Here is a 115,343-nt window from a genome sequence, read left to right as displayed (position 1 = left end):
CGGTGGACGTCCGGCTCGACCTGAATGGTCATCTTGACCGGTGTGAGATCTGGCAGTTTGCCGATGCGAAGAGTTGGAGCGTTTGAAGTATCGGCCATGATGTCAGCCTCCTTTGTCGTAGGGTGAGAGCACAAGGTCGCGATTGACGATGACGCCAAGCCGCCAGCCGGGTCGTACCCGAAGCGTCGGCTTGCGGGAGAGCGCCTGGGAAACGGCCTTCTGACCCGCCTGATTGATGGTGGATTGCCCTCCATCGCGGAGAGCCTCGGTGATGCGGTCGTCCTCGTCTGAACCGAGTTCAGACGCGACCGAGAGGACCGACGACAAGATGGCGGCGCCAAAAAGGCTGCCACGATGCCGATCGACGCGATCGCGAAGGCCAGACTGGCCCATGCGGTCAACGCCGGGGAGGTTCTCGATCACCATTGAGGAGCCATCCGGGCGGATAAGCCTGCTCCAGACGACCAGCGCACGCGACTGACCTGCTTCGATGTCGCTTTCGTAGCGACCTAAGAGACGCGTACCCTGCGGTATCAAAAGGTGCTGCCCCGTAGGTGAGTCGTAGACGTTCTCCGTGACCTGGGCGATGACTTGGCCCGGCAAGTCCGAGTTCAGACCCGTGACAAGACTCGCCGGGATGATGGTTCCCGCCATGACCTGATAGGGCGAGACTGGACTGCGAAGACTATGCGGGTTGTAGATGTCAGAGTCGGACAAATCCGACCTCGCATCGCGCTCTCCGGCTGCGCTCGAAGTATCGATAGCTGTCGCAGGCAGCCCAAACCCACCACCGCTCTGCGCAAACAATTCAGCGAGGGCTGCCACACCCGGATCGGCAAAAGCCGCTGGAGACGCATCAGTGGCGACTGCGCTGTCGCCTCCGCCCGCTTTCGCGATGAAGAACAGATCCGATGTGCGCGCCGTAGGCAAGTTGGCCTGCGTCGTTTGAGGCAGTGTATAGCTTGGCGGGGGCGCATAGTCGTAGGACGAAGGCGGCTGATACCGGAACGGATTGTCATCAGGCACGACCTTCGGCTGACCGTGTAGCCCCGCACCAATGTCACCTGGCAAAGGCGGCCCCAGCCGCCGTGGCTCGGGGACAATCTCGCCGTACTCCTTCGGGAGTTCGCTGAGCGCTTCGGGCAGAGCTTTGTTCGACGTATTGTAGAGCTCCTGCGGTGCCACGGCTGCATTGTCTGGAGTGCGCATGGCGAAGCCCGCAGCCAACAAGAGTGCCAACGCCGATCCTCCCAAAAGGACGCCAAGGGTGCGCTTGTTGAACCGCTTCGCCGACGGCGGAGCGCCTCTGATCTGCAGAGACTTCGGCGCGGATGTCTTGCTTGCCCCGCTCACGACGCAACCCGCTCGATCCGCACTACCTGCTGGTCTTTCTCGCCGAGGCGCAGCTCCGCACGCGCGAACAGACGGTCCACGACATAGTAGCGCCCCTTCACGCGGTAGTTGACCAGCTGGCTGTCACCTTCGGTCCCGACCGCAAAGAGCGGCGGGGCTTCACCCTGATCGATGCGCGCCGGAAACTGGATGTAGACCTTCCGGCCGTCATCGAATGCGCGCAGCGGACGCCAATGAGGTTTGTCGCCTTCGACGCGGTAGCGGAAGTTCAATGCGTCGACCGAGAGACCCGATGGCTTGGGCAGTCGATCTTCGCCAGTCGAGAGGACTGACGAACTGACACTGGGTTTGCTTGCAGACTTCCGCGTCTTTGATAGGCTTATCAATTCCTCACGCGGGTAGCGCCAGGACACAGCTGCCATGTAGGTCTCACGATAGGATGTCAGTTCGGCACGGTATGTGCGGGCCGTCGTTGTGATGATGAGGTTGGTCGTCAGTCCACTCTCGATAGGCTTAATGAGGATATGGACGCGCTCTGTGTCCCCTTCACCCGAGACCGTGTCGCCGAGGATCCACCTCTCAGTGTCCCCCGCCGAGACTGAGATGAGCTTCTCGCCAGCTTGCAGGGCAATGTCGGTCACTTGCTCCGGCGCGGTATAGACCTGATAGAGCGCACCACGTGCGAACGGGTAGACCTGGATCGCATTGACATAGCCATCCGGATTAGGGCCGACCTTCGCTCCGGCATTGGCCGCGTCGATGATCTCGAAGGGTTTGCCTCTCGCAGACGCCGACGCGACCAATGCCTCGCGAGGCTTGAGCTGACCCGGCAGCGGAACAGGCGTGAAGCGCTCGACCGCGACCGTTCGAGTAACGGTCTCGATCTCGCCATCCGGCGTCTGTGTCGCATGCACCATTGAACCGGGATCGAGCGTGAAGTCATCGGGCGGTTCCACTTTGTTCAGACCTAGCGTTGAACACCCGCTGAGGCAGGTTGCGGACAGCATAAGTGTTAGGGCAACGGCTCTCATGGCGCGTCTCCTGTATTGAGGCGGTCTTGCGACCAATTAATGGAATGGACGTAGAGGCCGAGTGGGTTGCGCTGGAGCGTGGCCTCATCGCGCGGGGTCTCGGTCACGATGGTAAGCTGCGCGGTGTGCGCGGACGCTGCGATCTTCGCACCGGACCGGAACTCGGTCTCCTTCCAGCGCACTTCGAAGGTGGAGTCGGATGACCGAACCACACTCGTGACATCGACCGTCACGGAGCGAACGCCGACTTCGGCAAACGGGTCGTTGACCGTCGCGTAGTTAGACAGCGTCAGCGCCGCTCGGCTTGTCGTGAAGTCATAAGCGTCGAGCCAGTTCTGCCGGACGACGATCGGGTCGGTCGAGATACCCCGCACCTTGCGGATGAACTCTGCCAACTGAAACGCGATCTGCGCATCGGACGGCACGTAGTTCTTCACTGTCGGTGCAACGCCGCGGACCTCGCCCGTCGTGTCGACCTCGACGACATAGGGCGTGACTAGGCTTTGTGTCGCTTGGTAAAGCAGACCGCTGGCGAGCACGGCAGACAGTCCGATCGACATGAGTGTCGCGATGCGCCAGTTCTTCGCCTGCACACGCGCGCTGCCGATCCGCTCGTCCCAGACCTGCGCCGCCTTTTGATACGGTGTCGTAGGTTCGGGTGTGCGCCCATAGGCGGCTTGGGGTCTTTTCCAGATCATTGTCTGAAGTCCTTTCTAACTGTCGTCGTCTTTGAGTTTAGGGCCGGAGGATGCGCCGCCGCTGTCGCCGCCGCGCATGGAGTGGAGAGCGGCCGCTTCGGTGCGGCTGGAACCACGCTGTTTTGCTTGCTTCGCCCAGTCGGGCTCTTTGCCAGTCCCGCCAATCGGATCGGGCGTATTTGGCGCTCCACCCTTGATGGTGCCGCCTGTGCCAGTGACTGCGCCTCTGGCTCCGCCCTGCGCTTTGCTCTTGAGCGCACCGCCAACTGTGGCGACGCCGCCCTTGGCCACATTGGCAAAAGAGCCTGCGCCTGCGTGCGCAACGGCACTCATGCCTGCGGCGGCTCCCTTTATGCCGACTGCGCCGGATGCCGCCTTGCCCATCTGGAACGCCATGATGGCGCCGCCACCGAGCGCGGCTCCTGCTTTGGCCGCGCCGACCGTGGCCTTGCCTGCCGTTTTGGCTGCACCAGCCGCGCCAGCTCCGGCCACGGCACCTGCCGCCCCGAGGGCGGCGACCGATCCGACCGCTGCACCAGCGCCAAGTTGAGGCGCGCCAGTCACCAAGCCAGTCGCAATGCCCGGACCGAAAAGACCGAGGGCGAAGAGCGCCAGACTGGCTAGAATGACGCCGCCCGCGTCTTCAAGAGTAACCTCGCCTGCGAGACCCGCTGTGACCTCCGAGAAGAGCGTCGAGCCGATGCCAACGATGATGGCGAGCACCATGACCTTGATGCCGGACGAAACGACATTGCCGAGCACGCGCTATGCGAGGAACGACGTCTTGTTCCAGAGCGCGAAGGGCACGAGCACGAACCCGGCTAGCGTCGTCAGCTTGAACTCGATGATCGTGACGAAAAGCTGAATGGCGAGGAAGAAAAACGCGAACAGCGTGATCAGCCAAGCGAGGAACAGCACGACGATCAACACGATGTTGACGAAGAAGGCGACCGGCCCGGTCAGATCCTTGATCGTGTCAAGAATGGGCGCTGCCGCATCGAACCCTGTGCTCGCAATGTAGCCAGGGCGCATAAGGTCGGCGGCCGTCATGCTGGTGCCGGTCGCCTGCAGGCCAAGTCCGGCGAAGCTGTCGAAGATGATCGTCGCCAGAAATGCGAAGTTGCCGATGATGTAGGCGAAGACGCCGATGTAGAGCACCTTCTTGATGAACTTCGCCATGACGGTGCCATCGGAACTCATCGCCCAGAAGACGCCTGCGAGGACGAGGTCGATCACAATGAGTGTCGCGACCAGGAAGTCGACCTCCGAGCCCAGCAGTCCGAAGCCGGAGTCGATGTAGGACGAGAAGGTATCCATGAAGGTGTCGATGACCGACATGTCAGACGGCGGGGTCGGCGGTGTGACTTGCAATATCGGGAGCATGACTAGCCACCCCGCCCCATGAAAGACTCGTGGCGCGCCGTTCCCGCCTGCTCCATGTAGAGCTGACGCGAGCGCTCAATGGCCTCCGCACGATACTGCGCTGCCATGAGCGTCTGCATCTGCATGGACTGCTTGGCCGACAGGGCTGTGAGCTGGTTGCCTGCTTGTGCGACCGCAAGGTCACCCTGCGCACCACGAGAGGCGTTCATCAGCGTTTGCAGCTTACGGACATCTTCTTCCACAGCTTCGGCGATCTGCGCCTGCATGCGCACACTGTCCCGGAACGCCATGATCGACGCTTCCTGCTGTGCATCCGCAATTTGTGCCTGCTCGGTTGCCGACCAGACGGCATAGGCATCTGGAAACTGCTGCTCGAAGACGCGCTCGATCTCGTCGATCCGAAAACTTAAACCACGCGCCTGATGCTGGAGGCGGTTCAGCTCGCCAAGCATCCGATCGAGGTCGGACCCAACATAGATACCGAGCTTAGTCATCTGCGTGATCTGGTTGCGCAGCATGGTCGCCTGAGCCGTCACCTGCTGGAGCGTTCGTGTGGCCGTCAGTGCGTTCTGGATCAGGTTGGTTGGGTCCAGCACGATGCCGCTGCCGAGAAAGGCGTGAGCCGGTGCTGCGAAGAACATCGTGGCTGCAACGCTGGTGGCGAGAAACGAGCGAAGAGGTTTGAGAGAAAAGCGCATCATGCGGCTCCTTTTTGGTGTGTTGGTGTGGTCGGGGATGTGACGATCGGATCGGTCAGGATGTCCCCGACAGCGAGAAGGTCGGCGGCCCAATCGAGTCCGTGCCAGCGCAGCCAAGACGCCGCGAAGCCGGGACCATTGACCTCCGCATGAATGCGGTCGGCATCAATAAGGTTGGCGACAGACGACGATCCGCAGACAGCCAGCGCGACTGGTCCAAGGTTTAGGTCGAAGACGCGGTTTCCCGCGCGGCTCTGGAAGTAGTAATCCCGTTTGGGGATAGACTGCGCGATGAGCTGAATCTGCGTGTCATTCAGGCCAAAGCGCCGATAGGCTTCCAGTTGCTGCGGCTCGGTCGCGCGCGCATTGGGCAGAAAGATGCGCGACGGACAGCTCTCGATCAGCGCAGGCGCGATGGAACTGTCTGCGACATCCGAGAGGGACTGCGTGGCGAACACGACCGAGACGTTCTTCTTGCGCAGAACCTTGAGCCATTCGCGAATGCGCTCGGCGAAGAGTGGATCGTCAAGGAAGACCCATGCCTCGTCGAGCACAAGCAAGGTCGGTCGACGGTCGAAGCGCGCTTCCAGTTTGTGAAAGAGATAGGTCAGCACCGGCAAGGCTAGCGCGCGCGAGTGCATCAGCTCTTCCATCTCGAAGCACTGCCAGTCCACATCCGACAGACTGTCTGCCTCGCCGTCCAGCACTGCGCCGTGCGGACCTTCGAGCGTGTAGGGATGGATGGCTTGGCGGAGGGTCGCCGACTGCAGCAGGGCTTTCAGTCCGGTCAGCGTACGCTCTTCAACCGGAGCCGTCGCGAGCGAACTCAGCGCAGTCCATACGGCATCCTTGACCTCCGGCGTGATCTCGAACTGCTCGTGGCGCAACAGATCGAGGACCCAACTCTTAGCCCAAGCCAAATCGCGCTGTGTGTCGATGTTGCGGAGAGGTTGAAAGCAAAGCCCGCCTTCGCCGCCTAGCTCGTAGTGACGGCCGCCCATTCCGAGCGTTGCAACCTTTGCACTGCGTCCTTTGTCGAACAGAAAGACCTGCGCACCGGCATAGCGACGGAACTGCAGTGCCAGCAGTGTCAGCAGCACCGATTTACCGGCACCCGTTGGACCCACGATTAGCGTATGGCCCACATCGCCCTGGTGCGTGACCAGACGGAACGGCGTGTGGCCCTGCGTCGTCGCGTGGAGGAGCGGTGGACCATCCAGATGGTCGTTGCGCTCCGGTCCTGCCCAGATGGCCGAAAGTGGCATCATGTGCGCGAGATTAAGCGTGTGAACGATGGGTTGACGGACGTTGGCGTAGTTGTGTCCGGGCAGCGATCCGAGCCACGCTTCGACGGCGTTGACGCTCTCGCGGATGGTGACAAAGCCCTGTCCGTTGACGACCTGCTCGACCGTCTTGATCCGCTCATCCGCGACGGATGGATCCTCACCACTGACGATGATGGTCTGGGTGACGTAGCCGAACCCGACATAGTCCTGACCGAGAAGCTGGAGAGCGGCGTCGGCGTCCCCCGCCTGGTTATCGGCATCTGTATCGACCAACGCCGATGCTTCGTTCGTCATCACCTCCTTCATGATCGCCATGACGCTCTTGCGCTTGGCAAACCATTGGCGGCGGTAGCGACCGAGGACCTTGACGGCCTCGGGCTTGTCCATCGGGATGAAGCGTGTGGTCCAGCGATAGGGAAAGCCGAGCGCGTTCAGTCGGTCCAGCAGTCCCAGCTCGGTCGCCCCCGGGAAGCCCATGACTGTAATCGCGTGGATGTGGTCGTTACCCAGCTTCGGTTCCAACCCTCCAACAAGTGTTGTCCCGCCCAGCACCGCGTCGAGGTGCATCGGTATATCCGGCATGCGCACGGGCTGACGCTCATTCGATACAAGGCAGGATTGAAGGTAGGTCAGCGTCTCGGCGTCATCGAGAAACGCCACCACCGGAAAGACCGTCGCGAGCAGTCCGCGTGCAGCATCCGTGTCCCGGATGAAGGCCGCTAGATGGTCAGCGCCGGATGGCTCTGTCGCATTGCTAGCATTGTCCTGATCGATGAAGAGCCGTTCGAGCTTGCCGACCTTGTCTGCAGGCGGGAGGAAGGTGAATGTGAGATGGTAGTCACTCTCGAACAGTGCGCCGATCTCGGCATGCAGGCCGAGCCGTTCCTGTTCTACTAACCAGGCCAGCGGATCGCGGAACTCAGATGTCTCCGGCCTGTCGGCCTCGCGGCGCGTAGCCTCGAAGTGCAGCGCCCAACTGGACCCGAACCGACGCAGCGCGTTGTTCACGCGAGCGCAGGTCGCGACCAGCTCTTGCGGCGACGAACTATCGAGATCGGGACCCCGGAAGCGCAAGGTGCGCTGAAAGCTGCCGTCCTTGTTCAGGACCACACCGGGCGCGACGAGCGCAGCCCATGGGAGGTGATCGGCAAGCGCAGCAGGGCGTTCACGGTATTCGCGCAGGTTCATCATGCGAGGTAGCCTTTCTGGCGGAGGTGGCGGCGCAGCACGTCGAGGAAGAGCGGGTCTCGCTTGGCTGCGAAAACGCAGGCGGTTTGCGCGAGAACCCACACAGCGATCCCGACAGGCCAGAGCTGGAGACCCAGCCCCAGCGCGGCTGCGAGTGTGCCGTTAAGAATAGTGGCCGAGCGCGGTGCGCCCGCCATCATGATCGGCTGGGTCAGCGACCGGTGGACCGGTATGCTGAAGCCGTCGATGTGCTGCGCCGTGTCCATTAGAGAACGGCCCCGCCGCCGAAGCTGAAGAAGGACAGGAAGAAGCTGGTCGCGGTAAACGCGATGGACAGTCCGAACACGATCTGAATCAGCTTGCGAAAGCCGCCGCCCGTATCGCCGAAGGCAAGTCCGAGGCCGGCGAGGATGATCGCCATCGTGCCGACAATCTTGGCGATGGGTCCTTCCACTGACGCGAGGATGGACGTGAGCGGTCCTTCCCACGGCATGCCGGAACCAGCGGCATGAGCTGGACTGGCGAGTGTAAAAGCGGCGACGCCGACAAGGACGGCGAATAGCAGGTGGCGATTGACGTGTGACGTCAAGACATGACTGGAGAGCTGGGTCACGAGGGACTCCTTTTTGCAAAGCTGTGATGAGTGGGATTGAAGTGGCGGAGGCCGAAGTCTCAGCCGCTGGGGTTACGGCGGATCGTGGACCATCGACCGAAGCCGATAGGCGCCATTCGGTCCGTCGCCTCCAAGAACTTCGAGGATGTCCGTGACCCGTCGGACGCCCGCGTGGTTCTCGATCCCAACGACGATATCGACCGCCGCGGAGATGAGTTTGCGTGGCACGTTCGCCACAACTTCGCCCACAAGCTGCTCCAGACGGTCGAGGCCGTCGGCTGCGCTGTTGGCATGGACTGTCGCCACGCCGCCGGGGTGTCCGGTCGACCAGGCTTTCAAAAGGTCGAGCGCTTCGCCGCCGCGCACTTCGCCAACCACGATGCGGTCCGGGCGCAGGCGTAAGGTGGAGCGCAGGAGATCCGCCATGGAAACGGTAGGCTGTGTGCGAAGCGCAACACAGTCATCCGCGTCACATTGCAACTCGCGCGTATCTTCAAGGATGAGGACGCGGTGGCCGGTATCTGCTACTTCCGAGAGAAGCGCATTTGCCAGCGTCGTCTTGCCAGACCCCGTGCCGCCTACGATCAGGATATTGCGGCGAGCGATGACGGCAGCGCGCAGAAGGTTGGCGCTCTTGCTGTCCATGGTGCCGACATCCTCATAGTCCGTCAGTGTAAATACACGAGCGGCATGATTGCGTATCGCGAAGGACGGCGCTCGGACGACAGGTGGAAGAATCCCCTCGAAGCGCTGGCCGCCAATTGGAAGTTCGGCGCTCACAATTGGCTGTTCGCGGGTTACGTCATGGCCTGAAAGGCTTGCGACGAGACGCACAATGCGTTCGGCTTTCTCCGGCGTAATTTGCTGACCATTGCAGAACCGGCCCTTACCAGTTCTCTCCGTCCATAACGTACCGTCCGGGTTCTGCATTATCTCGACGACGGATGAGTCGGCCAAAGCTTCGCAAATGATCGGACCGAACGCGCTGCGCAGCATCGTATCGGTGCGGAGGCGACTTTGAGTGATTTGTTCAATCATCGGGACCTCCCTGTTTGACAGAAGAGGCACGATGGTTCTGGGGAAGAGGTCGGTTCAACCGCTCCAAGTCTTCTTCTGTGAAGAACGCACTGACGTCTGCCAGAATGTCTTCCGCCTTTGCCAAGACACCACGCCGACTGTCGCTGCGGACCGATGCAAGATCTTCCACGAACCGCTTGAACCGCGCAGCGCCGAGATCACTCGCCGTATCTCGGCGCTCTTCCGGAATCTCCGGAATCAGCGTGAGGAAATACTGAATGAACAAACCCAGCGCATCAGACATCACCGCCAGCTTGCGTGTGTGTACCTCATCAGCACGATTCATTCGGTCCATACGACGGAGAAGCGGATTGTTCTGCGCGTGTTCCCGGTCCTCGGAGTACCAGAGCGTCAGAGCTTGCTCGACAAGGTGGGAATAGGTGTTGCCAGGACGGCAAGCGTCCAACTTGAGACGTAAAAAGATGTCCGGTTCCAGGTATACTGTAAGTTTGGGTTTTGACGTCGCCATCCTAGCCTCCGACTTTCAAGTCCGAGAACGTAACTTGGCACAGGCATGATCGAGCGAGCCTTCGCTCCGCATGGCGAGCCATAGATTCTTCGCTTTGGTCGACGTCTGGAATGTGCACTGCGAGCAGCGCCAGCAGTTTGGAGATTGTATCCTGTTTCCTCGCCATGACTTCGAGGTCACGCGAGATTGTTTCCAGGCGTCGTGATATGTCTTGAAGGTCGCGCATTATGTCATGCCTTTCAGGTCAATTCCGGGCGTGTCCTGGTTGATGCCGAGAACCATCCCGGTAATACTTGGCTGGTTCGTGGCGTTGGATTGTGCGTCGTCATCCTGCTCGATGTCAGCATCGATGGCGTGCTCGTTGGTAGTATCTTTACCGGCCTCTTCTTGCTTCGGAGCCCGCTCTTTCCCGCCTCCGGACAGTGTTTTGTTGAAGCTCTCTTCAAGTGCCTTGAGCATCTTGAAGTCGACCCGTGCAGTCATTTGGCCCCAGTCATCCTGACGTGGGAGGGGAGCATCGTCATAGGGATGACCGGGGCCGTTCGAGGCCGGTGGGGAGGACACCCGGCTCTTGAAGTTCTTGTCCTGATAGAATCGGATCTTGTTGGCGCGGATGGGTGGCGTGCCTGAGATCAGCACGACTTCCTCGTCTGCGGGAAGCTGCATGACCTCGCCGGGAGTCAGCAGTTGACGTGCCGTCTCCTGGCGGGAGACCATGACATGCGACAGCCACGGTGCGAGGCGGTGACCGGCATAATTCCGCATCGCCCGCATTTCGGTTGTCGTGCCGAGTGCATCGCTGATCCGCTTGGCGGTCCGCTCGTCATTTGTGGCGAACGCAACACGCACATGACAATTGTCGAGAATGGAGTTGTTGGGTCCGTAGGCCTTTTCAATCTGGTTGAGTGATTGGGCGATGAGGAATGCCCGCAGACCATAGCCAGCCATGAAGGCCAACGCGCTCTCGAAGAAGTCCAATCGCCCTAAAGCTGGAAATTCGTCTAGCATGAGCAGGACCTGCCGACGCGCATTGCCGTCGACATCGCCTTCCAGCTTCTCTGTCAGGCGTCGTCCGATCTGGTTCAGGATAAGACGAACGAGTGGTTTGGTCCGGGAGATGTCGGACGGGGGCACGACGAGGTAGAGCGAGACAGGCTTTTCGGCATCGACCAGATCTTCGATCCTCCAATCGCATTTTGAGGTCACCTCGGCCACGGTCGGGTCGCGATACAGGCCCAGAAAACTCATCGCCGTCGACAGGACGCCTGAGCGTTCATTGACAGACTTGTTCAGAAGTTCGCGCGCTGCTTGCGCCACGACGGGATGAACTTTCGTAGCTCGGGCATCTGAGCCAGAACCACTCTGGGTGGCTGCATCCCCGCAGCCGAGGTGATCGGTGGACATCATCACCTGCAGCGTCTTCGTAAACGAGCGCGCGGGGTCAGACAGAAAGGATGCGACGCGGGAGAGTGTCTTCTCTTCCTCCGCGTAGAGGACATGAAGGATCGCGCCGACCAGCAAGGCATGGCCGGTCTTCTCCCAATGAGAGCGGCGTTCCAAAGCACCTTCGGGGTCGACGAGAATATCGGCAATGTTCTGGACATCACGAACTTCGTCACGCCCTTTGCGAACTTCGAGAAGTGGGTTGTATTTGGCGGACGCTGGGTTGGTCGGATCGAACAGTAGGCAGTGAGAAAATGTCGAGCGCCAACCGGATGTGATTTGCCAATTCTCGCCTTTGATATCGTGGATTACGGTCGAGTGCGGCCAGGACAGCAGTGTCGGGATGACGAGACCGACACCCTTACCCGACCGGGTTGGCGCAAACGTCATCACATGCTCGGGCCCATCATGGCGGAGATAGTCATCCTTAGTTCGACCGATGAAGACGCCGTTTCGGCCGAACAGGCCTGCGAGCTTCATATCCTTATCACCCGACCAACGGGACGAACCGAACGTCGTGAGCTTTTTTGCCTGACGACCGCGCCACACTGACCCGATTACGGAGAAGACTACGCCAAGTGCTGATGCGCCGATGGCGATGTATGAGCCTGTCGCAAAGACGTCTGGCGCGTAGGGCTCAAAGGCATACCACCATTCGAACAATCGCCATGGGTAGTAGACGGGGGTCTCGCCCACTTCGAACCAAGGCGTGCCTAGATAGGGATCGTAACGCAGCTCCTGCGCGACCCATTGAGTTGCGCCCCACACGCCAGCGCCGATCGTCGTGAAGACGACGCCGACTTGGCCGATGAGAATGGAATTGGGTGACACGTAGAAAGCCTCGTTTTGTTACGAGACTTAAGGTCAGGGTAAAAGCGGTTTTTCGCTAGATGAGTGAGTCGAGGGGATTCGAGGTTAGCTTAGGCTAGACAAGGAAATAAGTGCTTGATGGCTTTCGTGTACAATAAGGGAAAGCTTCGTGCAGCTCGGCCAGGCGCCGCAGCTCGAGCAAGGCATAGTCAGGCGGCGTGCCATCAGAGGCAGCTGGAAGGTTCCTTGTGTCTTCACACAACACAATTTGCACTAAGTTGTGTGAAAACGGGTTAAGCTAGGCGTCTGGTAAATGGTTGTGTGGATGACAGCTATACGCTCCTTTAGACACGCTACTGTACAATAGTCGAAGACCACTGGGCTAGCAGCTAATTCGAACCTGACTACAATCCGCCCGGTCCACAATCGCGCTGCAAGAATGACAGTAGTCGTGTGTAGAAGTCTTCCTGGTGCTCATAGCGAAGCGTGCTGAAAAAATGGTCTGCACCCTCCAGCCAAAGCGTATCCAGCATGTCGGACTTTCCGGCCTTGCGCATGGCCTTTTCGAAATCCTTCATATGGTAGGGCAGGACGCGGCGGTCCACCGAACCATGCACCATGAGAATGGGTACATTGACCTTGTCTACATCCTTAATTGGATTGATGCCGCTAAAGGCTCCCCGTTGGCGAGAGAGCTGATCGGCATAGGGAAAAAAGTCGTTCTTGCGCGCGATATAGGTTTTCTTGGGGTCTGCTACGGCTGCACCGGCTACGACGCACTGGTAGATGTTGGGGTCGCGCTGTGAGGCGACCAGTGCGGCGTAGCCGCCGTAGGACCAACCAAACATGGCTACACGGTCAGGGTCTACTAGCCCCTCCTCAATGAGGTGGAGCGCACCGTCATCCTTATCGTCCTGCATTTTACCGCCATGCTCGTTCCACATCGAATTGTAATGATCGAAGCCGTGGCCACGCGATCCGCGATATTGAGGCTGCAGCACGGCATAGCCATGGTAGGCAAGAAGCTGGCCCCAGCGGTCATAACCGACCACTTCCGTTACATAGGGTCCGCCATGCGGCAAGACGATCAACGGCCAAGGCCCAGGCTGTTTGGGTTTGGTGAGATAGGCAGGGATCTCACGACCATCGCGGGCCGTATACTTTATGTAATCGACATCCGACAGAACGTCTCCGGTCAGATAGGGGTTCTCGGAGGCGATTTTTTGCAAGTCACCGTCGACGACCAAATAGTATGATCCAGGGTCACGTGGACCCGAATTCCTGACGGTCATGACCGACCCGTCGCGCGATGTGCTGGTGACCCGAACCTGATGGGCATCGGCGATCTGCGCTTCGATTCCTTCGACCAGGGCCTGCTCGGTCTTGTCGAACCAGTGAGTCTCGAATTTCTCGCCTGGGAAAACCACGGCAACGGGTTCGCGGTCCTCCTGCCAAGGGTTAGCGGGTCCGCGCACGGCAACAACATCGGCCTCCGGGTTCCGGTATATCAGTTCTCCGAAGGTTCCGTTAGCGAAGTCGAAATTCCAAAGCCCGACCGTGTCGGCGCCGTTGCGGGCCAGAACGTAGCCTGCATCGGCAACGCCGGGTTTGGCTCCGACATAGGTGATCTCGTTTTCGAAAAAGTCCTTGCCGTTTTGGCGGCTCATTTCGCGCCATTCGCCATCGCCAGCATTGCGGTAATAGTTGACGACTTCCTTTGTCCGGATGTCAATACCGGCCGCAAATCTCGGATTGCCTTGGTCATCGAAGGTCGCTGTGGGGATGCTGGCTGTGCCTCGCATAACCAAGGACCGCCGCCCGGTCTTGAGGTTGAGCTTGTAATAGGAGCGGGGCCGGAAGGCGAAGAATGGGTCGTCCTGCCCAAGGGAACTATTGGCGGTGCCGGATTCTATGAGCACGTGGTCCGGATCGGTCGGCAGAAGATTGACTATACCGAAATTGCCGCCCGCGAGTTTGAAGTCGTTGGTTTCCAGATTGTAGGTAAAGATGCTGTAGGCGTAGCTGTCGTCCTCCGGACCGCGGACGCGTTTGCGGACCTGCTGGCGGGCGACGCCCGTGACAAGCGTATCGGTGATCCATCTCGCATTGACCATTTCCACCGTTTCGGAATTCAAACGAACTGGATCGCCCTGAAGATCATCGATGCGGCGGATCTCGATAATAGGATCACAGGTTTTGCAGCCTGTGACCATCATGAGAAGGTTCTTACCGTCGGGCGAAACGACCACATTCTTTACGGCTTCGCGAAGAGCCCAGGCTTCGATGGGTATGATCGTTTGGGCCTGAACGGTCGTGGCGTTAACGGCCACTTGAGCTTCGGCGCTTGGAGCTGGGACCGCTGCACAGGCAGTCACCAGCACAAGGCCTGCTTGGGCCACTATCCGGTGAGGTCTTGCGAGCATCGTCATGGTGATATCCTGGAATTAAGGTGTGCGGGCCGCACGAAGGCGGCCCGCCTTCTAATCGAAGGGTTGAGAGACCTAGAAGGATCTCTGAAGGCTTACGAAGAGATTTCGGCCAAGTAGGTCGTAACCAACCCCGACAGGCACGTTGGATCGTACAATAGCCCCGCCACCTTGTGCCGTCACATCGACTTCCGGTGGTGCCTGATCGAAGACATTGCCGATACCGATCGCGGCGCTCCACGTAGGTGCGGAATATCTTATGGAGACGGTCGACTCGAAATAGTCTTCAGCGTTCCGCTTGTCTCGGCACGTCACATCCCCGACAGCAGGACCGCCACACGTGTCCGAAAAGGTCGGAAGCACGAAATCAGTGCTGCCATCTGAGAGAGTTGTTGTCGTGGTGCCGAGCGCGTCACCAAAGTCTGAGTCAGCCTCTTCATCGACATTTTGTCCGCCAATGTAACGCGTTCGCCAGTTCAAGCCCCACTTCTTGTCAAGCGTTGCAATGAAAGAAAATTCACCTGTAAATTCAGGGAGGAAGTAGCCCCCGACAAGTTCATCGGCAATAATTTCGCCCGCATTGTCACGCACTTCCGTAGTCCGCTCCAATAGCTGGCCGACATTTACATTGGCAAACAGGTCCAGAGGTTTGTCGCCAATCGATGTATCGCCGAAGAGAGAAAGATTATAGTCAATCCCTCGGACCGACTCCCCGTCTCGATTAATGAAGCGGGAATCGATGGACGAAATCAAGCCTGTGGCATTGTCTCGAGTGATGTTGTCACAGAATGCGCTGATCTGTTCTCGACCCGTAAGAAGACAATCTGCAACGATGAACTGCGGCGATGGCTCGGCCGTCGCGTTCGAGATTTCGAAATCGTAGTAACTGACATCAATGTTGAAACCGAACAGGTCGCCGACATTGTCAGTGTAAGAAGCACCTGTCGTAAACGATCGGGACGTTTCGGGCTCGAGAGCAAGAGTCCCGCCTGACAATGTTTCTGCGGACACGAAGAATGCGCTGGTCGGACTTGCGATCCCAGCCGTTGTCGGATCGGCACCGGATGCCCGGCAAGCGTCCAAGATCACAGGATCTCGAGATTCATTAGATCCGTCGTAGACAAAGCCACCCGCCACAGGATCGAAAGCCCTCGCCCCCAGCGGCACCGCACAGGGATCCTGAATGGTCGTATCCTGAATTTGACCCTCAAGGAAGTTTTCACGAAGATTGGGTGCACGGAATGCCGTACCGTATGTTCCCTTGATCAAAAGTTCCGAGATTGGACGCCACCCGACCTTTACTGAATAAGTCCCATTCGTTCCGTAAAATTGATCGTCTGTCAGGCGACCGGATAAATTGACATCCAAACTATAAGCCAGGGGCTGCGCCTTGAAAACCGGAACCTCGATCTCGGCAAAGAGCTCGCGGGTCCATTTGTTACCCGACGCCCCCCGGTCACGGGCCGTATTAGACAGCAAGCCTTGAGACGCTACATCATTGGGCACAGAAGCGATATCGTCGCTACGCCATTCAAAACCGAGCACCGCATTTACATTGCCTGCAGGCACGTCGAGCAGTTTGCCCGTTAGAAAGCCATTGAGGAGAATTTGTTGATAGTCTGTTTTGAAGCTGCGTTCATCGAATAGATAGTCGCGTTCTGCTTGAGTCGCGAACCCGCCATCCGTCACGCCTTCATACAAGCTGGACGCGAACAGGTTTACCGGAACGCACCCCTGCAGGACGTCAGGACGAATATCACCAACAACGCCTGTCGGATCGCATGCTCCGCCAGAAAGTCGTTCCGACCCAAAAAAAGCGTCGGCCGTAAAGTTCAAAGGATTGTTACCAATGGCAAACGCCAACCTATCGCCCCGCACACCTGTCCGGACGGATGTCGCGCTCGACAGGGAGTAAGTCAAAGACGTATCGAAGGTCCAGCCACTTAGCGGACCAAATGTTAAACCCGGCAAGTCACCCTTGATACCGGTGGTGACCCGATAGTTATCGAAATTAGCATCGAAATTGTCGCGATCGCCATCAACCGACACGAAACTGACAGTCGGCTGTGAACCAGTTGGGAGATCGTTAAGGCCGAAAATTGGATTGTCGGGCGTGCAATCTTCGAACGCAATATTGTTAGCGACGCAAGGCCTTTGAAAGGGCCCTACTTCGGGGATTCCGTCCCTATTAGTATCAGGATCGCTATTGTACAACTGGAACCGGTTGATAAAACCAGGATCGCTGAGAACACCCCGGAGAGCGTCGTTACAGTCAACGCCATTGACCCCACAGGGATTAAATGGATTGTTTTCCCCAACATCAGCCCCCAGAGCCGGCGCAGTCGTGTTGGATTTCACGCGTGTATTGCTATATTGCGCTTCGAAATATGGGGTAAGATTGTTTTTTCCGTCTAGAGTATATTCACCATACGCCATCAGGCTGACTCGATTCTCTTCGGGCGTAAGACTACTTGTGATATCGTTGCCATCAGGGGTAAACTGAACGAAGTCAATGTCCTGTCGGCCGTCACTATCGCCATCGATTGGGATACTAAGGAGGCTCTCATCGAAATAGCCAGGAATGCCGATGTTGGTGTCATTTCCGGGGACACCGTGAATTGTTGCAAACCTGGTATTGGTGTTAGCGCGAGACGTGGATTGATTCACGCCAGCACACTCCGTTGGTGGCACCGCGCTAAAGCCCGGATAGAAAGTCTCGTACTGAGTCTGCCTCCTAATTCCCAAGCGACGAATTTCGCCCGTTTCCGTGACCTCAACATGGGTCGTGCAGCCGCGAAGAAACTTCCGATCTGTAAGCCGCACCTCATCAACATGAAAGTACTCTGCCCCGACACCGATAAAACCGCGGTCGAAGTTCTTTCCCCAGGTTGCCGTGCCCGAATAGTCAAGCGTGTCAAATCCTGTCGGAGCCTGCGCCGAGAGATTCAGCTCGAGGCCATCGAAATCCCGTTTGGTGATGACATTGACGACCCCGCCGACGGCATCGGAGCCGTAAACAGCAGACGCGCCGTCGAGAAGAACTTCGAAACGCTCGATAAGTCCCGTGGGCAACTGATTGAGCGACGGCGAAGACGGTGCTCCCTCGACGCCGGACGGCGCAAGCCTGCGGCCATTCATCAAAAGGAGCGTTCTGTTGGCGCCAAGACCCCGGAGGTTCAAGGTCGAAGAGCCCGGGCCGTTATCTAGCAAAGCGCCCTGCAGAGTTTGATCGATCTGTGCGCCGCTGGCTGCCTGAGACTGCTGCAAGATGCGAGTGGAATCGAACAGTCCGAAATCCCGTTCGACCTCGGTCGTGATGATGCGCAAGGGCGCAACCGAGGAGGCAGTGTCTCGCTTGATGCGGCTACCCGTCACGACAACTTCGTCTTCCTCCTCTTCATCCACCACGATACCCGTGGCTCCGGTCGGGACGTCCTCAACCTGACCGGCAGGCTCCGGAAGTGGTTCCGACTTTGGCTTCACGACCTGAGCGGTCTTGATCGTGTCCGTCGGCGATCCGAGAAGGATGATTTCCGACTCGCCAAGCTGGAAATCCAATCCGCTTTCGGATAGCAGAATCTCAATAGCCTCCGGCGCTGAATGCGCCCCCGACACTTCCTTGGATCGAAGATCGGCGACTAGATCGGGCGCGAAGAGAATCTGCTGATTGCTTTGCAAAGCGAACGTTGTCAGGGCTGATCCCAGATCCTGCTCGGGGATACTGAACTCGAGCAGCTGCGTATCGGCCTGCGCCTGCGCTGCGCTGGCCATCAAGGCCAGAACCGCGCCTCCTGTCATGAACACGGTTTTGAGAGAGCGCTTAGCGCCAGTTCGAATGGACATTGTAATCCCTGATCCCCTTACGATATATGCGCGCATGCGTCGCTATGTTAGGTAAGACGCAGGGGGAGCGAAAATGCGAACCTGTTTGTCGTTTTTTCTTCAATAAAATTTCACTATGGGCGCGTCAGAGGCAAGCTCTGCTGCCATTATTGGGCCGAAAGGACTATATTTCCTTCATCGAGGATTTTGAGATCCAGCTGGAAATATGTGGCGAGCGCCGTACCGGCCTTCAGGGACTGGCCCGCTTCGAAAGCACCCGAAATCCTCAACTCGGCTACGTCTTCGCCCGACAGGACGATCTTCTTCCTCGAATAGCGATTGAGTTCGCCCACAACAGCCCCGACCGTGTCGTCGTCGAAGATCAATAGACCGCGACTCCAACTCGTCAATCTTTGAGCATCCACGCTTCGTTTGACCCCCGGACCGGTTTCGTCGGCCTGCGCAAATTGCTCGCCTGGATCAAGTTCTGCGATTGTGAGATCGTTCAAGGCCTTTACAGGGACTTCAACGGTAGCGATGGGCGGGTCGCGGTCCGCTTCGACCTTCACTTTTCCCTCGACCAGCGTGACCTTGAGATCCGTACCGTCTAATTTGACATCGAAGGTCGTGCCGAGAGCTGTAATGCGGCGGCCGGCGGCAAAGACCCTGAATGGGCGGTCCGCATCGTGGGCTACGTCGAACAATGCTCGGCCCTTGCGAAGATTGACCCGCCTCGAATCTTCGTGGAAGTCGACGGACACCTCACTCGACGTATCCAGAGTCAGTTCGGACCCGTCTGTCAGGACGACGGTCAATCTCTCGCCAATGCTGGTGCTGTAGACGAGCGGAACTGGGGCAAGGTCCAGACCGATGGACGCGACAGCTAAGTCGGTACCGGCTTCAGCCTGGACCGCTGGTTTTTCGACCTGTGCAAGATTTACAGGTGAAGTTCCGTAGAATTGCATTACGCCAAAGACGGAGGCGCAGACAAAGGCCAAGCCGCAAGCAGCCACGGACAAGCCTGTCCTTCGTGTCTGCGCGCGACGGGCCTTGCCGTCAGCCAACCGCAGCAATGTCTCATTACGCATATTGAGGATCTCGGGCGCTTCGCTTATGCTGCCAACAACGCCGATCAATCTCTGCGCTCGCGTAACAGCGTCCAGACGCTCGCGATCCCCATCGGCCCACTCATGCATCGCGGCTCTTGCCTTCGAATCCCCGCGCGAAAGCCGTTCCGCCCAATCCAGGGCAATCGCATCGACATCGGGCGTGCCGCTCGGTCTTTCAAGCCAGGGCGTCATCTCAAAGCCCCAGAGCCGAGGACACGTGGCGCATGGCCTTGACCATGTGCTTTTCCACGGACCTGACCGAAACGCCGATAAGGCGGGCCACATCTTTCGACGTCCGCTCCTCGAACATTCTAAGCACGAATATGTCTCGTGTTCTTTGCGGCAACTCCATCAATGCGGCAGTCACTTCCCGAAGTTGGTCCTTGCCCAACAGGATACGCTCCGGTGTGACATCGCAGCCGAGCCCAAGCTGCCCTTCCTGAAGGGTGGCATGTGCGTGTAATGGACGCGTTGCACGACGTCGGTAATAGTCGGCGAGCACGTTCGAAGCGGACTGGAAAAGATAGCTTTCCATGCGGTGGATGGACGTCGACTCGTGGCGCTTGAGAACGCGCAGGAAAACTTCTTGGACGAGGTCGTCTATATCCGCGGCATTTGACACACGCTTGGCAAAGAATGTGCTGAGAGGGCGTTGGAATCGACTGAATATCTCGTCTTTGAGAAGATCCGCGCCCATGATTGAAGAGCTAATCGTAGCTAAAGGAGAGTTTGGAACGACAGGCTTTTCCATCATTCCTCCTTCCGGTCTCATGACCTGCGATTACGGCATTAAACTAGCCGGACCAAGAGTAGGGACAACAGACCTGAAATGTCAATTCGGCAATCTATGGTCCGGTCGTTGGTCGCTTGGATCCGCCTTGCTCGTCATCCACTTTTTGCAAATTGGGTTGCGAGCTTGTCCTTTTATGGTGATCCTAAGACCGGATGGCGGTTAAATACGCAGACGCGCGACTATATCGGTCAGTTATCGATAACGCCAATTTGACCATTTAGCTTGCGGGCGCTTAAAAAAAGCTAAAGTGAAGACTGGTTCGACCGGCCCTTCCGAGCCACAAGCGCAACGGCTTTCGACTTTGGAAGCCGATATATTCGATATAATTATCTAGATCCATGATGCTTGAACGGGCCCGCACGACGGTTCAGACGTCAGGAAACACAGGCGTATGGTCCGCTCTGTGCTGTGGATCGGACCGGTATCTCCAGCAGTTCCGCTCATTGTCGTCGGCCTCCCTGCAGCTCAATTCGTCTGGATTGCTGCTGCAACTGTAGTTGGCTGGAGCATCGTAAACAGCCCCACCATTCGACCCTGACGTAGAGAGTCATCTTTTCATTAGCTAAATACAGGGGCGTGTAACGTTAGTCCTTCCTCTATCGAACACGCAAAACAGACATAATGGCTCTAAGACGAACCAAGTATTGGGAACTTGGAAAACGCCTGTTTTCCGGACGATGCGACTGGGACCGATAAGCCCTCCCGATCCGGGCTTATCCAGTTCGGTAACTTGTTCAGTTATCTGCGTCTAGAAAACCATGCTTAGTCTAAGTTTTCGGGACTCGGATATTTGCATATGTGTTTTATGGCTGAAACACATATCGGCCACCACTTCCCCCAAGCGAGAGTGCAGGTTGGTAGATGGACTGAAACCTTGATTTACAAATGAGTTCACCGGATTGTTGAGCCTCGCTCTTCGTTCCTACGAAAACAAACTTTGTGCTATCACTTCCAACGTCTTCAAGTACGATAACGTGCTCACTGTTGTTACAAGCCGCATCGACGTTTGATCTATCCCTCAAGCTCAATCCGTAGATCTTCTCGGCAAAAGCCACTCTATCAGAGTAAGTCCAAGCTCCGATGTGGGACAGGAACAGCACGCTCGGCTTTCAGAAATTTGTCGATAAAGTAGACAAATGGTCTTTTCCAAACGTCCCGTTGCGGTAAGTTGTGCACCCGCTCACAACATATACTAAAAGCACTATTGGGAGGCAGACGCTTCTGACTTTTGAGACGCGTGCCACTATTTTTGCTTATCCATCCTTCAGGCCTTCAGGCCCGAACGTTCTGACTTGACGGCCGTTGTTCCCTGTCATGTGGAAGAAAAACTCTTGCCCATTGAAGAGTTCGTTGGAGAGATCCTGCAGGATCTCTTCCTCCGCCCCGAACGGGGCGACCAGTTCTATCAACCACGGGATGTCGCCGCCTTTCCACTCGTCGGCTCGTAGACGAACGGATTGCGTCTTGCGCAGGCGTTGGTCCGTTTCCTCGGAGACCCGTGCCCAGAAGGCAACGGCAGCCGGACTTTCGGGCCCATAGAAGATGCGGAACTGTTCCAACAGAACGGGCGGCATTACCATCCACTCCAAGTCTGAAAGAAACAGGCCCTTGTGTGTAGATGACTGGGTCATGAGCCAAGTGATTTCGCCCAGTACGTGGGAAACAGTCCGTTCTTCCTGGGGCGGCGCAGCTTTTGGCTTGTCCATCTGATTTAACATGAGGTTCCTAAATTTGGCTTCAAGCCAAGTTGAACTTCGGCTCGCTATGGCGGCCTTGGGCAAGCAGGTTCTCGGCTCTTAATTTGTCAGCTTCTGTAGGTTTCAGTCTGCCAAAAGACTTGGTGGCACCAAATCCGGCTAAGGCCTGTGTGAAGAGATCGAGATCTTTAGAAGCGACCTCTGCGCGGTTCGCAGCTCTATGATGCTTGTCCACAAGACCCGGATCCAAAGTAATTTCGGAGGAACCCAGCAAATCTCGCAATGAGCGTGCGCGAGCCGAAGACCCGACAGTCTGTTGATTTGCATAGCGGTCGGGAGAAGTTTCCGCAGTGCTGTCGCCGATATTGGAGTCGCCTGTTTCCTCAGACTCGGAAACATACGACGCATTGCCCTCAGCAAAGTCTCCGATTTCGGCTAGATCGTTTTCATCCTGATCGGACTCGAATTCGTCGAGTAGGTCGTCCTGAGAGCGTCCAAGGTCTTCGCCCATGGCATCACGCCTAGCCATCTCGGCCTCGGCCTCCACTAGCATGGTCATGAGTGGCGACCTTTGCCCGATGATCCTTCCCCAGGCCGAATTTGTCACGATCGACTCGAACTGGGCGGCTGCTTTGACTTCCACGGTTTCCAGACCAGCAAAGCCGGTGATGTAGCGCGGACCCTCATCCTCATCCCCGACGAGTCCGCTGTAAAGAACGCGAAGACCCGTGTCGCCGGCAATGCCTATCCGGCCGTCGCTCCAGATTACTTCGGTCAGTCCGAACACGGCATTGTCGAGGAGCTCGTCATCCGAGGGTTGTGCTCCCGCAAAGGCCGTTAGGTCTAGTGAGACCAGACCCGCCTCCTCCAGCGTCTGGAGTTCTCCGGATTGGCTGATCCCGTCTTGGTTCACGTCCTGCCAGACGCGGAAATCCTCGTAACGGTTGTCCTCCGCGTTCAGCAAGCCGTCACCATTGCTATCGAAGGCTACAAGGCCTTCGAGGTCCGTCCGGGCGCCCGGCAAATCTTCCACAAAGGAGATTTCGGACACCGCCGTGATCAACCCATCACCATTGCGATCAAGACCCAACAGCCCGTCACCTGCTCCAACCCAGCCGATGGCATCGGTCTCGCCATTGCCGTCTACATCGATCCGAACGCCACTATCCGAGAGATGGTTAAGCGCAAGTTCTCCGTCCCGATCGAGATCCAGGACGATCGGCATGACCGTCGACGTGTCGTTGGCTGCCTCCTGCCTCGCCAAAAGACGTTCCAGCCGACGAGTCGAAATGCGACCAAGACGTTGATCGAGAATGCCTGCGCTGGTCTGGGTCGTCGCGATGTGACTTTCCCGTCCGTCCCGTATGATCGTGGTGGCCAAGTAGACGTCGTAAGCCGTCGCTGTCGACCCATCCTGATAGGTGACATCCGTCGTGTTAAGGATCACGTTATCGGCATAGTCGTCCGGATTGTTACCAGTGGACTGTCCGTTCAGGGCGATCGAAGTGATACCGGTTTCTTCAAGCGTCTGGAGTTCGCGCCCCCGGCCCCGTCCATTCTGATTTAGATCGCGCCAAATCCGGAACTCCCCCCAGCGTTCGTCGGAGGCATCGAAAACACCGTCCTCATTGCTGTCATAGGTACGAAGCCCCTCCAGATCCGTCGTCGCCCCCTCCAGATCCTGCGCAAAAGAGATCTCGGACAGCGATCCGATGCGGCCGTCTCCGTCGCGGTCCAGCGCGAGGAAGCCGTCATCCGCGCCCAACCAGCCGATACGGGTGAGGGATCGGTCCTCACCCCTGGTGACAATCCGGCTCTCGTTAATGGAAACAAGCTCAAGACCGTCACCGTCAAGATCAAACATTAAAGGAGGGATCTGGCAACCAGTACAGGGAGGGTGGTCGTCTCCACCGCCACCGCCACCGCCACCGCCACCGCCACCGCCACCGCCACCGGTGGTTTGCTCGGTCCAATTGATGTCCAGGGTCCTAAGGTCGATATTGACGTTGTCGACGGTAATGTATTCGAGCAGTTGACGATGCTGGTTTCTGTTGATCCGAACCGCTCCGCCGACAACGCGGATACGGTCAGCCATCCGGCTAGCCCGCAAGGACGACGTATCCTGGGTCCCCTCGGGCGTGACGCCGATATACAGATCGTTTCCGATTGTCTCGAAGATTACTTCGTTCGAAGCGACGCCTGGACCGAATTGAATGTGATCCAAACCACCCATATCCGTGACAGTGTCGATACCGGAGCCTCTATCGAAAATATATTGGTCGTCGCCAACGGACGCGTAGATCGCGTCGTTGCCACGTCCCCCATGCAAGATGTTCGCATTGGTCTCGTAGGTTCCCGACCCGCTGGACGTCGACGCCGACCAGATGATGTCGTTGCCCCCGGCTCCCTGCAAAAGGGAGATGCCGCGAGCATCGCCGTAGCCGCGCAGAACCGTACCCGCATTTGAACCGGCAGTGCCTGTCCAGTCGCCCCCCGTGATTTGCCACACATCGATGGACCCCACACCGCCAATGTCGACAGCGTCGACGCCAACGAGTTCGCGATTGGCATTCGGGCTTTGGAAAGCAGTGGCGATGCGGCCATGACCGGCAACGTTGACCGTAAGGTGCACGCCACCGCCAATGGTAACATCGTCCCAGCTCAGGCCCTCCGAATTTCCCAGCATGATTGTGTCATGGCCCTGGTCGCCATACTCGTAAATCCGGTCGTTGCCGCCACCGAGCTCGACAAAATAAATGTCGTTGCCCGCTCCGCCGTAAAGCGAGTCAACGCCTAAACCACCCTCGAGAACATTGTCGCCAGCACGAAAACGAATGACGTCATTCCCAGACGTGCCGACAATGTGCTCGATACCGTAAGTACGTATTGTGCCGGACTCTGTTGGTGCAGTTCCATATGAGTAACCGTCATTATAGTAGAGAGTAGCGCCCCCATCATAAGCGTTAATGGTCAACCCACTACTTTCAGCATGATTGCCGAAGTCGACCGTGTCGAAACCCTCGCCACCGCGGTATTGGTCCGAGCCTCTGCCAGCAAGGATATAGTCGTCACCGCCAAGCCCTTGGACCGTGTTGGAGCCATAGTTACCTTCCAAAACATCTGCATGCTCAGAACCGGTAAGGTTGTGCATGTAGCCTACGAACGTGTCACCAGACGCGTCTCCACCAAGTGCGTGAGATTGAGCGTGACCGTACGACCCGCCTGTGATGGAAACATCCACGCCGGCAGATGAATGCATATAAGAAACAGTGGTTGTCCCAAAACCCTGATTACCTCTTCCGCGAATAATCCGATCGGCTCCAGCACCCCCCTCAAGAATGTTGTTGCCGCTCGCACCCGTAAGCACGTCGTCACCGGCTCCGCCACGCAGTATATTGTTGGCATCATCGCCCGTGATTATGTCGTCAAACGACGTGCCTATAACATTGTCCACTTGCGAGGCGTAAAAATAGTTGATCCGCTGATTAACGCCGTCATTGGACCTAACATCATAAAAACGAGTAGCTGCATGCCGATAAAAACTGCTCGAGTGAGCGTCCCAGTCCGTTGGCCGGTAGCTTATATCAAGTCGGATGCCCTCTGAAAATTCACCAAAGTCCATCGTGTCCGACCCGTTATCATCGGTCGTATAGCCACCGCGGTAAGATCCTCCATAACCTCCGCGCGATACACCTTGAGTCATGACAAAGGTGTCATCGCCGCCTTCCCCGACCACCCAACTCGTGCCTTGCCCCTGCACAAGCGTATCATCACCATTTCCACCGCGAATATGGTCACTTCCGTCGCCACCATGAATATAATCGTCTCCATCTCCACCGTATAGAGTGTCCGCCCCCCCCCGACCGAGCAAGACGTCATTGCCGGAATCGCCATAAAGAACATCCGATACATCTCCAGCGCCGCCATCCAGCCAGTCATCGCCCGAACGGCCACGCAGTGTGTTTGCATGTGTATTTCCGATGATGATGTCGTCGCCGCCCTCGACGGCGCGTGTCGTCGTGACAGGTGGCACCCAGACTTGATCTGGCTCGCCGGGAGCCAGCCAAATTGTTTTCCAATAGCCAGGGGTCGTCGTCGTGTGAGTCGTCAGATCGTCGATGTTGCCGTTATGATGACCGCTCATGATGAAGATGTCACTCCCAGCAGTCATTGTGGCGTCCGAGGTCGCTCGATTATATCCTACGCCGCCGTCAGGATGCTTGGCCGGGTTCAGGAAACCGCGTTCGTCGAAGACCAGAAGATCTTCGCCGCCGGCATTACCGTCGGCGTTCAGGTCCCGGTAAACCTCCAAATCCGTACCATTGAGAAAGAAGACGACATTTTCAAAGTTTAGCGGCTCCGACAGCACACCCTGCACACTGTCAATAAAGCCTCGCGCACCACCATAGAAGTCCGATGCAGCCGATTTATGCAGACCGATTTCAACAGCGCGTTGTATGGTGATGATCCAGGAGGCGGCTTCAATGGAGTCTGGTGTGTCCTTTATAATGCCGTTCACCAGCTCGCGGTTCGCCAAATAGGACTGATAGTCCATTGCCGTGGTGAAATCACGGATGAGCTGAACGAAATCCGTATGGTTGTTGTGCGCCAGAACACGCTTTCCCATCAGATTGCCGCCGGCTATTTTGATCTGGTCCGCCGCCCACAACACACCCGATTCCACAGCCTTGGATCCGGTCGCGACATTGGTGCGCGAGCGGCCTGGCAACTGCACATAAATTTGCTGACCGTCATGACCATATGTGTGGCTCAGCGAAGATGTGGTCAGGTTGCGCGAGGCCAAGTCATCGCTCATCAAAAACCCGGAGATACCCGTTAGCGCTTCGCGTGACGCATCAGCAAGATCTGACACATAGTCCAAGCTACCATTGTTCCTCGACGTCACGGCCCCGAGCGTTGAGGTACCGTTGACGAGATCGATGCTGACTGTTGCCTGGGCTTGCGGAATCTTGGGCTTGGGCTTCTTACCGACCAAGTTACCGAGGAACGTGCCGAACACCTTGCCGACAAAGGATCCGATCGCTCCGCCGATCGGACCTGCAATGGAGGACCCGATTGCACTACCGATCCGAGCGCCCACATCGCCGAGCACCACCGCAGCTTTCGTCTTAGGAGAAACGATTGCATTAGCGAGCTTGGCGCCGAAATAGGCTCCGACCTCGATCGCGCTCGACTTCAGGATATCCTTGACATCGAGTCCGCTCAGGAGCGAACGGCCATAAACAATATTGTCTCCGACCAAGTCGATGACAGCGGCGCCGGTCTGTGACACTGGCCCCAAATCCAGACCGAGACGCTGACCCAACTCCATCGAGAAATATTCGGTCGGCAACAGCTCCGCCGACCCGACACGGCCGCCGAACTCGGCGTTAAGGGCGTTGCGGATAGAGCTTTCGACAACCTGAGTGCCGTCCCTGGCAGGATCGGAAAGGCGCGAACCGATTGCCACAGCGACATTGCTTAGCATTGTGGCAGAAGGCGAAAGAAACGGAAAGGCACTCAACCCTTCGACGTTTCTCCGAGCTCCCTGCAAAATGACGTTTCTGGATAGACTCCCCACCGCATCATTGAATTTCAAGGCAGGGCGAATTACATGCCGATAGCCGGATCTCAAAAGACCCCCCTGTTCGTCAGCACTGTCGAAATGCGTGAAATCTGGCTCGCCGACATGCCGGACTCCCCCGGGGCCGAGGTCTGCGCCCAACGCATCTTTGATCAAATCGCCCGTATGTTCGTCAGGATCATACCAATCCGGGATTCCGTTGCCATTGAAAGGCCCACGACCCCGTATGTTGGCAAGACGAACACTCATTCCCTCGATTGCATCCGAGATGCGCTCGGCGTTGGTCAAGTCCCGATTGGTGAAAAAATCGATAAAACCCGTCAGTGCGTTGTCAGCAAGTCTTTGCAGAAAGGTCGTGGTTTCGGCATCAGTAATGACCGACCGACCGCCACTCGAGAAATATTCGCTGGAATAGGCATTGACCGTATTGAGGATTCTTCCGCTGTAATCGTATATATTGAATTGCGTGTCGATAAGTCGGCCGGACGCATCGTGGATATGAACGGCTTCCAGAGTGTAACCCTGATCACTGACCCGATATCCGCCATGGGCGTATACGGCCGCTAAATCGCTCTCAGTGAATCCGTATTCATCGTAGGTGTTTCCGATCGTACCCGCTTCGGTCATGATCATCGGGCTTTGCGACAGGAAGTCGCCGAGCTGGGTCAGATTGGACGGGTTATAGGGATTGAGCGTCATTTCCCGGGCAATGGCGGAGTCGCCTGCGAACAAGGCGTCCAGAACGGTTTGGCGAAAGTTGATGCGGGAAAACCCGTCGCGCTCATCCAGTCCGCGCTGATAGTTGCCGGGAAAGACCCCGCCCAGACCTTTCTGGCGCCAGGTCACATAGGCGATCGCGCGCAGCTCTTGATCCGTGAAAAAACCGTCGCCACCACCTCGAATGTCCTGTTGAGATGCAAAAAAGAGGTTTTCCGCGACATCCAGCGAGAACTGGTCCAGCGTCCCGGCGTCAGGATAGACGCCATCGAGCCCGCCCGAGTCCTGGAAAGCCATGAGGTTGCCGATGATGGCCGCGCCTCCGACCTCGCCGGAATAGGAGGAAATCTGCGCCATGATTTGCAATTGGTGATATGATTCCAACGCACCTGGACGACCGGATGCTAGAACATGCCGGGCATATTCGAGGTAGAAATTCGTCCGTCGCCGTGCGTCGAGCATGGCGCGATATGTGGACAGATCAGCATTCATTGTGGAACTCCCCTCGATCCGAGATCGCTTTCAGCGTCGCGGCCGTTTCCTGGAACCAAGGCCGCCAGTTCGAAACCTCGTCGCGCAATGTGCGACGGCTCGACAGTGTCTTGCCTGGATTAGCCAAACGCCATCGGCAAGGGCGATGATCCGGCATCACGCTGTCATAACGACAGAGAATCTGTAAAGTCGCTTTTTCGCTGACATCAACGTCCGAAGCGAAATTTGCAAACGCTTCGTTATGGCCATGTTTCTTTCGGCGGAATTCAACAACTTCAGGGTGCATTTTGCGTTTGTAAGCTTGTTGATTGAGAGTAGCGTCACTGTATGAGAACTCTCTGAGACCAGTTATCGAAATTTGAACTTCATGCATGTAATAATCTATAGTTAGATCCGGCTCCGAGATGACATTCGTCTCCTGCAAGCCGGCCGAAAAACCGAGCAGACGCTCGCTCTGTCGGCAGGTTTCGGTCTCCTCAAAGGACAGGCAGTCCGGCTTGATCGTCATGGACATGGGGTAGTCATAGAATTTCCCTCCATGCCGGAAGATGTGGATGGCATGGCGGGGGAGGAAGACCTGCGCGCTGTTGAGCTGGCCGCGCGTATAGACCGTCGCCTTCACGACGCCGTTCTCGCAGGCCTCGAGAAACTCCGGCGCTACCTCGATCTGGCGCGGCCCCGTCTTGGCCTCGCCCTCGCGCCCCGGCACCTCCGTATCGGCGCGGTAGGGCAGGTCGGACGCCGGAGAGCAGACCGTCAGACCCGAAACCGTTGCGGCAATGGCAAGGAAACGAAGGAGCCTCACCGCTCCCGCCCCGCTTCACTCCCTGCTTTCGCGATCGGGGACAGGACGAAGTCGATGATGCGCCGGTCGCCCGTCTTGACTTCGGCGGTCGCGTTCATGCCGCTCTGGACCGCGCGGCGCAGGTCGCCTTCGCCAACGTAAGGCGCGCTCAAGTGGACCTCGGCTGGGAATACTAAGCCCAGTCTTTCGTCAATGATGGCGTCGGCCGATATCATCGCGAGTTCCCCTTCGATCAAACCATAGCGTGTAAAAGGATAGGCTTCAAGCTTGACCGCGACCGGATCGCCAAGTTTCACGAAGCCGACATCCTTATTTAAGACCATGGCCTCCACGATGAGCTCTCGATCGCTCGGCGCGATGGTCATAAGTGGTGCGCCTGTCTCGATCACTTCGCCGACTGTAAAGACCTGGAGCCCCACGACCGTGCCGTCTGCGGGCGCGCGCAGGGTCTGCCATTGCGCGCGCATGGCAGCTTTTCGCTGGGCTTCCAAGCGGTCCGTGCGGGCCGCTTCGGCCTCGGCTAGATCCTGCAGGGCTTCGCGGCGCAGCTCGTCGCGGGCGAGGTCGAGGCGTCGCTCGACGGCGGATACGGCGCTTCGGGCCTGGTCCAACTCCCCTACCGCGATCTCGAGGTCGCGTTCGCGCGTGATCAATTCCTCCTGGAGCCGGAGTGCCTCAACCCGGGAGGCGAGACCTTCGGCGGTCAAGGCCTGGTAGGTCGTCATGCGTTCCCGCAGCAGGGGCAAAGTTTCTCGCAGCTTGGCGATGTTTCGGATTACGCCCTGCATCGCGGCCTGGGCCTGTTGTCGTTCGTCCTCAATCAGAAGACGGTTGGAACGATAGCTCGCGATGCGCGAACCGAGCTGCCGACGCGAGACTTCCGACGCGGCTTCTGAGACGCCCTCCGGCATGTCCAGTCGGATGAGGCCCGTCTCCAGGAAGCCGAGGACGCCGCGCGCAATGGACGCGCGCAGCTCTGCCTGTCCCAGCTCGTTGTCGACCGTGCCCGAATCGGCGCTGGCCAGCGTGGAGTCCAACTCGATAAGGACGTCACCGGCCGCCACCACGTCGCCGTTGCGAACCCGGATCGCGCGCACAACGCCCGTTTCTGGCGCTTCGACTACCTGGACCTGGCCCGTTGGGACGACCCGGCCCTGGGCCACGGCGACGATGTCCACGCGTCCGAACCACGACCACGCAAGCGCAAGGCCGAAGACAAGCAGGATGACCCAAATAATCAGTCGCCCGAACGGTGACGGCGGCGTCTCCACGATCTCCAGTGCCTCTGGCAGGAAGTCCGTCTCGGACCCGCGGCGCGGTTTGCCGGACAGGGCGCGGCGGCGCTTCGTTTCCTCGCGCCAGGCGCCGACAATAGTGCGTGTGTGCCGTCCCATTCGACTACTCCGCCGTGGACAGGCCGAGCATCTGCTCGCGCCAGAGTTGGGCATAGCGTCCACCCCGGCGCATCAGCTCGTCGTGGGACCCGTCCTCCACGATCTTGCCGTTCTCCATCGTCACGATCCGGTTCGCGGAGCGCAGGGTCGAAAGGCGGTGCGCGATGATGAAGACCGTTCGGTTGGCCGCGATCTTGGGCATGTTGGCCGTGATGGCGGCGTCGCTTTCTGCGTCCAGCGCGCTGGTGGCTTCGTCGAACACGAGGATGCGCGGATCGATGGCCAGCGCCCGGGCGATGGCGATGCGCTGGCGCTGTCCGCCCGACAGGTTGCCGCCGCGCTCGTCGATCTGCGTGTCGTAGCCTTCCGGAAGTTCGAGGATGAAATCGTGAGCGCCGGCGAGATGCGCGGCCGCGACCACGCGCTCCATCGCCATGCCCGTGTCGGCGAGCGCGATATTGTCCCGAACTGTCCGGTTGAACAGGATGTTCTCCTGCTGCACCACGCCGACTTGGCGGCGCAGCCAGGCCGGGTCCACCATCGTCAGATCGACCCCGTCGACCAGGACGCGCCCGCTTTCCGGCACGTAGAGTCGCTGTACCAGCTTTGCCAAGGTCGATTTGCCGGATCCGGACGAGCCGACGATACCCACGATCTGGCCCGGCGGGATTTCCAGGGTTACGTCGCGCAGGATTTCGCGGCCTCCGGGCTCGTAGCGGAAAAAGACACCGTCGAACTCGATCCGCCCCTCGATGGCGGGCAGGGCCGATTGAGACGGCTTGCTCGCCCGCTCGATCGGGGCGTTGAGGATGTCGCCCAGCCGCGCAACGGCGACACGGACCTGCTGGAACTGCTGCCAGAGGTGCGACATGCGCAGTATGGGTTGCGACACATGTCCGGCGAACATGTTGAAGGCAACGAGTTGGCCCACGGTCATCTGTCCTTCGATCACAAGCTTCGCCCCGACATAGAGGATGATGGCAGACGCGAGCTTGTTGACCAACTGGATCGCCTGTTGGCCTATGATGCCGAGCTTGGCGGCGTCGAACCCCGATTTCACATAACCCGCAAGCTGGTTCTCCCAACGGGTTTGCATCTGCGGTTCGACCGCCATCGCCTTGAGTGTCTGCACGGCCGTCACGCTCTCGACCAGGAAGGACTGGTTGTCCGCGCCGCGGTGGAATTGCTCTTCGATCTTCCGGCGCAAGGGCGGCGTAATGATCACGCTGATGATCACGTAGAGCGGGATGGAGACCGCGACGACGGTGAACAGCGCCACGCTGTAGAACCACATAATGACGAGGAAGATGACCGTGAAGGCGAGATCGATCACCAATGTGACGGAAGACGATGTCAAGAATTCCCGGATCGTTTCCAGTTCCCTTACCCGCGCGACTGTGTCCCCCACGCGACGGGACTCGAAATAGGCCAAGGGGAGCTTGAGCAGGTGCCGGAATAGGTTCGATCCCAACTCGACATCGACACGGCTGGTGGTGTGCGTGAAGAGATACGCTCTGAGCCCGCCCATGAGCGCTTCGAACACGACAAGCGAGATGAGGCCAATGGCGAGCACGTCCAGCGTGGTTAGCCCTTGATGGGCGAGCACCTTGTCTACGACGACTTGGAAAAACAGTGGCGTGCCGAGCGCGAATACCTGGAGCGCGAGCGAGGCCAGCATCACGTCCCGCAGAAGATGGCGGTACTTGATTAGCGCGGGAATGAACCATGTGACGTCGAACTTGCCTTCGCCGCCCGTCGGCTTGTCGCGGCGAGCCAGGGGTATGACCGTTCCGTCCCACAAGTCATCAAGATCTTCATAGGCAAGTGACTGCGGAGCCTCCCCCGGGACTTGGACGAGCGCCCGGCCTTCATTGACTTTTCCGATAATGAAAAAGGACCCGTCCTTGGCACGGGCGATGGTGGGCAAAGCGAAGAACTCGAGACGGTGGGTCCCCAAAGTCGTGATGCGTGACCGGAGCCCGGCACGCTTGGCGAGACGCACAATGTCCGCAGCCGTGGCGGCATGGTCCTTGCCGATCTCGTGCTTGAGGTGCGCCGGGTCGGCAGGTACGTCAAGGAAGCCCATAAGCAGGACGAGACAGGATAACCCTGTGTCCATCTTCTGGGCCGACGGATTCGGCTCTGTATTCACCCCAGTCCTCATGCCAGGATCGATCCGCTCAACGTGCCAGGGTCACCGTCTGGCCCGCGGCCCCCGCCTGTCGGACCTATTTGTGTCGGGACCCACTGGCAACCAGGGAACCCATCTCCGGGACAGTTCCTTCTGGTCGCTCAGGTCTGGAGTAGTATGTGGCAGATCGCCTATCACGTCCCGGCATTTCAAAAACCGGCCTTCGCCAATCGTTCCTATCACACCGAGATATCTGTAGGCAGACAGGACCGTGTCGAACCTGGCATTGGTCAGGCCTATTTCGGCGGCAAGCAATTCCTGTTGAGCGTTGAGCAGGTCCACATTGGGTCTGAAGCCCGCTTCGACTTCCCGGCTCACAGCCTCCAGCGCCTGCGTGGCTGCTTTCAGAAGTCCGTTATTTACCTCGATGAGGTCCTTAGAGGCGAGCAGGTTGTACCATTCCCTTTCGACCGTTTCCGCCAACCGCTGAAGGATGCGGTCCCGCTCGCTTCTCTGCAAAGCTGCCCCAAGCTTTGCACTTCGCTCTCGGGAGGCGAGCCCGCCGCCCGCAAAGATCGGTATATTCATCTCTACGCTCAGAGACCCTTCGTCTCGCTCGAAACCATTGAATGCCGTGTCCCTTTGGATATTCAGATTGCCGAGCAAGCGGATGTTCGGCGAACGCTCGCCCTGGGCCACGCGAATGCTCTGCTCCGCCTGCTCTATTTGAGCCAAGGCGATGCGGGCGTTGGGGTTGTTCCGTGCAGCCTCGGAAAGCGCTGCACCAATGGATAGGGGGACTGACGGCTCAGTCGGCAACTCAATATCGTCGACGGTTGTAAGACCAGTGATGTTGCGCAGACGCACGAAAGCCTGTCGGATCGCGTTCTGGGCATCGGTCACTCCCGCTTCGCCTTGACCGATCCTGGACCTAGCCTGGACTATATCCGACCGGGTGCCGGCACCCAGTTCGAACCGACGTTCCGCATTGCCGAGTTGCTCTTTCAAAGCCCTGACGTTGCTGCGTTGCACATCGTCCTGCGCTCGGGCGCGGGCAAGGTCCACATAGGCCTCGATCGTGTCGAGTTGCAGATCGATGAGTTCGGCCTGTCGACGGTAGAGTTCGACATCGCGACTAGCCTTTGCTTGTGCGATACCAGCCCTGGCCCGTCCACCGAGGTAGAGGGGTTGGGAGAGCGAAAGCCGGGACGAGACCTGACGCGCATTCGTCAGCGGCCCGAGACCGCCGCGAAGTTCATCGACTTCGTCGCCGTCGTCGGCAAGGCCGATCTGCGTGGTGCTGTCCAGCCTCGGGAACAACGCGGAGCGCGCCTCGATGATGCCCTCCTCGCTTTGCGCCACTCTGAAGGTCGCCGTGGCAACGCCCGGGTTGGTGAGGCAGGTGCTGTTCACTGCCTGCTCCAAAGATTGCGCCACTGCAGGTGGGCACGTCGCCAGGACCAAGATTGTTGCGAGCGCGCGCATGGTCGCTCTCAGTATGTTGCTGATAGGCCGACCTTGAACCAGGCGGCGTTCTGTTGAGGGTTCAAAACTTTGTCCGCATCGGAGAGGGAGAAGTCTGTGTCCAGAAACGTATCTTCCGTGCTGATCGCGTAATGTCCCGATGTGAAGAGTGCCGCACTGCCCGAGATTCCGAACTCCAGCCGCCCGCTAGCCTCTGCATACTGGTAGTCGACGCCGTCCCCGTCCGAGTCTTCAACCAGACCGGCGTCGAAACTTGGAACAATCGATACTCTGGACCCAATCGCAACAGGATAGGATAACCCTCCCTCCAACGTGACAGTGCGTAGGTTGACGTCGTAATATCCCGTCACTCTTGGTTCAAAAGGCACATTGAAATCGATGCCTCCGTAGACCTCAATCGTGCTGGCGTCGCCTGTTTCGTTTCCAATATCGAAGAACCCTCCTAGTTGCGGGAAGTGGTAAAGCGTTGCACCGACCTCTGCGCTAACCGCGTCCCCAAGGTTCCAGCCAGTGAACGCGTAAATGTCGATCTCATCCGTAAACACCCCCTCGTCGTCTCCCAGTCCTACGGATGTCCAGGCGCCGACGGTGAGATTTGCGTACGAGACCTCGGCAGAGGTCTGCAGCGCATCGCCCGAACGGGTGATGCCTCTGAAGTGGTAGTTGCTGGTATACGCCGACTGCAGCACGACACCCAGATTGTCGTTCGCAGAAATCGCAGTTGGCGCAGACGCCACAGACCCCGCGGCAGCAATTGCCAATGCCCACATGAGTTTATCGGTGCCGGTCTTCATAGCTCTTCCTCAATGTCGTCACCGCGCATTGGTTGGATAGAGTTAACCGGAGGTTAGCGCGTAATGCGATCTTTACTGCAGGCGCAGCATTGACAAGAGGGTGTTCCCGGATCTGTAGGCCTGATGTCTGGAACTTACGAACAATAACTGCAGCGCTCCTGTTAGCCCTAGCGTATGTTGGATAACCTGATAATACTTGCGCGTTCACATAAGCTCGTTTGGAGGGTTAGGGGATGGAGTGCTGAGAATGCGTTTGTGGCTTTCACACAACATAATCTGCATTATGTTGTGTGAAAGAAGAGTGAAACCGATGATGCCGCCACGCCTAGCTTGGCCTGGAATATAGATTATGAGAAGTCAAAGCTGTCTTTGAAGCAACATCGGTTGCTTTTAGATTGCCTCGAATTGTTACCGTCATTTTATTGACGTGATAAGCTCAGTCGAACCAATGCCTAGCGAAATAACAGAACGTGGAGTCTTCCGGATAGTGTGTTTCTAATCTGATTGGGTCGCAACCGTCTCGTATGGAAACTCGATATCACCGATGGCATTCAAGTTCCTGTCAATATGTCCGCACACGCCGCCAAGCCATTTGCCATGGTCCACCGGCTCTTTGGTGGGTTCTGATGTACATCCGACCAACCCTTTTACAAATACGAATTCGCTACGCCTGACTATGTTCAGATCTTCATCGGAAAGAACGATCTTCCCATCCACCTCACTCAAGAACAGGTCTGATACCATACCAAACATGCCGCACATGGGGATGCCCGGCGAATGCGAGGGTCTTGCCTGCCCTTGCCTGTTAAAATAGACGTAATGGAAACCTGTGTCCGAGGTTGCCAAGGGCAAGCAACGCAAGTGCGGCGGATGATATTCATATTCAGGGCCAATAGAGATTTCCCACCCCGTTTCATCGAAAATATGATCGACGAACGCCATGGTTTCGGCATCGATATGCAGAAGACCGCTCTCATCGACATAGCCGCAATCCGTTTGCTTTTCGAGGCCCGGAACCTCGACGCGCATACCGAACAGCGAGCAGTCCACCCGGTTGTCCGACGATGCCGGTCTTTCGTCCGACGCCTGCGTTTGACAGGCCAGGACAAGGATCGGAGCCAGGACGGACAGAAAAATTGTCAGGCGTCTCATGATATATCTCCTTCCAGATCGGTGAACTGCGTCATCCTAGTCTTGCTCACAGTCCACCGGCAATGTCCAGAAAGACCCGGGTTCATGTGAATACGGGTCGTCGGCATTAGGGTCTCCAGTATTGATGCCTGCGTGACCCCGTTGTTCAATTCTGTCATCAACCTGAACTGGTTCATATCTAACATAGATTCCAACCTGACCATCTTCCAGATGGCTACGAGCGTCATTCGCCCCCATTACCTGATGATCTGGCTCACCCCAGTTATCCGTTAGAAAATTGTGCATGTTGAGGGCACTTAAAATGATGCGCGTTCCTTGATACGGGCCAGAAGTTTGCTGGATATTTGTCTGATGATCTCTACTATTTGGAATGACATAACCGGCCACATTTAAAGCACAGCTCAATCTCGTTGCGCACGTATTATGTCCTTCGTTCAATCCCCCTGCACCGAGATTGCCACCTAGCGTATTCCATACATCGGACGGACTTCTTAGGTTCGTGTAGTTCCATGCTTCATAGGCCTCCGCTACCTTCGGCGAGCATGGTCGCTCATGGGGCTCCAATGGCTCTTCATCCGGCTCTGGCACACAACTCGCCTCTCCAGCCTCAGCGCAACGAGTATACTCTTCATAGATAACGAGAGGGTCTGAAAAAAGATTGGTGACAAGATCCTCGTAACCCATGTGATGATAGCAGATACTGCCGCCCAGCATCGTGGCTCCGGGGGGACATGCAAAAATACGATTCCTGCGGATCCTTTCCCCGGTGACTATGATCTCGTCTTCTTCAGCCGTTAACATTGTGGGATTGAAGCCGATGAGAAACGGATCGAACCCGAATTGGTCGAGACCAAAGGCACCAAGTCCGTGCGGGTTCAATCCTAATCCTTGTAAATTATCACCGTTCGACAGTACGCCCCAAAGCAGATCCCCAACAACGTTGCCACCGCACGTATTACCAGTGGTATATACCCAGCTGGGGCAGGTATTAAATCCACCCCCGTTCGAACTTTGCGCAAGAACGGCTGTGCCAGAAGCCAAGGCTGTTGCAAGAACGGTCAACCTAAATGCCAGTTGAAGCCCTTTGCCAAATTGCCCTAAAACCCTCATGACCTGCCTCCCAAGTTTGGCTGTACAAACAGTAAGACGCATCCCGATTAAAAATGCGAACTTGAATCCTGATTTTTTGCCATCTTGGGTAAACCCCGCCGTTGAAGGTGCCTCAAAAAAGGCTCATTCTCGATTAGGTCCGAAATCTCTGTCGCTTTGGCCTGAGTGGCTTGAAACCCAGACTGGAGTAGTAACATGTTTCTGCGGTCATCCTCATTCTACCTTGTCCTCTTTGGCGCGCTCACTGCCTGCGGAAACCCAGAAGACGCTTCACCCCCTCCTACCGAGGCCGAAGTCACCCAGACGCCAATCCGTACCGTCGCGCAGGAAAACCAAGCTCCGGCCTTTCCGGGCTTTGGCGGCAAAGCCGATGACGATGAGGTCGCTGTCGGGACGAAAGACAGGGAGTGCGACGCATCGACCATCCGAACATCAGGCTGGCATATAGTGGGCCTTGCGCCAGGTATGAGCCACGAGGAAGTAGTGAAAGCGTTCGCTTGTGATGAGAGCATCGTCCGGACGGTGGATTACGACTACAATTTCTCCGACCTGGACAATCTTGGCTTCGTGTTGAAAACCGGGATTGCGGCTTCGGACGGCGACGCTTGCAGGCCGAGTGAATTTCCGGACATGACCGACACGGTGCGCAACCGCTCGGCGGGCAATCCGCCATTGCCTTGCGAACCGGATGCCCTGTTCGGCGCGCGGGCCAAGAACGTAACCGAGAATATTCGCGTGATCCTGCTGGGCGCGCCCGGCACCGAGACCGCGTACGGCATCATCCGCTCTCAAATCCTGACAGACGGCGATCAGGTCGCCGACGAGGATGTGGCCGCCCGGCTGATCGAGCGATACGGCGAGCCCGAGCATTCAGAGGACCGGGGAGAGCGATTGACGCTGACCTGGCAACGGGACGGAACGGGCGCGGAAGAGGGTCGGTGCAGGCTTAATCCAAGTGCCGTGGGTGGTGAGACGTTCGAGGAAGGATGTGGCACGCTTGTCACCGCGAGGCTGACGCGGGCTGACAACTCTCCACTGATAGAACGCATCGAGGTCGCGATGTTCGATGAGGACGGCATCCTGGAAGCGCTAGATTCGACGCAAGCCGAGTTGCAGCGGAGGCGCGAGGCGGAACACAAAGAGCTGAAGGACGGCGCGCGGCCTGCAAACGAGGTTGATCTCTAGAGTTTTCTCATCCCAAGAGGAAAGTGCCTTATGTTTCAGCCCTACTATGTGAAGAGCGTCTACCTCAAGAGGGTGATCTACTTCATCGTTCTAGCTGTCGCCATTGTGATCCCACTCGCACTAGGTGCTGTGCCGTTCCAAGATCCTCTAGGCTGGGTTTCAGTCGTCGGGATCGTCCTCATGATGTTCCTGTGCATGCAATTACTCTCGGACATCATCTCGAAACTGACCGGCTTCACGTTCTTCCTATCCCTATTTGGGATGATCATCCTATTCTTCGTGTCAGCCGCCCTGATAACCGTGTTGGCTCCGGCCTATCTTGCTTACAACTTGATCCAGTACTTCCGGGCATCCGAAGTCTAGGGTTAATTCGAAAATTCGTGTCAAAAAACGTCAAAGTGCACTCGCGGCAATCTGTGGGCACAAGGCGTGGAACTAGCATCAGCGTTAAGTCCGTCTGTACGCAAGTGGAAGGTCAAACGGACACACACATCCAGCCGCCAATCCAGACCGATAAAGTGAGCAGGGAGGTCAGAATAAGATAGGGGGCAATGTGATGAGGGCTGGAGTCCTCAGGCATCGACGAGTCTGCAATGATCTTCGCAGTGGAGCTTACGGCCTCGTCAATCAGGCCCCGCGTGCGAATCCTCCCGGAGTGATTCCGTATGGGAAACGAATACGGGCTCTACAGGACAGTCGGTGCAGACGGACGGCTCGCATAGGCGGCACACGCGTACTCCCGCATCGAATGTGTTAACGCTCGTCGTGAGGATCCGGTCTGCGAGCGAGGCAAGGGTTTCCTGTTCCGTCGGATCGAGTCCGGAGATCAAGTCTCCGATGACGCCGAGCCTCTTGACGGCGACTTGCTGGGCCAGTTCCCGGCCTTCAGCCGTCAGGTGGACCGATACCGCACGTGCATCAGCTGGTGATGTCTTTCGTTCTGCAAGGCCGGCGGCGACCATCCGGTCCACGAGGCGAACCGTGCCCGGGTGCGACAGGCCCAGCGCCCGCCCGATTTGGGCGATGGTGATGCCCTCCGCGTGGCCAACAAGAGATAGCGCGGCTGGAGAGATGTTTGATGGAGACTGGGAAGATATGGCGTCGGAAACGGCGTCGTCCACAGCTTGGGATACGGCACCAAAGAGGTTGGCGACGCGAAGCAGACCCGGAGCGTTGGAAGCATCAATCACTTAGGTGGGATATATGCACGGCGCATGGACTTCAATCCTGCTCTGCGCTATATGTGCGCGGCGCATACATATGCACCCATAATTAAGAGGCCCTTGGAACCATGAAAGTAAACTCGCTCTACGTCACCGCCCGCGACTTCGAACGGGCCAAGGCTTGCTACACGGATCACATCTTCCAGAGAGAGCATGACTCCGAAACCGACCGCTTCGTGTTCTGGGATATTGATGGATTCCTCTTCGGGATCTTCAATCCGAACGCGATCGATGTCGAAGTCGATTTTGGCGACAGCACCGTTCCGACAATCGAAGTAGAGGATGCCGCTGCCGCGCATGTCCGGCTGACTAAGGCGGGCTTGGAGTCGGTGATGGAACCGCATGACGTCAATGACACGCATGTCGCCCAGATCAGGGACACCGAGGGGAATGTCCTCGAGTTTTACCACTGGCTGAAGAAGGCAGAGTAGTCTCGTCTTCTGAACCCTCTGGTGCGCACGTCCGATAGTCGAAGGCTAGCGTTACATTCTACGCTGATAGCGTTGCAGACAGGTGGGAGCCCGCAGGACTCGGCGCTTAAAAGAATAGAAGGTTAAGGTGCGAGTCGAAGATCTGACTCAGGTTTTGCCGACCTGATATCATTAAATTGAATAGTATTATTGTATCAAACGCGGAGAACTCCCAAGTCCGAAACTCTGGATGGGTCTTTGAAATGTTCGATACTGAAACCGCATGGGTACAGGCCCTTAATGACGCTGATGCCCGCGAGCTTATTGCTCGGCTGTGCAGGGCGGAGTTGGCACAGGCCGGCGCGCCTGTAGACGCCGTCCTCTGGGGTGGAGATCAGCGCGCAGCGGACGGCGGCGTCGATGTGCGCGTCGATCTGACGGAGAACAGGTTCCTTCAGATCCCCCTCTTTCGGGGCGCATCCGATACCTGCTTGCAAGTCAAGGCCGAAACAATGGGGCCAGCGAAAGTGCAAGGAGAAATGCGCGATGGGAATGACCCGCGTGCCCTGTTTTCCCGCCTGTCGGATATTGGGGGCGCCTATATTATAGCCTCAACTCGTGATGACTGTTCTCATGCCATGCTGGAGCGACGTCGCGAGGCCATGCAGGAAGTGGTGGCAGAGCTTGGTGGCGTGCGTGTCGATTTCTTTGATGCTCGCCGAATCTCGGATTGGGCGGAACGACACCCAAGTATTGGCCTCTGGCTGAGACAAAAGGTTGGGGCGCCGCAGTTGCAAGGTTGGCAGCCCTATGCGCCGTGGGCCCATAATGAGACGGAACTTGAGGCTCCCTACCATCTTGATGAAACTAGCCGTATTAGCGTCCCAGGCGTCGACGAGAATGTATCGGTATTGGAGGGGATCCGTCATTTGCGCGGCACTCTCTCACGCCCGCAGACGTCGGCCCGATTGATCGGCCTGTCGGGCGTCGGAAAGACCCGACTGGCACAGGCTCTCTTCGATGATCGTATTGATCCAGATACGGTTTTGGCAGCCGAGACGGTCATCTACACGGATTTGGGAGACAGCCCGGATCCTGTCCCGGACCGTGTGATCGAATTTCTCGGCCGTTTGGACGGGGTATTCCGTGTAATCGTCGACAACTGCGGGCCGGATACCCACTCCCGGTTGACTCGACTTCTGCGCAGGAGCGCCCGCAATGTCAGTCTTCTCACGATAGAATACGACCTAACAGACGATATCCCTGAAGGCACCCAGTGCTTTGACATGAAGGGAGCGTCTCAGGACGTTCTTGAAACACTGCTGCGTGAGCGCTTTGAGATTTTGACCCAGGTCGATGCGCGACGCCTAGCCGAACTCGCCGAGGGGAATGCCCGTATTGCTTTTGCCATCGCTTCAACGGTCGATCAAAACACCACGCTGGGGGAGCTCCGCGATGTCGATCTCTTTCGGCGCTTATTCGAGCAGCGGCGAGGCGCCGGCCCAGTACTTACCGGAACGGCGGAAGCCCTTTCACTGGTCTACAGCTTTCATGGCGAAGACCTTACCGACACTGGCGAATTATCCATTCTCGTCCAGGATCGAGGCCTCACACCCATTGAGGCTGCCCGTAATGTCGCTCAACTCCAAAGTCGCGGATTGGTGCAGGCGCGCGGCTCGTGGCGTGCTCTGTTGCCTCACGCACTTGCCAACCGGATAGCGCGGGATGGTCTCGCCGCTTACCCCGCGCAGCATCTTTACGATCACTGGATTGAGCCGGCACCTACACGTCTCAGTGTTTCGTTCTGTCATAGATTAGGGTTGCTGCACGATCTTCCGGTTGCATGTGAGGTTGCAAGACTTGCCTATGGGGAGGCAGGTGTGCTCGGTCGGGCCTCTGGTCTCGATGAGGACAGGCAGCGCCAATTCGAGTATCTGGCGCCGCTCGACCCTTCTAGTGCGTTGGGTGCGATCGAACGAACTTTAGGCGCGGGCTACGCGCTTGACGCGCGAGTCGCGAACTTGGTTGCGGACCTGACCTATGACGCCGAGCTGTTTGACCGTTCTGCCACCGCACTGGGCTCGATAGCTCTTGAGCAGATCGGTGCCGATAATCCTGCGTCGAACTCGGCGATTGGATCGTTTGAGGCGCTTTTCGCCTACCATTTCTCCGGCACGATGGCAGATGGTCAGACACGCAGTACCTTTCTTCGCCGGATTATATTTGATCCAGATCTGCCGCGGCTGTCGGAGCTTGGTGTCCGCGCATTGGATGCGGGCCTCGAAATTTCTCATTTCTCGTCATCTCGGACCATGAGATTTGGGAGCCGCTCCCGAAGCTGGGGATGGCACGCTCAAACGTGGGATGAACGAGACGAGTTCTTCTGCGACTACATCGATTTGGCGTTTGATGTACTGCGCGATCTTCCAGAGCACTATGAGGCCGCCAGACGCATCATTGAGCAACGGTTTCGCGGCCATTGGCGGCATGCGGCGCATCGGACCCGCCTGATAGAGCGCATCAACGAGGCGATCGGCAATCGCGCCTGGCCCGGTCTTCACATCAGTGCCCGCGAGACTCTGGAGTTTGATGGGGAAGGCATGGAAGCAGATGTGCGTACTTCATTGGAAGACTTAATTGACCGCCTAGCCCCAGACTCTCTTGCCGGTCAAATACGGGTTAGTGTTATCCTAAGAGACGCCGCTAATTACCGTGAACATAACGGTGATTACAGGACCATGGAGGCCGCTCTCACCGCACGCGCCGAGTCGCTTGGACAAGAGGCAGCTAGGGATACTGACACACTGACCGAAGTTCGAAGCGAATTGCTCAGCACCAATGAGACAATGCGTGTAGAGCCATTCGGTTATGGGGTCGGAATGGGTCTAGCCGATATTGCAGAGGAGTTCGAACGGTGCTGCGAGCTGGTGACGACGGCTTTGAGTGGAAATTACGTCTTTGCCTATTTCTTGGGCCTTGGACGAGCTTGGCACGAGAAGGATCCGAACGCATTTGACAACTTTCTTGATCGTTTACCGACGGACCCTGTGCTTGGCCACACCTTGGTCGCCATGCAGATGGTCGCGGGATTGGACCATGCGGCGCTTCGCCGATTCGAAGTCTATCTGTCACAAGTGGATGCGCAGCCGCATCGCTTCAGCCGCGTGCTTTGGGCATCTAGAGAGAGCGAATGGACCGATGCGGAGCGCCTTCATCTACTCAGGCTAATTGGAGCCGCTGACGGGGAAACTTCAGTCCATGCAGCTTTGGAGGCATTAAGTCTATTCGCTTTTAAGCGAGATACCGGTTCCGAAGCTTTTCGGAATTCCGTCCTCGTATGGATGACGCAGCAGGACCCTTCCTCTTTCTCACAGCAGCATAGCTCCGATCGATTAAAGCGTGTGTTCAACGCTTTTGCGGTGGACGGGCTGACGGATGACATATTTACGGCGTTTGCAGATCGGGTTGATCCGGCCCATCTGGACGATGCGGAATTGGGGCTTAGATACAATGACACGCGACCGGTGATTCTGGGTCTACTATTTGCTCATGCACCGCGACGCTCTTTGGCTCGGTTCGCCTCAGCAGCTAATTTGGCGAACTCTCGTCTAACTCGCACAATCTTCTCAGACTGCTACAGTCTCAGAGACGTCGGGGTCTTGGGGCGAGTGAGTGCTGAGCTTCTCGCCGATTGGTGCGATGAAGATCCAAATCTCCGATATCCATTTGCAGCGGAATTCCATGCGTTCCACAACGGGTCCGGCCCAGGTCAACGTCCCTCTGGCCTATCGGAGCAGTCCATTCTTCTGACCAATCGTGCGCCAGATCCCGCTGTCATTATCGATGCTATCGTTAGGCGTTTGGAGCCGACCTCATGGTCTGGGTCGAGGGCGGCCGCTATTGAGAACCGCCTTTCTTGGCTAGATGAACTTAATCCAGACGAGCGCGGCGACATTGAAGTCGCAATTGAGCGAGGCCGTTTTCTTCTTCGCCAGTCAGTGGAACGCACGCGAGCATGGGAAGCTGAACGGCAGAATTGTGAGGATTTGTCATTCGAGTAGTTGCACGCCCCTTCTCAAGCACATGTGTCAAAATAGTGGGAAGGCGAGGTGGGGAGGAGTTGCAGCTCCCCAACGGTTTACACTGGAGCTAACCCCAACTCAGACTGATCATCCTAGGACACCCGGTCGTTCGCCTTGACTCAGGCACCTCGCAACCGCCGACACTTCCAACGCCACTATCGCTAGCTTAGTCTTTAGATTCGTCATCACACCCTCCTTTCTGCTTGGTCGAGGTGAACCTAGCACGGAGACTGGACGCGAGTGTCCATGTCGGACGAATCAGCGCGGCGAGTATAGGGTCGACACCCAATTCGTTCCCATTCTATGTGGGGGCTCGCTCCTTAATTGCAATGCTCACAACTTGTGTTCGAGAGACGGTCGTCCTGCGGACGCGCGAGCGGAGTTTCCGCCTTAGGGAACATCGCCATGCTGACGCGTCTCAATAGACCCGTACGCTTTGTTTCTCAATGAAGGGGCGTCAAACGTTACACTAAAACTGAGCTGCCCAAATGTGAGTAAGCTTCACCTAGATGGGCCTCGCCGCCCGACCACATTCCAGCTGATGCCTCTAGCAGACACCCTTCCTGAAATCGATCGGCCCAATCGCCGCTCCATGATCGGGCGCCAAGGGACGAGAGTGAACTCTCGTGACCTCTCGATGACTGCGAACTTCCCACTCGGTCGTTCGATGGCTTCTCGGTAGATACCGTCAATCTCTCGCCGACCTCCTAGCGCAGCATAAGCTTTTCCTGTTTCCGAAGTCAGGGACGCTGCCGCGTCTCGCAGATCAAGAGCCTGCAGGTCCTTCAACACTTCCTTGCCAAAGTTACCGTCTTCCAATTTCGCAACGCCGAGCTCTTGGAGAAATGCCTTTCGCTTCGCCATCGCAGTTCCGATACTTCCCTGCTGCTCGACCTCGCTACTGCCGCTCACGATCTTGCGGTCCAGCCATGTCACGCCCCTCGCGGTCTCCATCTGCTTCATCGTCAGCTGGCTATCACGATCAATGGAGACGGGGAGGCGTTTCGAGCGGGCGGCCTCATAGTTTGTGACTTGGTCGAGGTAGTCACCCGGAATGCGCCATGTACCGTCTTGTCTTCGGATCACGACCTTTCGGCGGCGCAAGGCCTCCAGTCTTCGCTCGTGGGCTCTCGCGTAGGCGATGGACACGCGGTCGCTCTCTGTCGCGTGTCTGCCCGCATCGTAGACGCCACCGTTTCTGTTGGAGAACTCAAGGATGGATCGATCAATTGACCTCGGTCCTTTGTGGTGAGGCTTGAGGGTAACGACTTGGTTCTCGCGGAGCGTCCGAAAGGCGTCATCGTCAGCCACTGTTGCGTGAACGAGGCGCCCATCATTAACCTCGATGATGACGAACCCAGTCTCGCGCGTATCATCAACTTTTCCGAAGCGCCTGACCAAGCCCGTCTTCGCTTCTGCTCCGAGTCTGTTTGGATCGAAGATGTTGTCCTCGGTGACCAGCCTCGGCTCGTCTGCCGTCATGGATCGGTGCAGAGTTTTCACGATGTCATTTCGTTCGCCCATTTGCTTCAAGCGATTGATTGCGTCGGTATCGAACTCCCATCTCCCGCCGCCTAACGGTTCGGCCAATCCGGTCGAAGTGAGATAGCGCATACGTTTGACCAGAAGCTGACGATGCCAGACCCGTCCTTTCGGAGCGGGACCGGAGAGATCGACGACACCCTCATAGGCTTGTCTCTGCAGGGCTCGATCCAAGTCTGTGACGCGGTCGGCATCGACGGTCTTTGCAAGACGCACGCGACGTTCGATCTGGGTAACCGGACCGAGTTCCTGCTCGACGAGTCTCTCCGCCTGTCGCCGTATACCCCTAGCCAAATATCGGCGCGGGATGACGAGATCAGAACCGTCATCCCGAACACCGCGGACGACGAGATGAGTGTGAGGATTGGACGTGTTGTAATGATCGGCCGCAATCCATTCGAGCTTGGTGCCGAGTTCGACTTCCATCGCGCTGACAAGGTCGCATGTGTAGGCGGACAAATCCGAAAGCTGCGCGCCGTCCTCTGGCGCAATCACGAACCGAAAGTGATGGCGGTCGTCCTTCCAATCCTTGGCGACGTTCGACGGTAGAACAGACCGATCCGTTTCGTCATCGCTCCGAGCGACATCCGATCCATAGACTTCGGCTCGTCCGCCATGCTCGTCCGTGCCGTCCCGTTGAATGTAATCGACATGCTTCTTGAGAGCCATATGGCCGCCCGACGCGTGAGTTTTGAACGACGCCTTGATGACGACCCTGCGATAAAACCGCATCGCATTGCCGCCCGATCTCGTCCCGGAAAACGACGAAGGCAGGGTGCGGTTTGCGCGGTTAGTGGCTCGCTCGATCTGGTTGAAAAAACTGACAGCCTTTCTCGCGCCCGAGCGCGACCGAATGCGCCCAACCCTGATTTCGAACTCCTTTCGCTTGGTCACGGTGCTAGGAGGCTCCAAGAGGCTGGTGAAGGGTTGGACCTCCGTGTCGACACGAAAAACCCCAGTGAGACCTGCGAAAACTCCAATTCCTTGTCGACACTCGATTTCGTGTGTCGACAGAAAAAACCGATGTGCAGAAAGGACTTAGTCCTGGGTTGTCGACAACCTCTTTTATCTTGCCCTCCACGCCTTTCACCCGTGCCCTGCCTTCCCGCTGACACCAAGGCGTTCCGAGCGACCGTGCAGTCGCCCCAGATACTCGACTTTGCCGATGATATTCGAGCGAGAGACCGATCCAAAATACCGGCTATCAAATGAGGTCTGCACATCGGTCGAGACCAGAAAGACCTGATCTTCCGACACGCTATAGCACCCGTTTCGGTGGGGTAAGGGACGGCCGAGGCTGTCGTGCGTCAGCACGACAAGCGCAGGTCTCCCGGCGACGTTGACCGTGCGTCCGTCGTGACAGACCTGCTCTCCGCTGACTGCCCAGACGGTCTTGATAAGCGGTATTTCAGGGGGAAGGTATTGGCGCTCTATCGCGAGCGCGCTCGCCTCCGGCGGCGCGTAAGCCGCAACAAGATCACCCCGTTCCACAGTCGCATTTCGTTTGACTTGGTACCATCCCACAGGCGCACTTGGACTTGGATTGTAGAGCAATTTCGGAACGCTGGGACGGACGATCTGCATCAGTGTGGCCCCGCAAAGCGCGGCAATACAGAGTGGAGCCAAGACACGGATCAGCATGTCCAACGCCCTACAATCGAGGTCAAAGCTTGGCCTTGTTCGTTCGCCAAATTGAGCGCGCGCCAGCGACGCTCAGGCAGCTCAGAAGGCTTGATTCCAACGTCACGGAAGGCGCTCAGCGCATCAAAGACGCGCTTTACGCGCGTCTTACCAATGGCGTGAAGCCAAAGGTCCAGCCCTGGATGAATGCCTTCGACGAACGTTACGCCAGAAGGCGCGCAAGCGCGCCCGACGGCGATGGACCAAGCCTGAGTCCCGTATCTATTCGCTCGCCAGCGTTCATACCCGAAAACCTGCCCCGGCAGAAAACTGGCGAGCGAGCGGCGCCACCCTAGCCGATATTCGCGAACAGGCGTTCCGAAGAGGATGCGGTGATTCAGCCTCTTTTTGCGGTATTGAACCACAACGACCGTAAGCGCCTCACCGGTCATTGTCGGCCCGATCGTTGGCCGGAGCGAGCGTCTCGCCGACGTGCTGGGACCGGGACCAGAGGTCGAGATCATCGCGATGGTAGAGCACTTTTGCGCCGTGCTTGCGGAAGGTCGGACCCTCGTGACGCCAACGCATTGCGTCCAGCGTCGAGACTTTCATTCGTAAATATTCAGCGGTTTCTTCCACCGTCAGGAAGGGGCTTGCAGCAGGCTTCACCATGTCATGTCCTTTACGTTTGGGTCGCCGAAGTCTGGTCAGCGAAGTTCAGAAAAGGACTATATTCCTATTTTAGAGGTGGACGGGAGTGCCGAAACCCGGAGTCTCAATTCCGATACCCCCCCTAGAAGGCCGCCTTGCGCAGGTAGTCGCGATAGCCGTCCCTGACGAAAGCCCGGCCTCTGTCGCGGGCGCGCACGGCGTGGTTCTTGAGCGACCTGTTCGAGGACCATTCCCGGTCGATGCGCTCCTCACCAAAGATCGCGATGGCAATGTCCTTGAGGCTCCCGCGCCGTCCCGATGCGCCGCCGACATCGTAAGCCAGCAGACCTTCCATCAGCTTTGCACGATTAGGAGGACGCTTGGCAGGTGTCGGGTTTCCGTCACCTGCACGGTGCAGCGAAAAGAGTTGTTCGACGCTGACGATACGCTCGCGGAAGCACTCTCTGCCTTTCAACCGCACCTCGATCTGCGTATTGTCGTCCAGCTCGACCAGATCCTCACTGACCATCTGTATCCAAAAATCATGTCCGCCAAGACGAACGTGCCTCTGGCCGTCAGAGGCATCCAGGACGGTCGGGCAACACTTGAGTGAGTCCAGTGAGAAACCTTCGGCAGTGGGCTCACCAGAGACGGAGAGATGAACTTCCAATGTTCTCTTGAGGAGATTTGGAAGCCATATGACGGGCACTTCGCTAGCGCAGTGATCCGGGTCTGCAAAGGCGACGAGGCCGAATGTCTCCGCTTCGAGATAAGGCTTGTCGAGCCTTAGATAGCGCAAACTCGCTCGCCCATCGCAGATCGTCGGTAAGTCACCGACATGGCAATCCCATGCCCTCCTATAGCCAGGATTGCGTCGCAGACCTTCCCAAGCCCAAGCCGCATCCGACATGATGATTTCCGGTCTATTCTCCATACATTTGCCTCAAGTCGGAATGACTCTAGCCCCGAGAACAAAATAGGAACACTTTCCTACAAAAGTAAAGGCACAAGGTGAAATGGAGTCAGTGCGGTGTCGATAAATGTGGAGCAGCGCGTCCCTGCCATATCCCTAAAAGTTAGCACGAAGCGACCGCCCGGCGGGATGCCGGGTGGTCTGTGTCGGTCCGGTCTGGGCCTTACTTGGGGTTCCAGAGCATGACGAAGCGGTCGTCATCGTCCTTCACGGGTGCGAGGTTGGCGTAGACCTTGCTGGGGCCGATGGCGGGGTCGGCCAGGGTCAGGGACAGGTAGTCCTTGCCCGAGCTCTCCGCCGTTTTCATCCAGCCCGCGCCAATCTCCGCGCCCTTGCCGCCGGCCAGAACCCGGAAGTCGGGTTGGCTGGGTCGCGTCTTGCGGTCGTTGGCGACGATGCGGATGGGCGTGGACAGGGTCAGCATTGCGAGCGTGCCCTCATATCCGGTGTCGGTGGTTGTGACGTAGCCGAGTGCGTTTGCCATGGTTCATATCTCCATATGTTGATGTCGCGAGGACCCGATGCCCTGTTGACGCCGACCGTTAAGAGCGGCGCGGCAGGTCCGGTCACCGCTTGCGGCCGGAACGCAGTGGAGGACCGGGATGTGACGCTGATTTGTTTCGCGAGGAATGCGCCCCTCTTCGGGGCGCAGGGGAAATCAGTGGCCCAGCCCGGTTGGCCGGGCCTGACGTGGCGCTTAGGTCAAAGGTGACAACAGGGCATTGGGGACTCAGTAGCGTAAAGAGTGTCATGTGGTGATGTGGGCCGTGGCAGGCGCTCTCGGCGGCTCGACGTTGCAACCTACTGGCACCAAATATGAGGTCATGCGGATGTCAGCGTGCTAACCCCCTGCCATCCCATCCGCATCGTCGACAATGGCCGCAAGACTGAAGCAATGCCCAGCCTGCCCGACTTCCGGGTTCTGGCAGGTGGCAAGATTGCGGGGATCGATAGGTCGCGGTCTGGATAGAATGCGGTGCAGAGCTTGGGCAAGGGCTGCCACCTCCCTGATCTTGACCGACCGCGCCATCGGCTCTCTCACGGCCTGCTCCAACCCGTGCCTGTGAAGGATAATGACGACCGCTTTGCCCCTGCTCTGGGTTCGGACGTCATGGCCTAACTCGACCGACATAGACCGCCTGGCATCCCGCCGGGCGGTCGCCTTGGGCGCTCGGCAATCCCTCGTTTATCAGCCGACCGACACGATGCGCCCGACAAAAAGACCGCGCCCAGCGGGCGCGGCCCACCCACGTCTCACCTGCCGAGAGAAGCGGGAGTGTCCCAGCACAGCGGGGGAGAGCGTGTGCTGGAACTATGGCGCGAGCGTTAGCTCGCTACCTTTGGCAGCTTGGCTGCCGCCTGCGCGGGTGGGCAAGTGCGGCGCTCCACATACCAACCGGGTCGCGTCTGCATCCAGCGCGGACGCCAATCCGGCTTGGCCTCCTCCGGCGTCACGCCGACCCCTGCGATGCGGTTGCGTAAGGCCGTCTTCTGCTTCGTGCCCGGCTCGCTGACCATGCTGTCCGCCAGCCTCTTTCCGCCGATTTCGCGCAGCATGGCGTTCAGGACCCGCTTGTCGCGCAGGATGTCGAAGAAGGCGTCATCCGGCGACCAGAGCGCGTCCATGTCCGGCTCGGTCGCCATGCACACAGCCTCCACGACGGCCTCGTCCGACGACAGTGTCTGGCTCATCGCAAGGGCTAGCACCCGCATGACGGTGGCATGGTCCTGCGTCAGCAGGGACGCGAACACAGTGGCGAAGTCGCCTTGGGCAAGGTGTTTCGGTTCGCCGTAATACGCCGTTTCCTCTGTCAGACCGAGGCTGTCGAACACTGTCTGGCGCTCCTCTGCTAGCCGTGCGGATGACACGCTCGCCGCCACGCTCTCGGTCGTGGTCTCCTTCCGGCTCGTCGTCTTGGTCGGCTCGCACGTCCAACGGTCGCTCCCGACCAGCATATGCGCGACCGCGACCCGCAGGGCCACGCCGGGCGCGTCCAGCAGGCTCGCGCTGACAACGGCGTGGCGGTGAAGGCGGACATATTCCGCGACAGGGCCGCTCATCTCCGGCTTCGCCATCGCGCTAGCAGCCTTGGCGCTCGTGTCGTTCGGTCGGACGATAGCGTCGATGCGAGCGATGTCCCGCTTGTGCAGCAGGCCGTCCCGGACGTTGACCGAACCGTCATGCCCGACCTCGATGAAAACGTGCCCGCCCGCTTCCTTCGTGCGTTTGCCGTAGTCCCAGTTCGGGAAGCTCTCGCCGCGTTCCAGCACGGTGACATTGCCCCAGCCGTCCGCGCGAAGCGCGTCGGCCTTGGCGGCGATGGCCCGGTTCTGGTGCTCCCAGAACAGATCAGCATCCTGAAAGTAGCCGCTGCCCTCCTCGCGTCCGAACAGGTCGCTGATGATGTTGCCGGGATAGTCCTCAAGGCTGAACAGGGCCGCGCTTGTCTCGATGCTCGCCCCGCCCGTCAGCCAGTCCTTGAGGTAGCTTTCCTGCGGCGCGTAGTCGTCGCCGCGCCAGAGTTCCAACCACGCCGCCTGCTGCTCTGCCGTCGCCATCGTCATATAGCGCAGGCTGCGATGGCTGATCTCCTCGGCCTCATACAGGGCGAGGATGTCGGCGTGGACATTGGCGAGTGCCAGCACTCGCTTCACGCGCAAGGCCGTCAGGCCAAAGGTCGTGGCGATGCTCTCCGCCGTCTCGCCCGCGTCCGCCAGCGCTTTGAACGCCGCAAGCTGCTCCATTTCTGTCGATGGCAGGCGCGCGACATTCTCCAAGAGCGAGGCTTCCATGGCGGCGACATCGTCGCCCGACTGCATGACGAGACACGGCGCGGATAGGCTCGCGCCCGTCTCCTCCGCCTTGCGGCGCAAGGCGAACAGTCTGCGCCGTCCGGCAATGACGCCGTAGCCCTTGCCCTCCTTGCGCACGAGCAGGGACTGATTGACGCCTGATGCCAGAACGCTGGGATAAAGGTCGTCAATGTCCGGCGCGTCCTCGCCGTGGCGCATGTTCAGGGTGCTGACATGCAAGTCGCTCATGTCTATTATTTGAATGGTCTTGTCGCCACTGGGCGCTACAAGACGGGGCTGAGGCAGTTTGGGCGTGGGTTTGGCAGTGGGCTTTGCCTTCGCTCTGCTCCGGGTTCTCGCCTTGGCGGCAGGCTTGGCCGCGCGTTGCGGACGGGTCTTTACTTGGGGTGCGGTCATGGTTGGGTCTCCATCTGGTCGATGAGGTCCAACAGGTCAGTCTGCGCTCGGCCCACCTCATCAAAGAGGCCAAGGTCACATGGGAGTTGCCGCGCGGCGGGGTTCCGTCGCGGGCGTGAAGGGTGGCGGGTTCTCGCGGTCAGGCGCTCGCCCAGCGTGACGGGCCGGACGCCGTGAACAAGCGTCTGCTCGCCTTCCTCGGTCGTCTCCGTCTGTAGGGGTGTGGCAACAGGCTCCGGCGTATTGCTCGGCGTCACGATACGGATGATCTCGCGCCGGACCACGGCGCGGGGTCCGCGCCGCTTGGCGTCCATCGGGTCTTCCGTCTGTTCGGCAATGGCAACCCGAAAGCCCGCCTTGACAAGTCGCGCGATGTAGGTTTCCGACGCATGGACGGGGACGCCCGCCATCGGGATCGGCTGGCCGCGATACTTGCCGCGCCGGGTCAAGGCGATGTCCAGTGCCATCGCCATCCGCCCGGCGTCCCGAAAGAAAACTTCGTAGAAGTCGCCCATGCGGTAGAGCAGCAACGTATCCGCTCCGGCCTCGTCCTTGATGGCGAGATATTGCGCCATCATCGGCGTCGGCTCCGCCGCGCCGCTCGTGTTCTGGTTCGCGCTGGTCATGCGAACGCCACCGCATCCACAAAGCCAGACCCGGCGCATAGTATCGCCAGCGCGGAACGCGCGGCCTCCACTGCTTCGGGCAAAAGCTCTTTCGCAACTTCGGTCAGTTAGGCGTTGTTGCTATCGGGGTAATTAGCTTCGATACCCCACAGGCTCGCCGCGTGGCCGTCCAGAATGATGCCCGCGCGGCTAACCGTCAGGACAATGCCGCAATAGAACCAATCGTCCGCTTCCCAAGCGTCCATGACGCTTTTGGCTCTCGCCTTTGCGGTCTCTAGGTCGGCGTCGGTCTTGCCCGCACCGATATATCCGGCGTCCTGCGGGTCCAGTGTCGGCCAAAATCCATCTTGGCGCTTGTCAGGGGCGTCGGGGGTGACGTCACGCACGATGCGCGCCGTCACGGTGAAGCCGTCCACCTCGGTGGTGATGACGTCGCCTTCGCAGACGTAGGCGTCGAAGCTCTCGCGGAAGGTCATGTCGTGGCCCTCGGGGAGGGCAAGAGCTTCACGAAAACGGGTTCCAAACCCGACTTGTGGCTACTTCCGAACAGGGACAGGCCCATGAACGGGTCGCGCGTGAAGTTTTCAGCGCAGACCGTGCGCTCATTCCCGTCCGGGTGCAGGACGATGTCGCCAACCCGGACTTCCGAGATATGCTTCGCTTCATATCCGTTCGGGCAGTTGGCTTCTTTCCAGACGCGCGAGTCTGTGCATTCGCTTTTTGGGAGTGACATCCTAGCGCCCTCCGAAAACGTGGACTTCGGCATGGCCCGTCTCGACGGTGAACACATCGCCGTTGATTTCCATGTCCCGGCCCATCGCCGCATAGTCGATGTAGTGGCGCAAGCTCTCCGGGACGGCTGGGCCGCACTCGGCGGTCAATTCCTCGGCATAGTCCGCGAGGCTCTCATATTCGCCGCGATAGTCCTCCAACGCCTTGCGCGCGTCGTTCAAGTCCTGGCCGTAATGTTCCAATACCTTCGCGCCCAACGCGCCGCGTTCCTCGATGAAGGCCGCGATCTCCGCCACGCTCTCGAAGCTCTGATATTCCTCGATCCGCGCGCCCTCGAACCCAGCATGGTCGTGAATGGCCCATTCTTCCGCCCCCGGCTCCGGGCTGGCCGCGAGCATGGCGCAGGTGTCCGCGCGCATCTCGTCGGCGTCCTCCGCCCAAATCCAGCGACCGTGCAGAGTGCCGCCATTGTAGCTGGCCAGACACGCTACATAGATGGCCGGGCGCTCACCGCCGGGGTGCGCGGGTTCGCGCGCAGACCCTCCCATTGATGGCCCGCCCGTGGCTGGCGCGCCCGCGCCAGAGGGGAGAGGCATAGGGGGCGCGCCAGCGCCGCCGCCGCAAGGCGGCAACTCCGGGGTCTCGGAAAGCGGGTCGGTGTGGGGTCGTGGGGCCATGTCGCATCCTTCTCTGTCCCGCCCTGCGCAGTTTCCCCCGGCAGGCGGGGGTGGGCGGCGAAGAGGCAGGTCAGGCGCGGGGCATCAGGGCGGGGCGCAAGGGTACAGGTAGGCAGGCACAGACATATGAAACGATGTTCAGTCCCGACGCCCTTGCGCGCCGACCGCCCCGTGCCATCCCTGCCGGTCGCCCACCCCCGTCTGCCGAGGGAAACCCACCCAAAAGAGCCGGCGCGTCAGCGCCGTCTGCATGGCTGTCAATGTCGTGACGATTGTGGTCTAGGTCTGTGCCGCATGAGCGGCCCGCTGTGCCGGGCCGATGCCCGGCGCGCCATGGGATGAAAGCCCGGAGGGCGGAGACAAGCAAAGCGCAGGCTCCGTTCACGCGAGCCCGGTCGCGCGGCACGCGCGAGGCGCCCAAACTTTTAAGCTACTTTTGCAGCTCGCTCTGAGGGATCCAACCGCTGGACGTAAGGATCAGGTCTGTCGCACCCTCGCGCGGCTCACCCTGGATCCACGGAAGATAATCCGTCCCCGCAAAAACATTTGCGGCCCAAGGCTCGATGTTTGTGAGTGCTGTTGTGAAGCGAACGTTCGACACGGTCGATCCAAAGGTCTCTGTCGGCTCCGTGAAACTGTCGATTCCAGTCACTTCGATATCTGCAAAGCAAAGACTCGGAGCCCCCTCCAGACTTTGCCCGTTTTTCAGATAGGGCCGAATCGCATCGGTCAGGCTGTAATTCAAGCCGATGCCGTCCTGGCGGCGCGTCAGCAAGCCCGCATCCACCAAAGCGTCCAGTTGTGGATTTGAACGGATGGAAGGGACTTGGGCGATCACACCGTCCCGCGGACGTGTGCCAATCTGCGAACAGGCTTTCCGATCTACGTAGCTGTCACGAAGCGCTTGGAGAAACACATCGTCCGAGACTTCGTCTTCGGGCCCATCGCTGCAAGACAGGGCCAGCAAGGATAAAAGCGAAGCGGACACAATACCGAGAGATTTGGTTCGCATCATGCGACCTCCATTCGTCCCAGCTCAGTCAATTTTGTCTATATGCGAGCGTAAGGTCAACCTCGCTGTCTATCTCTCACATGAAATACGGACAGACCTGAGATGTTGCGGGAGCTGAACATACCCACAGCCTAGTTAGGATAAAATTCCTGTTTTGCTTGACGAGCTCATCTTAATGAGAACAAAGCACGAACTTATGTCAACCCTGCAGGACATAAGATCGCGTGTCGGGCTCGTTTCCGGACAGGACTTCCCGGCCAATGAAGACAGCATCCGGCTGGATTCCGCCGCGCCGATCGCCGCTGCCCGCGTTCACGAAGTGACGGGGTCTCTTCGCACGTCCTTGGCCCTCGCCGTTGTTGCAAAAGCGACAGGACGGGTTTTCTGGATCGCTATCGGGGGCCGGTCTCGATGCCTCCGCGCCCGGAGCCTTCGCCCCTATTTTGACCCGGCGCACCTCATCCTGGTCGAGACCGCCAATCGCGACGAGACCCTCTGGGCGGCCGAGCAAGCCTTGCGCTGCCGCGGCGCGGGTGCGGTCATCATCGACATCGACAAGGGACCGGACCTGTCCGAGAGCCGACGCCTGCAGATCGCCGCACAAGTCGGCGGCGGGATCGGCCTCGTCCTCATCCGACGCCACGCTCAGTCTTCGGCCTGCCAGACCCGATGGCATTGCGAGAGCGAAGAGGGTGCCGAGTCCGACTGGGTGTGGAGCCTGACCCGCAACAAGCGCGGCCGCCCGCGCGCCTGGTTCGTGCGGGGCGACCCGCCCGAACATCTCATCCATCCGCCCGATCTCTGCCCTTCCTTGGAAAACCCACCTATTCATGCGCCCATCCGTTTCACGACGCACCCTCGCTCTCTGGTTTCCGGAGCTGCCGCTTGATCGATGGCGGCGGCGCGAAGATCCGTGTCTCTGGGGACCGTTCGCCGTGACGCGCAAGACCGGTAATGTGGAGCGGGTTGTCTGCGCCAATGATCACGCACGCAAGGCCCGAGTCCAACCGGGAGACACGGTCGCGGACGCCTACGCAGGCTGTCCCGACCTGCTGACAGAACCGCAGGACAATATTCGCGAGGCCCGGCTCTTGGGCGCGCTCCACATCTGGGCGGACCGCTACTCGCCGCGCATTGCGCTCGATCCACCTAACGGACTTCTCCTCGACGTTACCGGCTGCGCGCATCTGTTCGAAGGCGAGCAGCAGATGGCCGAACTCATCCTGAGGGAGACGGAAGACCTGACGGTCGTGACCCGGATCGGCATTGCGAGCACGCTCCGGGCGGCGCGGGGGTTCGCGCGGCATGGTACGTCAACGATCACCATAACGGATCCCGACCGTGAGCATGCCCAGGTTGATGGCTTGCCCGTTGCCGCCTTGGATCTGAAGACATCTATCGAAACCGACCTGCGCCGACTTGGCGTCACCACGATCGGCGAACTGCGGCGGTTCAAGTCCGCCGAGCTGGCCCGGCGCTTTTCCGTCCATCTGACGAGCGCGCTGGATGAGTTGCGCGGCCATACCCACGACGCGGTCGTTCCTAGCGCTGTCGTCCCGACCTTCGCCGCCAACATGACACTGCCTGAGCCCATCGGCCGCCTTGAAGACGTGACCGGCATTCTGGAACGGTTGGCCGAGCGCGTTTGCCAGAAGCTTTGCGACAAGGGTTACACGGCCCGGGGCTTCCGACTGACGGTCCGCTGCGTCGATACGGGCGACCATCATCTGTCCGTCGGCTTTGCCAGTCCGACCCGGACGGTTACGCCGATCCTGCGCCAGTTCGCACGGCCACTGGATCAGCTCAAGATCGAGTTCGGCGCGGACTGGATGCGGCTGCTCGCGCTCGACACCGGCCTCTTCAACCCACACCAGATCGAGGCGGGCAATGCCGCCCAGGCGCAGCAGGAGGCCGTCGACCAGACACTGACCACGCTCGGCAACCGGATCGGCTTCGACCGGCTGCACACGCCGCGCCCCGGACCGGGCCATACGCCAGAGCGCGAGATGATGTTCGCCCCAGCCGTCGATGCGCTCGACTGGACACCGCCCACGGACCTGATAACCTATCCCCGCCCCGAAATCGCGTTTGCGCCCGAGCGCGTCCGCGTCGACAGTCCCGGTCGCGCCCCCTACGCCTTCACCTGGCGACGGGACAGCTACCGCGTCGTGACGGTCAAGGGTCCGGAACGGATCAGCCCGGTCAATTGGGACGATCCGAACACCAAGTTCGAAGCCCGGGTGCGCGACTATTGGCGGGCTCGGACCGAGTGCGGCCGTCTTTTCTGGTTGATGGTCTTCCCAAAGCACCCGGATGATGGCTGCTATATCTGCGGCGAGTTCCTGCGCGAGCCGCGCCTCTCTCTTCTTCGTGCGTAGAGGGCTTCGCGCCTGATGGACCGCCGGAGATGAGTTATGTGGAACTCGATATCACGACCAACTTCACCTTCCTGACAGGCGCGAGCCACCCGGCGGAGCTGGTCGAGCGCGCACACGAGATCGGCCTGCGCGCGATCGGAGTTGCCGACCGCAACTCGCTCTCGGGCATAGTCCGGGCCTACTCAGCCGCTAGGGATGTCGGTCTCGACTTCCGCGTCGGCTCGCGCATCGTGACAAGTTGCGGGACGGAAGTGCTCGCCTATCCCAGGACACGCGCTGGCTATGCCAAGCTGGCGCGCCTGCTGACCGTCGGGAAGCGGCGTGCGGAGAAAGGCGGTTGCCAGCTCGAGATGGCCGATGTCCTAAGCGGACTCTCGGAGACCGTTGTCATTCTGAAAGACCCTGTGCGGTCGCAGAACTGGGTCGATCATCTGATCGGAGCCTTCGGGGCCGATTTCTATCTGGGTGTCTCGCCCTATTTTGACGGCTGGGACGAGGACCGCTTCCGCATTGTCGCCGAGTTGGCGGCGATCAAGTCCGTGCCGCTCGTTGCGCTAGGCAATGTGCTGATGCACCGAGGCAATCGCCGCCTCCTGGCCGATACGCTCACCGCGATCCGCTTAAAGCGGACCGTCGACCAACTCGGCCAACACGCGCTTCTGAACGGCGAGCGCCGCCTCCGCTCCGAACTGGAGATGCGGCAACTCTTCGCGGACTATCCCGGAGCCCTGCTCAACACACTGCGTATCGCGGAACGCTGCACTTTTCGGCTGGACGAGCTGGAATACCAATATCCGGACGAAGTGCTGAATGGCATCGATCCGGACACACGGCTCCGCCAACTGACCGAAGAAGGATTGCGTGGGCGCTATCCGGGCGGGGTGCCGCTCAAGGTGCGGGCCGTGGTCGAGAAGGAACTCGCGCTCGTCGCCAAGCTTGGCTACGCGCCCTACTTCCTGACCGTCCAGGACATTGTCGGCTATGCCAGCGGGGACGGCATCCTCTGCCAAGGTCGCGGTTCGGCCGCCAACTCCGTGGTCTGCTTCGCCCTCGGCATCACCCATGCCAGCCCCGACCTCATCAACATGGTTTTCGAGCGGTTCATCTCAGATGTGCGCGGCGAACCGCCGGACATCGACGTCGACTTCGAGCATGAACGGCGCGAGGAGGTCTATCAGTATGTGTTCGGTAAGTTCGGCCGTCACCGCGCCGCGATCTGCTCGACCGTGCGTCACTACCGGTCTCGCTCGGCTTTGGGCGAAGTTGGCAAAGCGCTGGGCTTGTCGGAAGACAGCATTCGCGCCTTCTCGTCCAAGATCTGGGGGTGGCGCGACGGCGGTCTGACACCGGAGCGCGCGGCCTATGCCGGACTCGACCCGAATGCCCGCCGCATCGCCCTGACGCTCCAACTCGCGAACCAGCTGATCGGCTTTCCGCGGCACCTGTCCCAACACTCGGGCGGGCTGGTCATCACCAATGGCCGCTTGGACGAACTCTGCCCGATCGAGAATGCGGCGATGGAAGACCGAACCATCATCGAATGGGACAAGAACGATATCGACGTGATGGGCATGATGAAGATCGATGTCCTCTCGCTCGGCATGCTGACCTGCGTCCGCAAGGGGTTCGAACTGCTGCGACGCTGGAAGGGTATCGATCTCGATATGTCGAACGTGCCGCAGGAGGATCCGGCCACCTACGACATGATCTGCGTGGCCGATACGCTGGGAGTCTTTCAGATCGAAAGCCGCGCGCAGATGCAGTTCCTGCCCAGGATGCGACCGCGCACTTTCTACGACCTCATTATCGAAGTCGCCATCATCCGGCCCGGCCCGATCCAGGGCGACATGGTCCATCCCTACCTCAAGCGCCGACGCGGTGAAGAACCGGTGAAGTATGCAAGCGAAGCTTTGCGACCGGCGCTGGAGAAGACGCTCGGCATTCCGCTCTTTCAGGAACAAGCAATGGAGATCGCGTCCATTGCGGCCGGCTTCTCGGCGAGCGAAGCTGACCATCTGCGCCGCTCGCTCGCATCCTCATCGGGGCCGGGACGCATCCAGATCCACAAGGATCGCTTTATCCAGGGCTGTCTCGACAACGGCTATGAGCGTGACTTCGCGGAACGGGTGTTCCGCCAACTGGAAGGCTTCTCTGGCTATGGCTTCCCGCAGTCTCATGCCGCCAGCTTCGCGCTGATCGTCTATGTGTCCTGCTATCTGAAGTGCCACCATCCGGACGTGTTCGGCTGCGCCTTGCTCAACAGCCAGCCGATGGGATTCTATGCGCCGGCCCAGATCGTGCAGGACATGCAGCGACACGATGTAGAGGTCCGTCCGCCCTGCGTGGAGGCCAGCTTCTGGGACTGCACCCTGGAGCCGGACGGGAATGGCAAGCTCGCCGTTAGGCTCGGGCTGCGCCAGATCAAAGGCCTGCCGGAAGAAGAAGCCAAGTGGCTGACGGCCTGCCGGGGTAACGGCTACCGCTCGGTCGATGCCGTCTGGCGTCGGGCGGGCCTGTCTTACCGTGCCCTCAACAAGCTGGCGCAGGCCGATGCGTTTGCGGGCTACGGCCTCAACCGCCGCGAGGCGCTCTGGCAGGTCAAAGCTCTGCCGCGCGGCGGCCCGTTGCCGCTCTTCTCGGAGGTCGGGGAAGGTCTGCCGAGGGGCGAGGTCGCGCTTGCGATCCTGACCGAAACGCAGCAGGTCTATGCCGACTATGTCTCCAAGCGCCTGACCCTGCGCACTCATCCGATCGAACTGCTCGACAAGCAGCTCGGCAACCGTATTCAAACCCAACATCTCCGCGACTACCCGGACGGGCGTCCCATCACAGTCTGCGGTCTAGTCGTCTGCCGTCAACGTCCTGGCACGGCGTCCGGCGTCGTCTTCCTCACTCTGGAGGACGAAGCGGGCACGTCGAACATCATCGTCTGGGGCAATGGAGTCTTCCCGAAGTTCCGGGCAGAAGTCATGGCGGGGCGACTGCTGCGCGTGTCGGGCACGTTCCAGCGCGAAGGCATCGTCACCAATGTGATCGCCGAACGGATCGAGGATCTATCGTACTTGCTGGACGGTATGGCAGGCGGCGCTGAAGCCGAACCTATCTACCCAGCGCATGACAATGCCGATCATGTCCGGTCACCGGTCCAGACATCAACCTCGATCGCGCGCGACAAAGCCGCCTCGCACGTGCCGAAGCCACAATCTCCCAAAGGCAAGCCCGATCCGCTGGGCGCGGACCCGAAGACGGACCGGTCAAAGGACCGCAAGGACGTGACGGCCTACTATGCGCATGGGGCCAGTCGCCATCCGCGCAGCCAAGCGGCGAAGCTATTTCCGAGTCGGGATTTTCGATGACGGCTAGCTATGAGACCTGCCTTCTCTCGTATAGGATTATACATATTAAAATACTTATGTAAGGACAAGCCGCGCTCGCCTCCCGACGTCCATAACTCGCACTCCGCCGACGCCGTCAGGATGAAAGGCAAGGCTTTAGGGTGGAAGCTGCCGCAGCCGGCACGGCTGTAGCAAACTTCTAAGGCACAAAGACTTTCTATTTCCCCTCAAGGCTTCCTGATTGGAGTGCGCGCTTTATAACTTCAGCCCCCCGTCAACATCAAGAACAGCGCCATTGATATAAGCACCTGCGTCACTAGCAAGGAGCAATGCAGCTCCAACGCAATCATCGGGCAAGCCTATTCGACCGACAGGTATAGCCTTGACCACAGATTTTCTAAAGTCGCTATCTCGCAACCTATCTTCGTTTCGTGCCGTTTCGATAGCGCCTGGACGGATGATATTATATGTTGTTGGTCTTCCCCTTCGCTCACGCGCCAAGGTCAAAATCATATGCGTCTGGGCGGCCTTTAGAGAGCCATAAACCATGTGTGACTCCCGACACCTGATCTCTTGGACCGACCCGAGTGCAATTACGCGACCGTACTTGCTGTTATCAAGATATGGAGCGAATCTCTGGATAATTTCTACAGAAGCTTGATAATTGACTCGAACTTGCGCGTTAAAACTTTGCGGCCTGACCTGATCTAAAGTCTCTATAATTTCAATCGACGCATTCAGGATCAGGATATCTGGAGAGCCCAAAGTGAGTGCAGTCTCAAGAAGCCGTTGCGCAGAGACTTCCTGTGCCAGATCCACGTCGCATGATGCAACCACATGTCCGGCATCCAGGAATTCTGTCACAGCATCTCGAAGCAGGGCTTTGTCGCGCCCGTGAAGGACCACATGCGCCCCCGCATTCGCTAGCCCCAGAGCAATTGCTCGTCCAATACCTGAGCTGCTTCCGGTTACCACAGCGACACGGTCATGAAGGCTGAAATCTGGCGTAAACATCTGAATATTATCTCAGCATGGGAAAAACAATTTAATGAACACCTGTTCGCTCAAAGCGAAATACCACTTAGAGCTAACTCCATAGTTCTATTATCGAAATGCCGCTTCATACGATTCCAACCGAAGTCGCGAACGGCATGAATATGCAGGAGGCAGTCGGAAGTCTTGATACACAAGCCTTTCAAACTTCTGTCGCAGGCCGGTCTTTGTCGCATCGACCGACCAGATCTCCGGTCGGTCGACAGCACCAACTTGTACGAAGTTGCTGCAGTATGGCCCGGGAACTAATTCTTGCCATACCTAGCCCATATAGAATTTCTGGAACAGCAAGGTGTATCGAATCAGGAAAGGTTACACGCTTGATAAATACTAATTCCCAGCTGGAACCTGCTTCCAAAGTGTCCATGTGCCCGTGTGACAGTCGACAACGGACCGCACTTGCTTTCCGCCGTTTGTGTCGATGTCTTGCTGTGACATCATCTGCAGCCAGTGATTTGGACGTTTAACACTCTCGATGCGAAAATACTCGCCATGGCTACGAACAGCTTTCCATCTCACTCGCGACCCTGCCGCCGATAGACATGATGAAGGAACAGAGTTTATGGCGATACTTTCCATGGAACCGCAACTCGAATTGCCACTTCCATCTGGTGACACATCGTCCGCGAGCATCAGATATGCCTGTCTGTTCTTGTTATAGATGAAAAACTCGTCGTTGCCTGCATCCATCAAGTCCCATCGCGTTGCGTCGCCGGTCGAGGAATCGTCTATCCCGCGAGTGCTGTAGTATGTAGAAAAGACAGGACAGATATTCGAGTTCGCTCCATCGGGGTTAGAAAGGGCTTGCAACCACATTCCGTCACCTTGAGAGTCCTGGTGTTCCAGATTTTCCAAACGCACATATTTCGTCGTTCCGCCATCTGAGTCAGGATTCACGACGTTGAAGGATGCTTCATTCACCTTCCCTATACGGATTTCATCGAAGTCCATGTAAACAGCATCGCTAAACGTTGCACCATAATGCCCAATACGAGTTTCATATTTAGTGTTTGCCGGATTTCCCGTCCAACCGACTACTCCATTGTAATTTATAAAAGGGTTGCCGTATTTTCCATCGGATGACTTTTTAAGCCAGGCCTTCATCTTACCATTACTGGATGACGTCGGATCAATCGTGAAATTAATAACAAAATCGTACCATTTGTCTCTGTCGATGGACACTTCTCCGACTTTCACTCTTGCGTTTGATCCACCTCCGGTGCCGCAGCTTGTTCCGCCTAACCCACTTGCTCGCCAGAGCTCGATCCGATTCTTGAAATAGTATAGCGTTATGGAATGACCGAAGTCCCCACAGCCATCGGGACCAGCAGCAAGTTGGCTGTTTCTGGTCTTATTATCATTGTTCCAGTTCGGACTCGTACGGAAAGAAAACCCTATCCACACATCGTCGCCGTGCTTGAAATAATCCTCTCTGACGGCGAACTCCATCCTGGTCTTATCGGAGTTTGACCCCTGGGCCGCAGTCGGCATGCGGAAGAACTTGTCGCCAGAACGCGCTTTACGGTTGTCGCAATTGTTCGAACTATCAGAGCATATCAGGGCGCGTTGTATATAGAAATCAGTGACTGGCGTATGGTTGTTATCATATTCCGATGTTACCCCGTCTCGTGTGTTTACAAGAGTCCAATAACGCTTGTTTCCGACATTCGGACTAGGATCTTGGTCTATGACTGATGAATTCTCGAAGCTAAGATACTCAAGCTCAGGATCCGTGTTCTGTGCATAGGCCGGCGATGCAAAGGCACTACTGACAACGAAACCGCAGACAAACAGCTTTCGTAACCGATTGTGCAAGTGTGCTTTTGACAGGTCCATTTTTTCCTCCGCAATTTTCATTTTGTTTTTCTCCCCAGTTTCCTAAAAACCCACGTTAGCGGCTTGCGTCCACTCGATGGATAGATACAGCGACGGAGACCGTGACAATGGATGACATCACGCCACCTCTTCGTCGTCGGCAGCACCGTGTTCGCGTTCAGATCCGTGTAAGGCTTCGGGCAGAAGCGATATCGGGAAATTCTGATAACAGAGTGGGCGCTGAAATCGTTCGATTGCCCAGGACCCGACAGATGTGCTGCGGCTGTCCGATGTAGCAGGGTATGGCCCGCCATGCACCATTGCGTGGGATACTTCCACGCCGGTGCCGAACCCGTTGGCAATCAGTCTTCCTGCAATCGACTCAGCCACCGATATGACTTGTTTGGCCTGGTCGTAATCAGCTTCCTCGAAATGTAAGGAAACCGTAAGCTGGCCTTCCATTCCGCTTAGAAGGTTGATGATTTCTTCGAGGTTTTGGCATTTCACGATCAGGACCGCAGAACCAAATATTTCCTCGTGTAGTCTACCGTCATTCTTGAACCTGTCGCCATTGACGATATGTACCACTGGGACTGCTTGGCACCCTTGTGTAACGGTCGATCCAGGGACGGTGTCAACGTCCATCATACCAGATCGCTTATCCACACCTCGGACGAAGTTGGCTGCAATTTCCGGAGTTAGCATTGTTTGCTCCTCAGCACTCGACACTGACTCGGAGAGATGACCTACAAACGCGTCCCAGCCAGGACCCTCGATTGCGAAAACCACGCCTGGACTTGTACAGAATTGCCCAGCACCGAGCCTCATGGCTGCACTGAGTTCAGTCGATATCGCAATGGGGTTTGACTTTAACGCCGCCGGTAGAATTACCACGGGGTTAATCGAGCTCATTTCCGCGAAAACGGGAATTGGTTCTTTTCGGGATTGGGCGATCTTCATGAGCGCTTCGCCGCCGGCCCGGGAGCCGGTGAACCCAACCGCTTTGATATAGGGATTGCGGACTAAAGCTTCGCCGATCGTGTAGGCGTCGTCAAACAGCAGGGAGAATACGCCGGGAGGCAAGCCGCAGCTTGCTACCGCACGCCCTATAGCGTCGCCAACCAGTGCGCTCGTGCCCGGATGGGCGGAGTGTGCCTTGACGATGACGGGACAGCCGGCCGCTAGTGCCGATGCTGTGTCTCCGCCAGCGACCGAGAATGCGAGCGGAAAATTACTGGCACCAAAAACCGCAACAGGCCCCAGCGGCGCCATGTATGCTTTCAGGCTTGGTCGCGGTTGAGGTTTTCGCTCCGGAAGGGGGTCCTCACTACGGCGGCGCAGATGCATCTCTTCACGGAGCATGTCAGCGAACATCGCTAGTTGACCACAGGTTCTTGCGAGTTCGCCCGCGACCCGTTGCCTAGGGAGGCCTGTTTCAACGATCGTGCGATCAATTAGGACATCGCCAAGCGACTGAAGCTCGGATGCAATTGCCTCAAGGAAGCCGGCTCTTATTATGGATGATTTTCGACGAAAGACTGGGAATGCATCATTTGCAGATTTTGCCGCTTGATCGACATCAGCTAATGTAGCGCTCTCGAATGCCGGTTCGATTTCTTTGTCCGTGGCGGGGTTGAAACCACGAAACAGTCGACCACTTCCGGAATTGCACTCCAGACCAGCGACCATGCTTCGAGTCGGAAATCGAAATTCATTCATCCGAAAAAACCTTTTACTTCGCATGCAGAGTGATGCGTACGAAACGATGCACGTTTTTTTGCTCTATCATTCGCAGCCGTATCCAATTCCCAAAGTGGCAAAGACGCAGAAATGCAACATCTCCTTTGGTCAATGGAAGCCGGATAACACTACCTTCACACGCCCAATTTAAGCCATCGGGCGATATTTCGATATGAGCCAAGGCATCAGCCCCAGATCCATTATCAGTTGCCAGGGCGAATACGAGAAGTTCGCTGGCCCATCCTAATTCGAAAGGTTCGGTAAGGCTGCCATCGGACCAAGTTTCGTCGCGCACAATAATCGAAGTCGCACTGTGCCGAAGCATCACGCCTCTCCCGACAGGCACACAGAATCTATGTAGAGATAGCTTCTGACATTAGCATTGGTCTCGACGAAGAAACATATGTTCAGCATGCACCACAGATTGGGCATCGCAGGAACTTCAATGGGCTGAAAGTTAGACAGATCAAAAACACGGTCGTTGCACTGGAAGTGAATAGCCGACATGTTATCTAGGTCGAAATCGAAGCGAAAATAGTGCCAATTCACCTTCGTTGCGATTTCATTGTAGCACAGTCGTTGGCCTCCACCTTTAAGGTTGATCCAGCCATCATCTTCAAGGTGGAATACACTGACGGTTTCGTCCCGGTCTCCGAGTTGCACGACCTCTGGCATATGCGGCTTGTACTGCCATCGCTCTACCAGCCCGCCGTTGTCAGCATTCAGGTAACGCAAATGCGGCATTGCCCGCACAGGTTCGGGTGCTTGTTCGCCCGACTGCGTGTCCAGAAGAAAGCCAAAAGACTTCAGGTTTGTTTTCAACAATGCAAGATCGGAAGCTTCAGGCTTTGCAGTGGCATAGAATTCGAGCCGCACAATGCCGGCATGCCTATAGGTGAGACGCTTCAGCGAAACGCTGACAACATCGCGCTTCGCTTTCGTGGCGATCTTGAGAGCGTAGTTTCCACTCAGCGAGCCATGCGATCCTGTATCCCAGTGAGACAAGTTCGATAGCATTGGTGGCATTATCGGGCGATATCCAGGCAGCATATTTTTCAAGTCGCCGTCGTAATTGCCAATCAGCTGCGTCCATCCATTGAGACCTCCATCGAACGCATCATGGAACAGCACTCTTGGCAATGGTTCGAACATGGAAATCATCACTACCTCAATATTTGGTCATACAACTTATCCACCTGTATGACAACACATCATATTTCAAAATTGACTTCGCTGAGGTCTTGGGACGACTTTTAATTGCCGACATAGTGTGTGTTCGTGATGGAGGAATGGGTAAATCGCGAACTCGGACAGAGTAGGTAATAGAGCTACTTTCGCTTTCGACCTCCCCAATTGGTTCGAGCCTCCGTTTCCGGCCACTCGTCTACATAAGTGCGCTCTGCCCAACGATCCCACGCCTTGGCCATGGACCGCACTTTCTCAGGATCGCTATCAGCCAAGTCATTCAACTCCGTCGGATCGGAACCCATGTCGTAGAGTTCCCAATCACCCGCCAGACGCATAACGGCCTTCCAGCGTCCATCTCGAATGGCTCGATTGCCCTCATGCTCCCAAAACAGGGGTTCGCTCCTGTCAAGCACTCCACCTCTGAATGCAGGTGTCAAACTGATACCTTCAAAAGGAAGGATCTCCGTTCCGTTGCGCGTTTCCGGGTAGTCTGCCCCGCTCACATCGAGGATGGTCGGCATGATATCTATCACATGGGAGGGTGAGCGCTCGAAATGTCCACGCCTCTCTGGCGCAATGCCATTGGGCCAGTGAGCAATCATAGGCGTTGCTATCCCTCCCTCCGCAGTGAAATGCTTGAAAAAACTGAAGGGGGTATTCTGAAGCGTTGCCCAATTCATACCGACGAACACGTCGCTGTTCGGCCCACCGAGGTCATTGCCGATCGCACGTCCGTCAGGTCCGCTTTCGGCATTTCCACCATTGTCGGAAAGAATGAGGATCAGTGTGTTCTCTAACTGACCGGAATCCTCCAGATAATCGACAAGACGACCTACCGATTGGTCAAGACTGTGGATTGCACCGGCATAAACAGACATAATCGCGTCGAAACGCTCTTTTTCAGGTGTTGTGAGCTCCGACCACGACGGAACGTCGGGCAGGCGTGTTGGCAAAGCCGTATCTGGATCGATTAGGTTCATTTCTTTCTGTCGAGCGAACCTGTCCTCACGCAATTTGTCCCAACCTTGCAGGTAACGACCTCTGAACAGATCAATGTCTTCACTTCGCGCCATCACAGGAAAGTGGGGGGTGACGTGGGATAGATAGAGAAAGAAGGGCTGATCCGGAGAGCCCGCTTCCGCTATGAAATCGATGCCCCACTCCGTCCAAAGTTCGGTGCCGTACCAATTTTCGCCAAACATTTCGTCGGCTGTCGAGATCCTGTCACCGTCCAGTAGAAGGTATCCGCGGTTGTTCTCTTCAACACTCGGATGAGCGCGCTGTTCTGGAAAATATATTGCTCCATCGTGAGCTGACAGCGATCGCTCGAAGCCGCGATCCTCGGGAACTGAACCTGCGGCATAGGATAGGTGCCATTTCCCGCTCAGTGCCGTGAAATACCCCTCGTCCTGCAATATTTCGGCAATCGTTATAGAGCGTGGATGAAGCACGCCATGGGTGCCACGCGACTCTGGAAGGTTCATGCGATTTGCCAGATACCCCATGCCGGCCTGGTGCGGATTTAGGCCTGTTAGCAAGGCAGCCCGGGTCGGGCTGCACCTTGCATTGTTGTAGAACTGAGTGAAACGCAGACCATTCTCGGCAAGACGGTCGATATTGGGCGTCGGGATCTCCCCGCCATAGCTCGAGAAATCGGAATAGCCCATGTCGTCGACAAGTATGATGATTATGTTTGGACGGACATCACCCGAGTTCTCAAATCCTACAGTCGCATCGTTATGTTCGCTGCCTACCGAGTTGGTTAGCGGCGTGCAGTTCGTAAGTTGGAGGAACGCCAACACCAGAAAGCCGCCGAACACTGTTTGTAAGAACATTTTCATGATGGCTCTAGCCTGTAACTGAGGTCGGAAAACACATAGGAAACGATGGTCTTGTCGGCATGACGCTTCCTTTCACCTCAAAGTTCGTACTGCTGGCCGCTGTTGAAAGATTTAGAAACGGCCTCTCACGCCGAAGAAATACCGGCTTTCGCCCAGCGCATAGGAGTTCTGTAATATCGAGTTGCTGGCACTATATTCGTTGATTGCAGAATCGTCCGGCAAGAGGTTGATCGCTTTGAACGACAGGGACACGTTGTCAGTTAGGTCGTAGCCAAGCTGGAAGTCCAAGTTGCCAACCGCGTCGACGAAGTCTGGTCTACCCTGTGTAAATGAGAACGCCGCTTCGTCCCTGTAATTGTAAGCAAGCCTCGTGCTGAAACGACCTTTCTCATAGTACCCTATCAAGTTGAAACTGTTTTCTGAGTTGCCGACAACCGGCTGGGGGTCGCCGTTGACGTCGGATGCTTCTGCATCCGAGTAAGTGTAATTGGCAATCACACCAAAGCCGTCGAATGGAGCGGGCAAGAACTCGAAGGCCTGCTGGTAGACAAGCTCGAAACCGACGATCTCCGCACTTCCGACGTTACCAGGTCGGACCGAGCTTATCGGGCCAAGCGCTTCGAATCCCTCGAAAACCTGCTCGGTCGTTTCGTTAGCCACCAGATCCGAGACATCCTTGTAGAAGATTGCCGCGGAAAGGAGGCCGGCAGGCGCAAAGTAATACTCCAACGAGGCGTCCAATTGGTTGGCAAGGGTTGGCTCGAGCGCTGCGTTGCCCCCTGTCGCCGTAAAGTTAGCTTCGTTGATGAAGAGCGAAGGCGCCAAATCGGCAGTCGACGCTCGCTGCAATACACGAGCCGCACTGAATCTGAGCTTCAACTCGTCGTCGAGATCGAAAGCGACGTTGGCACTTGGGAGAAAATTTCCGTAGTCATTTTGATCGACAACAGGCGTGAGGGATCCGTCTGAAAGACGCGTGAAGGTTTCCACATTAAAGTCCGTATGAACGTAACGAGCGCCCAGATTACCTGCGTAAGGAATGGACCCGATACTGTTCTCGAAATCAACCATCGCGTAGACGGCCGTCGCCTTCTCCGACAAGTCGTAGTCGCGAGTCCGGTTGGGCGTGGCCGCGCCATTGGTGTAAAACGAAGACGGCAGGATCGGCAATATGGGATAGTCGGATGGTATTGACGCTCCTGTCCCTTCAAGCAAACCATTATTGACCAACGTAACGCCACTGCCGAATTCGCTGACCTCAAAGGCCGTGAACCTGTCCGAGAAAGCATTGAATGTGTTACCCAGATCTCGATAACGCCCCCCGACCTTCACCGCCTGGAAGAACCCTCCGTCGATCGAAACCTCGAGGTCGGCTTTTACTGCAGCTTCATCAAGTTCGCCAAAGGACGAATTGAGACTGGTTCGCAGAAAGTCGTAGTTCCCGATGTCGGCTACCGCCGCAGGGTCAGAAAAGACCAAGCTGGGAACAGCCCCGCCACGAAAGTCAAAGGACGCATCGAAGCTTCTGCTGATCAGAATGGGACTTTGGATCGTGGTGTCTACAGTCCCCTCACTGTAACTGGCCTCCGCACCGAACTTGATCCGTCCAGCCTCATAGTCCCCACCCAAGGCAAACAATCGGGTCTCAGTCGGTTGATTGCGCAGCGTATTGAGGGTCAGGAATTGACCACCGGAAACGTCCCCGGCGACGATGGCATTGCCGTCATACGCGGTCGGAGTGAAAGCATTCGCCCATCGATACTGGAATCCTGGCTGCTGGCGGTTCGTTTCCAAGGAAGCGAATAGGCCTTCCGCAAATAGCACAATGTTATCGGTAGCTTGAAGTTGGGCCTCGAGACTCACACCAAGTCGGGTGCGATCCGTGATGATGCGCTCCATACGGACCCGGTCTGGGCGGATATCGGTCATGCCGTCGCCATTGGTGTCGCCGACAGAAAAGTTCAGGAAGTTGTTCCGCTCGTTTGCATCTATGGTGGATGTGCGGCCGGAATAATCGACCGCGAGCAAAAATCCCAGGCGGTCATTGAAAAAGTTTCGCGCCGCGAAAAAGGACCCGGCGGGCTCGACCTTGTCCGACCCGTCCGAGTAAACGCCTTCCAGACTGAACCCAATCGCTGGCTCGACGAAATCGAAGGGCGAAGGCGTGACAAGATTCACAACTCCCCCGAGCCCGCCCTCGACTTGATCAGCTTGCGGAGATTTTATGACCTCCAATCTGGAGAACACCCCCGAAGGTACAATGTCCAGACCCGAGGAGCGTCCAAGACGCTCGTTTTCAGGAGGGGAAACCTTTATGGAATAGCCGAGAATGGTTCGGCCATCCACCGATACGCGAACTTGCGGCAATCCCCGAATGGAGACCTCCTGACCCTCGCCAAATGTCCGCGTGATCTGCACGCCAGGGATCCGTTGGAGCGCCTCCGCTACGTTTTCATCGGGAAGTTTTCCGATATCCTCTGCAGAAATTGCATCAATGAGTTGCGTCGCGTTGCGTTTTACGTCGATCGAGTCGGCAACCGACTTTTTTATGCCTCGAACAATGATTACGTCGGAAGACGCCTCTTCCTCGACCGGCACATCCTGAGCAACCGATGGGCCGGCTAGAGCCATTGCAGACGCGCCCAGTAAAAGTGCAAGCTTACACGATTTCGACATATTGATCCCCTAGTAGCTTCAGCTCATTGGCATGAAGGCAAATGCCGCCTGACATGTTTTTTATCATACAACTATATCTATAACCGTTTTTCTGCGTCAACCTCATTTTTTTATTTCTGTTTTAGTAGTTGAAATCGCTCTATTATTTGAATTTTTTTGCGTCGTCGACCTTTCCGCATACCTTAAGATGGCTTGACCATCCAACAGCTATGGATAGAGATGTATTACAACTTGTTAGTGGTTGTGAAGCTTGTTGGTATCTGGCGGGGACGTGGTGGATTTAGAAGAGTTAAAAAACACGATTGGCAGCGGCTTGCTGTCCTTTCCTGTGACTGACTTTGCAGCCGACGGCTCTTTCAGCGCCGACAGTTACGCAAGACGTATAGAATGGATGAGCAGCTTTTCGATTGCTGCACTTTTCGCAGCCGGCGGTACAGGCGAACTGTTTTCGCTGGGATGGGAGGAGTACCGCGCGGTCGTGAAAACTGCTGTGGATGTACAATCCTGCTCTGTACCGGTGATTGCCGGTGTCGGGTACGGAACCTCCATGGCCATCGAAATGGCACGTGCGGCCGAGGCCGAAGGGGCGGATGCCATTCTCCTTCTGCCCCATTATCTTGTCAGCAGTCCGCAAAACGGCCAGGCGGAGCATGTCAGGAAGGTCTGCGAAGCGATCGACATCGGAGTGATATACTATGCCCGAGGACAAAGCCGGTTGTCTGCTGAACAGCTGGAAGCATTGGCCGGCCAATGCCCGAACCTGATTGGATATAAAGACGGTTTCGGAGATCTCTTGAATCTGTCTAAAATCGTTAGCCGCTTAGGCGATAGACTTGTCTATGTCGGCGGCGTTCCTACCGCAGAAGTTTTGGCAAAGCCGTATATGTCGGCTGGCGTCACGACCTATTCGTCTGCAGTGTTCAATTTCGTGCCGGAGATTGCGATCATGTTTTACGACTCAGTAGCGACCGGGAATCAAACTCTCGTCGATGACCTTCTAAAGTCGTTCTTCCTACCATTCATAGACCTACGGGACCGGTGCCCCGGTTACTCCGTGAGTTTGGTCAAGGCGGGGGTGGGGTTGGTAGGTCATCCAGCCGGCCCCGTCCGCCCACCATTGACGTGTCCAAACGTGGACGAAGTGGATGAGCTGGAAGGCTTGATACAAATCGCTAAGGCTCGGATGGCCGCTATTGTCGAGGAATAGCTATATGCATGTACTTCTTGTGGATAAGCGATCGGTATAATGACGAGCCTGGATAGCACGCATCGGGATGTGGGAAAGGTGTTGATGACCGGTGCGTCTGGCCGCTTGGGGCAGATGATGCATTCCCGCTTGTCCGAGATGTTCGACCTGACCCTCACCGATGTCATTCCTCCGCCCGACCTTTACCATGTGCCGATCGAGATTGCAGATCTGGCTGATGCAGACGCGGTCGATGCGCTTATGGCGGGTGTGGACACCGTCGTCCATTTGGCCGGCACTTCCAAGGAAATGTCCTTTGCGGCAACCAAACGTGCTAACATCGATGCGGTGATCAACCTGTACGAATCCGCTCGCCGAGCAGGCGTAAAGCGTGTCGTATTTGCGGGTTCACATCATGTGGTCGGATACTACTCGACAGATGAGTTCGTCGAGGTGAAAGATCCCGTAAGGCCGGACAGTTTCTATGCCGTCACCAAATGTTTTGCCGAGGCCATGGCATCACTCTACTTCGACAAGTTCGGTATCGAAACGGTAATGCTTCGGATTGGGTCGTGCACGGAGGCACCCACCGACGCCAGAATGCTTCGCACCTGGATCAGCCCGCGCGACATGACCAATCTCGTGATCAGATCGCTCCTATCTGCCGATGTTTCATACAAGACGGTTTTTGCGGTATCCGACAATCCAGGGAGACTATGGGCTTTGGAGGATGGCCGGTCATTGGGCTGGACGCCTCTGGATAGCACCCAAGGTTTCGATCTTTCATCCGAAGCTGCAGAAAGACCGCATTATGACGAATATCATGGCGGCGTGTTTACCACGCAGGTTCCGCCGGACAGCGTTTGAACCTCAGGTCTGCGGCGACGTCAGACGCCACACACGATATCTTCGTTGGCTTCCTTCCAGGTGGTGCCTCATTGCGGCCGCCGCGGCTTCCGAGTCCCCTTCAGCGATCGCAGCTGAAATCGCAGCATGCTCCTTTGTGATCAGAGCCATATAGTCCTGATCGCCGGATCTCTGGAGTGTCTTGGCCCCCAGCACACGCCTAGGAATGAGAACGGCTTCGAGCCAGAGCATGAACTCAACAATTCTCTTGTTTGATGTCGCCTCGGCAATCGCTCTATGAAACTGGAAATCCTCGCGCGACCCAACGCTTCCGGATTTGACGGCGACAACAAAGGCATGTTCTGCAGCCTGGATTTTGAAGAGAGACGAATCCGTCCTCCGAAGCGCGGCGAGCCGAGCGTTCTCGACCTCGATAGCCAACCTCAGCTCGATTACGTCAAGCACATCACCTATGCGCTCGCTACTCAAGTCCGGTAGATCTATACGCGGTTCGTCGGTCTGCGATGCCAGGAACATTCCACTCCCACGTCGACTCTCAACCAGCCCCTGGGCTTTCAGGTTGGCGATCACCTCCCGAATGACGGTTCGACTGACCCCGTATCTGTCACAGAGCTCCTGCTCCGTAGGAAGTTTGTCTCCAGGTTCGAGCTTGGCATTGCTCAACCAATTGAGAAGTTGTTCCAGAACGGATGTGCTCATGGGCACACCGGGACGCCTAGATATTTTCGATAGTGATGCAGCCATCCCGTTGTAACTTTCTCTTGAACGAATTTGTCATACACATTATCGCATAACAGGATATGTGGATTCAGAAACGGTGTGCGTAAAAGCCTTATGAAACTTGGCATGCAGTTAAGTCGAAAGCAACTCAATCGGTTCGGCGTCGACTATCTGGCTCAACTCCGCCAATTAGGGGTCGTCGGTGTGTCTCTTGACCCCGATGTTTCCGGTCACGATTGGACGATAGAAGCGGTTGAGAAAATGCAGGCTCTCGCAGACTCCTACGGTCTTGAACTGATGATGATGCAACTGCCTCTCCCTTCGTCCCCCATAGAACAAGCTCCCTTCCCGAACATCATGTTGGGGCGGGATCCAGAACGAGATCGCGAGATCGACTCCATCTGCCATATCCTAGAAATCCTTGGCATTTGCGGTGTGCGTACGGCACGCTACAATCTGAACATCCTTGGCATTCCGCGAACGCGTGCCGTTTCGGGACGTGGAAATTCAAAAAACGCTGCATTTAGCCTGAAACATAGTGACACCGAAATCCGCACCTTGGCCGGACGTGTCGACGAAGACACATATTGGGAGCGCATCACCTACTTTCTGGAAAGAGTAGTGCCTGTCGCAGAAGCGAACGAGGTCCGGCTGGCATGCCACCCACATGATCCGTGCACACCGGCAGGATTTCGAGGCGTCGATGCCGTTCTGGGATCGGTCGAAGGCCTAAAGCGCTTCGTAGAGATATGTCCATCTCGCTATCACGGCATAAATTTCTGCCAGGGAACCATCGCGGAGAGTCTGGAAAACCCTGCGCGTGAGATAGATGATGTCATCCGATGGTTCGGTTCGCGTAAGAAGATATTCAATGTTCACCTCAGAAATATCCGGGGTGGCAGATATGACTTTATAGAAACCCTCCCTGATGATGGCGATATGGATCTTCTTGAAAGCCTCAACATCTACCGAGAAGTTGGCTATAGCGCGCTGATTATGCCCGACCATGTACCGGAGATCACAGGGCGGGCTCCCGAAGAGACTGCATTCGCTTACTCGCTAGGTTACATGTCGGGATTACTACATTCTATAAACAGATAGGTTTTCTTAGTTGCTAAGTTGTATGACTTATTTTAGGCGAGATTGAAGCATATGTCGCGCTGCACCCGGCCCGTCGAAGCCAGGAAGTGACTGAAAATGTGGCAAGGCCTGTGATCCAAAGCGAACTACTATATGATTGCCGCATGCAAGTAGGCGAGAGTCCGCTCTGGATCGCAGACAAAGGCTCCCTGTACTGGACAGATATTCTTGCCAAGAAAGTTTTTCGCTCGGCAAAAGGTGCGGACTGGCAAACATTTGACAGTGAGCAAGCCATTGGTTGCTTCGCGCGTTCGCGCGACGGTAGTTTCATCGCTGCAACAGAAAACGGATTTGCCAAAATGCGACTCGAGAAGTCGCACGTCGTCCTGGAAACAGTCGAGCCTTGCTTGGCCGACGACCCGGATAGTCGGATGAATGACGGACGTTGCGATCGTCAGGGGCGTTTTTGGGCTAGCAGCATGTCTTGGCGCCCATCCATCGACCGGCTTTCCGGGAAGCTGTATCGTCTCGACGCGGAAGGCACTGCGTCTCCGGTCGTCCACGATCTCATTATCCCGAACGGACTCGCGTTCAGCCCAGACGGTAAGACGATGTATCTTTCCGATAGTCACCCAGCTGTTTCCACGGTCTGGGCATATGAGTTCGATCGCGATGATGGAACTCCGCATTGCCGTCGCGTTTTCCTGGAGATGGGCGGTTCGCTCGGGCGCCCCGACGGCGCCACCGTCGACGAGGACGGCTGTTACTGGGTGGCGGCGACCGACGCCGGGCGCATTCTGCGTGTAACACCTACGGGTGATATCGACCAGGTGATCGAAGTTCCCGTGCCCAACCCTACAATGCCATGCTTCGGCGGCACATTGCTGGAAGAGCTCTTCATAACATCGGCGCGCAAGCAATCGGTGGATGATGGTGATCGTTACGGTCCGTCGCCAGACGGCGGAATCTTTCACGTCGCCACGCCATATAAAGGGGTCCCCGAAGATCTCTACGTCGGGGGAACATAGCTTGTCCAAATCACCAAAGCTTAAGGAGAAAATTGCCTGGGGTATCGGAGGAATGCCCGAAGTGTTTTATGTCTGGGGCGTCCAGCAATTGATCTATCCCATCTACAATATCGCGCTGGGCTTGAGCCCCGCACTGATAGGAATTGTCATCGGCATTCGAACACTTTGGGACGCTTTCACCGACCCCTTTATGGGGCACCTTTCGGACCGTCTGAGAACGAGGTGGGGCCGCCGCAAGCCTTTCATGCTTGTGGGGATTTTTGCGTCGGCTTTCGCGTTCGTTGCTGTCTGGTGGGCCCCTGCAGCGCTTCCGACGTCGGCTTTGTTCAGCTACCTGCTCGTGTCGTTGCTAATATTCACCACCGCTTCGACAATATATTTCGTGCCCTACCTAGCCCTAGGCTACGAGCTGACAGACGATTTCAACGGCCGGACCGCACTGCAAGCCTATCGCTTCGCCTTTATGAAGATCGGGTCTTTCGCCGTACCCTGGTTGTATTTCATAACCCAGTTAGACATTTTCGAAAGCACTATTGCAGGAATGCGCGCGCTTGCCATCGGTGCGGCCTGTCTGTTCCTCGTTTCCGGTCTGTGCGCAACACTGTTCGTCAAGGAGGACCAAAGCCGAACGATAAAGCGAAACAAAATCGGCTTCATGACCGTGTTGAAGCAAGTCGGGACCAACAAGACGGTCCTGCATTTTCTTACAATCATTCTGCTACTCGGTCAGGGCGTCCAGATCGTGAACAGCCTAAGTCTGTACGTGATTATTTACTACATTTTCGATGGCGATAAACAATCCGCTGCAGCGCTGTATGCAACGGGTAATTCCGTATATTTCATAGCGTCCTTTCTAGCCATTCCTGCGACGGCCTGGCTGGCTAAGAGGATCGGAAAGGTCCGAACCTTCCAAATATCGTGCGCAATCGTCTGCGTTGCCTCTCTTTCCAAGTTCTTTTTCTTTTCCCCAACAATGCCTCTGCTGATATTCATTGTGTACCTTATGATGGCGCCAGGCATGTCGGGGTTCAACCTATTGAGAGCGTCGATGGTCGCAGACTTAGTCGACGAAGACCAATTCCAACACGGGGAACGACGCGAAGGCGTGATCGCTGCGATTGACCAGTGGAGTTTCAAGGTCACAGCGGCTCTGGCCCTCATGCTTACCGGACTAATTTTGCAGCTATCGGGCTTTGATGCCTCAGCGGGCGCTCAGACCGAAGCGGTCACCACGCGTTTGCGGATAATGTTTTCCGTGATCCCCGCAGTAGGAGCCGCCATGTCATTCCTTATCGCGATTACCTACCCTCTGACAGAGCGGCGTATGAATGAAATTCGAGCCCACGGAGATATAAAGGTATGACAATCGATCGTCGGAATTTCCCGGGGACACTTGCTATGCTGGCCATGGCTTTGCTGGCTGCCTGTGTCAATTCCTCCTCCACGAAAACAGACACTGTGACGGCAGATTCTTTGGCAGCAGAGTCTTCGATAGCCGCTAAGTCGCCGCCCAACTTCATCTTAATTTTCACGGACGATCAAAGATGGGACGCCATCGGGTACAAAAATCCCATGGTCGTCACACCGAATATGAATGAGCTCGCGGCCTCTGGGATCAGGTTTGACCAAGCTATCGTCACGACTGCGGTTTGCAGTCCAAGTCGAGCAACGCTGCTAACGGGTCGTTACGCCAGCGCTAACGGCGTTCTGAACGTCGATGAATCGTTCCTGAATGAAGATGAGATCTGTGTCTCCGAACGATTGAGAGACGCTGGATACGAAACATCGTATTTCGGTAAATGGCATCTGAAGAGACCCGCTACACCTGAACAATGCGGATTCGACCGAGCGCTATACTTCGAAGGGATCGAGTCCTACTTCGACACGAACCTGATACAGAACGGGGAACCCGTTTCGACGTCGGGTTATCTCGAAATGAACATGGCGGGCGAGATTTCGGATTACCTGCGAGAGCAGGCCCGGAGTGACCACGGAGGTAAGCCGTTCTTCATACACTACAGCCCTCTGGCCCCTCATATGGACCGGAATTTCGCGTGGCCGAACACTGAAGAGACGCGACGAACGTATGAGTCGCTAGACCCACCTATTCCCAATACCTGGGACTCAAATCTCGAAGGAAAGCCGGGTTATCTGGCGACTTCGAGATCGCGTCGACGCGCGATCGAAGTCTATGGTTACGAAGATCCTGAAGCCGTACGACAGCACTTCCGCGACTACTACGGAGCCGTGACCGATCTTGACAAGGCGGTCGGACAGATCCTGGATACACTCGAGCAAACTGGGCTGGACAGAAACACATACGTCATCTTCATGGGAGACAATGGCTGGCTCATGGGCGAATACAAGATGACCAGTAAGCTCTTGGCTTACGAAGCTTCGATCAGGGTACCTTTAATCATCGCTGGACCCCAGATCGATGACGGCCAGATTTCCGGGGCACTTGTCACAAACGCCGACATCACGCCGACATTGCTTGATCTGGCCGGGCTCCCAGTCCCGGTCGTCATTCATGGATCTTCTCTGAAGCCGTTAATGAAAGACGGCGTGCGAGAGTGGCGGAGTTCAGTCCTGTACGAGGCGCCTTCCTCACAGCATGAAGTTAATCCCATCCGTTCGCTCAGAACCCATGATTGGAAATACATCCAGACACACGAACTCGGCAATCTAGGGAAGGTAATCTTCGAGGAACTCTACGATCTGTCACAAGACCCAGACGAAACAACGAACCTCGCGGAAGAGCAAGCTTTACGCGATATTAAGGTATTGCTTCGCCGTGAGCTAGACAACGAAGTGATCAGAACATCCGAATGATTCCACTGAATACCTGAATGGCGAGCATCCCGCTTGCTGGCGACCGACCCGGAATGACAATAGGATGCATCCGAACGGACGACGTAGCAGGTCGGGTGAATGGCCTCGATAATTAGGGTAAAAACCGATCCGGATCCGACAAAATGAAGATAACAAACGCCAAAGTCATCGTCTGTTCACCAGGTAGAAATTTCGTGACGCTGAAGATCGAAACCGATCAGGGTTTACATGGTATTGGTGACGCGACTCTGAACGGGCGCGAATTGGCAGTGGCGTCCTACCTCGAGGACCATGTCGCCCCGCTTCTTCTTAACAGTGACCCTCGGCGTATCGAAGATACGTGGCAAAGGCTCTATCGTGGTGCGTATTGGCGTCGGGGCCCCGTAACGATGTCGGCCATTGCAGCCGTCGATACAGCACTCTGGGACATAAAAGGCAAAATGGCAAACATGCCGGTTTACGAGCTTCTGGGCGGTGCGTCGCGCGATGGCGTAATGGTCTACGGCCATGCGAACGGCTCTGGGATCGAGCATACGACGGACGAAGTCGGAAAGTATGTTTCGCTCGGTTACAAAGCAATCCGAGTGCAGTCAGGCATACCAGGTGTGCACGGTGCCTATGGAGTCGGCCGGGGACAGATGTATTATGAACCGGCCGACGGACTCATGCCGACGGAAACCATATGGGACACTGCGGCATACCTTCGATTCGCCCCCAAACTGTTTGAACGCGTCAGAGAAGTCCACGGCTCGGAAATCCATCTCCTGCACGATGTTCATCATCGTCTGACACCCATCGAAGCCGGTCGCCTCGGTAAAAGCCTTGAACCATTCGATCTGTTCTGGATGGAAGATTGTACGCCTGCTGAGAATCAGGAAGGCTTCCGATTAGTTCGCAACCACACGACGACGCCTCTCGCTGTAGGCGAAGTTTTCAATAGTATTCACGATTGTAGAACTCTGATAGAAGAACAGCTTATAGATTTCATCCGCGCGACAGTCGTCCATGCGGGAGGCATCACGCATCTCCGGCAGATCGCCAATCTTGCGGCGCTATATCAAGTTCGCACCGGCTCCCACGGCGCGACAGACCTGTCGCCAGCCTGTATGGGCGCTGCGCTGAATTTCGATCTATGGGTGCCGAACTTCGGCATTCAGGAATATATGAGGCACACACCGGAAACGGATGAAGTATTCCCGCACGCCTACTCCTTCTCGGACGGTTATCTACACCCAGGAGATGAACCGGGCATTGGCGTGGATATAGACGAAGATCTGGCCGCAAAATATCCGTACTCTGCTAAGCAGCTTCCAATTGCCCGGCTGAAAGATGGCTCGATGTGGAACTGGTAGCCGTAAATCCCTCCACCCCATCTCCGAGCATCGTCTTATTGGGCGAAGCCATGATAGAGTTGACCCATCCTCACAAGGGAGAGGTACAACTGTCTTACGGTGGAGACACGCTGAATACTGCCGTCTACCTAGCGCGCCTTGGCCTGGCACCCCATTACATTACCGCTCTTGGACATGATCCGTACTCTGATGAAATGCTGCATCGGTGGGAGAACGAAGGCATCCAAGTCGGCCACGTGCTTCGACACCCCACCCGTTTGCCCGGCTTGTACGCCATCCGGAACGAACATGACGGGGAAAGATCCTTTTTTTATTGGCGAGGTAAAAGTGCTGCGAAATCCTATTTTTCGCTGCCCGGTCATGAGACCGCCATCGAAACAATGAAACAAGCCGATTGGTTATTCCTGTCTGGCATAAGTTTATCCATTTTTAATGCGTCTGCCCAAGACCTTATCGTATCGATCAGCAGAACGGTGAAGCAGAGAGGCGGACAGGTTGTCTTTGATCCAAATTTCCGCGCCAAAGGCTGGCACAATGTCGAGAAAGCGCGAGATGCGTTCGACCGGGTCATTTCCAACACGACGCTCGGTCTGCCGACTATAGATGACGAAAACTGTCTACACGGAGACATGGCGGGCCATCGACACGCGTCGCGGTGGCACGACCTAGGTGTTCGGACCGTCGTTCTCAAATGCGGCGCAAGAGGAGCGACGGTCTACGAGGACGGCAAAGCTCCCAACCCTGTACCCGTAATTTCGCAGATACAACCTACGGATACGACCGGCGCAGGCGACAGTTTCAACGCTGCCCTAATCGCCTCGCTCGTCGAAGGCTCGAGCCTGGTAGATGCGGCAAGGTCGGGAAACGACCTGGCAGGACAAGTCGTCCAGCACAACGGCGCCATCATTCCAGATCGCCACATGCCCCTCATGGTCGGAAAAGCTGATTACCATCAGTGCGGTATCGACTAGAATATCGACATGAATCCGACCGATACCTCAAACCGAATAGTGTTTGCCATCAAGCGACAGATGGCAATCGGTCGGCTACGCTCTACGGAGGCACGACTGTCAGACCCTCCGGCCACCATTTTTTTGATGGGGCATTTTATTCCGCTATCGATTACATCGCCTGAAGACGACCGGCATGGTAAAGCCTGCTTTATCCAATGGGCATTTTCACGTAATAATCCACTGCGCGAAGCTTTATCATAATGCCACCGCTCCATGATCGCCGGAAAATTATTCTGGCCTCTTCGCTGGGGCTGGCCGCTGCCATTGCCTGCACTGCTTGTTCCGATCGTGCCGCACCTGTCCAATCGGAGCCGGCTTCCGTTATACCACTGGTGGAAACGGAATGGGTATCCATTGCGGGCGATTGTTTCCAGATGGGCGATGATCGGACATATCCTGAAGAAGCGCCTGTCCACACCGCTTGCGTCAGTGACTTCGAGATCGGATCAACAGAGGTCACAAATGCTCAATTTGCGGCATTCGTTCTAGCCACCGGTTATCTCACACGTGCTGAACGGGGTTGGCGAAGTGACGAACCAGATGGACCCGGTGTCGACTTACCACCCGCTTCCGCCTTGTTCACTCCGCTTGCTGCCCGACCTGACACTCCGCTGAGCTGGTGGAGCCTACAGCCAGGCGCTTCATGGCAAGCTCCCGAAGGTTCCGGCAGCGAAACCTCTCCGAACTATCCGGTCATTCATGTGACACGGGCAGATGCCGAAGCTTATGCCACGTGGGCTGGAGGAAGATTGCCAACAGAAGCCGAATGGGAATACGCTGCACGCGGTGGGCTGGATGGATCGCTATGGAGTTGGACCGAAGCAGAGGATCGCTCCCGCGACAAGAGGGCCAACGTTTGGCAGGGGCTGTTTCCAATTGTGGACGAAGGGCGGGACGGCTATTCGGGACTAGCTCCGGTCGCCTCTTATCCTCCAAACGGATACGGTCTGTACGACATAGTCGGGAATGTCTGGGAATGGACGGCGACACCCTATGCCGGTTCGCATGACCCGAACGCCCGCCAGCTTGCCGGAACGAGCGGGGCCGATCCCTCTCGACCGGGTATCGCCGTCGGTACGATCAAAGGCGGCTCGTTCTTGTGTTCCACGTCATATTGCGTTCGATTTCGGCCAGCCGCGCGTCAAGCGCAGGATCTCGCCTTTGGTACATCGCATATAGGCTTCAGAATTGCTCGGTCTGTGCCTTGAACAGGCACATTTTAAACTTCAACGTCTACTCGCTTTCGTCTAAAACCAGGGTTCGCAAGACGTGACGAGGGTGGAAGACCCTCGTTTTGCCAACATCATTAACTACGTCATTTCAGCGTGGCGGTCTTGGGAGTGGTCGAGGCCTATACGCCCGAAGGCGGCGAGCGGCGCTGGGTCTAGACCGACAAGATACCCTAGAGTGGGGGTTTCAACTGACAGCGTATCATCGTGGTTTTCACCCTCTTTGAACATACCCCGACTGCCCATCCCCGTCGGGACAATCCTGCTAACGCTCGTTACGACTACGCCATCGGCCGAGATCAAGCACCGGGCCGAGCACGTCTGAGACCGCGACTGGCCTAAAGCATTTACTGTTAAAGTATGACTGCACATCCCTTGATGTCTGAAAAAACCTCGCCTCTGGCAAAGACATAGCCCCGTTTTTGATGGCAGTGAACGGCCATAGAGTCGTGCGCCATCACGACAGGTGAAGCTTGATCCAAGGCGGTAACACGTCGATTTTTGTGCAAGATTGCATGCTATAATTCTTGCCCGACCAGCGTTCATATCTGAACAGGTCACCAAGTCGAAACATCTGTGGCTTGCGGTGCCAGACCAGCCGGACGTAGCGTGTTAGAATGCCAAGAAGCATACAAAACTCAGACAATTTTTTCCGGTGTTATTTTGTCATGAATGGCAGCAGGTCACGCAATTTTTCGACGCCTTTGGATGACTTGGTGATCGCCTGCAACACCGGATTTCAATCACGCATCGAGCTCAGCATAGTGGTAGAGAACATTTCCGCCGTGCTTGCGGTAGTTGGTCCAAATCCCTTCCCAACTGCGCCGTGCCATGTGGGCGCACTTATTCCAGTAATTGGTTTAGTGGTTGAAGGTGCCACAATTGAGCTTTGCAGTGTGACACAGAAACGAAATGATCTTTTGCTAACTCTTTGATATATCTTAATTCATGAAAAAGGCACCGTGCCTCTTCTGAGATTCATGCTGTTACAGTCCTACTCAAACTGCCATGTGCCACAAGTAGCTGTTTTCTTGTGCTACAATTCGTTGCTTGATTATCTTATCATTCTGTTTTAGAATAGTTTTTTCATGCGGCATCGTGCCGTGTGGGGGCACCATCCTTTCCGTTGGATGGGCGACGTTCTTCTATTGTTTTTCCTTTACCCCCGATTTGTTCAGATTTGGGAAGGTCACGGAAGGTTCGTGACCCATCGGTTGCCAGCGTCGTTACGACGTGATTACTACCGTCAGCATGGCGACGTTCGTTCAAAAGGGTGGGAAGCGGCAGGCGCAGGTCGCGCTCCGCGTCAATGGCAAGTCCATCCGCAAGGCCAAGTCGTTCCGCAACAAGCGCGAAGCGCAGGTTTGGGCGCGGGAGTTTAAGGCTGGAATAACTGGCGGGACCGACAGCAGTGATACGATGCGGCAGGTTTGCGAACGCTCCGCTGGCAAGAAGGGCGCACGATGGGAGGTCATTCGCCTCGACCGGTTCGCCCGCGATGAGATTAACGGGAAACCCTTGGGCGACTTCGTTATCAGCCAGATCACCACAACGGACTTGATAGCTTGGCGCGACATGCGGCGCGGCAAAGTCGCAGACAGCAGCGTCAACAGGGAGTTGAACCTGCTCCGCAACGTCTTCCGTGTCGCATGGAAGGAATGGCAGCTGATCCAGTCGTCCCCCATGGACGATGTGAAAAAGTTCGCCGATCCGCCCGCAAGGGATCGTCGCGTCCTGCCGGATGAAATCGACACGATCAGTGGCCTGCTCGACCTCGACCGTGAACCATGGGTAAGCAAGAAACAGATCACCGGTGCGGTCTTCCTGTTCGCTATAGAAACGGCCATACGCAGCAGCGAGATTTTGCGGATGCGAAACCGGGACATTCAGGACAACGTGGTCCACCTTCCCGATAGCAAGAATAGCAAGCCGCGTTTCGTGCCTTTGACGGCGCGGGCGAGAGAGATTGTGGCCAAGGTCCGGGGTGACAGGACAGCCCCGAACGACCACCCGTTCCTGATCAGCGATGCCGACAGGGATTCGGTCTTCCGCACGGCCAGAGACGCAAGCGGGATCGAAAACCTCGTCTTCCATGACAGCAGGCATGAGGGCATAACCCGCTTGGCGCGGGTCTTCGTCAATCCCTTGGATTTGCAGCGCGTGACGGGTCATAAAAACCTGAACCAGCTCCTTGTCTATTACGAAACGTCGCCGCAGGAATTGGCCGAACGGCTCAACTCCGCGACTTCCAAGGATGAAATGCGATAGGGCGATCCGTCGCCGGCAGAGACGCGCGTAAGGATGCTTTCGCTGATCCAGCGCCGGATTGTCTTATCCGTCTTGCCGAGCCGCTTTGCGACCTCTTGAACGGTCAACCAGACTTCCGGCTTCTTGGTCGCGCCGATAGCTTCCAGCACAGCGCCGTGGACTAGCGTCTTGAGGTCGTCAGGCGACATAACAATCAGCTGAGTCATCGGCCCTCCCCTTGTTCGCTAGCAGGCAGCATTTCCTCCCACGAAACGCCTTCGCGGCGCTCAAGGTAGAAAGGGACATGGACCCGCAACAACTCGGACGACGCCAGCCCCCGCATTTGTCGGATGCCTAGCAATTCGCGGCGATCCTGCTCTAGTTGCGCCTCGGTCTTATCGACGGTGCGGAAGAAGGCTTTTCCTATGATTTCGCCTTGTCCGAAAAACTCGATACGCGCCGTCCGGGCATTCTCGTGGACCTCGACATAAGGCGAGCCGTCATAGATATCGGATGCGAAGAAGGCGGTTAGCGCGTCCTCGATTGTCGTGCCTTCTTGGATATTGTAAGCGTCCGGGAATGCTCCGCTAGACCGGTCTGCGACACATTGAAGGCCACGGAACCGCTCGACTCGCTGAACAGCCTTGGCCGGTTTATCAGTTGCCAGCAGGGCGAGTGTCAATAGCGCGGCGTCTTCAGGACGGGCAGCGGGGGCATGTCGCCCTCGCCCCTTCGGAATGTATCCTGCTTCCTTTAGATGCCGATCATAGAGCGCAATTGTCTTGCGTTCGATTTTGTATGCCTCTGCCAGCAGGTCGATAAGCGTAGCCGATTTCATGTCCATCGCGTAACACGCGCTCGACCCTTGCGCAACCCTCCAATGCGTTTTACACAGTGGACGCCTACTCAACTAAGGAGATCACTATGAAATGGCACGTCAGAGCGTTTATCGACAATCCCGGCATGGCCTATGACCCGGCCCCGCTGCACGAATACGACGATGAAACCGAGGGCTTCATTCCAGCCGTCGGTGACATTCTTTGGGAAGATCGGGGAAAACCGGCGCACAAGGTCGTTGCGCGTCACTTCGACTATTCGGGCAAGCGTTGTGCCCTTCAAGTCGAAGTCTGCGAAGACGCCTCGCCGCGCTGGCTTTTCTAAGTAGGTGTCGAGCCGTCAGAGTATTTCCGGCGGCTCAATTCCAACCTTGCTATAAAGGTCCAAAAGGTCGCGCCTCAGGTGTCCGCCGACGTATCCCATGCTGGACCGCAAATAATCGGCGCTGTTCTCATCTGAACCCGAAAGCATAAGCAACGCCCGGCATGACTCCGCAACGCTATGCAACTCGACCTCGAGCGTGAGGGGTGAAATTTCCTTCGGCGCGCTTATGCTGCACGATCCAGAAACGCGCGCTGCTCCGGTGTCAGCATCGACATGCGAAGGCTTTCAACGTCAGCCTTGATTCCATCCAATCGGCCCAAAAGATTTTTCCTCCACAAGGCCGAGGGCCACAGCTTCTTATTGGCAATTCACGCCGTCGATCATGATGAAAATGCGTGTAAGGTCGCAGGCTTCGGCCAGCTTATCTTCTATATCGCCAAGGCGATGGGACGGCTTTTCAGCAGGCGGATTCGTGGTAGGGGTTTTGTCAGTCATTGGTCGCTCCAGTTAAGCGGTTAGTGATAAGGCGGGCGGGGTGTTGACGCACCCCGCTTCGCCGTTCCGTCATGCCCGCGATCCGGGCACAATGTCAATGTGTCGTCATTTCGCCCAATCGACCAGCCGCATAGCCTCGCCCATGTCAGCGCCGCTTTCCTTCGCCGCCGTCATGGTATCGACCAGCGCTTTGGCCGCTCGAGCGCGCCCGCCCGTGTCGAAGGCTTGCAAGGGACGCTCGACATTAAGCGTGACGATTCCGCCCAGCTTTTCGGATGCTTCCTCCGCGATCATCCCGGCGATGGGCGATAGCGTCCATTGCGCGAGGTGGCGTTGCGCCTCCCGGATCATGGGGCCGGTCGTGGCCCGGTTGAGGATGCCGTGAAGGATGCCGAACGCCATAGCGATTTGCTCCAGCGCCTGATCCAGCGTCTTGTCCATAAGCGCCTTGGAGAGATCGGGCGTAAGGTCGTTTGCACGCCAATCCTGCACCGGGGCCGGTCCGCCCGCAGCCGAGACGTTGACGCTTTCGCGCACCTGCACTCGCCCCCGCGTCCCGCGAAAGCCCCTCGCCAGTTCGGACAGGTCCGCTTCCGGCGTTTTAGGGAATGGAACGATGCTCGAGCCTAGTGGGGCGTCGCCGTAAATCTCGACCATGGCCCGCTCGATGACTTGCAGCAGATCAGCCGACAGGCTGGACCGTTTGAGCGGGGCCGTGCCGGTCCAAGGCTAGATTGCGTCCGCACCGATGCGGAAGTGCAGCACTTCACCCGCCAAGGCCGTTACGGTGCGACCGCCGCCCGTATCGGGAAGCGTCAGCCGGTAAGCAGTCGGGACCGATAACCGCGTGGTCAAGTCCCAATCCGATGCCGGAATCAGCACGTAGTCCGCCATGTAGAACAGGGCTTCGCCGCGTAGCGCGAACATGCGCCCGATGATGCCGAGCGTGCGATGGGTCAGCAAACCCGTGCTGGTCACGTCCGCAACCGACAACCCGTTTTCCCAGAGCGAAACCGCACCCTGGACGGTCGCAGTCAGTTCCGCCGTGCCGTTCGTGCCCGTGATGTAGGCCGTCCGGGCGTAGATCATTTGCGACGTGTAGCCCCCGCTAGATGCAGAGCGGATTTCCGTTTTCTTCTTGAATTGCCAGATCATTTGAGCCTCCGATAGGGGCGCAGCAGATCAGCCGCCCCGCTATTTTGCAGGGCGCGGGCGGTATGCGCCGCGCTCCGAGAATAGGATTCCTGAATGGCCCCGCCCATATTCACCGAATAGGACGACACGCTTACGTGGTCGTCGTCATCCGCAAGGTATGCCGCCAAGCGCCGTCATTCCACCGCTCCGCCTGCATGGCCGTTACAGGCGACAAGGGCGGGGTCCAATCGTCGCCCGTGTCTCCCTCGACCGTCCACGTCACGGTGCGATCGGTGCAGCGCGTCCAGGTGTAAGCCTCGATGTGTTGCCAGACCGCCGCCGGGTTCACTCCAGCCGGGGCTGTGGCAGTTGGATAGCTGGCCGGGATTGCCTCGTCTTCTTTGCGAAGTTCTATCATGCCTAAGCCCTCCACCGTTGGCGCGCCGGGATGACGCGACGGGGCACGGGGCAGTCCGCAGACCAGTTCCGGGCCTCGATTTGTGCCGTAGGGTAGGCTGCACGGGTCACAGCCGAGATTTCGGCCAGAGCCGCCGCCGTGATGGTCCGATGAACGGTTTCGCCCATCCGCGTCACGCGCTCGCCGTCCGGGTCCACACGGAACCCCGGCGACAAGCTCCGGATCAGCCCCGCACTATCCGCCGCGAGAAAGTCCCGTGCCCATGATGTTTGACCTGCCACGGTCGCCTCGATGACAAGCGCGTCGTCATCGCTCCGCACGGTCAACGTGCCGGCGCTTCGACTGGCCAGCGGTTTCTCGAAGTCGTGGCCAGCGAGGAAGTGAAGTTCCTCGCCAGAGTTTACGCGCGACGTAAACGCCCCGCGCGATGGTCTCAAAGTAACCCGGTGCAAGTTCCGTCCGGGTGTCATAGGGGAAGCGGCCCGCTACGCGGACGGCTTCACCCTCTTGGCGAACCTCTAAGCCGCCTTGCAGACCGCCCCAGAGCATTATTGCAGACCCGTCAGGACTTCCAGCTGCACGCCTCGCGCAACCGTCACATCCATGGTCGTCAGGGCCGTCAGGCGCAACTGGCCGGACTTGGCGTCCGAATAGGGGTCGCGGATAAGGTCCACCGCTCCCCATATGCCGCAGAAGATCGGCGCAACGCCGTTGGTCGCGGTCGTCAGCAGCGCCTTGGACGCCGCCGGATCACCCGCCGGGGCCGTGAGGCCGTTCGTTGTCAGCACCGTCTGGCCAATCTTGGCAACAAGGCGGTCCCACTCCGACGTGGCCGTGCCCGTGATAAGGTCGTCGTCTATGTTGTCGAAGATTTCAGGGCGCAGCAGCAGGTTCACGGCTTTAGCCGAGTTTGCCGCGTTTGCCGTCATGAAGCGCACCACAGCAGCGCGGAAGGCCGCGTAAGACGCCGCAGCGTCCACAGCCGTTTCCGTGATGCCGTAGGTCGATGCGCCCGTGATGACGCCCAGCGGTTCGCCGGATGTGCCAGAGCCCAGGAAGATAACCCACCCCGTCTCTTCCTTGATTGCCGCCTGAATGTCGCGTCGGATGGATTGCTCCAGTCCAGCCCCGGCTTATTTCAGCGCCTTCCGCGTGATTTTCATCTGCACGCCAAGCATCTGATCCGGGCGCATACGAAGGTCCACCGTCGTATAGGCTTGCGGCCCCGGAACGTCGCCAGTTTCGCTATCAGCCCAGCCGGGTTGCGCCCCGCCGGTCGCGACAGGGTATTCCACCTCGCCAACGCCGACGTTGATCATCTGGCAACCCATTTGCGTGGCGCTCGAGCCTGCAAAGATGCGGTCGATTGTCGGCATAGTGCGGATAGGATCAGGAACGCCGCCCGCCAGCGTTTCACCGGCCCGGGTTTCCAGCGCCTCGAGCGGAACCGGGATGCCTTGAAAGCCGCCTGCATTGCGAAGTTCCTGCACGACTTCCGCCGTCACGCCGTCAATGGTCGCGCCCGTGTCCAGCGCCGCCGCGACTTGGCGAACCTCGAAACCGGACGCCATGTCCGCCCATTCCTTGTCAGAACGGGTCTCGAGTTCCGCACTGGCTTCCCGGCGCTCATCGTCTTCCGAGATCAGGGCCGCGCGGTATTGGGCTTCCTTGGACCGGTATTCCGTATCCAGTTCGCCAATCTTGCGCACCTCGTCATCGGACGGGTTTTCGATGTTTGCCAGCTCCGAAAGGGACTGGCGGATTTCCGAGCGTCGCAGCTCGAGTTTCTTAGATGTCAGCATGATCATTCTCCTTATGCGTGACAGGGTTTCGCTGCATGTCGCGCCATTGTTGGCGCTTTGGAGTCAGCGGTTTATGGCCGACTTCAATTCTTGTTTTCCGGGTGTGGCAGAGGCCGCAAAGGCATTGCAGGTTGTCCAGATCGTTAGCGAGTTCTGGATGCGTCCGCACCGGCTGGATATGATCGACCTCGAGCCGCTTATGCGTGCCGCAGACGACACAGGCCCAGCCGTCATGGTCCAACGCCTGCATCCGCAGCGCCTTCCACCGAGGGCCGCGCGTCACGCGCTTGGAGTGACGGATATGTTCAACCCGCCTACTCATTGGAGTGGACCTGCATTTCGTAAAAGATAACCTTGCCAGCCGGGGCCAGGCGCGTCACTTTCTCCGTCCGGTATTCCACCCCGCCCAGAAGCAGCTTGTCAGAGGTATCAGGGACAATTCCCAACCCCTCGACGGAAACCAGCACCCGATTATCGGTCAGCGCCGTCTGGCCACCTGCGAAGGCTTCCAGATCCACAGCAACCGATGCCAGCAGCACTGTCGCAGGGTGCGGCACATCTTCACCGGGAATGGGTTCCCAGAACGCATTCTCCGTTCCCTCGCCGGGGCGAAGGATGGTAGCCGTTTGGCCATGTTTCGCGATCAGTCGCGACGCTATGGATTTCAGCCCCATGCGAACCTCCCTGTTTTAGCCGCAGGGCAGCCCATGATGCGCGCGCCTTCCGCGACGGCCAGCACGGCCGCACAAGCCGCGTCGATCCGGCCCATGCTCCGCCCCTTCACAATCTTGGAATTGCCCGCCGGGTCGATTTGCACCGCCGCCTCGCCCATGGCGTGATGCAGTAGATAGTTCGTTCCGGTGTGGACCTTGCCGACGAAGACAGACCGCCGGAACCGTTCCACGTCTTTCCCGCCGTCCCGGAAGCCCATGCCGCGCCAGATAACGGGCGCGCGGTTGCCAATAGCGTCCAGCCCGTCCGAGATTTCGGATTGCTTGAACCGGTCACAGACGATTGCCGCCATGGTTTCGCCGTCCAGTTTGGCCAGCATGACCCGCAGGAATTGCTCGAGCGGGACCGTGCGCTTGCCCATCAGCAGCAGTTCCCCACGCTTGTGCATGGTCGAATACAAGTCGCCTACCGCGTCGGACTGGCCGCGCGCCTCGAGCCTCGGTTGCGTGCCGAACGCGCCGAACGCTTCCAGCCGTCCCGTGTCGGGCCACAGGAACGCCACCGCCGTCATGGACGCCGATTGGCCTTGATCCAGTCCGATGACGACAGAGCCTTGCCGTGGGGGCAGGTCGTCCGTCTCAAGCGCAAGCCATTCGTCCAACGTGATTAGCGCGTCCCGGTTGTCTTCCTGCACCCGCTCGTTGCGGAACAGCAGACGGGATTGGGATAGGGCAGAGCCGCCGCGCTCCATGGCTAGCGCCGCGTCCTGTTTTAGCCGGGTCAGTGTCGGGCCGATCCCATGCTTCGCGCCGGGATTGGCGATCAGCAGACTGGCCTCGTCGTCCACGGGCAGACCGGGCGTAGGCCGATGCTCTTGGCGATAGACGCCGGGTGCGTCACGATCCAGCCAGAGGGAAAGCGGGTGCATATCATTGCTGGTCGAGGTCGATATGATCAGCACCTTGCCGTCACGCTTGGACGCGCCGGTCAGCAGCGCGCCCTCGAGCGCGTCACCAGCAGACAGTGCCCAATGGCCGCGCTCGTCCAAGATGCAGAGCGTCGGACTGGAACCTAGCGCAGACTTGCCGTCGGCAGAGATTGCCTTGAGCATATGCGGGCCGTTGGCGTCGTCATACTGGATTTCAAAGCGGGGTTGCCGCCGGATCGTAAACTTGGCCTGTTCAGTTTCGCTAAGCGTGGCGATGAAAGACACGACGTAGCGCCACGCGATCTTCGCCCGTTCTTGCGTCCGGGCCGCGATAATGATTTCGCGCTCTGCTTCGCTCGACCATGCCCCGCACAGTTCCCCCAGACCGAGGATTGCGGACAGAGCCGACTTGCCGTTGCCGCGCCCCACAGACAGAACGCCAATGTTGACGCCGGAGGCAAAAGTGCCGTCGATGAACCGGTTTTGATACGGGGCCAGCTTGATCGGCTTCCCAGCCATGCGGCCAGTCGGAACCGATAGGGTCTTTGCGAACCGCTTCACCAGCGTGGAAGGTTTAGCCATTGGGCAGCCCTCCCGTGTGTGTGTAGAAAAACAACTCCCATCGTCGGTCCCACCCTCAAAAGAAAACGGGGGCATTGGGACCATTTGCAAGGCGTGCTGCCACACCCCACCGCGAATGCGCTGCATGGCCACACCACACCACCCACCCTCTAAAGGGGGCGGGGTGGTGGTGAGGCAGTGTTGACGGGGGGCGTTTGCCACACCTGCCACACCGGGCTTATTAAGTGGTGAGGCAATCATGCGCGATGCTTTCCAGTGACCTCAATATGAGGCCGCTTGTTGCGCTTGCCGTCGTCCAGATGGACGGTCCTGATCACCCCATTGGCCAGCCATGTCTTGAGCATGGTCTTGAACCGCGACCGGGCGTGCTTGTCGTCCATGCTAAGGCCCAAATGATCCGCGACCACATGTCCGGCCCAGTCGGGCGATTGGTCACTCGCACGCCGTGGCGTGATGGCCAGCGCGTCCAGCATGGCGTTGGTATCGTCCACCGTCATGTCGCTAAAAGCGTCCGGCCATTGCCATGGGTCCAGCTGGCCGATGTTGTCGCCATTGGCCATATCGACGCTCATTGCGGCCTGATCGCGCCCGAGATGGCGGCGGGCATGATCGAAGCATAACGTTTGCGCGACGCGACTTTCGCCGCACGCACGCTGGAGGCCCACGCGGCCTCGCCGGGGCCCGCGCCCGTCGTGCTGATCGCCGGATCCGGTCATGCTCGCAAGGATCGCGGAGTCCCGCTCTATCTGTCGCGGGTCCAGCCCGATGCGCGTGTCAGGGTAGTCGGATTCATCGAAGCGGGCACGGCAAAGGATCCGGGCCTCTATGACGTGATCCGAGTCACGGATGCGGCGCAGCGCGACGATCCTTGCGACGGGTTTGTAAGGCAGTCGGGCGCGTGATTCCGGCAAGGTCCGAAAGCATTCGATTTGCCTGAAATATGGCCTTTCAAAAATGCTATCCACGGATCAGTCGCTGCGTCACGGGTTCATCGTCAATCCAACCTCGACATGAGAAGTCCAAAGGGTGCGACACAGGTCCAGGGCAGACCGCGGCGAAGTGCATGAATATCACGCACCGACCTGCTGCAGGTAGAATGAGGATTCATCTGCCGATCTGCTGCTTATCGCCGCGCCGCGCTGTTTGGAAATGTGGATGATGGAGACGGCGATAGCATATCAGCCAAAACTCGGAGCTGATATGCGAGGCGCTTTGTATATCCGGCTCCGAAAACGGACCTCTATTCCGGAAACGGTCTTGCCTCGCCTCGTAAGGCTCCCCTACACTGCGTCTGGGTCCAATCAACAAGACCGAAACCGTCACGCTCCCACTCGATATATGGACCGGCCGAGAGACGCGGTTCCTTCGCCAGCCTGACTTAATCCGAGACTATAGATGAATCATTCGCTCAAATCTCTTCTGAACTTGTCTGGACGGACATTCCTCGTCTCCGGTGGGGCGGGTCTGCTGGGATCGCAGATCAGCCATGGCCTGGCGGAGCAAGGGGCCAACGTGTTGGTGGCGAGTCGGGATGCGGAAAACTGCCGGTCATTCGCCAAAGGACTCGCTGAAAGCTACGGCACGGATTGCCGCGGCTACGGGGTCGATATCGGCGACAGCGAAGCGGTCGAAGCCCTTCGCATCGCCGTGACCGACGATTTCGAGACGCTGGACGGTCTCGTCAACTGCTCCGGCTTCGGCAAGAAGAATACATGGGAGTCGATCAGCGAGGAAGACTGGCTGTTCGACATCAACATCTCGCTCAACGGCGTGTTCCGCATGACGAAAGCGTTCGAGCCGCATCTGAAATCGCCCGGCGGCGTCATCCTGAACGTGGCCTCCATGTACGGTCTCGTCGCGCCCGACCACCGCATGTATGACGGCGAGCGTTACGCCAATCCGCCCTCCTACAATGCGGCCAAGGGCGGCGTGGTGCAACTCAACCGCTATCTGGCCAGTTTCCTGTCGCCCAAGGGCATCCGCGTGAATGCGATCAGCCCCGGGCCCTTCCCTTACGAATCCACGCAGAAGGAAAACCCGGCCTTCATCGAGCGCTTGGGCGAGAAGACGATGGTCGGGCGCATCGGCCATCCGCACGAGGTCAAGGCGGCCGCCGTCATGCTGTGCACGGATGCGGCCAGCTACATCACCGGTCAGAACATCAGCATCGATGGCGGCTGGACCGCATGGTAGCCGAGGTCGACGCGCCGTTGCGGCTCGGCATGGTCGGCCTGAGCCCCGGCAACGGCCACCCTTTTTCGTTTTCGGCCATCGTCAACGGCTATGACGAAGACGGCATGGCGACTTCGGGATGGGACGGCATCCACCGCTATCTCTCCCGTCAGGACCGCGCCGACATCGGATTGCCCGATGCCCGCGTCACCCATGTCTGGACGCAGGAACGGGATCTGTCGCGAACGATTGCGAAGGCGTGCCGGATCGAAACGGTCGTGAACGAGCTGTCCGACATGACCGGAACCGTCGATGCGGTCGTCATCGCCCGCGACGACCACTTGCGTCACGCGGAGATGGCCATGCCGTTTCTCGAAGCGGGACTGTCCGTCTTCGTCGACAAGCCGCTCAGCCTCGACCGCGCCGATATCGAAGCCTTCCGGCCCTATCTGGCGTCCGGCAAGCTGATGAGCTGTTCGGGGCTGCGGTTCGCGCGCGAACTGGACGACTTTCGCGGCCAGCCCGATCTTGTCGGCAATTTGATGTCCATCCAGTGCGCGGTCATCAATGGCTGGGACAAATACGGCATCCACATGATCGACGCCGCTCTCGGGGCCTTCCCGCATCTCGACCCGAAATGGATCGTGCGGAACGGGGCCACGCGAACCGTCGGCTGCGCGGGGAGCGAGACGCTGTCCATTGCCAATCTCGGTCCCGAAGGCCCGTTCTTCGGATTGCAGATCAGCGGATCGAAAGGCGGTCGCCAGATCACCATATCCGACAATTTCACCGCCTTTCGCCGGACCCTGCAGCGCTTCGTCCGGCAGGCCAGAACAGGCGAGCTGCAAGTGCCGCTCGACCAGACGATGAAGAGCCTGTCCGTGCTGGTGAGCGCGGCCGACATACCCGACGGCACTCTCGTGCCGATCGAGCGGCTCTAGCGGTCCTGTCGCCTTAGCGCGGCGTCAGGGGCGGGAGTGTCAATCGTTCGGCGGCAAGATGGCGCTCCGTGCGGCCATTGGCGGTGCGCTGCAGCGATCCGTCCTCCATCAGGCTGACCGTGCTGGTTGCGGGCAAGGCATCCGTCGTCCCGTCCGTGCGCTCGGTCCAGCCTGACTCGGTAAATTCCACGGTTCCGACGGCGCTCTGCTGCTTGCGGCCGTCGGCAAATCGCCGGATGAAGGTAAACGTCACACGTCCGTCGTCCTCGCGCATGTAGGTCCATTGATTGGACCGCTCTCCGTTCGACTGGATCAGACGGATCTTGCCCGCCAGCGGCCTGAAATAGATGACATCGTCGGGTTCCCCGGGCGTTTCGCGCAGGAAGAAGCGCGTTGCGAGAGCCTCGAACGGACCGTCCAGATCGACGCTGTTGTCGGGTCGGGTGGAAACGGGAGCTTTGCGCGGGACGAAGCGGCTCGTTGTCGGCACGTCATAGCCCAGACGTTGGAGCTCGCCGAGCAATGCGACGGAATAGGTTTCAGCACCATAGGCGTTGAAATGGGTCAGATTGTAGAAGTTGTCGGCCGCTTTCTCGATATCCTCGAACGTGTCGATGCAAACGACAGCGTTGGAAGTGCACAGTTCGCGCCAGATATCGTCATAGCTGTCGAGCATCGGCCCAAGACCGCCTTTATCGAACACCGGCCGGTAGAGAGGGCTGCGGAAGAAGGCGGTGGGGACATCGTATAGTTTGGTGACGGAGATCAGTTTCTGCAGCCTTTCCTTGGCGAGCTCTCTCTTGGAAGCGATGTCGGCCGGCGTGAAATTATAGGTCGCGGGTGGTGCCTGAAGGGTATTGACCACGGCGTCGTCGCGCGTAGGGCCGTCCCTGTCCGATAACATAGACGGCGTATGCACTCCCCAGGGATGTCGCAGGAAGTACTGGAATAGCGACGATGGCGGCTTGCCGGAATCGTCCGGAGGGCAGGTCCCATCCTGAAACCATTGACGATTGGGCGGGTTCGGCCCGTTGATCGAGGGAATTTCGTTCACGACCGGAATCTCGACTAGAAGCAGGTCCGGCGACAGATCGTGGGCGACGAGCTCACACAGGAAAATACCCAGACTGCGCACATCATAGGCTGTGATGGCCACATTGCCGATGTCGATCGGCGTATCTGAGACACGCGTCATGGCTGCGGCCAGATTGGCGTTCTGCGACACGCCGAAGCCATACGAGACAGACGACCCGGCCAAGATGATATCCGGCGCGTCCGACCTTTCCATACGGGATTTGGCGTACAGCCCGATCAGATCCGCCGCGCCGTTGATGTCTACATGACGGGCAATCAGCCTCGGATCGTCGCGGGGTATATTATCGGCGATGGCACGTACATTCGGCCCACGGCTGACAAAACTATTCTCGACATACCGCGCGGTTCCGGCGGCGAACAGCACATGCGCACCGACAAAGGTGAGAAGGGTGATGGCTCCGGCAATGATGACTCGCTTGGACATGGTCTGCCTAGAAATTGAAGTATATGAAGGAGGACGGCTCGAGTTCCATCGAGGAGAGGGCGATATAGAGCGCGAGCGCCGTCATGACCGGCAACAACCAGCGCCGACGCCAATCGCGTTTCATATAATGTCCTGTCGGCCAGGCCTGACCGAACAGGAGCGCATGGCGACGCGAGCCTAGCCATTGCAGGGCGTTGGGCGCGAAGAATGCGACGAGCGCGGACAGCCCGACCGCAATCATGCCGAGCCGTTCTTCGCCGATGGCGACGAAGAGAGTCTTCTCCGTCTCCGATCCGAAGATGGAGGACAGGATCGTCCAGCTCGCGTCCAGAGTTTCGGCCCGGAACGGAATCCAGGCCAGCGCCGCGCAGACGAATGTGACGCCGACCGCCATGACCATCGGGAGCGGTGGGATTGCCTTCAGCAGAGGAAGGCGGCGGTTAAACGTCGAAACCAGAACCATGAGCGCATGGGCGACACCCCAGACAACGAAAGTCCAGCCCGCCCCGTGCCAGATGCCGATTAGGATGAAGGCGAAGAACAGGTTGAGCGCTTGGCGTGCAACGCCTTTCCGGTTGCCGCCGAGCGGAATGTAGATGTAGTCCCGCACAAAGAAGGACAGGGAGATATGCCAGCGCCGCCAGAAATCCGCGATCGAGCGCGACTTATAGGGCGAGAAGAAGTTCATCGGCAGGTAGAGTCCGAACATTCGCCCCAGGCCGAGCGCCATGTCGGAATAGCCGGAAAAATCGAAATAGAGCTGGAAAGTGTAGGCCAGCGTCCCGAGTATGGCGTCCGACTGGCTGATCGGCCCAACCAGGGCCTGTGCGAAGACCGGGTCGGCCCAATTGGCGAGCCCATCGGCCAGAACGACTTTCTTGAACAGTCCGAGGGCGAACAGAAACAGTCCGGAGGAAAAGAGGACGATCAGTCGCCGCGTCGGGACACCGCGCAACATTCCTTTGAGTTGCATTTCGATCGATGCATAACGCACGATCGGCCCGGCGATCAGTTGCGGAAACAGCGATACATAGGCTGCATAGGTGAAGGGACCGGAGCGTGCGGCATCGCCGCGCTTCACGTCGACCAGATAGCTGATCTGCTGGAACGTGTAGAAGGAAATTCCCAATGGTATGATGACGTTGCCGAGAATGTCGGAGGCGATGTCTCCGCTCGTGAAGATGCCCAGCACGAAGGCGGCATATTTGAACCAGAACAGCAAGGCGAGATTGAGCGCGACGCCCAGTTTCAACACGCCGCGGCGGTGAATGATGAAGCCCAAGGCATAGTTGACCGCGATACTGCCGAGCAGCAGCGGAAGGTAAAGCACGCTCCAATAGCTGTAGAAAATCACGGATGCCGCAAGCAGCAGCGCACCGTTGGCACGTGGAAACATCCGGTTCACGATCAGGAACAGAAGATAGGTGATCGGCAAGAACACCCACACGAAGTCGAAAGAACTGAAGACCATGCGTTGCCTGTGCCAAAAGGTGCGGATGCGTGCCTTTGAGTTGTTCAGATCGCGGTGACGCTAGACCGAAACCCTCACGGATGCCGTACCGCTTCGGCTTCGCTCGAATACGCCGCGCCGGACCCGATAGGCAAGGGCGCACTCGCGGTCCGGGGTAAAGATGCCCGTTCAACCGCTGGGTGACGCACGATCATTGCCCACGGTTCGCATCTCTTATCGAAACATCGAAAACGGTGACAGCGAGCGTGTCTGTTCCCTCAGGTTGGGTGCTCGGTCTGACGATGACCTGCATGGTGGACGGCGTGGGCGGGCTTGCGGTTATCATGATTACGGCCCATTGGCTGTCCAGTCTGAAGATCTCGAGACCCTCGATGGCTGCTTTGCGCGTGGAACGTGCCATTCCCAGAGCCGAATTGACATTGGCGGTGTAGACGCGCGGTGTATCTCCCTTGGCTGCGTAGATGGTGCTGAAATTCGTTGTCTGCGCGGAGTTGCTGGACGGGATGATGCCGAACACGGCTGTATGGTCTTGGCCGGCTTCGACGCCCGACACGACCCAACGGTGATCCTGTATGCGGTCGGGATCGATGTCGCGGATGACGATCGTGTCCGCGTCGAGTGTTACGTCGGCTGTGCCTCTTTGTGTCGAATGTGTTCCGACCGCGATGTTCACGCCGGGTTTGAAGGCGCTTTGCGGCATCGTGGAAACGGTCGCCGTGTCCATGCTAGGTCCCTGTGCCGGGTCTGTATAGAACAAGGCGAACACCGCCCCTGCCGCAACGAGAACGACGGTCGTCAGCTAGAGAATGCCTTTCACGGGCTGGTCCTGAGGCGCTTTGTCTTTCGTGACCAGCGTGGCTCCCATCGTGTGGGCTCCGTTCATGTCAATCGAGACGCAGGCGGCCTGTGGATTTCGCTTTTGCAACAACCTCGATGGAAGCCTGTCGGCTGAAATGCGAATTATCGACGAGGATTGGCCATCCTTGCGTATCGAAATGACTGCATAGCGTTACATCGCTTTCGCATATGACGTCGAACAGCGAGATGTAATTCACCCGGGTTTCGGTCAATTGATGCGCCATCTGCGCGTCGAGGCTGGTCAGCCGGGCATCTAGGGCCTCATCGAAAGCGGCATCGATGTCTTCGTCGGACTTGTCCATTATCTCGGGATAAATGGTCGGCATGTTCAGAACATAGAAGGGAGGCGGGTCCCACGACGTGAACTTCGCCGTCATAGATCTCCGACAATTCGATGGCCCATTGGCCCAAAAGTCGGGCCGAATCCCTTTCGCCTCGTGTGCTCAGAACTACGGCGTGGAAGGGACAAAAGTTGTTGGTGTCCTCCATCCAGTCGAGAATGGCACGGCAGGCCTTTCTCACACCGGCCGAGTAGCCTCTCACGAGCGGACAGCTACTGCCTGAAACTTGGCTGAAATGCGTTTCCGGAAAGGCGCTTCTCAATCCGGCCATGAGGTGGGCGGAGTGGGAATCACCCATCACGATCACATTTTTCCGGCCTTCCTCCGATGCCATGCATTTCTGGGTCAATGTGTCCATGTCGCTGTCGTTTCTCAGCCAACATCTCTCGACCTCGGATGCCTCTCTAAATCTGAAATTTTGCTCGGCCAGTTTCGTTTTATATTCTGCAACGGATTTGGGAATCCGACTTGGAAGGCCGTCGCTGATCCGGATGACGGCGCCCGTCAGGCCGATCACAACGGAACCGGCCAGGAATGCCATGAGCAAACGGTTGGGGGACGCCAGAATTCGTCGCTTTCGCAGGCGCTGTTCGACATAGAAATACGACAGCACGGACAGGCCGACCGACAGGGCGATCCCGCCGGCCATGATCGCCGCCGACGCGCGTGAACAGCAACGCCGGCACCATAGGCGGGAACAGCCATCGGACCCGGCGTTCATAGAAAGTCTTGTAGAATTCTTTCGAGCTGCCCTCGTGCTTGACGATCAAGGTGGCGATCAGAAAGCCCGAAATGACGAAGAACACGTCGACGCCGACATACCCCTCCCTCCCCCGGGGGGGATCGCCGAGACGTTGGCGTGAAAAAGGACCACGGCTCCGACCGCGATGGCCCGCAATCCATCGATGTCTCTGCGATATGCGATCTTCATGACGACGCCTTAATTTCCTTTCTCGCACTTCAAAGGCCTCAATTGCGCTACATTTGGAAGACAGACTTTTAACCGAAAAGCGGCGAATGACTTCGCAACGAAATCGTCTCCGCCAGAGTGCGTATTATATTGCGGCAAGAGAGGAACACCCGCCCGTTGCAACACTTGCGTCGTCTTTCCGACTGTCATAACGGCTTCGACGTAATGTCTATGACCGTTACGAACGGCGCTTTCGACACTGGCACCGGAAACACAGCGAGCGGCTACTCATGGCAAATTCGAAGTTTTCGCTATCCGGACAATGCGTGGTCATCACAGGTGGATTGGGAATTCTGGGTCGGCACATGGCTCTAGGGTTTCTGGACGCCGGAGCCACAGTGGCGCTGATCGACATGATGGACGATACGCCCGCGCGCACGCGCGAAATGTTCGGGGAGCAGGCGGAGTCCGGGCGTATCAGGGGCTTTGCGTTCCGGATCGGTTCGGAGGCGGATAATGCCGGGATCACCGAAGAGATTGCAGGCGCGATGGGGCCGATCCACCACCTGCTCAACAATGCGGCTTCCAAGGGGCCGGATCTGCTTCGTTTCATGGCCGGTCCAGACGATATGGACGCGGAGGTCTGGAACGCAGTCATGGACGTCAACCTGTCGGGCGCATTCTTTCTTTCCCAAGCGATGGCGGCACACATGCGAGAGCATGGTGCAACTGCCTCCATGACCTTCGTGTCCAGTATCTACGGCTCGATCGCACCGAACCCGTCCCTCTATGCCAGCTCGAACTATATGGGTACCCAGATCAACACGCCGCCGATCTACTCGGCCTCGAAGGGGGGTGTTGTCAGTCTGTCGCGCTATCTTGCGGGATACTGGGGCCGCAACGGCATTCGCGTGAACACACTGACGCCGGGTGGCGTTCAGTCCGGCCAGAACGACGCGTTCGTCAGCCAGTACGAGGCGCGCACGCCGCTTGGCCGCATGGGCCGTGTCGAAGACCTTGTGGGGCCGGCCGTTTTCCTCGCCTCTCCCGCCGCAGGCTACATTACCGGCACAAACCTGTTCGTCGATGGAGGCTTCTCGTGCTGGTAAAGACAGTCACTGATTCGGGAGGGCGGTGATGTCCGTCATCCCCGCAATTATACCGGCAAGAGGGGGCTCCGTCCGCCTGCCTGGCAAGAACCTCATGGAGATCGACGGACGTTCCCTGATCCAGATTGCGATCGAGGCGGCCGCGCCTGTCATCGGCTTGGACAACATCTATGTCAGCACCGATCACGAGCCCACGAAAGCCGAGGCTAGGCGTCACGGGGCAGGCGTCATTGACCGTCCCGAGCATTTGTCCGGTTCGACCGCAACCGCAAAGGCGGCGGCGCTCCACGCCCTGGACATTCTCGGAAACGGCTATGATCGTTTCGTCTATCTGCAGCCGACCTCACCCCTGCGCCTGACCCAGGATATCAGAGCCTGCGTCGATTTGTTCGAGACGGTCCGCTGCCATACCGTCGTGAGCGTCACGGAAAGCGAAGTCACCCCGGGACGTTTCTGGGCCAAACGCAAAGAGATCATGGAGCCTTATTTTGAAGCGGCCGATCCATTCAAAAGGCGCCAGGAACAGGAGAAGGCCTATGTTCCCAACGGAGCGGTCTACGTCTGCGATCGTGAAAGCTTCCTCGCCTCCGAGAAATCGAGCTTCCTGATGGATCCGACCTATGCCTACGAAATGCCTCATCACCGTTCCATCGATATAGATACCGATTTTGACCTGACCCTCGCCCGGGTCTGGATGGAAAAGGCTCTGGCCGATGAGGGAACAGATGCATAGCGATGCTACCGATCCGGGCACATCCCCGAATATCCTTGTCTTCGTGCCTGCGCGTGGCGGCAGCAAGGGTATACCGAGCAAGAATCTGCAAGGGCTCGGCAATGGCTCGCTCCTGCACTGGGCGGTCGCGATCGGCCAGACGGTACCGGACACGATGGGTGTCTGCGTTTCGACGGATCATCCGGATATCGCTCAGGCGGCCCGCGATAGCGGCGCGGAGGTGCTGGACCGTCCCGACGAGATATCGCAGGATCATTCCACTGTAGTGGAAATGCTCCACTATCATCTTGATGCAATGGATGCCGAAGGGACGACACCGGACATCATCGTCTATCTCGAACCCACCTCGCCGTTCCGGACACTCGAAGAAATCATGGCTTGCATTGCGGCGTTGGATGCGGGCAAGCTCGATGCCGTGGCGACGTTCCAGGCTTTAAGCTATCATCCGTCGTGGCTGGTCACGGTCGATGAACATTGTTGCGTTCAACGCTTAATGCCCGGCCGGGACGCGTGGAACGTTGCCGAGTCGGAGGATGCCAGCTACGCCCTGACAGGGGCGGTCTATGTCTTCCGCGTTTCCAGCTTCCGTGAAGCGCGACCCAAGGGCATATTCTTCGGCAAGACGGGTCATCTCGTTCAATCCAGCCCTGCCATCGACATCGACACGCCTTTCGAACTCGATACCGCGCGCGGCATGCTGGACTATTATGAACACCCCTTCTTCACGTCCCTCGGCCTTATCGGCGATCCTGGTTAGAACTCCAGCTTACGGTTTTGGCTGCCGTGTCAAAAGCCCCGTGAGTTTCGTGATGACGGTTTAAAGCCGTCATGACAACGATCGTGACCGGCGCGCGATGCCTCCGCGACATATGCGTATCACGGTTTGGGACCTGAATATTCCAGTCGCGAGGACAGCTCCGGGTCCAGGTCCATTTCCGACTGTGATTGTAATGGTGTGCGCAATAAGGTGATTGGGAATTGCGCTCCGGCGCTTTATCGAGACCCGGCTTGCCCTGCGCTCTCCAGAACGGGCACGACCGGAGTTCTCTTCATGCAGTTTATCGATCTCCACGCTCAGCAGGCACGCCTGAAGGATGACATCGATGCGGGCATTGCGGACGTGTTGAGGCACGGACGCTACATCCTCGGCCCGCAGGTGGGCGAGCTGGAAAAACGACTGGCCGAGTTCGCTTGCGCCGATCATGCACTCAGCTGCGCCAACGGAACCGACGCGTTGCTGTTGCCGCTGATGGCATGGGGTGTCGGTCTGGGTGACGCCGTGTTCTGCCCGTCATTTACCTATCACGCGACGGCCGAGGTGATCGCCCTTCTCGGTGCCACACCAATCTTCGTCGACATTGATCGCGACACCTACAATCTTTGCCCGGACAGCCTGAAACAGGCGATCGCGAACGTCCGAGCGAAAGGCGAGTTGACGCCGAGAGCCGTCATCGTCGTGGACTTGTTCGGTCAGTGCGCCGATTACAAGGCCATTACACCGATCGTTCGAGAGTCGGGGATGAAGCTGGTTTCGGACAGCGCGCAAGGTTTCGGTTCAACTCTGGACGAACGCCACCCGGTCGCTTGGGCGGATGTGCAGACGACGAGCTTCTTTCCGGCCAAGCCATTGGGGTGTTACGGCGACGGCGGGGCTCTGGTAACGAACGACGCGGCGTTGCTGGAGGTGTTGCAGAGCTTGCGTTTCCATGGGCGAGGGGAAGAGCCTTTCGATAATAACCGGATCGGCTTAAACTCCAGGCTCGACACGATTCAAGCAGCGATCCTATTGCCGAAATTGGCTGTTTTCGCTGAGGAAATCGTCGCTCGCAACCGGATCGCGGCGCGATATGACGAAGGTTTGCGGAACCATGTTTCCCGTATCCCAGTCATTCCGGGCGGCGTCATATCGACCTGGGCGCAATATACGGTCGAGGTGTGTGATCCAGCTGCGTTTTCAAAAGCCCTATCCGAAGTCGGGATCCCTACGGCACGTTATTATCCACGCCCAACACACCGACAAACCGCTTATGCCGACTTCCCGACGGTCGGAAACGGATTGCCGGTCACAGACCTGGTGTCCCGCGTCTGCATTAGCCTGCCCATGCACGCCTATCTTAAACCGGAAGATCAGGACAAAGTCATCGAGGCAGCCCTGGCAGCCATGCCCTAGCGCTTTTCTTCGGTAGACGTAGATTGCCATGCCTTTCGGCAGATCGCCCAGTCTCGGCCCGCGAAGCATGAAGTCCGGACACACTGCCAAGACCCATCCTCGTCCAAGCACATGAGGGTTCGACAACAACTTGTTGTTTACAAACCGTTTTGCAAAGATTTTCAGATATTCGATCCTCGTTGTCGGAACAGGGTCTACCATAGGGTCTTCGATAATTCTGGAGAGCCCTTTCATGACCACGCCGCGCCTGTCCCTTCCCACACCCGCCCCGGCGCAAGCCAAACACATCATTGTCAAGGAAGCGCTGACCACTCTCGACGCCGCTGTGCAACTGACCTTGGCCGGAGAAGCCCTCGAGCCGCCTGCAAATGCCGCGGATGGAGTTTGCCTGCGGGTTTCCGCCGATGCAACCGGTGCGTTCGCAGGCCGCGATGGCACCGTCGCCGCTCGCGCGCTCGGGCAATGGCGTTTCCTCGAGCCGCAGTCAGGGTGGCGCGCTTGGGATATGGAGACGGGGACGATCCTGGTTTTTGATGGCATGGACGGGTTGAATGGGGCGGTGGAAGGAGCATGCCCGATAGCCTCTCACACCTCGGCATCGGCACCGATGCGGACTCACTCAACCCCCTGTCCGTACGCGGTGATTCCACGCTGTTGAGCGCAGGGAATGGAGGGTCTCACCGATTGTCGATAAACCGTGCTTCATCACGGGATAGCGCGTCCGTCCTGTTTCAAACGGGCTTTGTAGGCAAAGCTGAGATCGGCCTGACACAGGGCGGGGGCCTCGCATTTCGGGCTCATACGGCCCAGTCTGGATGGGTCGACACGCTCAGCGTTGATGCGGATAGCGGCACCGTCAGCGCCAACGGCCTCTCGACAGGTCGAAGCATAGTGCGCGTATTCGGCCCGGGAACGGGACAATATGCCGTACCGGACGGGGTCGTAGCGTTGGATGTGGTCGCGCAAGGCGGTGGGGGCGGTGGTGCGGGCGCACATGTGCCGAACGTATCCGTCCTTGCCGGGGCCGGCGGCGGGGGTGCCGGGGGACATGTCAAAGCCCGCATCACTGGCAGTGCGCTGCAGCAAAGTTATACCTACACGGTCGGTGCGGGTGGCGCAGGGGGCCTGTCCCTGCCTGCGGCCGGAGAAACCCGCTCCGGTGAGGATGGAGGCGATACGCAGTTCGGCTCCGGTGTGGCCGCTGTCTTTGCCAGCGGGGGCATGGGGGCACCGGAGCGCATCGCCAATGGCGGCTATCGCCACTATCTTCCAGGAGAGGGCGGTTCGGCTTCAGGTGGTGATCTCGCAATTGCCGGACAGCCGGGATCCAGCGGCACGACCTATGGATCGCTCAATGTGATCACAGGCAGTCAGGCCGGAGGCTCGACCCTACTCGGCGGGGGCGGAGTGCCGCGCCCTGGCAATGGCTTGGACGCGACAGGTTACGGCGCAGGCGGAGCCGGGGCTGGAATGACGCCGAAGGTTGTGCTTGCCGCATCTGGCGGGGCCGGGTCGGATGGCGTCCTTCTGCTGACCGAATATTATTGAGGGTCGGTAGACCTTGGACCATGATCATCGAGTGCATCAAGACGGTCCTCGACGGCGGCGAGACGTTCGGACATCAACTCCAGCCCGCGTGCTTCGATGAGTCGGCGGCGTCGTTCAAATATGTGTTGCCAGCGCCGCATCCGTAGCCGCAGGAACACAGCCGTGGCCAGACTGAGCAGAAGGGCTGTCAGAGCAATGGCGACCGCGGCGAATTTGGTTCCTTGCAGCCCGGTTATGACTGCTAGAACGGCTATTGAGAGTCCGATCATCACGGCCATTCCATGCCGTGTGGCCTCAAGCCAATCAAGCGTTTCGACGAAAGAGGCGAGAAGCCTCCGGACGGCATTCAAATATAGTGGAGTTTGCTTCGAGTCGGATGAACTCGAATAGATGGGTTCCGCGGATGCGGTTACGGAAACGGCGTCGGCGTTCAGCTCTCCGATCATGGCATCAAGCGCAGAGTAATGGCGATCCAAATAGCCGTCCACCGGGAGCACGGAGCCGGGCTCCTGCACCAACAGATCGGTCGCTTTTCGCCGGAGGAGCGTTGATGCCGCTCTGTGCGCCCAATGGGTGCTGCCCTCCGAGCCTGCGGCCATCAAGCTGATACCGATCGTGTCGATCGTCGGGTTGCGTCTCTGTACGACGATCGTTGCTGCGACAGGCAGACCGAGCGTGGTAAGCACATTGCCCAAAGGTCGCGATTGTCCGTTCCGCCAGAGCGCATCGGAACCCCCTCCCATCGGTACGCTGTGGATCCGATCTGGCGCTATTTCCCCTAAGGCGTGGCGCGCCAGCGGACCGAGCTCTTCCGGGACCACCAGATGCGCGCCGCGCCGTAATTGCCCCGCCATCATGCCGATCAGCTGCTGTGCGGCCGGAGTGGCTCCGAACTGACCGGCCCCGTCCGCGCAAACCACCAAGCCAGGCGGCAGGATGTCAACGAAATCCGTGTCGGCGAGAGCCGAGCCGAGAATCACCGGCACAGGCTGGTCGCGGATTGCTCTTTGCCGCGCCTCGGCCGTCTGTGGTCCGGAGCCGACAATCAGCACCGGACGGTTGCCGATGAAACCGCGCAGGTCCGACACGGAGCGCGGCCAGTGCCGCGCAGCCCGCGTGCCTTCTCCCAATTGTGTCGCTACCCATCGATTGAGCGTATCGGACGCGCTGATGTCCATAAGCGGATCGACGGCCAAACCCCGTTCCAGCCGGTCACGCGGCGCACCGATGGTTTCCGCCTGGTTCCAGAGCAGAAGCGTATCGGCGCAGTCCGGGTCGGCGACTTCGCCGACTTCAGGAAGCAAGACGCGCCCGCCCGTTCCCGAAACCCAAGGCGCGAGATTCCACCGCTGGAAACGGCGCAATCGCTTCAGATCGTCCGGCGTATCGATCGCTGGCCATGCCATGACAATTGGCCAGGCGGTCAATCTGTCTTCGGCAGAAATAACCTAATCCCACGCTTTCGCCGGGCGGCCGAAGTAAGTCCGGTCGTCGGCATAGTCACCCAGCAGCAGGCTGCCGGCTCCGATCGTCACGTTAGAGCCGACACGCGCGCTCTGTCGGGCTACCGTTGCTGTGCCAAGCAGGCTATGATCGCCGATCTCTACGCCACCAGACAAAGTGCAGCCCGGCGCGACATGGACATGGTCTCCGAGCTTTACGTCGTGGTCCAGCACTGCGCCCGTGTTGACGATAACGTTGACTCCCGTGCACACGCCGGGATTCAATATCGCACCTGCCATGACGACTGTGCCCGCGCCGAGAGTGACGTCCCCGGCCAGGATAGCCGCTGGATGGACGGCTGACATCGGTTCAAGACCGGCCTCGAGGGCCATGGTCCAAAGCTTTTCGCGCAAGCCGTGTCCGCCCCGCACAGAACCTACGCCGACGATGAAATGCAGGTCTTGATGCGTGTCGGCCAATGAACCTAACTGCGCATCCGTTCCGACTACGCCCGGCGCGCCAGGATCGCGGTCGATGAACCCGAGCGCCGCATTGCCGCTGCGCTTCAGAACGTCCGCGAGCACGCGCGCATGACCGCCCGCGCCGAGAATGACGACCGGACTCATGTATCCCGGCTCATGCGAAAACTCCGATGTCGGCGAAGGCCTTCCCCGCCGTGGGTGAATCGGACAAGTAAGCCGCGATCGCGTCGGCGATGACCGTGCCGGCCTTGCCGTCGCCATAGACGTTCCGAAAATCCGTTCCTCTCCGGGATAGCGCTTCGGTGAGGGCCGCGCGGATGTTCTCGATACGGCCGTACGTGTCGACGATGTTGGCCGAGCGTTCCCGACCGGCCTGACGGTCGCCGATATTGACCACAGGCAGTCCCGCGCTGGCGGCTTCGATAATGCCGGAACTGCTGTTGCCGAGCATGGCCTGCGCATGACGCATCGCCGTATAGTAGGCCGTTGCGCCAAAGCTCTCGATTTGAACGATATTGCTATGACGTGCGGCAAAGCGGTCAATATTCGCCTGCACCTCAATTCCGCCCGTATCGGCATTGGTCCCGGAAAAGACGATCCTCTCCGGGCGTTCTTGCAACACGCTCAGCAGCGCTTTCAATTCCCGCATGGAGGTATCAGTCTGCAGCGTGACGGGATGGTAAGTGACCATCAGGAATGGCTCATCCAGTGGAAAGCCGAAACGAGTCTCGAATTCGTCCGCCGTCAAATTCGGTGTTGCCGAAATGCTGTCAAGCGCGGGAGCTCCGGACGTCACGATGTGCGCCGCAGGCTCGCCCATTTGGCGGATGCGCCGAGCCGCGGTGGGTGTGGCCGGAAAATGCAGATGCGCCATTTTCGTCAGCATATGGCGAAAGACATTGTCAATCGCGCCTTCCGTCTCCTCTCCGCCGTGAATATGTGCAACGGGAACGCGAAATGGTATTGCGGCCAACGCCGCGCTTAGCATCTCGAACCGGTCGCCCAGCGTCAGGAGCAAGTCGGGACAGCGCGTTTGCAAGACATTTGCCAGACCTTCGGTCGCGCGGGCCATGCTATGGGCAACGGCATGGGGGCTATCGTCGTCCTCTTCCAAGCATGAGAACCGGCCCGCAATGTCGTAGCCGCTCTGTTCTACGGCTGGCAGGGAGACGCCGTGCCGCGCGCTCATATGCATGCCCGTCACGATCAATTCGGGGGTTAGCGCCGGATGGCTGTCCAGCGCGCTCAGCACGGAACGATAGATGCCGAAGTCGGCGCGCGAGGTCGTCAGGACCCAGACTGTGGAGGGTGCGCCCACTTAGCCGAGCTGGTCAAGCGAGACGAGCGTGTCGGACGGAAGGTCGGACCGTGCGGTGCGGCCCACGACCCAATCCAAGTGTTTCGGCGCCAGACCCGTGCCAGGGCGTTTCATCACGAGATCCGTGCGCGCGATGGTCTCGCCCGCCTTGATGTCGCGCGCGACGACGATGGACCTGCGGGCGACTTGGGCGGTCTCAGTCTCGGACGGTTGAGGGCGTTTTACGCCGTCGCCGATGGAAGTTTGCACGATCCGGATTTTGCGTAACAGATCACGAAATTCGTCCGGGTCGAGCGAGGCCTTGTGGTCGGGACCTTCCATCGCGGTGTCGAGAGTATAGTGCTTTTCGATGATGCGCGCGCCGCGCGCCACAGCCGCGAGGCAGACGGCGTCACCAAGTGTGTGGTCGGACCATCCGGTCGGTTTACCGAAAGCGGTCGAGATCGTGTCTATTGCGGCGAGGTTCGCCTCTTCCGGGGCGGCCGGGTAATCGGAAACGCAGTGCAGAATGGCGAGCGACGGATCGCCTGCCGCTTCGACCGCGCGCACTGCGTCCTCGACCTCGGCCATCGTCGCCATACCCGTACTGATGATCATGGGCAGGCCTTTTGCGGCCATGTGCGATAGTAGCGGCAAATTGGTGAGATCGCCGGAGCTGACCTTGTAACCCTGCACACCGACCGATTCCAGCAAGTCCGCAGCCGCTTCGTCGAACGGGGTCGATAGAAAGACGATGTCTTTGGCATCGCAATGATTCTTGCAGGCACGCAGGTCGGCCTCGGACAGCTCCAATCGCTTGAGCATGGACAGCTGGCTTTCGTCGATTTGATGGTTGCGCGACTGATAATTGGCCTTGCGTACGGTCCGAGTGACAAGGGCTTCGGCCGTGAAGGTCTGGAACTTCACGGCGTCCGCCCCCGCCTCGACCGCGATATCGATCAATTGATGGGCAAGATCTAAAGAGCCATTATGATTGACCCCGATTTCGCCGATGACGAAACAGGGCGCGTCAGGGTCATCGAAGGTTTGGATAAATCTGGAAGGCATCATCAGCTTTTTTCAAGGTGTTATAGACACGGACGGGTCGCGGGCCAAACACGGGGCGAGCTCGATATGACCTATATGGAAAAACTGCGCAACCGCGCGAAATTGGATCGGGGAGGTCAAAAGCGAGTCCGGTAGATGGGCTCCGCACCCGATACCTGGTTGTCTTTTGACGGATCCGCTGCTAGCGGCCATCGGTCCAATCTTCGGCAATGGAACCGGGGCCTGCACATAATTGCAATGACCGATCCAGCCATGGGTGTGAAGCCAAATTCGTATGAAGCCAAATCCTATGAATGAGAGCGCGCCGGGTGAGGCCATCTTGCCTGTCAGCCCGGTCTCGCATGCTGCGGCTTTCGGAATCATGGCGCATCATCTGCATGACGACGCGCTGCCGCCAACGGCGCAAGGGTCCATGTCGTCCGATGAATTCGCCGTTATGCTTGATTACTTCGGGTCCAGACTGCTCCCCGCGCGGGAATGGTTGGAGAGATGCCGCGCAGGTGCGCTGCGCGACGAGATCTGCATCACTTTCGACGATGCGCTGCGCGGACAATATGATGTGGCCTTGCCCATTCTGGAAGCGAAGGGCCTCACAGCGTTATACTTCATCTACACAGGCATATATGAGATCGAGTCGAGCGACGAAGCGAGCGTTCTGGAAACTCATCGATACTTCCGAAACGTGCATTTCAAAAACGTCGACGACTTCTACGCGGACTTCCACACGATCGTTTCGCGATCGTCGCACGCCGACATCGTAGCCGCGCGCGTTGAGCGTGATTTCGATCCACAAACTTATCTGTCGGCCTATCAAGTTTACAGTTCGTCGGATCGCCTGTTTCGTTTTGTGCGTGACGAAGTGCTGGGACCGGAGGCTTACAGAGGCATGGTTGACGACATGATTGTCACAGCCGGCCTGGAGAAGGGTGATATCGCCGAACAGGTCTTTCTTTCGGAAGACCATATTCTTACGCTGCACGACCGTGGGCACGAAATTGGGCTTCATTCCACCACTCACCCCACGCGCATGGAAAATCTTAGTCGCGACCATCAGTTCACCGAATACCGCCGCAACTCACTGAGCATCGAACGCATATGTGGGGAAACGCCGAGAACGATGAGCCATCCATCCAATTCCTACAATGCGTCGACACTTGATGTTCTTGTCGAACTGGACGTGGATGTCGGCTTTCGCGCCGATTGCGTGCAAGGCGGGCTGTCGCCCATGTTGGAACTTCCACGCGACAATCACACCGACTTGATACATTCCATCGATTGAAATCTCTCAGACAAAGCTGCACCGATATGACTGCTTCCGCGCCCGTTGATCCGCTACGCCATCCGCTGGTCGTGACCATGAACCACCCGCGGCACCAATATCTGCTGAGCCGTCTGGCTGAGCGTTGCGACAGCGTTACGGTCCTGCAGGAGGTTACGACACTGTTTCCCGGCGCGCAGCGCGGTTTCATCCGCAAGTCGGATGTGATGAAGACCTATTTCGCCCGCGTCAGGGCCGCCGAGCGCGAGGTGTTCGGACAACCTGGTCTGCAGTCTTCGGGGCTGCGGACCCTCCCCATGGCGTTCGGCGACATGAATCATCTCAATGCGTCGCTAGCGGACGATTTGGCCCATTGCGACTGTGCCGTCGTTTTTGGTGGGGGTTTCATCAAGGGATGGCTCGCAGAGCATCTGATCGGACTGAATGCGGTGAACATCCACATGGGTGTATCGCCCTACTACCGCGGCAGCTCGTGCAATTTCTGGGCGGCTTATGATGGACGCTTCGACATGATCGGAGCTACGCTGCACCGGTTGTCAGACAAACTGGACGGCGGCGAAATCCTCCGCATTGTCCGGCCGGACTTTCAGTCGGGCGACTATTTCACGGTGGGAATGGAAGCGGCGCGGGCTGCAGTCGACGGGGTTGTGGATCTGATCGAGACAGGTGACATTCTGAACAAATCGGGCAAGCCGCAGGACGCGTCACTGGAGCTCCGCTACAGTCTCAACAAGGAGTTCACGGACGAAATTGCAACGGCGTTTCTGGACAATGTTCCGACTGCCGAAGCTATGCGTGCAAGTATGGATTCGGCCGCCGGCGCGGTTCCCTGAAGATATCCTCTCGATCCGTGATGACAGGTGCAGGCTTGCCGAGGCAAGCTTGTCGGATCGGGAGAATTCCGTTTCAGTTCATTTATATTTTCGCAGCGCCATGGCTTGCTGCCCTGCAAAAGCAACGGTTCTCAGCGGTTCCGTCAGAACATCCTAAACCGGTCTGAAATCAGCGGTAAAGCCGGTAAGGGAAAGCGAGTAGGATTGCTCGACTTAAGCCGATTTTCCAAAGTGCCTGCATGTAAGCATCCGACAGGCCGACACGACGGCTTCAAAAAGAGCGTTTAGGCGTCAACAGGTTTTGCCGCACCTTGTCGGCGTGACGCATTCTTGCTAGTCGAGCGGTGTCGCTGAGATCCCGCCATTTTCAAATGTGGCCCGAACGCAGCCTGATTTTAATCTTTCGGACCATCCATGTCGATATCTTCCACTGCCACGCATCGTGAACGGTCGATGTTCTCGCACGATGTCCAGGCTTGCGACGAAGCAATTTGCGAAGCGGTGACAGGCAAGCGTATTCTTGCGGTCGGCGCTGCGGGGTCGATTGGGTCGGAAACCGTCAAGGTTCTGGCGGGCTACGCGCCGGCGGCCCTGCATGTCGTCGACCAGAACGAGAATGCGCTGGCTGAGTTGGTGCGACAGTTCCGGTCCCGCCCCGGCGTACTGAAGACCCAGGATTTCCGCACTCTGCCGCTTGATTACGGCAGCGCTGCCATGCTCCGCCTGATGGAGCAGGAAAACTACGACCGCATCCTGAACTTCGCGGCGATCAAGCATGTACGTAGCGAAAAGGACGTCTTCTCCGTGCTGCAGATGCTGGACACCAATATCGTCAAGCAGGCGCGGTTCCGAGACTTCATTGTCAGAACCAACCCGGATGCCGACTATTTCAGCGTCTCTACCGACAAAGCCGCCAATGCGGTCTCCTTCATGGGCGCGACCAAGCGGATAATGGAACACGTACTTTTCGACGGCGCCCGAGAGGCCGGGCTGACAGGCAAGGTTACGACGGCACGTTTTGCCAATGTCGCTTATTCCAATGGTTCTTTGTTGCAGAGCTTCCAGAATCGCCTAGCTAGCGGACAGGCGCTCGCCGCGCCCGACGGCATCCGCCGTTATTTCGTCAGTCTGGAAGAGAGTGGGCAGATTTGCATGCTGGCTTCCATCATTCCGGATCACGAGCAGATCGCCGTGCCCAAGCTCGATCCGCAGAAACACCTCGTGACACTGCAGTCAGTCGCCGAAGCATTTCTTACAGCGCACGATCTCACTCCGCGTCTCTATGACGATGAAGCCGAGGCCATCCGAGCTGTCGGGTCCTGTCGCGCCAGGGGCGAATGGCCGCTATTGATCACCCCGTCCAATACGGCGGGCGAAAAGCCCTATGAAGAATTTGTCGGCGAAGGCGAAGCCTACCGAGAAATCGGACTGAGCGCGCTGGGTGTGGTGACCTACAAGGCCCCAAGGACGGCAAGCGTATCCGGTCTGGTGTCAGATCTGATCCGTGTGGTCGGAGGCGAAAACAAAGCCGATAAGGACGAGATCAAGGCGATGATTGCCCGTGTTGAGCCTCGCTTTCTCGAGGCCCACATCGATAGCAAGTCCAATCTGGACCAGCGAGCCTGATCCATGGCCGAACTTCCATTCATTCCCCTTGCTGTCCCGAACATCACCCAAGCCGAAGGCGACAATTTGCAGGAGTGCATCCGCACGACCTATGTCTCCACGGTCGGCGCCTTTGTCGGCGAATTGGAAGAGGGTGTGGCTAAGCTGTCGGGAACCAAACACGCTGTCGCCATGGGGGCCGGCACGATGGCGCTGCACATGTCGCTGCACGCATTGGATATCGGGCGTGGAGATTTGGTCATCCTACCAAGCTTCACTTTCATTGCTTCGGCTAATTCCATCGCCCATGCAGGCGCGCGGCCCTGGCTGTTCGATATCGAGGCTGACAGCTGGACGCTTGATGCGGCGAAGGTTCGGGCCGGATTGGATGCCAAGGTAGAGAGGCGCGGCGAAGATTGGTTCCATGTCGACACGGGCGAGCGCCTTGCCGCTATCATGCCAGTCTACACTCTTGGTACGCCGGCTGATATGGACGCGATCAACGCGATTGCGCGCGATTACGGGATTCCGGTTATCGCCGACGCGGCTGCCGCCATAGGGGTGGATTACAAGGGCCGTCCCATCGGGCAGTGCGCGGACCTGACCTGCTATTCCTTCAACGGCAACAAGACAATCACCAGCGGCGGCGGCGGCATGGTGGTGGGTGACGACGATGCGTTACTGACCCGGATCAAGCACGTCTCCACCACGGCCCGCGTTTCCACGGACTATGATCATGACGAAGTCGGCTACAATTACCGCATGACGAATCTGGAAGCCGCAGTCGGCTGCGCGCAGCTCGAACGCCTGCCAAAGTTCCTCTCTGCCAAACGCCGCATCCGGGCTACCTATGATGAAAAGCTGGCCGGGCTGCCCGGAGTCAGCCCGTTCCCTTATCCGAATGACCGGCAGAGCACCTGCTGGTTCTCGGGCATCGTGGTGGATGAGGCGATCCAGCCGTCTGCTTCCGAAATCTGCGACGCGCTGATGAACCGTCGGATCCAGGCTCGGACCTTCTGGAAGCCCGTTCATCTGCAAAAACCTTTCGCAGACGTTCCGTGCGAGGACCAATCGGTCGGCGAGGGCGTCTGGGGCCGCATCGTGACCCTGCCCTGTTCGACCCAGCTGACGGCAGGTGAGCAGAACCGCGTCATCGAAACACTCAAGGAAATCCTCAGGGTATAGGGTGCGCATGGGATCACCATCCATTTCCGTCGTGACGCGCACGTTCGGCCGACCCGACGCTTTGGCGCGCGCGGCTGAGGGCTTGCGCATGCAAACCGCGGTTT

At 57.9% G+C, this 115,343-nt stretch carries 98 protein-coding genes and 2 pseudogenes (2 of these 100 cut by a window edge); 32 read left to right on the top strand and 68 right to left on the bottom strand.

Annotated elements, in window-relative coordinates:
• From Q0718_RS08875 to Q0718_RS08755, 25 genes and pseudogenes are all read right to left on the bottom strand, one after another.
• Positions 1-98, bottom strand: partial view of a DUF2274 domain-containing protein gene (locus Q0718_RS08875; RefSeq protein WP_298916539.1) — the 5' portion only. Its footprint begins 148 nt before the window's first position; only the first 98 of its 246 coding nucleotides appear in the window; the start codon lies at positions 96-98; the stop codon falls past the left edge of the window.
• A 4-nt stretch (positions 99-102) separates the two neighbouring features.
• The gene (locus Q0718_RS08870) at positions 103-1,239 is read right to left on the bottom strand and encodes a TrbI/VirB10 family protein (RefSeq protein ID WP_298916536.1); all 1,137 of its coding nucleotides are present in this window, start codon (positions 1,237-1,239) and stop codon (positions 103-105) included.
• Between the two features lie 110 nt (positions 1,240-1,349).
• The gene (gene trbG / locus Q0718_RS08865) at positions 1,350-2,384 is read right to left on the bottom strand and encodes a P-type conjugative transfer protein TrbG (protein WP_298916533.1); all 1,035 of its coding nucleotides are present in this window, start codon (positions 2,382-2,384) and stop codon (positions 1,350-1,352) included.
• Positions 2,381-3,082: a conjugal transfer protein TrbF gene (trbF, locus tag Q0718_RS08860; RefSeq protein ID WP_298916530.1), complete on the bottom strand. Its 702-nt coding sequence runs from the start codon at positions 3,080-3,082 to the stop codon at positions 2,381-2,383. The genes trbG and trbF overlap by 4 nt, the downstream gene beginning before the upstream one ends.
• A 15-nt stretch (positions 3,083-3,097) precedes the next feature.
• A pseudogene (gene trbL, locus Q0718_RS08855) lies at positions 3,098-4,420 on the bottom strand (P-type conjugative transfer protein TrbL).
• Between the two features lie 47 nt (positions 4,421-4,467).
• Positions 4,468-5,166: a P-type conjugative transfer protein TrbJ gene (gene trbJ, locus Q0718_RS08850; RefSeq protein ID WP_298916527.1), complete on the bottom strand. Its 699-nt coding sequence runs from the start codon at positions 5,164-5,166 to the stop codon at positions 4,468-4,470.
• A complete protein-coding gene (gene trbE, locus Q0718_RS08845; RefSeq protein ID WP_298916524.1) occupies positions 5,163-7,640 on the bottom strand; it encodes a conjugal transfer protein TrbE in 2,478 nt (825 codons plus the stop codon). The genes trbJ and trbE overlap by 4 nt, the downstream gene beginning before the upstream one ends.
• Positions 7,637-7,903, bottom strand: coding sequence for a VirB3 family type IV secretion system protein (locus tag Q0718_RS08840; protein WP_298916521.1), 267 nt, complete (start codon positions 7,901-7,903; stop codon positions 7,637-7,639). The genes trbE and Q0718_RS08840 overlap by 4 nt, the downstream gene beginning before the upstream one ends.
• The gene (locus Q0718_RS08835) at positions 7,903-8,202 is read right to left on the bottom strand and encodes a TrbC/VirB2 family protein (protein ID WP_298916561.1); all 300 of its coding nucleotides are present in this window, start codon (positions 8,200-8,202) and stop codon (positions 7,903-7,905) included. The genes Q0718_RS08840 and Q0718_RS08835 overlap by 1 nt, the downstream gene beginning before the upstream one ends.
• A gap of 120 nt (positions 8,203-8,322) precedes the next feature.
• Entirely contained in the window at positions 8,323-9,288 is a 966-nt protein-coding gene (trbB, locus tag Q0718_RS08830) for a P-type conjugative transfer ATPase TrbB (RefSeq protein ID WP_298916518.1), read from the bottom strand.
• Positions 9,281-9,796: a hypothetical protein gene (locus Q0718_RS08825; RefSeq protein ID WP_298916515.1), complete on the bottom strand. Its 516-nt coding sequence runs from the start codon at positions 9,794-9,796 to the stop codon at positions 9,281-9,283. The genes trbB and Q0718_RS08825 overlap by 8 nt, the downstream gene beginning before the upstream one ends.
• Positions 9,797-10,021: 225 nt before the next feature.
• A complete protein-coding gene (locus Q0718_RS08820) occupies positions 10,022-12,070 on the bottom strand; it encodes a conjugal transfer protein TraG (protein WP_298916513.1) in 2,049 nt (682 codons plus the stop codon).
• A 383-nt stretch (positions 12,071-12,453) separates the two neighbouring features.
• Positions 12,454-14,478 carry a prolyl oligopeptidase family serine peptidase gene (locus Q0718_RS08815; RefSeq protein WP_298916511.1) on the bottom strand — a complete coding sequence of 675 codons (2,025 nt, stop codon included), beginning with the start codon at positions 14,476-14,478 and terminating at the stop codon, positions 12,454-12,456.
• 72 nt (positions 14,479-14,550) lie between these two features.
• Positions 14,551-18,318, bottom strand: coding sequence for a TonB-dependent receptor (locus Q0718_RS08810; protein WP_298916509.1), 3,768 nt, complete (start codon positions 18,316-18,318; stop codon positions 14,551-14,553).
• A 146-nt stretch (positions 18,319-18,464) separates the two neighbouring features.
• Positions 18,465-19,598 (bottom strand): FecR domain-containing protein, encoded by a 1,134-nt coding sequence (locus tag Q0718_RS08805; RefSeq protein ID WP_298916507.1) that lies wholly within the window; start codon positions 19,596-19,598, stop codon positions 18,465-18,467.
• Between the two features lies 1 nt (position 19,599).
• Entirely contained in the window at positions 19,600-20,157 is a 558-nt protein-coding gene (locus Q0718_RS08800) for a sigma-70 family RNA polymerase sigma factor (protein WP_298916506.1), read from the bottom strand.
• Positions 20,158-21,452: 1,295 nt separating this feature from the next.
• The gene (locus Q0718_RS08795; RefSeq protein ID WP_298916504.1) at positions 21,453-21,917 is read right to left on the bottom strand and encodes a toxin-activating lysine-acyltransferase; all 465 of its coding nucleotides are present in this window, start codon (positions 21,915-21,917) and stop codon (positions 21,453-21,455) included.
• Between the two features lie 19 nt (positions 21,918-21,936).
• Complete coding sequence (locus Q0718_RS08790; protein WP_298916501.1) at positions 21,937-28,689, bottom strand: calcium-binding protein; 6,753 nt, start codon at positions 28,687-28,689, stop codon at positions 21,937-21,939.
• A complete protein-coding gene (locus tag Q0718_RS08785) occupies positions 28,679-29,494 on the bottom strand; it encodes a hypothetical protein (RefSeq protein WP_298916498.1) in 816 nt (271 codons plus the stop codon). Before Q0718_RS08785 ends, Q0718_RS08790 begins: the two co-directional genes overlap by 11 nt.
• Positions 29,491-30,888, bottom strand: coding sequence for an HlyD family type I secretion periplasmic adaptor subunit (locus Q0718_RS08780; RefSeq protein WP_298916495.1), 1,398 nt, complete (start codon positions 30,886-30,888; stop codon positions 29,491-29,493). The genes Q0718_RS08785 and Q0718_RS08780 overlap by 4 nt, the downstream gene beginning before the upstream one ends.
• A gap of 4 nt (positions 30,889-30,892) precedes the next feature.
• Complete coding sequence (locus tag Q0718_RS08775) at positions 30,893-33,007, bottom strand: type I secretion system permease/ATPase (RefSeq protein WP_366523856.1); 2,115 nt, start codon at positions 33,005-33,007, stop codon at positions 30,893-30,895.
• A gap of 75 nt (positions 33,008-33,082) precedes the next feature.
• Positions 33,083-34,504 (bottom strand): TolC family outer membrane protein, encoded by a 1,422-nt coding sequence (locus Q0718_RS08770; RefSeq protein WP_298916489.1) that lies wholly within the window; start codon positions 34,502-34,504, stop codon positions 33,083-33,085.
• A gap of 8 nt (positions 34,505-34,512) precedes the next feature.
• Positions 34,513-35,298: a TorF family putative porin gene (locus tag Q0718_RS08765; RefSeq protein WP_298916486.1), complete on the bottom strand. Its 786-nt coding sequence runs from the start codon at positions 35,296-35,298 to the stop codon at positions 34,513-34,515.
• Between the two features lie 495 nt (positions 35,299-35,793).
• Positions 35,794-36,450, bottom strand: coding sequence for a hypothetical protein (locus tag Q0718_RS08760; protein ID WP_298916483.1), 657 nt, complete (start codon positions 36,448-36,450; stop codon positions 35,794-35,796).
• A gap of 36 nt (positions 36,451-36,486) precedes the next feature.
• Positions 36,487-37,560 (bottom strand): T6SS effector amidase Tae4 family protein, encoded by a 1,074-nt coding sequence (locus tag Q0718_RS08755; RefSeq protein WP_298916480.1) that lies wholly within the window; start codon positions 37,558-37,560, stop codon positions 36,487-36,489.
• A gap of 195 nt (positions 37,561-37,755) precedes the next feature.
• Here Q0718_RS08755 and Q0718_RS08750 point away from each other — a divergent pair, with 195 nt between their 5' ends.
• A complete protein-coding gene (locus tag Q0718_RS08750; RefSeq protein ID WP_298916477.1) occupies positions 37,756-38,745 on the top strand; it encodes a hypothetical protein in 990 nt (329 codons plus the stop codon).
• A gap of 30 nt (positions 38,746-38,775) precedes the next feature.
• The gene (locus tag Q0718_RS08745; protein ID WP_298916474.1) at positions 38,776-39,108 is read left to right on the top strand and encodes a hypothetical protein; all 333 of its coding nucleotides are present in this window, start codon (positions 38,776-38,778) and stop codon (positions 39,106-39,108) included.
• Positions 39,109-39,368: 260 nt separating this feature from the next.
• Here Q0718_RS08745 and Q0718_RS08740 read toward each other — a convergent pair whose 3' ends face one another.
• On the bottom strand, positions 39,369-39,935 hold the full coding sequence (locus Q0718_RS08740; protein WP_298916471.1) for a MarR family transcriptional regulator: 567 nt from the start codon (positions 39,933-39,935) through the stop codon (positions 39,369-39,371).
• A 101-nt stretch (positions 39,936-40,036) separates the two neighbouring features.
• On the opposite strand from Q0718_RS08740, the gene Q0718_RS08735 reads away from it, so the two are divergent.
• Entirely contained in the window at positions 40,037-40,399 is a 363-nt protein-coding gene (locus Q0718_RS08735; protein WP_298916468.1) for a VOC family protein, read from the top strand.
• A gap of 242 nt (positions 40,400-40,641) precedes the next feature.
• Positions 40,642-44,439 carry a hypothetical protein gene (locus Q0718_RS08730; protein ID WP_298916465.1) on the top strand — a complete coding sequence of 1,266 codons (3,798 nt, stop codon included), beginning with the start codon at positions 40,642-40,644 and terminating at the stop codon, positions 44,437-44,439.
• Between the two features lie 522 nt (positions 44,440-44,961).
• On the opposite strand, the gene Q0718_RS08725 is transcribed toward Q0718_RS08730, so the two are convergent.
• The 12 genes from Q0718_RS08725 to Q0718_RS08675 all read right to left on the bottom strand — a co-directional run bounded on the left by Q0718_RS08725 (position 44,962) and on the right by Q0718_RS08675 (position 55,506).
• Complete coding sequence (locus tag Q0718_RS08725; RefSeq protein WP_298916462.1) at positions 44,962-46,896, bottom strand: DUF3363 domain-containing protein; 1,935 nt, start codon at positions 46,894-46,896, stop codon at positions 44,962-44,964.
• A 192-nt stretch (positions 46,897-47,088) separates the two neighbouring features.
• A complete protein-coding gene (locus Q0718_RS08720; RefSeq protein ID WP_298916459.1) occupies positions 47,089-47,643 on the bottom strand; it encodes a S26 family signal peptidase in 555 nt (184 codons plus the stop codon).
• A complete protein-coding gene (locus Q0718_RS13705) occupies positions 47,637-48,074 on the bottom strand; it encodes a DUF2840 domain-containing protein (protein WP_366523843.1) in 438 nt (145 codons plus the stop codon). Before Q0718_RS13705 ends, Q0718_RS08720 begins: the two co-directional genes overlap by 7 nt.
• Entirely contained in the window at positions 48,064-48,294 is a 231-nt protein-coding gene (locus tag Q0718_RS08715) for a helix-turn-helix domain-containing protein (protein WP_298916456.1), read from the bottom strand. The genes Q0718_RS13705 and Q0718_RS08715 overlap by 11 nt, the downstream gene beginning before the upstream one ends.
• Positions 48,295-48,415: 121 nt before the next feature.
• Positions 48,416-49,207: a DUF2285 domain-containing protein gene (locus tag Q0718_RS08710; RefSeq protein WP_298916453.1), complete on the bottom strand. Its 792-nt coding sequence runs from the start codon at positions 49,205-49,207 to the stop codon at positions 48,416-48,418.
• A 202-nt stretch (positions 49,208-49,409) separates the two neighbouring features.
• Positions 49,410-49,730, bottom strand: coding sequence for a DUF736 domain-containing protein (locus Q0718_RS08705; protein WP_298916450.1), 321 nt, complete (start codon positions 49,728-49,730; stop codon positions 49,410-49,412).
• 842 nt (positions 49,731-50,572) lie between these two features.
• Positions 50,573-52,288 (bottom strand): ParB/RepB/Spo0J family partition protein, encoded by a 1,716-nt coding sequence (locus Q0718_RS08700; protein ID WP_298916448.1) that lies wholly within the window; start codon positions 52,286-52,288, stop codon positions 50,573-50,575.
• 164 nt (positions 52,289-52,452) lie between these two features.
• The gene (locus tag Q0718_RS08695) at positions 52,453-53,082 is read right to left on the bottom strand and encodes a hypothetical protein (RefSeq protein ID WP_298916446.1); all 630 of its coding nucleotides are present in this window, start codon (positions 53,080-53,082) and stop codon (positions 52,453-52,455) included.
• Positions 53,083-53,189: 107 nt separating this feature from the next.
• Complete coding sequence (locus Q0718_RS08690; protein WP_298916443.1) at positions 53,190-53,558, bottom strand: hypothetical protein; 369 nt, start codon at positions 53,556-53,558, stop codon at positions 53,190-53,192.
• On the bottom strand, positions 53,555-53,815 hold the full coding sequence (locus tag Q0718_RS08685; protein WP_298916439.1) for a hypothetical protein: 261 nt from the start codon (positions 53,813-53,815) through the stop codon (positions 53,555-53,557). Before Q0718_RS08685 ends, Q0718_RS08690 begins: the two co-directional genes overlap by 4 nt.
• Before the next feature lies 1 nt (position 53,816).
• On the bottom strand, positions 53,817-54,362 hold the full coding sequence (locus tag Q0718_RS08680; RefSeq protein ID WP_298916436.1) for an antirestriction protein ArdA: 546 nt from the start codon (positions 54,360-54,362) through the stop codon (positions 53,817-53,819).
• 559 nt (positions 54,363-54,921) lie between these two features.
• Entirely contained in the window at positions 54,922-55,506 is a 585-nt protein-coding gene (locus Q0718_RS08675) for a hypothetical protein (RefSeq protein WP_298916433.1), read from the bottom strand.
• Between the two features lie 193 nt (positions 55,507-55,699).
• On the opposite strand from Q0718_RS08675, the gene Q0718_RS08670 reads away from it, so the two are divergent.
• The 3 genes from Q0718_RS08670 to Q0718_RS08660 are packed head-to-tail and all read left to right on the top strand — an operon-like array spanning position 55,700 to position 61,237.
• Positions 55,700-56,392, top strand: a complete 693-nt coding sequence (locus Q0718_RS08670) for a hypothetical protein (RefSeq protein WP_298916430.1) — start codon at positions 55,700-55,702, stop codon at positions 56,390-56,392.
• Positions 56,334-57,881, top strand: coding sequence for a hypothetical protein (locus Q0718_RS08665; RefSeq protein WP_366523842.1), 1,548 nt, complete (start codon positions 56,334-56,336; stop codon positions 57,879-57,881). Before Q0718_RS08670 ends, Q0718_RS08665 begins: the two co-directional genes overlap by 59 nt.
• 29 nt (positions 57,882-57,910) lie before the next feature.
• Positions 57,911-61,237, top strand: coding sequence for an error-prone DNA polymerase (locus tag Q0718_RS08660; RefSeq protein WP_298916424.1), 3,327 nt, complete (start codon positions 57,911-57,913; stop codon positions 61,235-61,237).
• A 234-nt stretch (positions 61,238-61,471) separates the two neighbouring features.
• Here the strand turns inward: Q0718_RS08660 and Q0718_RS08655 are convergent, their stop codons facing one another.
• From Q0718_RS08655 to Q0718_RS08630, 6 genes are all read right to left on the bottom strand, one after another.
• Positions 61,472-62,230: an SDR family oxidoreductase gene (locus tag Q0718_RS08655; protein WP_298916421.1), complete on the bottom strand. Its 759-nt coding sequence runs from the start codon at positions 62,228-62,230 to the stop codon at positions 61,472-61,474.
• Between the two features lie 369 nt (positions 62,231-62,599).
• Complete coding sequence (locus Q0718_RS08650; RefSeq protein WP_298916418.1) at positions 62,600-64,126, bottom strand: heparin lyase I family protein; 1,527 nt, start codon at positions 64,124-64,126, stop codon at positions 62,600-62,602.
• A 96-nt stretch (positions 64,127-64,222) separates the two neighbouring features.
• On the bottom strand, positions 64,223-65,803 hold the full coding sequence (locus Q0718_RS08645) for an aldehyde dehydrogenase (NADP(+)) (RefSeq protein WP_298916415.1): 1,581 nt from the start codon (positions 65,801-65,803) through the stop codon (positions 64,223-64,225).
• Between the two features lie 345 nt (positions 65,804-66,148).
• A complete protein-coding gene (locus Q0718_RS08640) occupies positions 66,149-66,985 on the bottom strand; it encodes a DUF6772 family protein (protein WP_298916412.1) in 837 nt (278 codons plus the stop codon).
• Between the two features lie 167 nt (positions 66,986-67,152).
• On the bottom strand, positions 67,153-68,853 hold the full coding sequence (locus Q0718_RS08635) for an arylsulfatase (protein WP_298916409.1): 1,701 nt from the start codon (positions 68,851-68,853) through the stop codon (positions 67,153-67,155).
• Positions 68,854-68,964: 111 nt separating this feature from the next.
• Positions 68,965-71,529 carry a TonB-dependent receptor gene (locus Q0718_RS08630; protein WP_298916406.1) on the bottom strand — a complete coding sequence of 855 codons (2,565 nt, stop codon included), beginning with the start codon at positions 71,527-71,529 and terminating at the stop codon, positions 68,965-68,967.
• 274 nt (positions 71,530-71,803) lie between these two features.
• Between Q0718_RS08630 and kdgD the strand changes: the two genes are divergently transcribed.
• Both kdgD and Q0718_RS08620 read left to right on the top strand, forming a co-directional pair.
• Positions 71,804-72,736, top strand: a complete 933-nt coding sequence (kdgD, locus tag Q0718_RS08625; RefSeq protein WP_366523855.1) for a 5-dehydro-4-deoxyglucarate dehydratase — start codon at positions 71,804-71,806, stop codon at positions 72,734-72,736.
• A gap of 39 nt (positions 72,737-72,775) precedes the next feature.
• Positions 72,776-73,582, top strand: coding sequence for an NAD(P)-dependent oxidoreductase (locus tag Q0718_RS08620; RefSeq protein WP_298916400.1), 807 nt, complete (start codon positions 72,776-72,778; stop codon positions 73,580-73,582).
• A 3-nt stretch (positions 73,583-73,585) separates the two neighbouring features.
• Here Q0718_RS08620 and Q0718_RS08615 read toward each other — a convergent pair whose 3' ends face one another.
• A complete protein-coding gene (locus Q0718_RS08615; protein ID WP_298916397.1) occupies positions 73,586-74,281 on the bottom strand; it encodes a FadR/GntR family transcriptional regulator in 696 nt (231 codons plus the stop codon).
• Positions 74,282-74,416: 135 nt separating this feature from the next.
• Between Q0718_RS08615 and Q0718_RS08610 the strand changes: the two genes are divergently transcribed.
• The 8 genes from Q0718_RS08610 to Q0718_RS13695 all read left to right on the top strand — a co-directional run bounded on the left by Q0718_RS08610 (position 74,417) and on the right by Q0718_RS13695 (position 85,104).
• Positions 74,417-75,403, top strand: coding sequence for a mannonate dehydratase (locus Q0718_RS08610; protein WP_298916394.1), 987 nt, complete (start codon positions 74,417-74,419; stop codon positions 75,401-75,403).
• 143 nt (positions 75,404-75,546) lie between these two features.
• Entirely contained in the window at positions 75,547-76,410 is an 864-nt protein-coding gene (locus Q0718_RS08605) for an SMP-30/gluconolactonase/LRE family protein (RefSeq protein ID WP_298916391.1), read from the top strand.
• Between the two features lies 1 nt (position 76,411).
• Positions 76,412-77,773 carry an MFS transporter gene (locus tag Q0718_RS08600; protein WP_298916389.1) on the top strand — a complete coding sequence of 454 codons (1,362 nt, stop codon included), beginning with the start codon at positions 76,412-76,414 and terminating at the stop codon, positions 77,771-77,773.
• On the top strand, positions 77,770-79,242 hold the full coding sequence (locus Q0718_RS08595; RefSeq protein ID WP_298916387.1) for a sulfatase-like hydrolase/transferase: 1,473 nt from the start codon (positions 77,770-77,772) through the stop codon (positions 79,240-79,242). Before Q0718_RS08600 ends, Q0718_RS08595 begins: the two co-directional genes overlap by 4 nt.
• 143 nt (positions 79,243-79,385) lie before the next feature.
• Positions 79,386-80,594, top strand: coding sequence for a D-mannonate dehydratase ManD (gene manD / locus Q0718_RS08590; protein ID WP_366523841.1), 1,209 nt, complete (start codon positions 79,386-79,388; stop codon positions 80,592-80,594).
• Positions 80,582-81,565: a sugar kinase gene (locus Q0718_RS08585; RefSeq protein WP_298916381.1), complete on the top strand. Its 984-nt coding sequence runs from the start codon at positions 80,582-80,584 to the stop codon at positions 81,563-81,565. The genes manD and Q0718_RS08585 overlap by 13 nt, the downstream gene beginning before the upstream one ends.
• A 242-nt stretch (positions 81,566-81,807) precedes the next feature.
• On the top strand, positions 81,808-82,815 hold the full coding sequence (locus Q0718_RS13700; protein ID WP_366523840.1) for a formylglycine-generating enzyme family protein: 1,008 nt from the start codon (positions 81,808-81,810) through the stop codon (positions 82,813-82,815).
• A 1,272-nt stretch (positions 82,816-84,087) separates the two neighbouring features.
• Positions 84,088-85,104, top strand: coding sequence for a tyrosine-type recombinase/integrase (locus Q0718_RS13695; RefSeq protein WP_366523854.1), 1,017 nt, complete (start codon positions 84,088-84,090; stop codon positions 85,102-85,104).
• Here the strand turns inward: Q0718_RS13695 and Q0718_RS08575 are convergent.
• Together Q0718_RS08575 and Q0718_RS08570 are read right to left on the bottom strand one after the other, a co-directional pair.
• On the bottom strand, positions 85,035-85,310 hold the full coding sequence (locus Q0718_RS08575) for a helix-turn-helix domain-containing protein (RefSeq protein WP_298916376.1): 276 nt from the start codon (positions 85,308-85,310) through the stop codon (positions 85,035-85,037). The two genes, Q0718_RS13695 and Q0718_RS08575, sit on opposite strands and share 70 nt — an antisense overlap.
• Positions 85,307-85,921: a hypothetical protein gene (locus Q0718_RS08570; protein WP_298916373.1), complete on the bottom strand. Its 615-nt coding sequence runs from the start codon at positions 85,919-85,921 to the stop codon at positions 85,307-85,309. The genes Q0718_RS08575 and Q0718_RS08570 overlap by 4 nt, the downstream gene beginning before the upstream one ends.
• 86 nt (positions 85,922-86,007) lie before the next feature.
• Between Q0718_RS08570 and Q0718_RS08565 the strand changes: the two genes are divergently transcribed.
• Positions 86,008-86,244, top strand: coding sequence for a hypothetical protein (locus Q0718_RS08565; RefSeq protein WP_298916371.1), 237 nt, complete (start codon positions 86,008-86,010; stop codon positions 86,242-86,244).
• A gap of 357 nt (positions 86,245-86,601) precedes the next feature.
• Here Q0718_RS08565 and Q0718_RS08560 read toward each other — a convergent pair whose 3' ends face one another.
• The 11 genes from Q0718_RS08560 to Q0718_RS08510 form a co-directional block, all read right to left on the bottom strand.
• Positions 86,602-86,739 carry a hypothetical protein gene (locus Q0718_RS08560; RefSeq protein WP_298916369.1) on the bottom strand — a complete coding sequence of 46 codons (138 nt, stop codon included), beginning with the start codon at positions 86,737-86,739 and terminating at the stop codon, positions 86,602-86,604.
• A 105-nt stretch (positions 86,740-86,844) separates the two neighbouring features.
• Complete coding sequence (locus tag Q0718_RS08555; RefSeq protein ID WP_298916366.1) at positions 86,845-87,396, bottom strand: hypothetical protein; 552 nt, start codon at positions 87,394-87,396, stop codon at positions 86,845-86,847.
• Between the two features lie 72 nt (positions 87,397-87,468).
• The gene (locus tag Q0718_RS08550) at positions 87,469-87,894 is read right to left on the bottom strand and encodes a hypothetical protein (RefSeq protein WP_298916363.1); all 426 of its coding nucleotides are present in this window, start codon (positions 87,892-87,894) and stop codon (positions 87,469-87,471) included.
• Positions 87,895-88,024: 130 nt separating this feature from the next.
• A complete protein-coding gene (locus Q0718_RS08545) occupies positions 88,025-88,291 on the bottom strand; it encodes a hypothetical protein (protein WP_298916360.1) in 267 nt (88 codons plus the stop codon).
• A 2-nt stretch (positions 88,292-88,293) separates the two neighbouring features.
• A complete protein-coding gene (locus Q0718_RS08540; RefSeq protein ID WP_298916357.1) occupies positions 88,294-88,728 on the bottom strand; it encodes an HK97 family phage prohead protease in 435 nt (144 codons plus the stop codon).
• Between the two features lie 111 nt (positions 88,729-88,839).
• Positions 88,840-89,220, bottom strand: coding sequence for a hypothetical protein (locus tag Q0718_RS08535; RefSeq protein WP_298916354.1), 381 nt, complete (start codon positions 89,218-89,220; stop codon positions 88,840-88,842).
• Positions 89,221-89,424: 204 nt separating this feature from the next.
• Positions 89,425-90,093 carry a hypothetical protein gene (locus Q0718_RS08530; RefSeq protein ID WP_298916351.1) on the bottom strand — a complete coding sequence of 223 codons (669 nt, stop codon included), beginning with the start codon at positions 90,091-90,093 and terminating at the stop codon, positions 89,425-89,427.
• Positions 90,080-90,343, bottom strand: a complete 264-nt coding sequence (locus Q0718_RS08525) for an HNH endonuclease signature motif containing protein (RefSeq protein ID WP_298916346.1) — start codon at positions 90,341-90,343, stop codon at positions 90,080-90,082. Before Q0718_RS08525 ends, Q0718_RS08530 begins: the two co-directional genes overlap by 14 nt.
• 64 nt (positions 90,344-90,407) lie before the next feature.
• Positions 90,408-90,767, bottom strand: a complete 360-nt coding sequence (locus tag Q0718_RS08520; RefSeq protein WP_298916343.1) for a hypothetical protein — start codon at positions 90,765-90,767, stop codon at positions 90,408-90,410.
• A complete protein-coding gene (locus Q0718_RS08515; protein WP_298916341.1) occupies positions 90,758-92,275 on the bottom strand; it encodes a terminase TerL endonuclease subunit in 1,518 nt (505 codons plus the stop codon). The genes Q0718_RS08520 and Q0718_RS08515 overlap by 10 nt, the downstream gene beginning before the upstream one ends.
• 236 nt (positions 92,276-92,511) lie before the next feature.
• Positions 92,512-92,847, bottom strand: a complete 336-nt coding sequence (locus tag Q0718_RS08510; RefSeq protein WP_298916339.1) for a hypothetical protein — start codon at positions 92,845-92,847, stop codon at positions 92,512-92,514.
• Between the two features lie 51 nt (positions 92,848-92,898).
• Here Q0718_RS08510 and Q0718_RS08505 point away from each other — a divergent pair, with 51 nt between their 5' ends.
• The 3 genes from Q0718_RS08505 (at position 92,899) to Q0718_RS08495 (ending at position 95,388) form a co-directional block, all read left to right on the top strand.
• Positions 92,899-93,177, top strand: coding sequence for a ChaN family lipoprotein (locus tag Q0718_RS08505; RefSeq protein ID WP_298916336.1), 279 nt, complete (start codon positions 92,899-92,901; stop codon positions 93,175-93,177).
• A gap of 493 nt (positions 93,178-93,670) precedes the next feature.
• On the top strand, positions 93,671-94,468 hold the full coding sequence (locus Q0718_RS08500; protein ID WP_298916333.1) for an SDR family oxidoreductase: 798 nt from the start codon (positions 93,671-93,673) through the stop codon (positions 94,466-94,468).
• A complete protein-coding gene (locus tag Q0718_RS08495; protein ID WP_298916330.1) occupies positions 94,462-95,388 on the top strand; it encodes a Gfo/Idh/MocA family oxidoreductase in 927 nt (308 codons plus the stop codon). Before Q0718_RS08500 ends, Q0718_RS08495 begins: the two co-directional genes overlap by 7 nt.
• A 13-nt stretch (positions 95,389-95,401) precedes the next feature.
• Here the strand turns inward: Q0718_RS08495 and Q0718_RS08490 are convergent, their stop codons facing one another.
• The 6 genes and pseudogenes from Q0718_RS08490 to Q0718_RS13690 all read right to left on the bottom strand — a co-directional run.
• Entirely contained in the window at positions 95,402-96,907 is a 1,506-nt protein-coding gene (locus Q0718_RS08490) for a hypothetical protein (RefSeq protein WP_298916327.1), read from the bottom strand.
• A gap of 7 nt (positions 96,908-96,914) precedes the next feature.
• Positions 96,915-98,378 carry an MBOAT family O-acyltransferase gene (locus Q0718_RS08485; protein ID WP_298916324.1) on the bottom strand — a complete coding sequence of 488 codons (1,464 nt, stop codon included), beginning with the start codon at positions 98,376-98,378 and terminating at the stop codon, positions 96,915-96,917.
• A gap of 190 nt (positions 98,379-98,568) precedes the next feature.
• On the bottom strand, positions 98,569-99,102 hold the full coding sequence (locus tag Q0718_RS08480; protein ID WP_298916321.1) for a hypothetical protein: 534 nt from the start codon (positions 99,100-99,102) through the stop codon (positions 98,569-98,571).
• Positions 99,103-99,262: 160 nt separating this feature from the next.
• The gene (locus Q0718_RS08475; RefSeq protein WP_298916318.1) at positions 99,263-99,538 is read right to left on the bottom strand and encodes a hypothetical protein; all 276 of its coding nucleotides are present in this window, start codon (positions 99,536-99,538) and stop codon (positions 99,263-99,265) included.
• Positions 99,498-100,226: an SGNH hydrolase domain-containing protein gene (locus Q0718_RS08470; protein WP_298916315.1), complete on the bottom strand. Its 729-nt coding sequence runs from the start codon at positions 100,224-100,226 to the stop codon at positions 99,498-99,500. The genes Q0718_RS08475 and Q0718_RS08470 overlap by 41 nt, the downstream gene beginning before the upstream one ends.
• Positions 100,227-100,302: 76 nt before the next feature.
• Positions 100,303-100,383: pseudogene (locus tag Q0718_RS13690) on the bottom strand (hypothetical protein); the annotation flags it as partial.
• 394 nt (positions 100,384-100,777) lie between these two features.
• Between Q0718_RS13690 and Q0718_RS08465 the strand changes: the two are divergent.
• The 6 genes from Q0718_RS08465 (at position 100,778) to Q0718_RS08440 (ending at position 106,047) form a co-directional block, all read left to right on the top strand.
• The gene (locus Q0718_RS08465) at positions 100,778-101,596 is read left to right on the top strand and encodes an SDR family oxidoreductase (protein ID WP_298916312.1); all 819 of its coding nucleotides are present in this window, start codon (positions 100,778-100,780) and stop codon (positions 101,594-101,596) included.
• 28 nt (positions 101,597-101,624) lie between these two features.
• Positions 101,625-102,329: an acylneuraminate cytidylyltransferase family protein gene (locus Q0718_RS08460; protein WP_298916309.1), complete on the top strand. Its 705-nt coding sequence runs from the start codon at positions 101,625-101,627 to the stop codon at positions 102,327-102,329.
• Positions 102,322-103,086 carry an acylneuraminate cytidylyltransferase family protein gene (locus Q0718_RS08455; RefSeq protein WP_298916305.1) on the top strand — a complete coding sequence of 255 codons (765 nt, stop codon included), beginning with the start codon at positions 102,322-102,324 and terminating at the stop codon, positions 103,084-103,086. The genes Q0718_RS08460 and Q0718_RS08455 overlap by 8 nt, the downstream gene beginning before the upstream one ends.
• A gap of 294 nt (positions 103,087-103,380) precedes the next feature.
• On the top strand, positions 103,381-104,499 hold the full coding sequence (locus tag Q0718_RS08450; RefSeq protein ID WP_298916302.1) for a DegT/DnrJ/EryC1/StrS aminotransferase family protein: 1,119 nt from the start codon (positions 103,381-103,383) through the stop codon (positions 104,497-104,499).
• Between the two features lie 232 nt (positions 104,500-104,731).
• Positions 104,732-105,157 (top strand): DUF2793 domain-containing protein, encoded by a 426-nt coding sequence (locus tag Q0718_RS08445; RefSeq protein WP_298916299.1) that lies wholly within the window; start codon positions 104,732-104,734, stop codon positions 105,155-105,157.
• Positions 105,158-105,390: 233 nt separating this feature from the next.
• Positions 105,391-106,047 (top strand): hypothetical protein, encoded by a 657-nt coding sequence (locus Q0718_RS08440; protein ID WP_298916296.1) that lies wholly within the window; start codon positions 105,391-105,393, stop codon positions 106,045-106,047.
• On the opposite strand, the gene Q0718_RS08435 is transcribed toward Q0718_RS08440, so the two are convergent.
• Genes Q0718_RS08435 through neuB form a run of 4 tightly spaced genes read right to left on the bottom strand, consistent with a single transcriptional unit; the run spans position 106,041 to position 110,337 of the window.
• On the bottom strand, positions 106,041-107,453 hold the full coding sequence (locus Q0718_RS08435; RefSeq protein WP_298916293.1) for a hypothetical protein: 1,413 nt from the start codon (positions 107,451-107,453) through the stop codon (positions 106,041-106,043). The two genes, Q0718_RS08440 and Q0718_RS08435, sit on opposite strands and share 7 nt — an antisense overlap.
• Positions 107,454-107,495: 42 nt before the next feature.
• Positions 107,496-108,116 (bottom strand): acetyltransferase, encoded by a 621-nt coding sequence (locus tag Q0718_RS08430; RefSeq protein ID WP_298916290.1) that lies wholly within the window; start codon positions 108,114-108,116, stop codon positions 107,496-107,498.
• 10 nt (positions 108,117-108,126) lie between these two features.
• Positions 108,127-109,290, bottom strand: coding sequence for a UDP-N-acetylglucosamine 2-epimerase (neuC, locus tag Q0718_RS08425; RefSeq protein ID WP_298916287.1), 1,164 nt, complete (start codon positions 109,288-109,290; stop codon positions 108,127-108,129).
• Complete coding sequence (gene neuB / locus Q0718_RS08420) at positions 109,291-110,337, bottom strand: N-acetylneuraminate synthase (RefSeq protein ID WP_298916284.1); 1,047 nt, start codon at positions 110,335-110,337, stop codon at positions 109,291-109,293.
• A gap of 289 nt (positions 110,338-110,626) precedes the next feature.
• Between neuB and Q0718_RS08415 the strand changes: the two genes are divergently transcribed.
• From Q0718_RS08415 to Q0718_RS08395, 5 genes are all read left to right on the top strand, one after another.
• The gene (locus tag Q0718_RS08415) at positions 110,627-111,616 is read left to right on the top strand and encodes a polysaccharide deacetylase family protein (protein WP_298916281.1); all 990 of its coding nucleotides are present in this window, start codon (positions 110,627-110,629) and stop codon (positions 111,614-111,616) included.
• 26 nt (positions 111,617-111,642) lie between these two features.
• Positions 111,643-112,449, top strand: coding sequence for a hypothetical protein (locus Q0718_RS08410; protein WP_298916279.1), 807 nt, complete (start codon positions 111,643-111,645; stop codon positions 112,447-112,449).
• A 414-nt stretch (positions 112,450-112,863) separates the two neighbouring features.
• Complete coding sequence (locus Q0718_RS08405; protein ID WP_298916276.1) at positions 112,864-114,075, top strand: polysaccharide biosynthesis protein; 1,212 nt, start codon at positions 112,864-112,866, stop codon at positions 114,073-114,075.
• A 3-nt stretch (positions 114,076-114,078) separates the two neighbouring features.
• Positions 114,079-115,239 (top strand): DegT/DnrJ/EryC1/StrS family aminotransferase, encoded by a 1,161-nt coding sequence (locus Q0718_RS08400; RefSeq protein ID WP_298916273.1) that lies wholly within the window; start codon positions 114,079-114,081, stop codon positions 115,237-115,239.
• A gap of 7 nt (positions 115,240-115,246) precedes the next feature.
• On the top strand, positions 115,247-115,343 hold the 5' portion of the coding sequence (locus tag Q0718_RS08395; protein ID WP_298916558.1) for a glycosyltransferase family A protein. The gene runs 767 nt beyond the window's last position; 97 of the gene's 864 nt are visible here — the first part of the coding sequence; its start codon is at positions 115,247-115,249; its stop codon lies off the right edge, out of view.

Origin of the sequence: uncultured Algimonas sp. (assembly GCF_947498175.1) — a bacterium.
In the GTDB taxonomy this organism is placed as follows: domain Bacteria; phylum Pseudomonadota; class Alphaproteobacteria; order Caulobacterales; family Maricaulaceae; genus Litorimonas.
This window is presented reverse-complemented; position numbering and strand designations above follow the sequence as displayed.

What these genes read in the sequence shown, in the direction of transcription:
- trbG (WP_298916533.1), bottom strand. Translation starts at nt 2,384, where the DNA reads ATGAGAGCCGTTGCCCTAACACTTATGCTGTCCGCAACCTGCCTCAGC.
- trbF (WP_298916530.1), bottom strand. Translation starts at nt 3,082, where the DNA reads ATGATCTGGAAAAGACCCCAAGCCGCCTATGGGCGCACACCCGAACCT.
- trbJ (WP_298916527.1), bottom strand. Translation starts at nt 5,166, where the DNA reads ATGATGCGCTTTTCTCTCAAACCTCTTCGCTCGTTTCTCGCCACCAGC.
- trbE (WP_298916524.1), bottom strand. Translation starts at nt 7,640, where the DNA reads ATGATGAACCTGCGCGAATACCGTGAACGCCCTGCTGCGCTTGCCGAT.
- Q0718_RS08840 (WP_298916521.1), bottom strand. Translation starts at nt 7,903, where the DNA reads ATGGACACGGCGCAGCACATCGACGGCTTCAGCATACCGGTCCACCGG.
- trbB (WP_298916518.1), bottom strand. Translation starts at nt 9,288, where the DNA reads ATGATTGAACAAATCACTCAAAGTCGCCTCCGCACCGATACGATGCTG.
- Q0718_RS08825 (WP_298916515.1), bottom strand. Translation starts at nt 9,796, where the DNA reads ATGGCGACGTCAAAACCCAAACTTACAGTATACCTGGAACCGGACATC.
- Q0718_RS08815 (WP_298916511.1), bottom strand. Translation starts at nt 14,478, where the DNA reads ATGACGATGCTCGCAAGACCTCACCGGATAGTGGCCCAAGCAGGCCTT.
- Q0718_RS08810 (WP_298916509.1), bottom strand. Translation starts at nt 18,318, where the DNA reads ATGTCCATTCGAACTGGCGCTAAGCGCTCTCTCAAAACCGTGTTCATG.
- Q0718_RS08805 (WP_298916507.1), bottom strand. Translation starts at nt 19,598, where the DNA reads ATGACGCCCTGGCTTGAAAGACCGAGCGGCACGCCCGATGTCGATGCG.
- Q0718_RS08800 (WP_298916506.1), bottom strand. Translation starts at nt 20,157, where the DNA reads ATGGAAAAGCCTGTCGTTCCAAACTCTCCTTTAGCTACGATTAGCTCT.
- Q0718_RS08795 (WP_298916504.1), bottom strand. Translation starts at nt 21,917, where the DNA reads ATGTTAAATCAGATGGACAAGCCAAAAGCTGCGCCGCCCCAGGAAGAA.
- Q0718_RS08790 (WP_298916501.1), bottom strand. Translation starts at nt 28,689, where the DNA reads ATGAATGCTGATCTGTCCACATATCGCGCCATGCTCGACGCACGGCGA.
- Q0718_RS08780 (WP_298916495.1), bottom strand. Translation starts at nt 30,888, where the DNA reads ATGGGACGGCACACACGCACTATTGTCGGCGCCTGGCGCGAGGAAACG.
- Q0718_RS08775 (WP_366523856.1), bottom strand. Translation starts at nt 33,007, where the DNA reads ATGGACACAGGGTTATCCTGTCTCGTCCTGCTTATGGGCTTCCTTGAC.
- Q0718_RS08770 (WP_298916489.1), bottom strand. Translation starts at nt 34,504, where the DNA reads ATGCGCGCGCTCGCAACAATCTTGGTCCTGGCGACGTGCCCACCTGCA.
- Q0718_RS08765 (WP_298916486.1), bottom strand. Translation starts at nt 35,298, where the DNA reads ATGAAGACCGGCACCGATAAACTCATGTGGGCATTGGCAATTGCTGCC.
- Q0718_RS08760 (WP_298916483.1), bottom strand. Translation starts at nt 36,450, where the DNA reads ATGAGACGCCTGACAATTTTTCTGTCCGTCCTGGCTCCGATCCTTGTC.
- Q0718_RS08755 (WP_298916480.1), bottom strand. Translation starts at nt 37,560, where the DNA reads ATGAGGGTTTTAGGGCAATTTGGCAAAGGGCTTCAACTGGCATTTAGG.
- Q0718_RS08750 (WP_298916477.1), top strand. Translation starts at nt 37,756, where the DNA reads ATGTTTCTGCGGTCATCCTCATTCTACCTTGTCCTCTTTGGCGCGCTC.
- Q0718_RS08745 (WP_298916474.1), top strand. Translation starts at nt 38,776, where the DNA reads ATGTTTCAGCCCTACTATGTGAAGAGCGTCTACCTCAAGAGGGTGATC.
- Q0718_RS08735 (WP_298916468.1), top strand. Translation starts at nt 40,037, where the DNA reads ATGAAAGTAAACTCGCTCTACGTCACCGCCCGCGACTTCGAACGGGCC.
- Q0718_RS08730 (WP_298916465.1), top strand. Translation starts at nt 40,642, where the DNA reads ATGTTCGATACTGAAACCGCATGGGTACAGGCCCTTAATGACGCTGAT.
- Q0718_RS08720 (WP_298916459.1), bottom strand. Translation starts at nt 47,643, where the DNA reads ATGCTGATCCGTGTCTTGGCTCCACTCTGTATTGCCGCGCTTTGCGGG.
- Q0718_RS13705 (WP_366523843.1), bottom strand. Translation starts at nt 48,074, where the DNA reads ATGACCGGTGAGGCGCTTACGGTCGTTGTGGTTCAATACCGCAAAAAG.
- Q0718_RS08715 (WP_298916456.1), bottom strand. Translation starts at nt 48,294, where the DNA reads ATGGTGAAGCCTGCTGCAAGCCCCTTCCTGACGGTGGAAGAAACCGCT.
- Q0718_RS08710 (WP_298916453.1), bottom strand. Translation starts at nt 49,207, where the DNA reads ATGGAGAATAGACCGGAAATCATCATGTCGGATGCGGCTTGGGCTTGG.
- Q0718_RS08705 (WP_298916450.1), bottom strand. Translation starts at nt 49,730, where the DNA reads ATGGCAAACGCACTCGGCTACGTCACAACCACCGACACCGGATATGAG.
- Q0718_RS08700 (WP_298916448.1), bottom strand. Translation starts at nt 52,288, where the DNA reads ATGAGCGACTTGCATGTCAGCACCCTGAACATGCGCCACGGCGAGGAC.
- Q0718_RS08695 (WP_298916446.1), bottom strand. Translation starts at nt 53,082, where the DNA reads ATGACCAGCGCGAACCAGAACACGAGCGGCGCGGCGGAGCCGACGCCG.
- Q0718_RS08690 (WP_298916443.1), bottom strand. Translation starts at nt 53,558, where the DNA reads ATGACCTTCCGCGAGAGCTTCGACGCCTACGTCTGCGAAGGCGACGTC.
- Q0718_RS08685 (WP_298916439.1), bottom strand. Translation starts at nt 53,815, where the DNA reads ATGTCACTCCCAAAAAGCGAATGCACAGACTCGCGCGTCTGGAAAGAA.
- Q0718_RS08680 (WP_298916436.1), bottom strand. Translation starts at nt 54,362, where the DNA reads ATGGGAGGGTCTGCGCGCGAACCCGCGCACCCCGGCGGTGAGCGCCCG.
- Q0718_RS08675 (WP_298916433.1), bottom strand. Translation starts at nt 55,506, where the DNA reads ATGATGCGAACCAAATCTCTCGGTATTGTGTCCGCTTCGCTTTTATCC.
- Q0718_RS08670 (WP_298916430.1), top strand. Translation starts at nt 55,700, where the DNA reads ATGTCAACCCTGCAGGACATAAGATCGCGTGTCGGGCTCGTTTCCGGA.
- Q0718_RS08665 (WP_366523842.1), top strand. Translation starts at nt 56,334, where the DNA reads ATGCGCCCATCCGTTTCACGACGCACCCTCGCTCTCTGGTTTCCGGAG.
- Q0718_RS08660 (WP_298916424.1), top strand. Translation starts at nt 57,911, where the DNA reads ATGAGTTATGTGGAACTCGATATCACGACCAACTTCACCTTCCTGACA.
- Q0718_RS08655 (WP_298916421.1), bottom strand. Translation starts at nt 62,230, where the DNA reads ATGTTTACGCCAGATTTCAGCCTTCATGACCGTGTCGCTGTGGTAACC.
- Q0718_RS08650 (WP_298916418.1), bottom strand. Translation starts at nt 64,126, where the DNA reads ATGAAAATTGCGGAGGAAAAAATGGACCTGTCAAAAGCACACTTGCAC.
- Q0718_RS08645 (WP_298916415.1), bottom strand. Translation starts at nt 65,803, where the DNA reads ATGAATGAATTTCGATTTCCGACTCGAAGCATGGTCGCTGGTCTGGAG.
- Q0718_RS08640 (WP_298916412.1), bottom strand. Translation starts at nt 66,985, where the DNA reads ATGATTTCCATGTTCGAACCATTGCCAAGAGTGCTGTTCCATGATGCG.
- Q0718_RS08635 (WP_298916409.1), bottom strand. Translation starts at nt 68,853, where the DNA reads ATGAAAATGTTCTTACAAACAGTGTTCGGCGGCTTTCTGGTGTTGGCG.
- Q0718_RS08630 (WP_298916406.1), bottom strand. Translation starts at nt 71,529, where the DNA reads ATGTCGAAATCGTGTAAGCTTGCACTTTTACTGGGCGCGTCTGCAATG.
- Q0718_RS08620 (WP_298916400.1), top strand. Translation starts at nt 72,776, where the DNA reads ATGACGAGCCTGGATAGCACGCATCGGGATGTGGGAAAGGTGTTGATG.
- Q0718_RS08615 (WP_298916397.1), bottom strand. Translation starts at nt 74,281, where the DNA reads ATGAGCACATCCGTTCTGGAACAACTTCTCAATTGGTTGAGCAATGCC.
- Q0718_RS08610 (WP_298916394.1), top strand. Translation starts at nt 74,417, where the DNA reads ATGAAACTTGGCATGCAGTTAAGTCGAAAGCAACTCAATCGGTTCGGC.
- Q0718_RS08605 (WP_298916391.1), top strand. Translation starts at nt 75,547, where the DNA reads ATGCAAGTAGGCGAGAGTCCGCTCTGGATCGCAGACAAAGGCTCCCTG.
- Q0718_RS08595 (WP_298916387.1), top strand. Translation starts at nt 77,770, where the DNA reads ATGACAATCGATCGTCGGAATTTCCCGGGGACACTTGCTATGCTGGCC.
- manD (WP_366523841.1), top strand. Translation starts at nt 79,386, where the DNA reads ATGAAGATAACAAACGCCAAAGTCATCGTCTGTTCACCAGGTAGAAAT.
- Q0718_RS13700 (WP_366523840.1), top strand. Translation starts at nt 81,808, where the DNA reads ATGCCACCGCTCCATGATCGCCGGAAAATTATTCTGGCCTCTTCGCTG.
- Q0718_RS13695 (WP_366523854.1), top strand. Translation starts at nt 84,088, where the DNA reads ATGGCGACGTTCGTTCAAAAGGGTGGGAAGCGGCAGGCGCAGGTCGCG.
- Q0718_RS08575 (WP_298916376.1), bottom strand. Translation starts at nt 85,310, where the DNA reads ATGACTCAGCTGATTGTTATGTCGCCTGACGACCTCAAGACGCTAGTC.
- Q0718_RS08570 (WP_298916373.1), bottom strand. Translation starts at nt 85,921, where the DNA reads ATGAAATCGGCTACGCTTATCGACCTGCTGGCAGAGGCATACAAAATC.
- Q0718_RS08565 (WP_298916371.1), top strand. Translation starts at nt 86,008, where the DNA reads ATGAAATGGCACGTCAGAGCGTTTATCGACAATCCCGGCATGGCCTAT.
- Q0718_RS08560 (WP_298916369.1), bottom strand. Translation starts at nt 86,739, where the DNA reads ATGACTGACAAAACCCCTACCACGAATCCGCCTGCTGAAAAGCCGTCC.
- Q0718_RS08555 (WP_298916366.1), bottom strand. Translation starts at nt 87,396, where the DNA reads ATGGTCGAGATTTACGGCGACGCCCCACTAGGCTCGAGCATCGTTCCA.
- Q0718_RS08550 (WP_298916363.1), bottom strand. Translation starts at nt 87,894, where the DNA reads ATGATCTGGCAATTCAAGAAGAAAACGGAAATCCGCTCTGCATCTAGC.
- Q0718_RS08545 (WP_298916360.1), bottom strand. Translation starts at nt 88,291, where the DNA reads ATGATAGAACTTCGCAAAGAAGACGAGGCAATCCCGGCCAGCTATCCA.
- Q0718_RS08535 (WP_298916354.1), bottom strand. Translation starts at nt 89,220, where the DNA reads ATGACGGCAAACGCGGCAAACTCGGCTAAAGCCGTGAACCTGCTGCTG.
- Q0718_RS08530 (WP_298916351.1), bottom strand. Translation starts at nt 90,093, where the DNA reads ATGCTGACATCTAAGAAACTCGAGCTGCGACGCTCGGAAATCCGCCAG.
- Q0718_RS08525 (WP_298916346.1), bottom strand. Translation starts at nt 90,343, where the DNA reads ATGCAGGCGTTGGACCATGACGGCTGGGCCTGTGTCGTCTGCGGCACG.
- Q0718_RS08520 (WP_298916343.1), bottom strand. Translation starts at nt 90,767, where the DNA reads ATGGGGCTGAAATCCATAGCGTCGCGACTGATCGCGAAACATGGCCAA.
- Q0718_RS08515 (WP_298916341.1), bottom strand. Translation starts at nt 92,275, where the DNA reads ATGGCTAAACCTTCCACGCTGGTGAAGCGGTTCGCAAAGACCCTATCG.
- Q0718_RS08510 (WP_298916339.1), bottom strand. Translation starts at nt 92,847, where the DNA reads ATGAGCGTCGATATGGCCAATGGCGACAACATCGGCCAGCTGGACCCA.
- Q0718_RS08500 (WP_298916333.1), top strand. Translation starts at nt 93,671, where the DNA reads ATGAATCATTCGCTCAAATCTCTTCTGAACTTGTCTGGACGGACATTC.
- Q0718_RS08495 (WP_298916330.1), top strand. Translation starts at nt 94,462, where the DNA reads ATGGTAGCCGAGGTCGACGCGCCGTTGCGGCTCGGCATGGTCGGCCTG.
- Q0718_RS08490 (WP_298916327.1), bottom strand. Translation starts at nt 96,907, where the DNA reads ATGTCCAAGCGAGTCATCATTGCCGGAGCCATCACCCTTCTCACCTTT.
- Q0718_RS08485 (WP_298916324.1), bottom strand. Translation starts at nt 98,378, where the DNA reads ATGGTCTTCAGTTCTTTCGACTTCGTGTGGGTGTTCTTGCCGATCACC.
- Q0718_RS08480 (WP_298916321.1), bottom strand. Translation starts at nt 99,102, where the DNA reads ATGGACACGGCGACCGTTTCCACGATGCCGCAAAGCGCCTTCAAACCC.
- Q0718_RS08475 (WP_298916318.1), bottom strand. Translation starts at nt 99,538, where the DNA reads ATGGACAAGTCCGACGAAGACATCGATGCCGCTTTCGATGAGGCCCTA.
- Q0718_RS08470 (WP_298916315.1), bottom strand. Translation starts at nt 100,226, where the DNA reads ATGGCCGGCGGGATCGCCCTGTCGGTCGGCCTGTCCGTGCTGTCGTAT.
- Q0718_RS08465 (WP_298916312.1), top strand. Translation starts at nt 100,778, where the DNA reads ATGGCAAATTCGAAGTTTTCGCTATCCGGACAATGCGTGGTCATCACA.
- Q0718_RS08460 (WP_298916309.1), top strand. Translation starts at nt 101,625, where the DNA reads ATGTCCGTCATCCCCGCAATTATACCGGCAAGAGGGGGCTCCGTCCGC.
- Q0718_RS08455 (WP_298916305.1), top strand. Translation starts at nt 102,322, where the DNA reads ATGCATAGCGATGCTACCGATCCGGGCACATCCCCGAATATCCTTGTC.
- Q0718_RS08450 (WP_298916302.1), top strand. Translation starts at nt 103,381, where the DNA reads ATGCAGTTTATCGATCTCCACGCTCAGCAGGCACGCCTGAAGGATGAC.
- Q0718_RS08445 (WP_298916299.1), top strand. Translation starts at nt 104,732, where the DNA reads ATGACCACGCCGCGCCTGTCCCTTCCCACACCCGCCCCGGCGCAAGCC.
- Q0718_RS08435 (WP_298916293.1), bottom strand. Translation starts at nt 107,453, where the DNA reads ATGGCATGGCCAGCGATCGATACGCCGGACGATCTGAAGCGATTGCGC.
- Q0718_RS08430 (WP_298916290.1), bottom strand. Translation starts at nt 108,116, where the DNA reads ATGAGTCCGGTCGTCATTCTCGGCGCGGGCGGTCATGCGCGCGTGCTC.
- neuB (WP_298916284.1), bottom strand. Translation starts at nt 110,337, where the DNA reads ATGCCTTCCAGATTTATCCAAACCTTCGATGACCCTGACGCGCCCTGT.
- Q0718_RS08415 (WP_298916281.1), top strand. Translation starts at nt 110,627, where the DNA reads ATGAATGAGAGCGCGCCGGGTGAGGCCATCTTGCCTGTCAGCCCGGTC.
- Q0718_RS08410 (WP_298916279.1), top strand. Translation starts at nt 111,643, where the DNA reads ATGACTGCTTCCGCGCCCGTTGATCCGCTACGCCATCCGCTGGTCGTG.
- Q0718_RS08405 (WP_298916276.1), top strand. Translation starts at nt 112,864, where the DNA reads ATGTCGATATCTTCCACTGCCACGCATCGTGAACGGTCGATGTTCTCG.
- Q0718_RS08400 (WP_298916273.1), top strand. Translation starts at nt 114,079, where the DNA reads ATGGCCGAACTTCCATTCATTCCCCTTGCTGTCCCGAACATCACCCAA.